Source organism: Aureimonas sp. N4 (assembly GCF_001463925.1).
Taxonomy (GTDB): domain Bacteria; phylum Pseudomonadota; class Alphaproteobacteria; order Rhizobiales; family Rhizobiaceae; genus Aureimonas; species Aureimonas ureilytica_A.
On the sequence record NZ_BBWS01000032.1, the window covers coordinates 1 to 85,965 of the forward strand.

Annotated in this window: 87 protein-coding genes, 1 tRNA gene and 1 pseudogene; 46 read left to right on the forward strand and 43 right to left on the reverse strand. The window is 66.5% G+C overall.

The genetic code is table 11. The annotated features are described in order from the left end of the window. On the reverse strand, nucleotides 1–426 hold a 426-nt coding region (locus AUL28_RS10125), incomplete at its 3' end, for a PhzF family phenazine biosynthesis protein (RefSeq protein ID WP_156419951.1). A 277-nt stretch (nucleotides 427–703) separates the two neighbouring features. Here AUL28_RS10125 and AUL28_RS10130 point away from each other — a divergent pair. From AUL28_RS10130 to AUL28_RS10145, 4 genes are all read left to right on the forward strand, one after another. Then, nucleotides 704–2,770, forward strand: a complete 2,067-nt coding sequence (locus AUL28_RS10130; RefSeq protein ID WP_062232099.1) for a M10 family metallopeptidase C-terminal domain-containing protein — start codon at nucleotides 704–706, stop codon at nucleotides 2,768–2,770. A gap of 119 nt (nucleotides 2,771–2,889) precedes the next feature. Next, complete coding sequence (locus AUL28_RS10135) at nucleotides 2,890–3,402, forward strand: hypothetical protein (RefSeq protein ID WP_062232100.1); 513 nt, start codon at nucleotides 2,890–2,892, stop codon at nucleotides 3,400–3,402. A 510-nt stretch (nucleotides 3,403–3,912) separates the two neighbouring features. Beyond that, nucleotides 3,913–4,800, forward strand: a complete 888-nt coding sequence (gene yddG, locus AUL28_RS10140) for an aromatic amino acid exporter YddG (protein WP_058634853.1) — start codon at nucleotides 3,913–3,915, stop codon at nucleotides 4,798–4,800. Between the two features lie 42 nt (nucleotides 4,801–4,842). Then, the gene (locus tag AUL28_RS10145) at nucleotides 4,843–5,643 is read left to right on the forward strand and encodes an SDR family NAD(P)-dependent oxidoreductase (protein WP_062232102.1); all 801 of its coding nucleotides are present in this window, start codon (nucleotides 4,843–4,845) and stop codon (nucleotides 5,641–5,643) included. Nucleotides 5,644–5,654: 11 nt separating this feature from the next. Here AUL28_RS10145 and AUL28_RS10150 read toward each other — a convergent pair whose 3' ends face one another. Continuing rightward, nucleotides 5,655–6,101: a cupin domain-containing protein gene (locus AUL28_RS10150; protein ID WP_062232104.1), complete on the reverse strand. Its 447-nt coding sequence runs from the start codon at nucleotides 6,099–6,101 to the stop codon at nucleotides 5,655–5,657. Beyond that, a complete protein-coding gene (gene gloB / locus AUL28_RS10155) occupies nucleotides 6,098–6,865 on the reverse strand; it encodes a hydroxyacylglutathione hydrolase (protein ID WP_062232106.1) in 768 nt (255 codons plus the stop codon). The genes AUL28_RS10150 and gloB overlap by 4 nt, the downstream gene beginning before the upstream one ends. Nucleotides 6,866–7,160: 295 nt before the next feature. Here gloB and AUL28_RS10160 point away from each other — a divergent pair, with 295 nt between their 5' ends. The 3 genes from AUL28_RS10160 (at nucleotide 7,161) to AUL28_RS10170 (ending at nucleotide 9,485) form a co-directional block, all read left to right on the forward strand. Next, nucleotides 7,161–7,904, forward strand: coding sequence for a class I SAM-dependent methyltransferase (locus AUL28_RS10160; protein ID WP_058598623.1), 744 nt, complete (start codon nucleotides 7,161–7,163; stop codon nucleotides 7,902–7,904). 37 nt (nucleotides 7,905–7,941) lie between these two features. Continuing rightward, a complete protein-coding gene (locus AUL28_RS10165; protein WP_062232108.1) occupies nucleotides 7,942–8,925 on the forward strand; it encodes an aldo/keto reductase in 984 nt (327 codons plus the stop codon). Between the two features lie 101 nt (nucleotides 8,926–9,026). Next, nucleotides 9,027–9,485: a hypothetical protein gene (locus tag AUL28_RS10170; RefSeq protein WP_156419952.1), complete on the forward strand. Its 459-nt coding sequence runs from the start codon at nucleotides 9,027–9,029 to the stop codon at nucleotides 9,483–9,485. A 43-nt stretch (nucleotides 9,486–9,528) separates the two neighbouring features. On the opposite strand, the gene metW is transcribed toward AUL28_RS10170, so the two are convergent. Continuing rightward, entirely contained in the window at nucleotides 9,529–10,182 is a 654-nt protein-coding gene (gene metW, locus AUL28_RS10175) for a methionine biosynthesis protein MetW (protein WP_058634846.1), read from the reverse strand. Beyond that, nucleotides 10,179–11,363 carry a homoserine O-acetyltransferase MetX gene (metX, locus tag AUL28_RS10180; RefSeq protein WP_062232110.1) on the reverse strand — a complete coding sequence of 395 codons (1,185 nt, stop codon included), beginning with the start codon at nucleotides 11,361–11,363 and terminating at the stop codon, nucleotides 10,179–10,181. Before metX ends, metW begins: the two co-directional genes overlap by 4 nt. A 162-nt stretch (nucleotides 11,364–11,525) precedes the next feature. On the opposite strand from metX, the gene hisC reads away from it, so the two are divergent. Both hisC and AUL28_RS10190 read left to right on the forward strand, forming a co-directional pair. Next, nucleotides 11,526–12,629, forward strand: a complete 1,104-nt coding sequence (gene hisC, locus AUL28_RS10185; protein WP_062232112.1) for a histidinol-phosphate transaminase — start codon at nucleotides 11,526–11,528, stop codon at nucleotides 12,627–12,629. Then, a complete protein-coding gene (locus AUL28_RS10190) occupies nucleotides 12,626–13,582 on the forward strand; it encodes a prephenate/arogenate dehydrogenase family protein (protein WP_062232114.1) in 957 nt (318 codons plus the stop codon). Before hisC ends, AUL28_RS10190 begins: the two co-directional genes overlap by 4 nt. Nucleotides 13,583–13,626: 44 nt before the next feature. On the opposite strand, the gene AUL28_RS10195 is transcribed toward AUL28_RS10190, so the two are convergent. Next, nucleotides 13,627–14,562: a Dps family protein gene (locus tag AUL28_RS10195; RefSeq protein WP_082640382.1), complete on the reverse strand. Its 936-nt coding sequence runs from the start codon at nucleotides 14,560–14,562 to the stop codon at nucleotides 13,627–13,629. 108 nt (nucleotides 14,563–14,670) lie between these two features. Then, nucleotides 14,671–15,705: a DUF2125 domain-containing protein gene (locus tag AUL28_RS10200; protein ID WP_062232116.1), complete on the reverse strand. Its 1,035-nt coding sequence runs from the start codon at nucleotides 15,703–15,705 to the stop codon at nucleotides 14,671–14,673. A 150-nt stretch (nucleotides 15,706–15,855) separates the two neighbouring features. On the opposite strand from AUL28_RS10200, the gene AUL28_RS10205 reads away from it, so the two are divergent. Next, the gene (locus AUL28_RS10205) at nucleotides 15,856–16,368 is read left to right on the forward strand and encodes a gamma-glutamylcyclotransferase (protein ID WP_062232118.1); all 513 of its coding nucleotides are present in this window, start codon (nucleotides 15,856–15,858) and stop codon (nucleotides 16,366–16,368) included. Nucleotides 16,369–16,377: 9 nt separating this feature from the next. Here the strand turns inward: AUL28_RS10205 and AUL28_RS10210 are convergent, their stop codons facing one another. The 4 genes from AUL28_RS10210 to ftsE form a co-directional block, all read right to left on the reverse strand. Next, a complete protein-coding gene (locus AUL28_RS10210) occupies nucleotides 16,378–17,154 on the reverse strand; it encodes a lysophospholipid acyltransferase family protein (RefSeq protein WP_062232120.1) in 777 nt (258 codons plus the stop codon). Nucleotides 17,155–17,227: 73 nt separating this feature from the next. Continuing rightward, nucleotides 17,228–17,947 carry a YdcF family protein gene (locus tag AUL28_RS10215; protein WP_244493482.1) on the reverse strand — a complete coding sequence of 240 codons (720 nt, stop codon included), beginning with the start codon at nucleotides 17,945–17,947 and terminating at the stop codon, nucleotides 17,228–17,230. Nucleotides 17,948–17,978: 31 nt separating this feature from the next. After that, nucleotides 17,979–18,947, reverse strand: a complete 969-nt coding sequence (locus tag AUL28_RS10220; RefSeq protein ID WP_058598613.1) for a cell division protein FtsX — start codon at nucleotides 18,945–18,947, stop codon at nucleotides 17,979–17,981. Beyond that, entirely contained in the window at nucleotides 18,940–19,599 is a 660-nt protein-coding gene (gene ftsE / locus AUL28_RS10225; RefSeq protein WP_058598612.1) for a cell division ATP-binding protein FtsE, read from the reverse strand. Before ftsE ends, AUL28_RS10220 begins: the two co-directional genes overlap by 8 nt. Nucleotides 19,600–19,813: 214 nt before the next feature. Between ftsE and AUL28_RS10230 the strand changes: the two genes are divergently transcribed. After that, entirely contained in the window at nucleotides 19,814–20,185 is a 372-nt protein-coding gene (locus tag AUL28_RS10230) for a hypothetical protein (protein WP_062218220.1), read from the forward strand. Then, a complete protein-coding gene (gene hpt, locus AUL28_RS10235; RefSeq protein ID WP_058598610.1) occupies nucleotides 20,182–20,718 on the forward strand; it encodes a hypoxanthine phosphoribosyltransferase in 537 nt (178 codons plus the stop codon). The genes AUL28_RS10230 and hpt overlap by 4 nt, the downstream gene beginning before the upstream one ends. On the opposite strand, the gene AUL28_RS10240 is transcribed toward hpt, so the two are convergent. After that, entirely contained in the window at nucleotides 20,655–21,869 is a 1,215-nt protein-coding gene (locus AUL28_RS10240) for a GGDEF domain-containing protein (RefSeq protein ID WP_156419954.1), read from the reverse strand. The genes hpt and AUL28_RS10240 overlap by 64 nt on opposite strands. Before the next feature lie 320 nt (nucleotides 21,870–22,189). On the opposite strand from AUL28_RS10240, the gene AUL28_RS10245 reads away from it, so the two are divergent. Beyond that, on the forward strand, nucleotides 22,190–22,597 hold the full coding sequence (locus tag AUL28_RS10245) for a response regulator (RefSeq protein WP_058598608.1): 408 nt from the start codon (nucleotides 22,190–22,192) through the stop codon (nucleotides 22,595–22,597). Nucleotides 22,598–22,660: 63 nt separating this feature from the next. Here the strand turns inward: AUL28_RS10245 and tam are convergent, their stop codons facing one another. From tam to argH, 5 genes are all read right to left on the reverse strand, one after another. After that, nucleotides 22,661–23,449, reverse strand: coding sequence for a trans-aconitate 2-methyltransferase (tam, locus tag AUL28_RS10250; protein WP_062232123.1), 789 nt, complete (start codon nucleotides 23,447–23,449; stop codon nucleotides 22,661–22,663). Nucleotides 23,450–23,775: 326 nt separating this feature from the next. After that, nucleotides 23,776–26,394, reverse strand: coding sequence for a TIGR02302 family protein (locus tag AUL28_RS10255; RefSeq protein WP_062232124.1), 2,619 nt, complete (start codon nucleotides 26,392–26,394; stop codon nucleotides 23,776–23,778). Nucleotides 26,395–26,712: 318 nt separating this feature from the next. Further along, nucleotides 26,713–27,978 carry a diaminopimelate decarboxylase gene (lysA, locus tag AUL28_RS10260; protein ID WP_062232126.1) on the reverse strand — a complete coding sequence of 422 codons (1,266 nt, stop codon included), beginning with the start codon at nucleotides 27,976–27,978 and terminating at the stop codon, nucleotides 26,713–26,715. Between the two features lie 33 nt (nucleotides 27,979–28,011). Continuing rightward, the gene (locus tag AUL28_RS10265; RefSeq protein ID WP_062218238.1) at nucleotides 28,012–28,269 is read right to left on the reverse strand and encodes a hypothetical protein; all 258 of its coding nucleotides are present in this window, start codon (nucleotides 28,267–28,269) and stop codon (nucleotides 28,012–28,014) included. Nucleotides 28,270–28,348: 79 nt separating this feature from the next. After that, nucleotides 28,349–29,725 carry an argininosuccinate lyase gene (gene argH / locus AUL28_RS10270; protein WP_062232128.1) on the reverse strand — a complete coding sequence of 459 codons (1,377 nt, stop codon included), beginning with the start codon at nucleotides 29,723–29,725 and terminating at the stop codon, nucleotides 28,349–28,351. A gap of 42 nt (nucleotides 29,726–29,767) precedes the next feature. Here argH and tlpA point away from each other — a divergent pair, with 42 nt between their 5' ends. Both tlpA and AUL28_RS10280 read left to right on the forward strand, forming a co-directional pair. Then, a complete protein-coding gene (tlpA, locus tag AUL28_RS10275; protein WP_062232130.1) occupies nucleotides 29,768–30,448 on the forward strand; it encodes a thiol:disulfide interchange protein TlpA in 681 nt (226 codons plus the stop codon). 55 nt (nucleotides 30,449–30,503) lie between these two features. Beyond that, nucleotides 30,504–31,442 carry a hypothetical protein gene (locus AUL28_RS10280; protein ID WP_156419955.1) on the forward strand — a complete coding sequence of 313 codons (939 nt, stop codon included), beginning with the start codon at nucleotides 30,504–30,506 and terminating at the stop codon, nucleotides 31,440–31,442. A 185-nt stretch (nucleotides 31,443–31,627) separates the two neighbouring features. On the opposite strand, the gene AUL28_RS10285 is transcribed toward AUL28_RS10280, so the two are convergent. From AUL28_RS10285 to AUL28_RS10310, 6 genes are all read right to left on the reverse strand, one after another. Next, a complete protein-coding gene (locus tag AUL28_RS10285) occupies nucleotides 31,628–32,506 on the reverse strand; it encodes a 3-hydroxybutyryl-CoA dehydrogenase (protein WP_058598601.1) in 879 nt (292 codons plus the stop codon). Between the two features lie 24 nt (nucleotides 32,507–32,530). Then, entirely contained in the window at nucleotides 32,531–33,460 is a 930-nt protein-coding gene (locus AUL28_RS10290; protein ID WP_062232134.1) for an electron transfer flavoprotein subunit alpha/FixB family protein, read from the reverse strand. Nucleotides 33,461–33,508: 48 nt separating this feature from the next. Next, complete coding sequence (locus tag AUL28_RS10295; protein WP_062232136.1) at nucleotides 33,509–34,255, reverse strand: electron transfer flavoprotein subunit beta/FixA family protein; 747 nt, start codon at nucleotides 34,253–34,255, stop codon at nucleotides 33,509–33,511. 172 nt (nucleotides 34,256–34,427) lie between these two features. Further along, nucleotides 34,428–35,000, reverse strand: coding sequence for a cob(I)yrinic acid a,c-diamide adenosyltransferase (locus AUL28_RS10300; protein WP_062232138.1), 573 nt, complete (start codon nucleotides 34,998–35,000; stop codon nucleotides 34,428–34,430). 85 nt (nucleotides 35,001–35,085) lie between these two features. Beyond that, a complete protein-coding gene (locus AUL28_RS10305) occupies nucleotides 35,086–35,274 on the reverse strand; it encodes a twin transmembrane helix small protein (RefSeq protein WP_058598597.1) in 189 nt (62 codons plus the stop codon). Between the two features lie 93 nt (nucleotides 35,275–35,367). Then, nucleotides 35,368–36,261, reverse strand: coding sequence for a DMT family transporter (locus tag AUL28_RS10310; RefSeq protein ID WP_062232140.1), 894 nt, complete (start codon nucleotides 36,259–36,261; stop codon nucleotides 35,368–35,370). A gap of 517 nt (nucleotides 36,262–36,778) precedes the next feature. Between AUL28_RS10310 and AUL28_RS10315 the strand changes: the two genes are divergently transcribed. Continuing rightward, the gene (locus tag AUL28_RS10315; RefSeq protein ID WP_062232142.1) at nucleotides 36,779–37,747 is read left to right on the forward strand and encodes an AEC family transporter; all 969 of its coding nucleotides are present in this window, start codon (nucleotides 36,779–36,781) and stop codon (nucleotides 37,745–37,747) included. Between the two features lie 4 nt (nucleotides 37,748–37,751). Here AUL28_RS10315 and gluQRS read toward each other — a convergent pair whose 3' ends face one another. After that, a complete protein-coding gene (gluQRS, locus tag AUL28_RS10320) occupies nucleotides 37,752–38,633 on the reverse strand; it encodes a tRNA glutamyl-Q(34) synthetase GluQRS (protein ID WP_062232143.1) in 882 nt (293 codons plus the stop codon). 47 nt (nucleotides 38,634–38,680) lie between these two features. Here gluQRS and AUL28_RS10325 point away from each other — a divergent pair, with 47 nt between their 5' ends. Further along, a complete protein-coding gene (locus AUL28_RS10325) occupies nucleotides 38,681–39,367 on the forward strand; it encodes a DNA-3-methyladenine glycosylase family protein (protein WP_062232145.1) in 687 nt (228 codons plus the stop codon). A 136-nt stretch (nucleotides 39,368–39,503) separates the two neighbouring features. Then, the gene (locus AUL28_RS10330) at nucleotides 39,504–40,064 is read left to right on the forward strand and encodes an HNH endonuclease (protein ID WP_058602598.1); all 561 of its coding nucleotides are present in this window, start codon (nucleotides 39,504–39,506) and stop codon (nucleotides 40,062–40,064) included. Nucleotides 40,065–40,257: 193 nt separating this feature from the next. On the opposite strand, the gene AUL28_RS10335 is transcribed toward AUL28_RS10330, so the two are convergent. Beyond that, the gene (locus tag AUL28_RS10335) at nucleotides 40,258–40,806 is read right to left on the reverse strand and encodes a disulfide bond formation protein B (RefSeq protein ID WP_062232148.1); all 549 of its coding nucleotides are present in this window, start codon (nucleotides 40,804–40,806) and stop codon (nucleotides 40,258–40,260) included. Nucleotides 40,807–41,017: 211 nt separating this feature from the next. Between AUL28_RS10335 and AUL28_RS10340 the strand changes: the two genes are divergently transcribed. Then, nucleotides 41,018–41,102: transfer RNA gene (locus tag AUL28_RS10340), tRNA-Leu, on the forward strand. A 74-nt stretch (nucleotides 41,103–41,176) separates the two neighbouring features. Here AUL28_RS10340 and AUL28_RS10345 read toward each other — a convergent pair. Further along, nucleotides 41,177–41,413 (reverse strand): hypothetical protein, encoded by a 237-nt coding sequence (locus tag AUL28_RS10345; RefSeq protein WP_062232150.1) that lies wholly within the window; start codon nucleotides 41,411–41,413, stop codon nucleotides 41,177–41,179. Nucleotides 41,414–41,587: 174 nt separating this feature from the next. Between AUL28_RS10345 and AUL28_RS10350 the strand changes: the two genes are divergently transcribed. Next, nucleotides 41,588–41,821: a hypothetical protein gene (locus AUL28_RS10350; RefSeq protein WP_058602631.1), complete on the forward strand. Its 234-nt coding sequence runs from the start codon at nucleotides 41,588–41,590 to the stop codon at nucleotides 41,819–41,821. Between the two features lie 112 nt (nucleotides 41,822–41,933). Here AUL28_RS10350 and AUL28_RS10355 read toward each other — a convergent pair whose 3' ends face one another. From AUL28_RS10355 to AUL28_RS10365, 3 genes are read right to left on the reverse strand one after another with little or no spacing between them, the layout of a single operon-like run. Then, complete coding sequence (locus AUL28_RS10355) at nucleotides 41,934–45,353, reverse strand: SbcC/MukB-like Walker B domain-containing protein (protein WP_062232152.1); 3,420 nt, start codon at nucleotides 45,351–45,353, stop codon at nucleotides 41,934–41,936. Further along, a complete protein-coding gene (locus tag AUL28_RS10360) occupies nucleotides 45,346–46,113 on the reverse strand; it encodes a DUF4194 domain-containing protein (protein ID WP_062232155.1) in 768 nt (255 codons plus the stop codon). Before AUL28_RS10360 ends, AUL28_RS10355 begins: the two co-directional genes overlap by 8 nt. Then, nucleotides 46,103–47,503 carry a Wadjet anti-phage system protein JetA family protein gene (locus AUL28_RS10365; protein ID WP_082640383.1) on the reverse strand — a complete coding sequence of 467 codons (1,401 nt, stop codon included), beginning with the start codon at nucleotides 47,501–47,503 and terminating at the stop codon, nucleotides 46,103–46,105. The genes AUL28_RS10360 and AUL28_RS10365 overlap by 11 nt, the downstream gene beginning before the upstream one ends. A gap of 731 nt (nucleotides 47,504–48,234) precedes the next feature. On the opposite strand from AUL28_RS10365, the gene AUL28_RS22615 reads away from it, so the two are divergent. The 3 genes from AUL28_RS22615 to AUL28_RS10375 are packed head-to-tail and all read left to right on the forward strand — an operon-like array spanning nucleotide 48,235 to nucleotide 50,330. After that, nucleotides 48,235–48,390 carry a TadE/TadG family type IV pilus assembly protein gene (locus AUL28_RS22615; protein ID WP_156419956.1) on the forward strand — a complete coding sequence of 52 codons (156 nt, stop codon included), beginning with the start codon at nucleotides 48,235–48,237 and terminating at the stop codon, nucleotides 48,388–48,390. Between the two features lie 54 nt (nucleotides 48,391–48,444). Further along, nucleotides 48,445–48,684, forward strand: a complete 240-nt coding sequence (locus AUL28_RS10370; protein WP_062232157.1) for a hypothetical protein — start codon at nucleotides 48,445–48,447, stop codon at nucleotides 48,682–48,684. Then, nucleotides 48,681–50,330, forward strand: a complete 1,650-nt coding sequence (locus tag AUL28_RS10375; RefSeq protein WP_062232159.1) for a pilus assembly protein TadG-related protein — start codon at nucleotides 48,681–48,683, stop codon at nucleotides 50,328–50,330. The genes AUL28_RS10370 and AUL28_RS10375 overlap by 4 nt, the downstream gene beginning before the upstream one ends. 61 nt (nucleotides 50,331–50,391) lie before the next feature. Here the strand turns inward: AUL28_RS10375 and AUL28_RS10380 are convergent, their stop codons facing one another. The 3 genes from AUL28_RS10380 to AUL28_RS10390 form a co-directional block, all read right to left on the reverse strand. Then, the gene (locus AUL28_RS10380; protein ID WP_062232161.1) at nucleotides 50,392–50,769 is read right to left on the reverse strand and encodes a helix-turn-helix domain-containing protein; all 378 of its coding nucleotides are present in this window, start codon (nucleotides 50,767–50,769) and stop codon (nucleotides 50,392–50,394) included. Between the two features lie 512 nt (nucleotides 50,770–51,281). Beyond that, the gene (locus tag AUL28_RS10385; protein WP_062232163.1) at nucleotides 51,282–51,623 is read right to left on the reverse strand and encodes a CsbD family protein; all 342 of its coding nucleotides are present in this window, start codon (nucleotides 51,621–51,623) and stop codon (nucleotides 51,282–51,284) included. A 243-nt stretch (nucleotides 51,624–51,866) separates the two neighbouring features. After that, nucleotides 51,867–52,778, reverse strand: coding sequence for a hypothetical protein (locus AUL28_RS10390; RefSeq protein ID WP_062232165.1), 912 nt, complete (start codon nucleotides 52,776–52,778; stop codon nucleotides 51,867–51,869). A 351-nt stretch (nucleotides 52,779–53,129) separates the two neighbouring features. Here AUL28_RS10390 and rpmI point away from each other — a divergent pair, with 351 nt between their 5' ends. From rpmI to mepA, 7 genes are all read left to right on the forward strand, one after another. Continuing rightward, nucleotides 53,130–53,330, forward strand: a complete 201-nt coding sequence (gene rpmI, locus AUL28_RS10395) for a 50S ribosomal protein L35 (protein WP_055892255.1) — start codon at nucleotides 53,130–53,132, stop codon at nucleotides 53,328–53,330. Between the two features lie 39 nt (nucleotides 53,331–53,369). Further along, a complete protein-coding gene (gene rplT / locus AUL28_RS10400) occupies nucleotides 53,370–53,789 on the forward strand; it encodes a 50S ribosomal protein L20 (RefSeq protein ID WP_058602583.1) in 420 nt (139 codons plus the stop codon). Between the two features lie 224 nt (nucleotides 53,790–54,013). After that, nucleotides 54,014–55,096 (forward strand): phenylalanine--tRNA ligase subunit alpha, encoded by a 1,083-nt coding sequence (gene pheS, locus AUL28_RS10405; RefSeq protein WP_062232167.1) that lies wholly within the window; start codon nucleotides 54,014–54,016, stop codon nucleotides 55,094–55,096. An 87-nt stretch (nucleotides 55,097–55,183) separates the two neighbouring features. Then, nucleotides 55,184–55,600: a hypothetical protein gene (locus tag AUL28_RS10410; protein ID WP_058636906.1), complete on the forward strand. Its 417-nt coding sequence runs from the start codon at nucleotides 55,184–55,186 to the stop codon at nucleotides 55,598–55,600. 60 nt (nucleotides 55,601–55,660) lie between these two features. Beyond that, nucleotides 55,661–58,075 (forward strand): phenylalanine--tRNA ligase subunit beta, encoded by a 2,415-nt coding sequence (gene pheT / locus AUL28_RS10415; protein WP_062232169.1) that lies wholly within the window; start codon nucleotides 55,661–55,663, stop codon nucleotides 58,073–58,075. 146 nt (nucleotides 58,076–58,221) lie between these two features. Further along, nucleotides 58,222–59,211 carry a Gfo/Idh/MocA family protein gene (locus AUL28_RS10420; RefSeq protein ID WP_062232171.1) on the forward strand — a complete coding sequence of 330 codons (990 nt, stop codon included), beginning with the start codon at nucleotides 58,222–58,224 and terminating at the stop codon, nucleotides 59,209–59,211. A gap of 218 nt (nucleotides 59,212–59,429) precedes the next feature. After that, complete coding sequence (gene mepA, locus AUL28_RS10425) at nucleotides 59,430–60,527, forward strand: penicillin-insensitive murein endopeptidase (RefSeq protein WP_062232223.1); 1,098 nt, start codon at nucleotides 59,430–59,432, stop codon at nucleotides 60,525–60,527. A gap of 16 nt (nucleotides 60,528–60,543) precedes the next feature. Here the strand turns inward: mepA and bioB are convergent, their stop codons facing one another. From bioB to AUL28_RS10440, 3 genes are all read right to left on the reverse strand, one after another. Further along, nucleotides 60,544–61,524: a biotin synthase BioB gene (gene bioB / locus AUL28_RS10430; protein ID WP_062232173.1), complete on the reverse strand. Its 981-nt coding sequence runs from the start codon at nucleotides 61,522–61,524 to the stop codon at nucleotides 60,544–60,546. After that, entirely contained in the window at nucleotides 61,521–62,081 is a 561-nt protein-coding gene (locus AUL28_RS10435) for a biotin transporter BioY (protein ID WP_062232175.1), read from the reverse strand. Before AUL28_RS10435 ends, bioB begins: the two co-directional genes overlap by 4 nt. Nucleotides 62,082–62,184: 103 nt before the next feature. Continuing rightward, a complete protein-coding gene (locus tag AUL28_RS10440) occupies nucleotides 62,185–62,823 on the reverse strand; it encodes a GntR family transcriptional regulator (protein WP_062232176.1) in 639 nt (212 codons plus the stop codon). A 140-nt stretch (nucleotides 62,824–62,963) separates the two neighbouring features. On the opposite strand from AUL28_RS10440, the gene AUL28_RS10445 reads away from it, so the two are divergent. The 5 genes from AUL28_RS10445 (at nucleotide 62,964) to AUL28_RS10465 (ending at nucleotide 67,954) form a co-directional block, all read left to right on the forward strand. Next, nucleotides 62,964–63,986 (forward strand): glucokinase, encoded by a 1,023-nt coding sequence (locus AUL28_RS10445; RefSeq protein WP_062232178.1) that lies wholly within the window; start codon nucleotides 62,964–62,966, stop codon nucleotides 63,984–63,986. A gap of 91 nt (nucleotides 63,987–64,077) precedes the next feature. Continuing rightward, the gene (locus AUL28_RS10450) at nucleotides 64,078–65,892 is read left to right on the forward strand and encodes an ABC transporter ATP-binding protein (RefSeq protein WP_062232225.1); all 1,815 of its coding nucleotides are present in this window, start codon (nucleotides 64,078–64,080) and stop codon (nucleotides 65,890–65,892) included. Continuing rightward, on the forward strand, nucleotides 65,889–66,704 hold the full coding sequence (gene dapB / locus AUL28_RS10455) for a 4-hydroxy-tetrahydrodipicolinate reductase (protein WP_062232180.1): 816 nt from the start codon (nucleotides 65,889–65,891) through the stop codon (nucleotides 66,702–66,704). Before AUL28_RS10450 ends, dapB begins: the two co-directional genes overlap by 4 nt. Nucleotides 66,705–66,765: 61 nt before the next feature. After that, a complete protein-coding gene (locus AUL28_RS10460) occupies nucleotides 66,766–67,386 on the forward strand; it encodes a 2,3-bisphosphoglycerate-dependent phosphoglycerate mutase (protein WP_062232182.1) in 621 nt (206 codons plus the stop codon). 160 nt (nucleotides 67,387–67,546) lie between these two features. After that, nucleotides 67,547–67,954, forward strand: a complete 408-nt coding sequence (locus tag AUL28_RS10465) for a DUF4864 domain-containing protein (RefSeq protein WP_062218321.1) — start codon at nucleotides 67,547–67,549, stop codon at nucleotides 67,952–67,954. 143 nt (nucleotides 67,955–68,097) lie between these two features. On the opposite strand, the gene AUL28_RS10470 is transcribed toward AUL28_RS10465, so the two are convergent. Beyond that, on the reverse strand, nucleotides 68,098–69,114 hold the full coding sequence (locus AUL28_RS10470) for an aldo/keto reductase (protein WP_062232184.1): 1,017 nt from the start codon (nucleotides 69,112–69,114) through the stop codon (nucleotides 68,098–68,100). A gap of 150 nt (nucleotides 69,115–69,264) precedes the next feature. Between AUL28_RS10470 and AUL28_RS10475 the strand changes: the two genes are divergently transcribed. Together AUL28_RS10475 and ppk2 are read left to right on the forward strand one after the other, a co-directional pair. Further along, the gene (locus AUL28_RS10475; protein ID WP_062232187.1) at nucleotides 69,265–70,161 is read left to right on the forward strand and encodes an AraC family transcriptional regulator; all 897 of its coding nucleotides are present in this window, start codon (nucleotides 69,265–69,267) and stop codon (nucleotides 70,159–70,161) included. Nucleotides 70,162–70,260: 99 nt separating this feature from the next. Next, complete coding sequence (ppk2, locus tag AUL28_RS10480; RefSeq protein ID WP_058599044.1) at nucleotides 70,261–71,202, forward strand: polyphosphate kinase 2; 942 nt, start codon at nucleotides 70,261–70,263, stop codon at nucleotides 71,200–71,202. Between the two features lie 9 nt (nucleotides 71,203–71,211). Here the strand turns inward: ppk2 and AUL28_RS10485 are convergent, their stop codons facing one another. The 3 genes and pseudogenes from AUL28_RS10485 to AUL28_RS23765 all read right to left on the reverse strand — a co-directional run. Next, nucleotides 71,212–72,006 carry an endonuclease III domain-containing protein gene (locus AUL28_RS10485; protein WP_244493484.1) on the reverse strand — a complete coding sequence of 265 codons (795 nt, stop codon included), beginning with the start codon at nucleotides 72,004–72,006 and terminating at the stop codon, nucleotides 71,212–71,214. 65 nt (nucleotides 72,007–72,071) lie between these two features. Next, on the reverse strand, nucleotides 72,072–72,968 hold the full coding sequence (locus AUL28_RS10490; protein WP_062232189.1) for a methylated-DNA--[protein]-cysteine S-methyltransferase: 897 nt from the start codon (nucleotides 72,966–72,968) through the stop codon (nucleotides 72,072–72,074). A 122-nt stretch (nucleotides 72,969–73,090) separates the two neighbouring features. After that, nucleotides 73,091–73,729, reverse strand: a pseudogene (locus AUL28_RS23765) (chloride channel protein); the annotation flags it as partial. Nucleotides 73,730–74,087: 358 nt separating this feature from the next. Here AUL28_RS23765 and AUL28_RS23155 point away from each other — a divergent pair. Beyond that, nucleotides 74,088–74,348: a MarR family winged helix-turn-helix transcriptional regulator gene (locus AUL28_RS23155; protein WP_202814882.1), complete on the forward strand. Its 261-nt coding sequence runs from the start codon at nucleotides 74,088–74,090 to the stop codon at nucleotides 74,346–74,348. A gap of 414 nt (nucleotides 74,349–74,762) precedes the next feature. Beyond that, nucleotides 74,763–75,137, forward strand: coding sequence for a response regulator (locus AUL28_RS10515; protein ID WP_058635826.1), 375 nt, complete (start codon nucleotides 74,763–74,765; stop codon nucleotides 75,135–75,137). Nucleotides 75,138–75,274: 137 nt separating this feature from the next. Here the strand turns inward: AUL28_RS10515 and AUL28_RS10520 are convergent, their stop codons facing one another. Both AUL28_RS10520 and AUL28_RS22620 read right to left on the reverse strand, forming a co-directional pair. After that, nucleotides 75,275–75,751: a MarR family winged helix-turn-helix transcriptional regulator gene (locus AUL28_RS10520; protein WP_062232197.1), complete on the reverse strand. Its 477-nt coding sequence runs from the start codon at nucleotides 75,749–75,751 to the stop codon at nucleotides 75,275–75,277. A gap of 106 nt (nucleotides 75,752–75,857) precedes the next feature. Next, the gene (locus tag AUL28_RS22620) at nucleotides 75,858–76,169 is read right to left on the reverse strand and encodes a hypothetical protein (protein WP_156419957.1); all 312 of its coding nucleotides are present in this window, start codon (nucleotides 76,167–76,169) and stop codon (nucleotides 75,858–75,860) included. A 456-nt stretch (nucleotides 76,170–76,625) separates the two neighbouring features. Here AUL28_RS22620 and AUL28_RS10525 point away from each other — a divergent pair, with 456 nt between their 5' ends. The 7 genes from AUL28_RS10525 to AUL28_RS10555 all read left to right on the forward strand — a co-directional run bounded on the left by AUL28_RS10525 (nucleotide 76,626) and on the right by AUL28_RS10555 (nucleotide 84,319). Then, nucleotides 76,626–76,883 carry a hypothetical protein gene (locus AUL28_RS10525; protein WP_062232199.1) on the forward strand — a complete coding sequence of 86 codons (258 nt, stop codon included), beginning with the start codon at nucleotides 76,626–76,628 and terminating at the stop codon, nucleotides 76,881–76,883. A 347-nt stretch (nucleotides 76,884–77,230) separates the two neighbouring features. Beyond that, nucleotides 77,231–78,319, forward strand: a complete 1,089-nt coding sequence (locus AUL28_RS10530) for a helix-turn-helix domain-containing protein (protein ID WP_062232201.1) — start codon at nucleotides 77,231–77,233, stop codon at nucleotides 78,317–78,319. Nucleotides 78,320–78,734: 415 nt separating this feature from the next. Beyond that, complete coding sequence (locus AUL28_RS10535) at nucleotides 78,735–80,162, forward strand: exopolysaccharide biosynthesis polyprenyl glycosylphosphotransferase (RefSeq protein WP_062232203.1); 1,428 nt, start codon at nucleotides 78,735–78,737, stop codon at nucleotides 80,160–80,162. A 6-nt stretch (nucleotides 80,163–80,168) separates the two neighbouring features. Then, nucleotides 80,169–80,963: a WecB/TagA/CpsF family glycosyltransferase gene (locus tag AUL28_RS10540; protein ID WP_062232205.1), complete on the forward strand. Its 795-nt coding sequence runs from the start codon at nucleotides 80,169–80,171 to the stop codon at nucleotides 80,961–80,963. A 58-nt stretch (nucleotides 80,964–81,021) separates the two neighbouring features. Then, a complete protein-coding gene (locus tag AUL28_RS10545; protein ID WP_062232207.1) occupies nucleotides 81,022–81,888 on the forward strand; it encodes a hypothetical protein in 867 nt (288 codons plus the stop codon). After that, entirely contained in the window at nucleotides 81,885–82,838 is a 954-nt protein-coding gene (locus tag AUL28_RS10550; protein WP_062232209.1) for a glycosyltransferase family 2 protein, read from the forward strand. Before AUL28_RS10545 ends, AUL28_RS10550 begins: the two co-directional genes overlap by 4 nt. Before the next feature lie 5 nt (nucleotides 82,839–82,843). Continuing rightward, on the forward strand, nucleotides 82,844–84,319 hold the full coding sequence (locus tag AUL28_RS10555) for a lipopolysaccharide biosynthesis protein (protein WP_062232211.1): 1,476 nt from the start codon (nucleotides 82,844–82,846) through the stop codon (nucleotides 84,317–84,319). A 16-nt stretch (nucleotides 84,320–84,335) separates the two neighbouring features. On the opposite strand, the gene AUL28_RS10560 is transcribed toward AUL28_RS10555, so the two are convergent. Beyond that, nucleotides 84,336–85,280, reverse strand: a complete 945-nt coding sequence (locus AUL28_RS10560) for a glycosyltransferase (RefSeq protein ID WP_062232213.1) — start codon at nucleotides 85,278–85,280, stop codon at nucleotides 84,336–84,338. After that, nucleotides 85,270–85,965 (reverse strand): glycosyltransferase (locus tag AUL28_RS10565; protein WP_210168747.1); only part of this gene is annotated, 696 nt, incomplete at its 5' end. The genes AUL28_RS10560 and AUL28_RS10565, both read right to left, overlap by 11 nt.

The window sequence follows — 85,965 nt, forward strand, 5'->3', positions numbered from 1 at the left end:
GATCCGCAGCGCGCGGGCGGCCGATTCGAGCCGGTCCGGCGCCAGCGGCTCGATGCGCGTCGGCGGCGCGACGAAGGCCGGGCGCGCGCCCGCCACGTCGACCTCAACCACGCCCACCGCGCATTCCTGCCGCACGAGGCCCGGTTCCTTGGGCACGCCGCCCGCATGAAGCCAGCTCATGCAGCTGCCGAGCGTCGGATGCCCCGCAAAGGGAAGTTCACGCGTCGTGGTGAAAATGCGCAGGCGATAATCGGCGGCAGGCTCGGTCGGCGGCAGAAGAAAGGTCGTCTCGGCCAGATTCGTCCAGCGCGCGAAGCGGGCCATCTCCTCCTCCGACAGCCCCTCCCCGTCGAGCACCACCGCCAAGCCATTGCCCTGCGCCGCCAGCGGAGAAAACACATCGCACTGAATGAAACGCCGCCGCATGGATTGACCTCGAATCTTGACCTTTTGGGTCGAGAGTAAAGCGTTCTTCCAAAAGGAGACAAGCTTCAGGTCGGGCTGAACCTCGAGACTGATCCAAAGGTCTTTAACCCAAATCTTCGATCCACACGGCCTCAATGTTGCCCAAGCCACACGCCAAACGCGATATTTAGGAAATTATCTCTATGTAATCGGAAGCAGATGAGTCGACGCAACACGCCTCGCGTGTTTTTTTGCAGACTACCTGTCTTTCTGATCGTATCGAAAGTCCAACCGTCCCATGTGCATCTATTGCGGCAATCCCCTGCATCACATGAACGATGCCGCTGGGGTGATACAGGGTCTAGCCGCCTTGAACAGCGATGCGCGCGGCAGCGGCACCTACAACAACAAACCCTCCTTCACCGTCGCCCAGGCTGCGGCTCAGATCGGCCGAGGCGATCTGACATGGAACGGTTCGGGCCAAGCCACTTTGGGTCTGTCGGCCGTCGTGACCTATGATTTCCGCACGAGCCCGCCCGCGAGGATGCCGGTCGATACGGGCGGCTTTTCCGCTTTCAATGATCAACAGATCGCGCAAACCCGACTGGCCCTGCAATCCTGGGCCGACGTGGCGAATGTCACCTTCAAGCAGGTGACGCCCGGGGCGGCGACAAGCGCCGGCGCCCAGGACAACGCGCAGATCCTCTTCGGCAATTACGCGTCGGGAATGTCGGGAGCGGCCGGCTTCACCTATTATCCCGACCCGTCGGGCCGATCGAACGTGGCTGGAGACAGCTGGTACAATTCCACCTACAGCTACAACACCGCCCCGACGCTTCTCGGCTATGGCCGGCAAGTTCTGGCGCATGAGATCGGCCATGCGCTGGGGCTCAAACATCCCGGCGACTATAATGCGACCGACAGCACGCCCCTCACCTACGCGGCCGATGCCGTGTATTATGAGGACTCGCGTCAATACACGATCATGAGCTATTGGTCGGAAGCGCATACGGGCGGCCAGTTTGGCGAAGCCGATGCCTCTGCGCCCTTGATGGACGACATCGCCGCGATCCAGCGGTTGTATGGTGCCAACTCCACCACGCGTACGGGCAACGACATCTACGGCTTCCACTCCAATACCGGGCGGGACTTCCTGTCGGCGGCGGATGCGACCTCAAAGCTGATCTTCTGCGTTTGGGATGCAGGCGGGAACGACACGTTCGACTTTTCCCTGTATCAGCAGAACCAGACGATCGACCTTCATGCGGGGGCCTTCTCGGATGTCGGCGGCCTTGTGGGCAATGTGTCCATCGCAGTCGGCGTCACGATCGAGAACGCGATCGGCGGCGCCGGTAACGACAGGATCACCGGCAACGCGGCCGACAACCAGCTCTTCGGCAATGATGGCAACGACACGCTGATCGGCGGCGGCGGAAACGACACGCTGGATGGGGGCGCAGGCGACGACACGACGATCCTCGCGAATGCGCTTGCCTCCTACGACCACCGGATCAGCATGGACGGTTCGGTGTTGCTGCTGGAGAGCAACGGCGCGGGCGCTCGCGATGTCGTGTCCAATGTCGAGCATTTCCAGTTTTCCGACGGATCGGTTCAACTCGACCCCGGCCATCCGCTCTTCGATCCGTTCTATTACGCCGCTACGCAGCGCGACGTTTATGCGGCGGGGGTCGATCCCCTCGCGCATTTCAACGCCAGCGGTTTTCGCGAGGGCCGCAACCCCAATCCCTATTTCGATGTGAAAGCCTATCTCTCTGCCAACCCCGATGTCGCGAAGGCGGGCGTGAACCCGCTGGATCACTATGCGCAGAACGGAGCGGCGGAGGGACGCGACCCCTCGCTGAATTTCGACACGCGCCTCTATCTCCATTTCAACCCGGACGTCGCAGCAGCCCACGTCAATCCGCTTCAGCACTTTCTCACGGCCGGTCAGGCAGAGGGGCGCGCGAGCTATAAGGTCATCGGCCAGCATATCGATGCGGATGATTTCGACGCCACCTATTATCTCATGGCCAATCCCGACGTGGCGGCCGCCCATGCGGATCCTCACCAGCACTATTCGGCCTATGGGTGGCGCGAGGGACGCAACCCCAATGTTCTGTTCGATACACGCTTCTACCTGAAGCAAAACAGTGATGTCGCCGCGGCCAAGATCGATCCGCTGGCGCATTACGCGGCCAATGGCTGGCATGAGGGGCGTAACCCGTCTGCCGCCTTCAACACGACGAAATATCTCGCCGACAATGCCGATGTCGCTCAGGCCGGCGTCGAACCGCTTCAGCATTTCCTGACGCACGGCGTGCTCGAGAATCGTTCGATCGCGGATTTCAGCGCTCTGATCGCCTGAAAGGTCGCCTGCCTTCGCCTATAGGTCCCCTCGCGGCGGCGTGCCGCAGGGTGGCCTCGCATCCCGGTGCGGTTTCGATCGTTGGACGGCCAAAGGAAATGCAACCACGGGAGCATCCGATGGCCAGCACGGCAGAGCATACCGATCCGAAGCTTTGGGAAAAGGTGAAGGACAAGGTCACGAAGGGCGCCAAGGGCGGCAAGCCGGGCCAGTGGTCCGCGCGCAAGGCACAGATGGCGACCGCCGAATACGAGAAGGAAGGCGGCGGCTTCAAAGGCGAGAAGTCCAAGGACAACAGCCTTCAGCAATGGCAGGACGAGGACTGGGGCACGAAGTCCGGCAAGAAGAGTGCCGAGACGGGTGAGCGCTATCTGCCCAAGAAGGCCCGCGAGGCGCTGTCCGACAAGGAATACAAGAAGACCAGCGACAAGAAGCGCGCCGACACCAAGAAGGGCGAGCAGCATTCGGCCCAGCCCAAGGACATCGCCAAGAAGACCGCAGCCCATCGCGATGGCCATGAGGGCGGCAAGGAGCACACCAAGGCCGAGCTTTATGCGGAAGCCCGAAAGCGCGACATTCCCAACCGGTCCAAGATGAGCAAGGCCGAGCTGGAAAAGGCGCTGGCGCATTGACGCGGCGGCTCCGCGCCGTTCTTTCGCGGCGGCGCGGAGCCTTTTTTTCCACCACTGAAAGACCCGATCGCCAATGTCATACAAGCGATCGACCAGCAAGGAACTTGAGTGCGGAGAGGCTGTGATGCGGCATCCCCCGCCGATGATCGCAAGCCAGCGACTAAGATCTACGCAAGGATGCGGCTGCCAATGGCAGAGGGTCCAAGGCAGAAGCTTCGAGCGGAAAGCGGCGGATGGGTTCTCGTTTATAAGCGAGCATCGACGCGCCGAAGGCTCCGGCAGAAAAGTTCGATCCGCCCACCCCACCAGATCTCGTCGGCAGGTTTCGGAACAGCCGATGCGAGCGCCCCAACAGGCCAGGTGACGGGCGCTCGCTCGCAGGCTGTTTCCAACCCTTCGCTTCTCGGCTCGATAAGGCGAGTTCGGCTGCCTTCGCGCGCAAGGATACAACTCGCTTGGCTCCGTCGCGCGTCCCTTGCTATCGTGGAGGCGGTTTGACGGAGGGGCGAGATGGCGACGGCGCTGGGATTTTCGGCCATTTTGATGTGGTCGCTTTTGGCGCTGCTGACGGCGCGCAGCGGTGCCGTGCCGCCGCTCCAGCTCAATGCCATGTGTTTTGGGTTGGGAACGCTGGTCGGTCTCGCCGCGCTGAAACTGCGCGGCGTGCCGCTTTCGGTGTTCCGCCAGCCGCCCGCCGTCTGGGCGCTCGGCGTCATCGGCTTGTTCGGCTATCATGCGCTCTATTTCGCGGCCTTGCGCAGCGCGCCAGCTGCGGAAGCCAGCCTAATCGCCTATCTCTGGCCGCTTCTGATCGTCTTGGGCTCGGCCATGTTGCCGGGCGAGAAGCTGCGCTGGTTTCATCTGGTCGGCGCGCTGCTTGGCCTGTCCGGAGCAGGCCTCATCATCGCCGGCAAGGGCGATGGCCTGTCCTTCGAGGGCGGGCATGGGGTCGGCTATGCGCTGGCCGGCCTTTGCGCGCTGACATGGTCGAGCTATTCGCTCCTCTCGCGCCGCTTCCGTGATGTGCCGAGCGATGTCGTGACAGGCTTTTGCGCGGCGACAGCACTTCTCTCCTTGCCCGCGCATTGGATGTTCGAGACGACCGTCTGGCCGGCCGACGGCGGCCAATGGCTCGCCGTCGTGCTTCTCGGCCTTCTGCCGGTCGGCGCGGCCTTCTATGTCTGGGACTATGGTGTGAAGCGCGGCGACATCCAGCTTCTGGGCGCGGCGAGCTATGCCGCACCGCTTCTCTCGACGCTGGTCCTCATCCTGTTCGGAGAGGCGCAGGCGACATGGGCGCTGGCGCTCGCCGCCTGTCTCATCACGCTCGGCGCGGTTCTGGCCGCGCTGCCGATGTTTTCCCGGCTGCGCGATGGCCGGCTGACGAACAGCGCTTAACCTCTAGTTCCACGGCTGCACGCCCCCAAGGAAAGGCAGCCCATGTCCGCTTCGTCCCGCCCCCTCGCTCTCGTCACGGGAGCCTCTTCCGGCATCGGCACGGCCTATGTCCGGCATCTCGCCTCCACGGGATACGACATCCTGGCGGTCGCGCGTCGGCGCGAGGCGCTGGAGGCGTTGAAGAGCGAGATCGAAGCCACGCATCACACGACGGTCGAGGTTCTGCCGGCGGACCTCGAATCGGACGAGGGCCTGTCGCGCGTGGCGGAGCGCCTGCGCCAAGGCAGCTTCGTCACCATGCTCGTCAACAATGCCGGCTTTGCCGCGCGCGGTCAGATCGGCGAAATGGATCTGGCCGCCTTCGACCGGATGATCCAGCTCAATGTCGTCGCCCTCGCCCATCTGACGGACGCGGCCATGGCGCGGATGCGCGTGGAGAACCGAGGCACGATCATCCAGATTTCATCTGGCACCATGTTCATGCAACTGCCCGGCAACTCGGCCTATGGCGCGTCCAAGAATTTCGTCACGGGCTTCACCCGCACCCTCCAAGCCGAAGCCGAGGGCACGGGCATCCGCGTTCAGCTTCTGGTGCCCGGCGTCATCGCGACGGACTTCCACCGCGTCGCCGGCAACGATCTTTCGCGCTTTCCGCCCGAGCGCGTCATGTCGGCGGACGATCTCGTCACCGCCTCGCTGCGCGCGCTGGAGCTCGGCGAGCCCGTCTGCATCCCCTCCGTGCCTGATATCAAAGACTGGGACGCCTATGTCGCGGCCGAGCAGCAGCTCTCGGCCAACGCCTCGCGCGACAAGCCGGCCGCGCGATACCATGTGACGAGTTGAGGCCGGCTCGGTTACCCGCCCCGCGCCGGGCGCGGAATGGGGCGCCAGTCCTTCGGGGCCATCTCGAAGCTCTCGAAACGGAAGCCGGGCGCGACGGTGCAGCCGACCAGCGTCCATTCGCCGAGACTCGTCGCCGTCTGCCAGCAGCCGGCGGGAACGGTTAGTTGCGGCGTCTCGCCGATCAGGATGTTCGGCCCGAGCCGATGCGAGGACGCGTCATGCCCGTTGGGCGAGAGCGTGAGAGCGAGCGGCGCGCCGGCGTGCCAGTGCCAGGTCTCGGCCGCATCCGTCACGCGATGCCATTCCGAGGTTTCGCCGGTGTCGAGGAGATAAAGGATCGCGGTGGAGCGCGAACGCCCCTCCCCGTCCACCGCCTCGTCCCGGAAGGTCTCGCGATACCAGCCGCCTTCGGGATGGGGCTGGAGCCCCAGCCGGGCGACGACGTCCCGCGCCCTCAATATCCGTTCCTCTTCTCGCGCAGCGCCGCGAAGATCGCGACGGGATCTCCGCCTTCCATGCCGAAGGCCACCGCCAACTCGGGATCGTCCGCCCGCAGGAACGGGTTGGTCTTCTTCTCGCGCCCGAGCGCGACGGGCAGCGTCGCGCGGTGCTCGACGCGCAGCGCCTCGACCTCCTTCACCCGCTCCTGCAACAGGAGATTGCCGGGATCGACATCCACGGCAAAGCGGGCGTTGGTCGCGGTGTATTCATGGCCGCAATAGAGCATCGTGTCGTCGGGCAGCGCGCGCAGGCGCTGGAGGCTCTCCCACATCTGCGCGGGGGTCCCCTCGAAAAGCCGGCCGCAACCGAGCGAGAATAGGGCGTCGGCGGCAAAGAGCGCCTTTTCCCCCGGCAGGAAATAGGAAATCTCGCCCGCCGTGTGGCCGGGCGTGTCGATGACCTCCACCTGGATGCGCCCCAGCGCGAAGCGATCGCCCCCACGCACAGGTCGGTCGAGCCCCGGAATGCGCGCCGCCTCGTCCGCAGGGCCGATGATCTCGCAACCGAACCGCGCCTTCAGCGCCTCGTTGGCGCTCACATGGTCGTCATGGTGATGCGTCGTCAGGATATGGGTCAGCCGCCAGCCTTCCTGCTCGAGCGCGCGCAGGATCGGCCCTTCTTCCGGCGCGTCGATCGACAGCGTGATGCCGCTGTCCTGATCATGCAGGAGAACGCCGAAATTGTCCCGGCGGCAGGTGAATTGTCGGATCGAAGCGGCCAATGCGCTCTCCCTCGTTTCGCGGCTTAGAGCGCCTAACAAAACCTCTGGGCGGAGGCTGGCCGAGGGATTTTTGTCAATCCACGCGGAGCGAAGCGCAGTCGATGCCGGCGGCATCGGCGAGCATTCGCGACAAAGTGGTTGGCAAAAAGACCCGGCCAGCCGACCCCCGAGGTTTTGTTAGGCGCTCTTATGCCGCCAGAGATAGGGCATCGCGGCCCAGCAACAAAACAGCGGTGCGAAGGCGCGCGCATTGCGTTAGGGTCGGACACGAAGTGCAACAGCCGCGAGCCTGCGATTGAACGCCGACATCACCGAATTGCGGGACTTCTATGCCACCCGCCTCGGCGAGGCCGCCGTGCGCTCGGTCGCGATGGCCTTAGGTCCGATCTGGAAGCCGATCCCGCAGGAGCGGCTGGTCGGCATCGGCTATGCCATTCCCTATCTCGACAAGCTGGCCACCGATTCGGAGCGCCGCCTCGCCTTCATGCCCGCCGCCCAAGGCGCGGTGAACTGGCCGGTGCATCAGCCCTCGCTGACCGCCCTCGTCCATCCGGCCGAGCTGCCGCTGGGTGACGCCTGCATCGACCGCATCCTCATGGTCCATGCGCTGGAATTTGCCGAAAGTCCGACGGAGATGCTGGGCGAAGCCTGGCGGGTCTTGGCGCCCGGCGGGCGGCTGGTTCTGGTTTTGCCGAGCCGGCGCGGCGTCTGGACCCGCTTCGAGCACACGCCTTTCGGCTCGGGCCGGCCCTGGTCGCGGACCCAGGCGACGCAGCTCCTGCGCGAGACCATGTTCACGCCCTCGGGCTTTTCCGACGCGCTGCACTTCCCGCCCTTTCGCCGCGCCGGTCTTCTCAACATCGCGCCGCTCTGGGAGCGGATGGGGCGGCGCGGCTGGCCGATCTTCTGCGGCGCCATCATCTTGGAGGCGACGAAGCTTGTGTATCGCGGCATTCCCGTCACGCATCGCGAGAAGCAGCGTCTGCGCCGCCTGCGCCCGGTTCTCCTGCCGCATGGCGCGCCCGCCCTTCACCGCTGACACGAGTTTTCCTTCCAGCCCTCACGGAGACATTTTTATGGAACAGCGCAAGCTCGGCCCCGACCTCACGGTCTCCGCTCTCGGCCTCGGCTGCATGGGCATGTCGGAATTCTACGGCGAGGGCGACGATGCCGAGTCGCTCAACGTCATCCACCGGGCGCTCGATCTCGGCGTCACGTTCATCGACACGGCGGACATGTATGGCGTCGGCCATAATGAGGAGTTGGTCGGCCGCGCGCTGAAGGGCCGGCGAGACAGCGTCATCCTCGCCACCAAGTTCGGCCATATGCGCGCGCCGACGGGCGAGCGGCTCGGCATCAACGGCCGGCCGGACTATGTGCGCAAGGCCTGCGACGCCAGCCTCCAGCGCCTCGGCGTGGAGCGGATCGATCTCTACTACCAGCACCGGGTCGATCCGAACGTTCCGATCGAGGACACGGTGGGCGAGATGAGCCGGCTGGTGGAAGAGGGCAAGATCGGCTTTCTCGGCCTGTCGGAAGCCGGCCCGCAGACGATCCGCCGCGCCCACGCGACCTGGCCCATCGCCGCGCTCCAGACCGAATATTCCCTCTGGAGCCGCGACCCGGAAGAGGAAATTCTTCCGGTCCTGCGTGAACTCGGCATCGGCTTCGTGCCCTATTCCCCGCTCGGGCGCGGCTTCCTGACGGGGCGTTTCCCCACGCGCGAGGCGATCCCCGAGGATGACTATCGCCGCACCGCGCCGCGCTTTGCCGAAGGCAATATCGAGAAGAACCGCCAGCTCCTGCGCACGGTCGAAGGCATTGCCGAGCGCCACGCCGCCCGCCCCTCGCAGGTCGCGCTTGCCTGGGTTCTGGCACAGGGAGAGGACATCGTGCCCATCCCCGGCACCAAGCGCATGAAGTATCTGGAAGAGAACACCGACTCGGTGAACGTCACGCTGTCCGCAGACGATCTTGCCGAACTCAGCGAGACCTTCGCCCCCGGCAAAGTCAGCGGCGAGCGCTATGGCGAGGCGAGCTTGAAGATGGTGGGGCTGTAACAGGCTCACGTTATCGAGGCGACATGCGTGGCCCATAGAGAAGGCCGCGCGGCCCCGGAATGGTAGTTCTGCGTTTGGCCTGCGAGACGAGAAAGCTCTCCATGCGCACGCTCTCCGACATACAGACGCAGTATCCTTATCTCCTGCATACGAACCGCGAACTCGGCCTTATGCTGGCCGGCATCAAGCCCGCCGCCTTCTTCGGAGACGCGTTGGATGCCCTCTCGCCCGTGTTGGTTCGCTATCTCAGGCGGTTCGACCGCCATGTCGCAGCCGGCCGTCTCGTTCGGCGGGACTGCTGCCTGGACCCGAGACCGCGACTCCCGTGGAGAATGCACCGCATCTACTTTGCTCTACCCGCCGAAGAGTGGCGAATCGACGAGTTGATCGCCCTGCACGACGCGATGTTCATCGACCGGATTTGGTCGGTCGAGACCGAGCGGCGCGAGGGAGAACTTCTGGGCTACGAAGACCGGATGAACGATTTCCACCTCGCCCGACTGGCACGGCTGGCAGAGGAACGAGACACGGAAACGCTCGATCAAACCGTCGCGGGCTGATGCATTTCCCTGTCTCGTCCTTATGGAGAAGGATGGCTTCCCCTCACCGCTTCAAGACGAACACCGCCTGCTGGCCGAACAGGTTCCACAGCCACCAGGGCATCCGCACGCCCAGCCGCTCGCCCGAAGCGTTGAGCGCGACGGCGGTTTCGACCTCGGCGCCCACTTCGCGCGCGAGGTCCACGAAATCGCGGATCGTGCAGAAATGGATGTTGGGCGTGTCGTACCAGGAATAGGACAGACTTTTGGTCACCGGCATCCGCCCCTTGAAGAACAGGGAGGAGCGCACCGACCAATGGCCGAAATTCGGGAAGGAGACGACCGCGCGCCGGCCGATCCGCAAAAGCTCGGAGAGGACGAGCTTGGGATTGTCCGTCGCCTGGATGGTCTGCGACAGGATGGCATAGTCGAAAGCCCCGTCGGGATAATGGACGAGATCGCGGTCGGCGTCGCCCTGGATCACCGACAGGCCGCGCCGCACGCATTCGTTGACGCCGGGCTGCGACAGTTCGATGCCGCGCACATCCACGCCGCGCCGGCTCTGGAGAATTTCCATCAGCGAGCCGTCGCCGCAGCCGATATCGAGCACGCGGCTACCGCGCGCGACAAGATCGGCGATGAGTTCGAGATCGACGCGCCGGCTGGGCGCCTCCGCGACCTCGGCCGTGGTCGGAACAGGGGCGGCGGTCACGCTCATGGCAGAAGGCCTCGGGCCTTGGCGGCGGAGGAGACGAAGCCCTGCACCGCGCCGGTGAATTCCGGCTCGTCGAGAAGAAAAGCGTCGTGGCCCTTGTCGGTCTCGATCTCCACGAAGGAGACGGAGGCGGCATTGGCGTTCAGCGCATGGACGATGGTCCGGCTTTCGCTGGTCGGGAACAGCCAGTCGGACGAGAAGGACACGAGGCAGAAGCGCGTCTTGGCACCCCGGAAAGCCTCGGCCAGCCTGCCCCCATGCTCGCCCGCGATGTCGAAATAATCCATCGCGCGGGTGAGATAGAGATAGGCATTGGCATCGAAGCGATCGACGAAACTCATACCTTGGTGGCGCAGATAGCTCTCGATCTGGAAATCGGCCTCGAAGCCGAAGCCGAGCTTTTCGCGATCCTGGAGGTTGCGGCCGAATTTGCGATGCAGCGCCGCTTCCGAGAGATAGGTCACATGCGCGGCCATGCGCGCGACGGCGAGCCCCTTGTGAGGGCGCGTGCCGTATTGAAGATAATGCCCGCCGCGCCAATCGGGATCGGCCATGACGGCCTGCCGGCCGACCTCGTGAAAGGCGATGTTCTGCGAGGAATGGCGCGCGCCGGTGGCGATCGGCAGCGCCGCGAAGACGCGCTCGGGATAAGCCACCGTCCATTGCAGGCACTGCATCCCACCCATCGAGCCGCCGATCACGGCGAAGAGCTGGCCGATGCCGAGCCGATCCATCAGCATGGCCTGCGCACGCACCATGTCTGGGATGGTGAGAACGGGCAGATCGAGCGCGTAGGGCAGGCCGGTCGAGAGATCGACCGAGGCCGGGCCGGTCGAGCCCATGCAGGAGCCGATGACATTGGAACAGACGACGAAGAAGCGATCCGTGTCGATCGGCTTGCCTGGCCCGATCAGCGTGGACCACCAGCCGGGCTTGCCGGTCACAGGATTGGGGCTGGCGGCATACTGATCGCCCGTCAGCGCATGGCAGACATAGATCGCGTTGGACTTGTCGGCGTTCAGCTCGCCATAGGTCTCGTAGGCGATGTGAAAGGGAGACAGCGTGCGCCCGGCATCGAGGCGCAGCGGCTCGTTTTCGCCGAAATAGGCGACCTTGGACGAGGGCTGGCGGGCCTCGCGAATGCCGAGGTTTTCCCCGGTGACAGGATCGGCGATGATGGACATGACCTGTGCTATCGACTGCCGGGCGCGAAGGCAACAATCTTGCGCGCGCCCTCCCCTGCGCCCTGACGTTTCGGCCCGCGCGGGCTCCTGCGCTCGACAAGGCGGCGTGGCGGGTCTATGCGACCCCCAACGATTTTCGCCAACCTTGCAGGCTCGTTTCCCATGTCCGAACAGCGCGCGCGTCCCGTTCCCAAGCCCGGCGTTCTGGATATCCACGCCTATGTGCCGGGCAAGAGCCGCGCCCCCGAAGGCGTGAAGCTGCACAAGCTTTCCTCCAACGAGACGCCTTTCGGCGCTTCGCCCGCCGTGCAGGCGGCGCTCGCCGAAGTGGCGACCCATCTGGAACTCTACCCGGACGGGCAGGCGAACGCGCTGCGTCAGGCGATCGGCGAGGTGCATGGGTTGAACCCCGCCAACATCCTTTGCGGCAACGGCTCGGACGAACTGCTCGGCCTGCTCGCGCAGGGCTTCCTGTCGCCCGGCGATGAGGCCGTTCACACCGAGCACGGCTTCCTCGTCTATGACATCTATATCCGCGCGGCGGGCGCGGTGCCGGTCGTCGCTAAGGAGTGGGACGAGCGGGCGGAGGTGGATGCGATCCTCGCCTGCGTGAGCGAGCGCACCAAGATCGTCTTTCTCGCCAACCCGAACAATCCGACCGGCACCTATCTGCCGGCCGACGAAGTGCGCCGCCTTCATGCCGCTCTGCCCGCGCATGTGCTTCTCGTGCTCGACGCGGCCTATGCGGAATATGTCCGGCGAAACGACTATTCGTCCGGCCTCGAACTCGTGTCCGAGAACGAGAATGTCGTGATGACGCGCACCTTCTCGAAGATCCACGGCCTCGCCAGCCTGCGCATTGGCTGGATGTATGCGCCCGAAGCCATCGTGGACGCGCTGGACCGCATTCGCGGCCCCTTCAACCTCAACGCCATGGCCATCGCGGCCGGCGCCGCCGCCATTCGCGACCGCGCCCATGTCGACAAGACCGTCGCGCACAACAATGAATGGCTGGAGCGACTGACCGTGGGCCTCTCCGCGCTCGGCCTGCGCGTGACGCCCTCGGTCGGCAATTTCGTGCTCGTCCACTTTCCGCAGGATTCTGGGCGCACGGCGGCCGAGGCCGACGCTTTCCTGACCGAGCGCGGCTTCATCCTGCGCCGCGTCACGGGCTACGGCTTTCCCCATGCGCTGCGCATGACGGTCGGCTCGGCCGAGGCCAACGAAGGCGTTCTCGCCGCGCTGAAGGAGTTCATGGGCCGATGACCACGCCGCTTTTCGACAAGGTCGCGCTGATCGGCATCGGCCTCATCGGCTCCTCCATCGCGCTCAATATCCGCGACCGGGGCTTGGCCGGCGAGGTCGCCATCGCCACGCGCCGGCCCGAAACGCTGAAGCGCGCCGAAGAGCTGAAGCTCGGCACGAGCTACCATCTCGATCCGGCCGAGGCCGTGGCCGGCGCCGATCTCGTGATCCTGTGCCTGCCGGTCGGCTCCTGCGGCGCGGCGGCAGCGGCCATCGGCCCGCATCTGAAGCCCGGCGCGATCGTATCGGATGTCGGCTCGGTCAAGGCCGCAGTCGTCTCGGCCATGCAGCCGCATCTGCCGGATCATGTCCATTTCGTGCCCGGCCATCCGATCGCCGGAACCGAACAGTCCGGCCCGGACGCGGGCTTTCTGGAGCTGTTCGAAAACCGCTGGACCATCCTGACGCCGATCGAAGGCACCGACCCCGCCGCCACCGAGCGCCTCGTGCGCTTCTGGAAGGCGACGGGCGCGATGGTCGAGACCATGACGGCCGAGCATCATGACCTCGTGCTCGCCATCGTCAGCCATGTCCCCCATCTCATCGCCTACAATATCGTCGGCACCGCCGCCGATCTGGAAACGGTGACGCAATCCGAGGTCATCAAGTTCTCGGCTTCGGGCTTTCGAGACTTCACGCGCATCGCCGCCTCCGACCCGACCATGTGGCGCGACATCTTCCTGAACAATCGCGAGGCGGTTCTGGAAATGCTGGCGCGCTTTTCGGAAGACCTAGCCTCGCTCCAGCGGGCCATCCGCTGGGCGGACGGGGACACGCTGTTCGACCTCTTCACGCGCACCCGCGCCATCCGCCGCTCCATCGTGGAAGCGGGCCAGGACACGCAGGAGGCCAATTTCGGCCGCCTCAAGCCCCGCAAGGACCCTTGGAACGAAGGCTCCGCGCCGGGAGAATGAATGGAGGGCCGAGGCGGCGAAGCCTCGGCCCTGTCTGGGTCGGTTCAGGGGCGCGGTGCCGGCGGCGTGTTCGGCTTCGGCATTCCGGGCTTTGGCATTCCGGGCTGCGGCGGCGCGGCCTTGGGTGCGGCATCGGAGCGAGTGTCGCCCGTGTTCGCGCCATTCAGTTGGACCGGCTCGCGGTTGGCGGGAAGATCGATCGACCGACCCGTGTTCAGCGGCTGCGCGTTGTTGGCGTCGGTCGGCGTCGTCTGCACATAGGCGCGCATCATCCACTGATACTTGGCGAGTTGCCCTTCCACCTCCTGCAGGATGTTGGAGGTCTCCGGGTCGTTTTCCTCAGACGCGCGGATCGCGCCGCGCACCTCTTCGCCCACCTGCTTGTAGGCCAGGGTGAACCAGCGCACGACCTCGCCGTCGTCGATGAAGCCGCCCGGAAACTCCGGCAGCGAAGAGGTCTGGACGATGGTCGTCGCGCGGCCGTCCGACGAGACGCCGATGGCGAGCAGACGCTCGGCCACAAGATCGGCCATCTTGCCCCAGGCGGTGTGCTGCTCGTCGAGTTGCTCATGCAGGGGATAGAAGAACGGGCCGGACACGTTCCAGTGCGCCTGCTTGGTCTGGAGTTGCAGGGCCTGCAGTTCCGTCAGCGTGTTCTGAAGCGCGCGCACCGAGGCTTTCAGACCCTCCTCGCCGCCATTGGGCGAGATGTAGGGCGCCGAACTCACCTGATTGTTGGGATAGGGCGATGAGTCCTGCGGCACGGCTGGCGGCGTGGCAGGAGAGCTTGATCCCTCCGCGCCGATCTCCCGCAGCTTGGGCGCGAGGGCTTGGCCCTCGGTCCCGGCGACGGACGCCGCCAGCTCTTGGCCCGAGGGCGCGGCTTGGCTGGATGGTGCGGGCGCTGGCTGCGCCAGCACCGGGAAAGCGATGAGAACGGCGGCGAGAGACAGGGCCGAAGACGAGAGCAAACGGTTCAAGAGACATCTCCGAAAGGATGGGATGTCCGTCCAACAGCCCGAGTCGAGCGAAGGTTTCAGCTATACGAAAGCGTATAGAACGAACCATCGAACCGGCGACCGTCTGCCTCAGATCCGCGGCAGGCGGCCGAGCGGGATGAAGCCGAGGCGCGCTTCGCCATTTCGCACCTGAACGTCCACCACGGTCTTTCCGTCCTCCTGCCGGCCGGCAAAGCCGACCGCGCCGGCGATCGTCGTGGCGAGGCCGCCCGTGCCGGGCACGAGGACGCCGACCAAGCCGGCGATGGCCTGCGGGTTTTCCAGCGCGAGGCGGAAATCGCCCGAGAGTTCGCCCGTCGGCGACACGCTGAACGGGCCGGACAATTGCGCCCCGCCGCCGCCCGGCAGCGCAAGTTCGAGAAGCCGGATCGTACCGGCCTGCCCGCGCAAGGCTTCCGAGACATTGGCGGCCGGAACGCCCGACCGCAGCCAGCCGGCCGCGCCGTCCACCGAGAGATCGGCGGAGAGATCGAAGGGCGGCAGCGGCGGGATGCCGGGGATCGTGGCGGCGATCGCCTTGTCCGTGAAGGCGAGGTCCAGCGCCGCGCCGTTCTGCCGCGCATGGGCTTCGAGATGCTGCGAGCTGGCGATCGGCGCGCCGGCTTCCTGCCCGTTGCGGGTCGAGAGAACCGGCGCTTCCATCACCAGCGAAAAGCGCTCCAACCCTTCCGTCCAGAGCGTGCTGGAGGCCTGGGCCAGCGTCCAGTTCAGATGGAGCGGGGGAAGGTCGGGCGTGTCCACCAGCGCGGGGCCGTCGAGTTCGGCGACGATATGGCTGGGGTCGTAGACTTGGGCGGCCGTGCGCAGCGCGCCCGTGGCGAGGCGCACGCCGTTCTGCGGGGCGTCCACCGAGACCTTGTCGCAGGAAAGGCCGAGCCGGAACGGAAAGCCGAAGACCTGCCGGTTTTCGCATAGGACGACCGCGCCGCGCCCGGCCGCCGCATCGAGCGCCGAGACGATGCGCCGATCGAGTTCGCCCGCCAGCCAGTACCAGCCGCCCGCGCCGATGGCGGCGAGAAGGATGACGAGCGCCAGAAGCCAGCCGAACACGCGGCCGGCGGCCGAGCGTCGTGGAGCCTGCGCCGGGATGCTTGACCTTGCCATCGTCTCGTCCTTTTTCTCGCCGCAAGCGCCCTGGCCGGATTCGCGGCCGGCCGGCGCTCCGTTTCACAACCCGATTCGGTTCGGGGATGAGGCTGCATCAGTCAAACCGGGCAGGCTTGTGGCGTGCCCGCGAAGGGAATGGCAAGCGCTATGGGCGATTTGTGGGTGTTTGGCTATGGCTCGCTGATGTGGCGGCCGGGCTTTGCCTTCGAGGAAAGGGTGAAAGCCCGGCTCGGCGGCTTTCATCGCTCGCTCTGCATCTATTCCCATGTCCATCGCGGCACGCCGGAGCGGCCCGGCCTCGTCTTCGGCCTCGACCGGGGCGGCTCATGCATCGGCATGGGGTTCCGCGTAGCGGAAGACAGGCGGGAAGAAACGATCGCCTATCTGCGCGAGCGCGAACTGCCGACCAGCGTCTACAAGGAAACCACCCTGCCGATCCGCCTCGAAGACGGCCGGCCCGTGCGCGCGCTCGCCTACATCGTGGATCGCGGCCACACGCAATATGCCGGGCGGCTGGACGTGGAGACGGCGGCGCGGCTGGTGGCGGGCGGGCACGGCCAGTCCGGCCCCAATGTCGATTATGTCCGCTCGGCCCATGAGGAAATCCGCCGGCTCGGCCTCACCGACCGCTGGCTGGGCGAGGTGGTCGCGCGGCTTTGACGGACCAGCTCAGACCGTCTGCGCCAGATGCGCGGCCAGAAGCGGGCTCACTGGCAAGGCCGGCTGTTCGGCGATGGCCCGGCGCATCAGCGCGTCGGACGAGGCTTCGATGCGCCCTCCGAGGGTCTTCAGCAACGCGTCTCGCTTCAGCCCCGGGCCGATCGGCTCCAGAAACTCGGCGCGGATCGTGCCGGGCTGACGGCGCACCGCCTGCCTTGGCCAGAACAGGCCGGAATTGAGGCCGACCGGCACGATGCTGAGGCCCAGCGCATCGTAGAGGAAGTGGATGCCGGGGCGATAGTTCGGCGCGGTGCCCGGCGCGGCGCGTGTGCCTTCGGGAAAGATGATGATCTGCCGCCCGTCCGCGATGGCTTTGCGCGCCTCGGCCAGAAGGCTCGGCAGCACCGCGCCGCGCCGCTTGCGATCCACGGGGATCATGCCCATGCGCTTGGCATACCAGCCGAAGACGGGGATCTTCATCAGTTCCTTCTTGAGAATGAAGGTCGGCTTCTCGAACTGAGGGACGAGCGCGATCACCTCCCAGAAGGACTGGTGCTTGGACGCGACGATCACCGGGCCGGCCGGAACATGCTCCTGACCCGTGATCACCGAGCGCGTGCCGGCCGTGAGGCGCAGAAGCCAGAGACTGGAGCGCGCCCAGAACTTCACCAGCCGCCAGCAGACCCGCTCGGGCACGATGAAGAAGATCGGCAGATACAGGAGAATCTGCCCCGCCAGATTGGCGTAGAACAGGATCTGAAACAGGATGGATCGAATAAGCGTCATGAACGGGATCGCAAAAGGCCGGCCGGGCTGCGCGCGAGGGCTCGCGCGCCGCTGTCATACGAGGCTTTGAGGATTATTTGAAGGACGCCTGAGAGCCGACATGCCCGGCCACGCGCCGCTCGCCATCGGCCGTCACCACATGGTGCCAGGCGACGCGCGCCTTCACCGCCAGAACCTTGGCATATTCGGTCGCGAGAAGCCGGAGACCCAGCCGCGTCGGCCAGCCATCGGCTCGCCAGAGCTTGTCGGGCGAGACGGGATAGGGAACCACTTCGGGAGCGTCCGGGACATCGGCCATTTCCAGGAGCGAACGCGGAATATGGTAGTCGCTGGTCACGAGCAGCAGGCGGCGGAAACCGTGCCGATGGGCCCAGCGGGTCGCCATTTCGGCATTGCCGATCGTGTTCAGCGCCTCGTAGTCGAGATCGACGCAGCATTCGAACAAGGCGCTGTCGGTGCCCGTGGTGCGCGCCAGAGCCTTGGCGCTGGTGCCGCGATTGACGCCGCTGACGAGAAGCCGCTGCCCCTCCCCGCTGCGCAGAAGCTCGATGCCCTGTTGCAGCCGCTGCTCGCCGCCCGTCAGCACCACGATCCCGTCCGCCTGCGCGGCCTCGGGGGGTGTCGTCAGAAGCGCCACGTCCCGCGCGAAGCGCACGAAACCGCCCGCGAGATAGGAGGCGGCGGCAAAGCCCAGAAGGAACACGGCCACGAAGAGACGCCGCCCGGTATGCCGCGTTCGACGCCGGCTTTCCGTGCTCCCGATCTCGCGCCTCAAACCCTCCGTGCCCGTCATGCCCATATAACGCCGGCTCTCGATTGTTCGTTCACGCTTCCACCGGCGAGAGCATGTCGATGGCGGCCAATTGCCGGATCACGGTCACGCGAGATGTGACCGCCGTCAACACCCCGATCAGCACGATCAGCAGGAGAACGCCGCCATAGCCGGTCCAGCCGATGGAAAAGGAGCCGAACAGGGCGCTGATCTGGTCGGCCTCGGGCGTTGCCTGATTGGCCGCCGTCCAGCGCCCGAAGAGGTAGAAGGCGCAGAGCGCGACCGCGCCGCCGGCCAAAGCGCCGATGAGGCCGAGCTTCAGGAAATGACGCTGGAACTCGGCTGCGATGAAGGAACCCCGCGCGCCGACGAAATGCAGCACCTCGATGATGTGCCGGTTGCCCGTCATGGCGCCGCGCGTGGCGAAGACGACGGTCAGCACCGTCGCCACCAGCACCAGCGCCAGAATGGCGATGCCGGTCCAGACGGTGGCATGGGCCATGGACACGAGGCGTGACACCCAGGCGCGGTGATCGTCGAGGCTGGCCTGGGGCACGGCGTCGCGGATCGCCTTGCCGAGCGCCGCGAAATCGGGCGGGTCGTCCTCGTTGATGGCGATGATGACGAGACGGGGCACGGGCAGATCGTCGAGCTTCAGCCCTTCGCCGAGCCAAGGCTCCAGAAGCCGGCTGGTGGCCGCGTCGTCCATCGCCTCGGCCGACAGGATGCCATGGGTCGAGAGCGCCACCATCTGCACGCGGCTGAGCGCGGCGCCCATGTCCAGCCCCTCGTCGGGTCGGATCTGCACCGTGACCTCGCGCGCGATCTGAGATTGCCATTGCGCGGCCGTGTCGGACACCAGCGTCACCGCCCCGACCGTGAGGCTTGCCAGAAAGGTCATGATGGCGATGACGGTCAGAAGCGCGCGGCCCGCGACATTGCCGGGCGGCACGATGGGCGCGGCGCGTGCGCCGGCCGAGCGCGCGAGGGCCGGCAAGCGGGAGAGAACGCGATCAATCATAGATGTCGAGCCGCCCGTCCCCCAGCACCAGCCGCCGGGCTTCCACCTGCTCCATCAGCGCCAGATCGTGCGTGGCGATGACGACTGCGGTGCCGGTGCGGTTGAGTTCCATGAAGAGCCGCAAAAGACGGCGCGCCAAAGGCGGATCGACATTGCCGGTCGGCTCGTCGGCCAGAAGAATATCGGGCTGGTCGATCAGGGCGCGCGCGATCGCCGCGCGCTGCTTCTCGCCGCCCGAGAGAACGAGCGGGGGCGCGTCGAGCCGGTCGCCGAGGCCGACCCAGCGGATCAGGTCTATCACGTCCTGCCGGTAGCTCGCCTCGTCCTTGCCGCGCACGCGCAGCGGCAGCGCGACATTCTCGTAGGTCGTCATATGGTCAAGCAGGCGGAAGTCCTGAAACACGACGCCGATGCGCCGGCGGATGGCCGGAAGGTCGGTGCGCTTCAATGTCGCGGCATCGCGGCCGAGCACGGTGATCGTGCCGCGCGTCGGCCTCAGAGCCAGAAAAAGCATCCGCAGAAGGCTGGTTTTGCCCGCGCCCGAAGGCCCGGTCAGAAACTGGAACGAGCGCGCGCGGATCTCGAAGGTGAGATCGCGCAGCACCTCCGGCCCCATGTCGTAACGCAGGCCCACATTCTCGAACCGGATCAAGCCGTTCCGCCCTTTCGCATTCCCGACCCGCCCCGGCAGGGTCGCGGCCTTGTCTCACGCCCTGTCGGTTTGGCGCAACTTTCCGGCGCCATTCGGGCCGGCGAGGTCAGCCTCGGCGCAAGGTCTTTATGTCTTATTAACCATGCGAGCTTACCGATCGCTGACCAATCGGCGCCTTCGCCGGCCTTTATCGTACCAGCTTCAGGAGCGGCCCTTGCGCTCTCGTCACGCCTCCTCCGCCGCGCGCGCCTACGACCAGACGCCTTGGCGCGAAAGCCGAAGCATCGTCATCGATCTCCAGGCCAGACGCATTTCCCCGGCCGCCCCGCCGGCCGAACCGGAGCCGGCTCCAGCCGAGCCCTATCGCTGGGACGATTTCGAAACGGCCAACAGCAACGCCGCGCCCCCGCCCCGCTCGCGCGATCTCGGCTCGCGCCGCAGCGTCGCGAAGGACATGAGCGTCGAGACACGGCTGATGATCTGTCTTTTCGCCTTCCTCTTCCTCTTTGCCGCACCCGCGCCTATGTCGCCGCAGGCAAAGCCGCCGGTGAAACAGTCCGTGCTGGCAGGAAGGGTACATCCATGATCCGCGTGCGTGGCAAGACGATCGAAACGCTCTTCTCCGAAGAGGACATCGCCCGCGAAATCGAGCGCATGGCCGCCGAGATCGCGGCTCACAAGCCCGAGAACCTGCTCGTCGTAGCCGTGCTCAAGGGCTCGTTCATCTTCGCGGCCGATCTCATCCGCGCGCTGCACCGCCATCATGTGGCGCCAGAGATGGAGTTCATCCAGCTCTCCTCCTACGGCACGGGGACGGTCGGCGGGGACGTGCGCATCGTGCGCGATCTCGACGGGCAGATTGCCGGCCGCAAGGTGCTGATCGTGGACGATATTCTGGAATCGGGCCGCACGCTGAAATTCGCGCGCGACCTCATGCTCTCGCGCGGGGCGACGGGGGCGGAAATCGCCGTGCTTCTCGACAAGCGTATGCGCCGCGTGATCGAGCTGGAAGCCGATTATGTCGGCTTCGACTGCCCCGATCATTTCGTCGTCGGCTACGGGATGGACGTCGCCCACACGTTCCGCGAGTTGCCCTTCGTCGGCCGCGTCGTGAGCTGAGAGTTCAATAGGACGACCTGATTGCGCCCCCGCGCCTTGGCTTCATAGAGGGCGAGGTCGCAGCGGCGCACGAGCGACTGAAGCGTGTCTCCAACCGGCAGCGCTTCCGCGACGCCGATGCTGGCGGTGCAGGTGAGGCCCGGCACGCCGAAAAACCGGGTGCCCATCACAGCCAGCCGAACCGCTTCGGCGATCTGAGTCGCGCCGGCGGCATCACAGGGCATGAAGGCCGCGAACTCCTCCCCGCCAATGCGTCCGGGCCGGGTCGAGAAGCCGTGCGCCGTCAGAGTGGCCGCGACCACGGCGCTGACCTTGCACAAGACCTCGTCGCCGGCCTGATGGCCGTAGGTGTCGTTGACCGACTTGAAATAATCGAGATCGAAGCACAGAAGCGAGAGCGGAGACCGCCCCAGCTCGCAGGCCGCCAGGCCCTCACCCAGCGCCTCGAAAAACGCGCGGCGATTGAGAAGCCCAGTCAACGGATCGCTTTGCGCTTGGCGCAGCAAGGCGCGGTCCGCCTCTTCCTTCAGGAAAAGCAGGAAGCCCACCCCTCCGCCCACGCAATAGATATAGGCGGCCACAAGTCCGCTCGTTTGAGGAACGGACGGATCGTTCAGAGACACGCCGTCGAAAAAGCCGGAATAGGATCGGACGGCCGACGCCACGCAGTTCAGCAGGAAAACCCCGAACATCATCCAGACCAGCCGCGTGCGATGCGCAGGTAGAACAATCGCAAGGCTCGTGTAGAGGCACATCAGGCTGACGAACCCGCTGGCGATCCCGATCAGATAGGGCTGGCTCCAAGTCCCGAGATGGACGAAGCCGATGCCGATAAGGGCGATACAGACGGGTATCACGCTTTGGAGCCGGCCGAGCCCCCGCAAGCGCGCGATCGTGGCGCCTTCCAAGCTATAACCCAGGAACACCATACTCGTCGGCAGGATTAAGGACAGGGCTGGAGGTAGAAGACCAACCAGCCCCAGGAGCAGGCAGGCGGAACCGTGCAGAAGGCGACCCAGAACAAAGCCACGAATGGCCTCCGCATAGTGAGCGTCGGCGCGATAGGCCGTCAGCAGGAGGCATACCACCATGTCCACCAGGAACATGAGCTTGAAGAGAGTGGGGACGTCCAAGACGAGAGCTGGACTCACGGAGGCACCTAAGCTTGGTCGAGACGCGGTTCGAGCCTCATGCTCTCGCTGATTTCCGTTAGGATATGCTGAAAGCGCCAGACAATATCAGGTATTTCGGATGCACATCTTTCAGATACATAAGCTTTCTACTGTCGCATGATCTTCCGCCATCCGTATCATCTCGCCGGATGTCGATCTCACGCCGATTGAAGTTTTTACCCTTCTCTAACCACGCTTCGTAAGGCTTCGCACAAGGATGATGCCGGATAATCCGATCTAGGGGCCGGTCTTGCCCAAAGCCGGGCGGCCCCGGCCGATGTGTGGGAGTTTGACGGATCATGGCACGAATCCTCATCGCGGAAGACGAAGCAGGCGTCCGACTCCTCGTGGCCCGTGCTCTGCGCATGGAAGGACATGAGATCGTCATGGCCGAGGATGGCGAAATGGCCATCGATATCCTCGCCGAGGAAAACGGGCGTTTCGATCTCATCCTGTCGGACATCCGCATGCCGGGCATGACCGGCATCGAGCTGGCCTATGCCGCGCGCTCGGCCTTCCCCGACCTGCCGATCCTGCTGATGACCGGCTATGCCGAGCAGCGCGAAGCGGCCGAGGATCTCTGCCAGATCATTCTCGGCGTCGTGGACAAGCCCTTCACGCTGGCCGAAATCCGGATGCGCGTGGCCGTCGCCCTGCGCGATCCCAGCGCCGACGAAGACATGTTTCTGATGCGCCGCTACGGCTGAGCGGCGTCAGGGTCAGGGTCAGGGAAATGCGAAAGGGCCGCGAGGCCCTTTTTTCATGCGTGATCACCGACGCCGCGCCACGAAGAACAGGCGGGGAAAGGCCAGAAGCCGCTGTCCGTCGGCTCTCGCCTCGTAGCGCCGCTCCATCTCTTCGGTATAGCGCTGGAGAAACCGTGCTCGCGCGTCTTCATCGAGCGGATCGATAAAGGGCTTCAGCCCCGTCGAGCGGAACCAGTTGGTGATCGCGGCCGCGCTCTCCATCGGATGCTCGTAGATCGTGGTCCAGACATCGACCTCGCTCGCCTGCGGAACCAGCCAGTCGTAATAGCTGCCGCGCGCGGCGACATCCTCCCGCGCCTCCGACATGCCCGAAAGAAACCCGGCGAAGTCCGGCTCGGCCGCGATGTCGCGCATGGCGATCTGCGCGGGCTCGGCGAGATTGTCCGGGATTTGCGCGGCGAGAAGCCCGCCCGGCGCGACATGGGCAAAGAGTCTGGGGATCAGCCTGTCATGCCCCAGCACCCATTGCAGCGAGGCATTGGCATAGAGAAGATCGAAGGGCGCGGCCGGCTCGAAGGCGCCGATATCGGCCCGCTCGAAGCGACAGGTCGGCAAGCGCCGGCGCGCCGTGTCCAGCATGGCCTCCGACGTATCGAAGCCGGTGATCTCGGCGTCGGGAAAGCGTTGGAACAGGAGTTCGGTCGAGTTGCCGGGGCCGCAGCCCAGATCGGCGATGCGAAGGCCCCGCCCGCCCTCGGGCGCATCCAGCCGGCAGCGGGCCAGTAGGTCGCGCGCGGGCCGCGTGCGCTCGTCCTCGAAACGGCTGTAGAGTGAGGGGTTCCATTCCGCCATGACGGGCCTCCTTGCCTGACGCAGCGTCTCATAGACCTGCATCGTACCCGTGGCGAGAGGTCGTCAGCCCCCCATGAAGCGCCGCGAGCTGGGGCGAAAACGCCGCGCGGAGGATGGTCGACGGATTTTCGTTCGATAACGAGGGGCGAAGCGCGGCCGATGCCGGCGGCAGAAACCAGCATTCGCGACGAGGCGAGCGGCGAGACGCTCCGGCCAAGCGACCTCGCGAGATTTGGCTCCAGCTCGAAGACGCAGGAAACGCATGGGCCGACTCATTCGGCTCGGTGTATGTCTCGGCAGAGCGGCACCCGCCAGCGCAACGCCCCTCAAGGCGTGCGCAGGAGCCGTTCCAGATAATCCTTCTCTTCCTGCGGCGAGAGCTGGCGGCCCAGACGGTCGCGAATCTGGTCAAGTATCTGGCGGGCGCGCTGGATGTCGATCTCGTCGGGCACGCCGACATCGCTGCCGAAATCCGGCCCCTGCGTCTGGCGCTCGCGTCCGAGCGGGTCGAGCCCCGAGCGCTGGCGGCCCGGCCCCGTGCCCTGGCCCAACTGCCCCTGCCCCGGCTGCTGACCTTGGCCCGGCTGCTGACCCTGACCTTGGCCCTGTCCCATGGCCTGCTGCATCTGGCGCATGGCGTCCTGCGCGCCGCGCCGCAGCGCGGCCATGGCATCGCCTTGCTGGCCGACCGCTTCCTCGCCATTGCCTTGCCCGATCGCGCCTTCGGCCTTGCCCATGGATTGCCCGGCCTTGCCGAAATCCTCGCTCGGCTGCATCCCCTGGCCCTTCATCGCGTCCTGAAGCGCCTGAAGGTCCTTCTGCAACTGGCCCTGTTCGCGCTGAAGGCGCTCGCGCATGGCTTGAAGCTGCTCCTGCGTCGGCGCTTGGCCGCCGTCACCACTGGGGCGCTGCCCCTGCTGCCCCTGTTGTCCTTCCTGGCCCGGCTGGTTCTCGCCCATGCCGCGCTCGGCCTCCATCTGGCGGCGCATCTCCTGACGGCCCATTTCGAAGGTCTGGTCCATCAGGCGCTGCTGGCGCTGGAGCATCTCGCCGAGCTGGTTCATCTGCTGCTGCATCGGGTTCTGCGCCTGCTGGCCCTGCTGGCCGGGGCGCATGGCCTGCAAGCTCTGCATCATCTGATTCAGCTCCGAGAGAAGCTGCTGCGCGGCATCGCGCGAACCGGAGCGCGCCAGATTCTCGATCCGGTCCAGCATCCGGTCGAGATCCTGCGGGCGGATTTCCTGCATTTCGCCCATCTGGCTCTGGCTCTGCGGCGGCATGTTGCGCATCGCCTCCGCCATGGCCTGGAGATATTGCTGCATGGCCTGACGCAGTTCCTGCGTGAGCTTGGCGATCTCCTCCTCGCTCGCATTGTTGCGCAGCGCCTCGGCGAGATTCTCCTGCGCGTCGCGCAGCTGGCGCTCGGCAACGGACAGACCGCCTTCCTCGATTCCCAGCGCGATGGACCAGAGGAAATCCACGACCGACAGGAGCGCCTGATCGTCCCTGGCCTGAGCCAGACGCTCGCGCGCGGCGCGCAGTGCCAGATAATCCGTCGCCTTGGGAATGAATTCGTCGCCGCGCAGCGTCACCGCGTCGAGCATATCGACCACGCGCCTTGCGGCGTTGGCATCGAGCGCCAGAATGCGGCGCTGCTCGATCACCGCGCGGGCCAACGGATCGTTGAAGCGTCGCTCGGGGATCGTCACCTCCACCGGCTGCGACTCGCCGATCTGCCCCGCATCGTCGCGCACCTGAAGCGTCATCGCCATCTTGGCCCCGGCATAGGGGCTTTCGGAGAGATCGATCGCCGTGCGCCCCTTGGCCTCACCCTTGGTGCGACGGGGCATGGCGAGCGTGATGTCGGGCACGGGCACCAACGGCCGCGCGCCGGGAGCGACGGGCTCGCGCAGCTGCAGAAGCGCCTTGCCGCCGCTCGCGCCGTAATCGTCGGACACGGTGAAGGCGATGTCGAGATTGTTGCCGCGCCCGCGCTTGGGCTCGCCGTCGAAGCGCACCGTCGGCGGGTTGTCCGGCAACACTGCGAAGCGCCAGTCCCGCAGCGTGCGCAAGGTCGTCTCCACGCGCACCGAACCATTGGCATCCAGCGGCAGCTCGTATTGCGCGGCGCCCGAAGTCGTGGCCGCCTCGGTTTGGCCGGCCGCCGCCTCGGGCGTGACCGGGGCCAGCGCCACGGCCTCGCCGCCCTCCGGCGTGAAGACGACCTTCGTGCCCTCCCCGTCCGACAGGCGCAGCGACAGGATCGTGCCTTCCGGCACATCGACCGCGCTGCCCGCGCTGTCGCCCGAGAGAAAGATCGGGGCGCGCCCGGTATAGCCGGGCGGCGTTGCCCAGGCATCGACACGGGCCGCGGCCAGAAGCGGCACCTCGCCGCCTTCCAAAGCGTCGCTCACCCGCCCGCCGCCAGGGCCGAAGGAATAGGCGAAGGCCGTGACGAGAAGCGCGGCCAGCAGCGCGCGCAGGCCCAGCGGGTCGAGGAGATAGGTCCGCGTGCGCGGGTGGCCGCCGCGAAGCTGCGACAGGCGCGCGGCCATGCGGCGCTGGTGCTCGCGCCAAAGGGCCAGAGCGAACGGATCGTCGCCGGCTGCCCGGTCGGCCTGCACCTGCAAGGGCTGGTGGAGAAGCTGGCTCTCGGCCTCGATGCGCCGGATCACCTCGGCCCGGCTCGGCCAGCGCAGCGTGCGCGCGCGCCAGAGGATGGCGCCCAGTCCTGCGACAAAGGCGACGAGCAGCGCGATCCGCAGCCAGAAGGGTGCGGCGGCAAACAGGCCGAACCAGGAGAGCGTCAGATAGCCCGCGACCAGCGCGGCGAGCCCCATCAGTACCGGCCATGCGCGCTCCAGAAGCAGCGAGGCGACGGCGCTGGCGCGCGCCCGGAACGGGCCACGGGCGGCGGTCGGGGAAGGAGAAACAGGCTCAACCATCGCGCCGCTTTCAGGCAAAGGGGGCCGCCGGCACAGGGCCGATGACCGAAGAAGGCAAGAACTGGCGGGCGGGCCCCGGTCCCGTCTCCCACGCGAAACCCATAGGCTTCGGGCAACGCCGGAACGGAATGCGGATCGCCCGGCCCATCAGCCGCTCGTCCGAGATAACCTAACAGTTTCTATGGCGAAGACGAGGCCGTCCGAAGGCGTGAACGGGCAAGCGGCCCGGCGCGGCCACGCGCCGCAACCAATGCAAGCGCCTTCGGCACAGGGCGGCGGGGCAGTACGCGCAAGCGCCGCCCGGCCCACCGCGATCCGTCAGAGCCAGTCCGGCACGCGGTCGAGCGCGATGATCTCGTCCACGCTCATGCGCGGCCGGATCACGGCATAGCGGTCGTCCTTCACCAGCACTTCGGGCACGAGCGCGCGGGTGTTGTAGGTGCCGGACTGGACCGCGCCGTAAGCGCCGGCCGAGGCGATGGCGACGAGATCGCCTGGCTTCAAGGCGGGCAGCGAGCGCTCCTTGGCCATGAAGTCGCCGCTCTCGCAGACCGGGCCGACGACATCGACCGTCACATAGTCGGACTGGCCGTCCGGCTGCACGACCGGGCGGATCTCGTGCCAGGCCTCATAGAGCGTCGGGCGGATCAGATCGTTCATCGCGGCGTCCACGATGACGAAGGTTCGGCCCGCCTCTTCCTTCACGTAGACGACCTCGGAAACGAGAATCCCGGCATTGGCCGCGATCAACCGCCCCGGCTCGAAGATGACCTTGGCCCCCAGCGCGCGCACATGCTTCTTCACCGTCTCGGCATAGGCCGGCGGGCCGGGAGGGGGCTCGTTGGACGCGCGATAGGGCACGCCGAGGCCGCCGCCGAGATCGATATGGGTGATGGAATGGCCCTTGGCGCGCAGGCGGCCGACGAGTTCGGCGAGCTTGGCGAAGGCGAGATCGAAGGGCTCCAGCTCCGTGATCTGAGAGCCGATATGCATGTCGATGCCCGAAACGGCGATGCCCGGCAGCGAGGCGGCGAGATCATAGACCGCTTCCGCCCGCTCGAAGGCGATGCCGAACTTGTCGGACTTTTTGCCCGTCGAGATTTTGGCGTGGGTGCGCGCGTCCACATCCGGGTTGATGCGGAAGGAGACATGGGCGGTGCGTCCGAGCGCCACGGCCCGCTCGGAAATGGCGCGAAGCTCGGGTTCGGATTCGATGTTGAAGCAGAAGATGCCGGCGTTCAGCCCGGCGTCGATTTCCTCGGCCGTCTTGCCGACGCCCGAAAACATGATCTTCTCAGGGGGAATGCCCGCCAGGAGCGCGCGCTTCAACTCGCCGCCCGAGACGACATCCGCACCCGCGCCGAGCCGGGCCAGCGTCTTCAACACGGCCTGGTTCGAATTGGCCTTCATCGCGTAGCAGACGGTCGCGTCGATATCGGCGAAGGCTTCCGCAAACACGCGATAATGACGCTCCAGCGTGGCGGTGGAATAGCAGTAGAAGGGCGTGCCGACCTCGGCCGCGATCTGCCTGACATCGACAGCCTCGCCATGGAGGATGCCGTCACGATATTCGAAATGGTTCATGGAAATGGCCGGGCGCGAAGAAACGAAAAGGGGCTAGTTCAGGAGGCCGTCGAGAAAGAAGGGTTTCTTGTCCGCGCCGGGATTGCGGGTCACTTCGGTCGGCACGACCGAGAGCGTGGAGGCAAGTGGCGTCGCCTTGGGCAGGCGGGCGGTGCCATCGGGCGCAGCCACCACGGCGCGCGAGACCTGACCGTCCGCGCGCTTGGCGACAGGCACGGATTTCACGCCGCAGCCGGCCAAAGTCCCGGCCAATGTGAGCCCGAGCGCCAGAGTGATGCAGCGTCTGTTCATGCCGTCCGTCCGTTCTGCCGGAGATGGAGGCCGGAACGCGCCGGCCGCCCTTGATGCATAGACTGTCCCCGCCGGGAAATCACCCCTCGGCGGAGAGGCGCTCGCGCCAATGGCGCACCTGCGCGCGCACGTTGTCCGGCGCGGTGCCGCCGAAGCTCGTGCGGCTGGCGACGGAGGCGTCCACCGAGAGAACCGAATAGATCGCATCGGTGATGCGCCCGTCGAGCTGCCGCAGATCCTCCAGCGGCAAAGCTTCGAGCGCCACACGCCGTTCCTCGGCCATGGCGACGGCGCGGCCCGTCACGTGATGGGCCTCGCGGAAGGGCAAGCCGAGCTCGCGCACCAGCCAGTCGGCGAGATCGGTCGCGGTCGAGAAGCCGGCCCCGGCGGCGGCGCGCATCTTCTCGGCGTTCACCTGGAGATCGCTGACCATGCCGGTGACGGCGGCGAGCGCGAGGGCCAGATTGTCGATCGCGTCGAAGACCTGTTCCTTATCTTCCTGCATGTCCTTGGAATAGGAGAGCGGCAGGCCCTTCATGATGGTGAGCAGCGCCACGAGCGAGCCGTTGATGCGGCCCGTCTTGGCGCGCACCAGCTCGGCCGCGTCCGGGTTCTTCTTCTGCGGCATGATGGAGGAGCCGGTCGAGAAGGCGTCGGACAGGCGCACGAAGTCGAACTGCGGCGTCGACCAGATCACGATCTCTTCGGCCAGACGCGACAGGTGCGTCGCCGCGATCGAGGCGGCGGCCAGGAACTCCAGCGCGAAATCGCGGTCGGAGACCGAATCCAGCGAATTGCGCGTCGGCTCGCGGAAGCCCAGCGCCTCGGCCGTCCGATGACGGTCGATCGGGAAACCGGTGCCGGCGAGCGCTGCGGCGCCCAGCGGCGATTCGTCCATGCGCCGGATCGCGTCCCGCACTCGGCCCCGGTCGCGCGCGGCCATCTCGACATAGGCGAGGCAATGATGGCCGAAGGTCACGGGCTGCGCAGCCTGAAGATGGGTGAAGCCCGGCATCACGGTTGCGGCATGTTCCTCGGCCCGGTCCACCAGCGCCTCGATCAGGAGGCGCAGCGCGCGGTCGAGATCGCCGGCCGCGTTCTTCACGAACAGCCGGAAATCGACGGCGACCTGATCGTTGCGCGAGCGCGCGGTGTGCAGGCGCCCGGCGGCGGGGCCGATCAGCGCGGAGAGACGCGCCTCGACATTCATGTGAATGTCCTCGTGCGCGACGGAGAACTCAAAGCGGCCCTCGTCGATCTCGTCGCGGATATGTTCGAGGCCGCGCCTGATTTCCGCCGCGTCTTCTTGAGAAATGATGCCTTGGGCGGCGAGCATGGCCGAATGGGCAATCGACCCGGCGATGTCTTCGCGGTAAAGCCGCTTGTCGAAGGAAATGGAGGCGTTGATCGCTTCCATGATCGCGCTGGGGCCCGAAGCGAAGCGTCCGCCCCACATTTCGTTGCTTGTCTTGCCGCTCACGAAAAGGCCCTTCTGCCGATGTCGGACCTCCCATCCCAGCCGCCCCAGACGCCGAAGCGTGGAACGAAAGGGATCGTCGGCCTTGCTCTTCTGGCCGGCGTTCTTGCCGGTGCGCTCGGCGTATACGTGATGGAAACGCGCTCTGGCAACGCAAGCGTGGCGGGCACCTGCCCGCTCAAGGACGGTTTGCGCCAATCGCTGGACAAGGCGGCGCATGGCGAGGTCGCGGCGGTGGCGCTGCTCGACCAGCCTATCGACGTTTCCCATCTCGCCTTCAAGGACGCGAACGGCCAAGCCACGAGTCTTGGCGCGATGAAGGGCCAGTCGCTGCTCGTCAATCTCTGGGCGACCTGGTGCGCGCCCTGCCGGGCCGAGATGCCGGCGCTGGACGAGCTGGAGAAGACGGCGGGCGACGAAAGCTTCGCCGTGGTGCCGATCAATATCGACATGGGCGACGTCGCCAAGCCCAAGGGCTTCTACGAAGAAACCAAGCTCACCGCCCTGCCCTTCTTCCGCGACGAGACGATGGGCGTCTTCAACGAGTTGAAGAAGGCGAGCGTGGCAGTGGGCCTGCCGGTGACGCTGCTGGTCGATGCCGAAGGCTGCGCGCAGGCCGCGATCAACGGCCCGGCGCATTGGTCGAGCCCGGACGCGCTGGCGCTGGTGGATGTGTTGAAGGGCGCGGGAAGCGGGAGCTAGAGCATTTCCAGCGAAAGCCGGATCGGCTTTCGCGCCCGGACAATGCGAGAAGAAAGTGCCAGAGCACATCAGGCGTACCTATGTTCGAGGGAAGTGCTCTAGCGGGGCGAAGCTCCGACATGCAGGACTGTCCGCGCGGCTGGAGTTCGAGGGTATTTCTTGTCCGTGCGTCTCGAAAACCGCCTTTTGCCCTTCCATCGGCAGTCGGGATATTGTCGCGACAACGACGCGGCTGTTAGCGCTCAGCGAGTTCCGTCAGGAGAACATCGCCATGCCGATGACCCGTCTCGAATTCGAAAAGTCCTTCTTCAACCCGGAGAACAAGATCGTTCGTCGCGCCTTCATTCTGGAAGCCCTGGCGAAGGGCCCCAAGTGGCGCGAATGGGCCAAGGCGGGGAGAACGCAGACCGTGCCCGCGATCTATTACGATCTCGTTTTCGCGGCCTGCTACGGCTTCTTCCGCAACAGCCCGACCCGCAATCGTATTGCGCAGATGCGGGATTTTCTGTGGTGTCGTAGCGCGACGGATTGCGGCTTTCTCGTCAATCCGTTTCATCAGGCGAGCGATGCCCGCAAACAGGTTGGACAGACGGCAGTATCCGTTACCCAGGATTTCGCAAAGGCGGAAGCGGCCGCGCAGATCCCCGGCAGCGTCGAGAAAGTGAAGATCCCGGATTCGGCCGCCACGAACATCTACGCATCGATCTACAGCGAAATGTGGCTTCCCAACGGATCCATGAAAGCCTTCATTGCCAGCGCCGATCAGGGTGCGGCGATCGCCAATATCGGACCGAATGTCGCGACCATCGCCTCCGACGAGGGGATGTCGCTCTGGCTGACGTCGCTGGCCAAGCGTTTCGCGGGGACGACATCGGGAGCCGCCCGCTATGGTGAGACCTTCAACACGGACTATCTCGGACTCACCGGCCCCGACGCGGCAGGCACGGTCGGCAGGATTGGCACACGGCGCGTCGCCATCGGAGCGCATCGCTGAGTCGTATTTCGGGGTTGTGCGGAGTTTCCCTCATCGTCACCTTGGATGAAGAATCGGGAAGGTTGAGGCGGCCTTAGAGCCGGAGCGCAGGAGTGACTGGCGGCAAGAGTGGACCGGACCTGCGGAGCGAAGCGCGCGTGGTTTCGCTCCGCGCTTTCAACCTCGCTCTTGTCGATCCATAGGCGCTAGCGTGTGGGCACCGGCGTCTCGCCGCGATAGTCGTAGAAGCCTCGCTTGGTCTTACGGCCGAGCCAGCCGGCCTCGACATATTTCACCAGAAGCGGGCAAGGGCGATATTTGGAATCGGCCAGTCCGTCATGCAGCACCTGCATGATCGACAGGCAGGTATCCAGGCCGATGAAGTCGGCGAGCTGGAACGGGCCCATCGGATGGTTGGCGCCGAGCCGCATGGAGGCGTCGATCGATTCCACCGAGCCGATGCCCTCGTGCAGCGTGTAGATCGCCTCGTTGATCATCGGGATCAGGATGCGATTGACGATGAAGCCGGGAAAATCCTCCGACACGATGATCGTCTTGTCGAGCTTCTGCACGACGGCCTTGGACGCCTCGAACACCGCATCATCGGTGGCGATGCCGCGCACGAGTTCCACCAGCTTCATCACCGGCACGGGATTCATGAAATGAATGCCGAGGAAGCGCTCGGGCCGGTCGGTGCCGGCGGCCAGCCGCGTGATCGAGATGGAAGAGGTGTTGGAGGCCAGAATCGCGTCCGGCCGCAGGACGGGGCAGACCTGCGCGAAGATGCGCCGCTTGATCTCCTCCTTCTCGGTCGCCGCCTCGATCACGAGATCGCAGGGGGCGAGATCGTTGACGCCATCGGCGGCCTTCAGCCGGGCCAGCGCTTCGTCGCGCTCGGTGGCGGCGATCTTCTCGCCCGCCACCTGCCGATCCAGCCCCGCCTGCACCTTGGCGACGCCCTGGCGCGCCTGCTCGAAGCTGACATCGTAAAGCACGACGTCGAACCCGGCGAGCGCGCAGACCTGAGCGATCCCCGTTCCCATCTGACCCGCGCCGATGACGCCGACGGTGCGCACTTCGCTCATGGCAGCGACCTTTCGGTGAGAGAATCAGAGCTTGCCGGTCAGTTCCGGCACGAGCGTGAAAATATCGCCGACCAGCCCATAATCCGCGACCTGAAAGATCGGCGCGTCCTCATCCTTGTTGATGGCGACGATGACCTTGGAATCCTTCATGCCGGCGAGATGCTGGATCGCGCCCGAGATCCCGGCCGCGACATAAAGATCGGGCGCCACGACCTTGCCGGTCTGGCCGACCTGCCAGTCGTTCGGGGCATAGCCGGCGTCCACCGCCGCGCGGCTGGCGCCCACGGCCGCGCCGAGCTTGTCGGCCAGCGGCAGCATGACCTCCTCGAACTTCTCCTTGGAGCCCAGCGCGCGGCCGCCCGACACCACGATCTTGGCGCCCGACAACTCGGGCCGCTCGGAATGGGCGACCTCCTGGCCGACGAAGCGCGACACGGCCGGATCGCTCGCCCCTGAAACGTTTTCGATAGCGGCCGAGCCCCCCTCGCCCGCCGCCGCGAAGGCGCTGGTGCGGATGGTCAGAAGCTTGATGGCGTCCTTGGAGCGTACCGTCTCCACCGCGTTGCCGGCATAGATCGGACGCTCGAACGTGTCCGCGCCATGCACCGCGATCACATCCGACACCTGCATCACGTCGAGAAGCGCGGCGGCGCGCGGCAGAACGTTCTTGGCGGAAGCCGTCGCCGGGGCGACAATCGCGCCGTAGGCGGGGGCCAGTTGCACGATCAGCGCGGCCAGCGGCTCGGCCAGCGCATGGCCATAGAGCGCGGCATCGGCCAGAAGCACCTTGGCGACGCCCGAGAGCTTGGCAGCGGCCTCGGCCACCGGCGCGCAGCCCTCGCCGGCTACGAGGAGATGGACGTCGGAGCCGAGTTGGCTTGCGGCCGTCAGCGCCTTGGCGGTCTCGCCCGAAAGATGCGCGTTGTCGTGTTCGGCGATCAGAAGCGTGGTCATGGAACGAACCTCGAAATCCAAGAGAAGCAGCGGCGGAAGCGGGTCGGATCAGACCAGACCGGCGCCCTTGAGAGCGGAAACCAGCTCGTCCACCGAGCCGAGCTTGACGCCGGCCTGACGCCCCTTGGGCTCGGCAGTCTTAAGGACTTCCAGCCGGGGCGTGGTGTCGACGCCGAAATCGGCGGCGCTCTTTTCCTCCAGCGGCTTCTTCTTGGCCTTCATGATATTGGGCAAGCTCGCATAGCGCGGCTCGTTGAGACGAAGATCGGTGGTGACGATGGCAGGCAAAGTCAGCCCGACGGTCTGCAAGCCGCCATCGACCTCGCGCGTCACGCTGGCCTGACCGTCCGCGATCTCGAGCTTGGAGGCGAAGGTGCCCTGCGCCCAGCCGAGCAGGCCGGCGAGCATCTGGCCCGTCTGGTTGCAGTCGTCGTCGATCGCCTGCTTGCCGAGGATCACGAGATCGGGCTGTTCCGCCTCGACCACGCCTTTCAGAATCTTGGCCACCGCCAGCGGCTCGACCGTGCCTTCGACCTTCACGAGGATGCCCCGATCGGCGCCCATGGCGAGCGCGGTGCGGATCGTGTCGGCCGCCTGCGCGGGGCCGATCGAGACGGCGACGATCTCGGCCGCCCCGCCCTTCTCCTTCAGGCGAACCGCTTCTTCCACGGCGATCTCGTCGAACGGGTTCATGCTCATCTTGACGTTGGCGAGCTCGACACCCGTGCCGTCCGCCTTCACGCGGATCTTCACGTTGTAGTCCACCACACGCTTCACGCAGACAAGAATCTTCATGCCGTTCTTTCCTCGCAGCCGGCCCTGGAGCAGCCCCCTGAGTCGGACGATCCGTGTTTCCTGGCTCTTTCTTATGAAGCACCGACCGTCGCTTCAAGTCGAAGTCGCGCCCGCGAACCACACTAAATGACTTTTACGTTCACGTCAAAAATTTCACATGACGGCTCAAACGTCAGCGGTTCGCGCCCGGCACCCAGAGAACGTCGCCCCGGCCCTTGTCGTTGGCATGGCGCGCCATGACGAAGAGAAGGTCCGACAGGCGGTTCACATAGCGAATCGCGGCCGAAGAGACGCGCTCGCCGCCGACCTCGCCCAGTGCCACCATCAGCCGTTCGGCGCGGCGCGCCACGGTGCGCGCGAGATGGAGATGGGCCGCAAGCGGCGTGCCGGCCGGCAGCACGAAGGAGCGCAGCGGCTCCAGTTCGACATTCAGCCGGTCGATCTCGCGCTCCAGCGCATCCACCTGGGGCTGGATGATCGACAAGCGCTGAAACGGCAGGGGCTCGCCGGTTTCGGGGGTCGCCAGATCGGCGCCGAGATCGAAGAGATCGTTCTGGATGCGCGCCAGAAGCGAATCCACCTCACCCGTCGCGTGCAACCGGGCGAGCCCAAGCACGGCGTTGAGTTCGTCCACCGTGCCGTAGCTCTCGACCCGCGCATCCGCCTTGGAGCGTCGCTCGCCATTGCCGAGCCCGGTGGTGCCGTCGTCGCCCGTGCGCGTATAGATCTTGTTCAGCCGTACCATGACCGCCCGTTCCCCGTCGTCCGCCGCCGTTTGTCGCGAAAGACGCAAACTAGGGCAAGGGGGCCGAAAGGCTCGGCAATGAGCGCTAACGCGCGAAGTAAATCACCGCCACGATCACCGCGACGGCGATGGCCTGCAGCATGACGCGCATCCGCATCAGCTTCTGCGACGTGTTGCCCGGCCCGCCCACCATCATGTTGCGAAGCCCCATGAGCAGAACCACGGCGACGGCGACCATGAAAGCAAGAGCGACGAAGGACAGGACACTGGACATGGGGCGGCCTTTGCCGAGCGGAGGAGCGTGTCGCAGATATAGGCGCTGCGACGGGCGGGCGCGAGCGCCAAAGGGCGCGACCTCGCGTCCCGCCTATTCCCGCCGCCGCGCGGAGGTTCGTGTCGCGAGCCACACGCCGGCAGCCGCCACGAGCATTCCCAGAAGCTGAACCGCCGTCAGCCGCTCTCCGAACAGGACGAACGCCATAAGGGCCGTCACGGAAGGCACGAGATAGAACAGCGAGGCGACGCTCGAGACCGAGCCGTTGCGGATCAGGACGAGCAGCAGCATGACCGCGCCGATCGACAGGGCGAGCGTGAGCCAGGCGAGCGAGAGCACGAGTTCCAGCGTCCAATCCACCCGCATCGTCTCGAACAGGAACGCGGCGAGCGCCACCGGCACGAGCGCGCCGACATATTGCGCGCAGGCCCCGACGCGCAGGTCCAGCCCGGTGACGAACCGCTTCTGCCAGACGGTGCCGAGCGCGATGGCGACGACGCCGATCAGCGCGGGAACGAGCGTCGCCGGCCCGAAGGCCGCGCCCGTTCCCAGCTTGGGGGCGACGACGAGGAACACGCCGACAAGGCCGATGGCGAGCCCCGTCTGATGGCGGCGCGTCAGACGCTCGCCCAGGGCCGCGCGGGCGATCAGCGCGGTGAAGAAGGGCTGAAGCCCGGCGACGAGCGCCGTGATGCCGGCCGGAAGCCCGTGGCGCACGGCAAAGAACACGCCGCCGAGATAGACGCCATGGATCAGGCTGCCGGCAAAGGCGGCATGGCCGAGAGGACGCAGGGGAACGTCCCGCCTGCGCAGGAGATAAAGCGCCACCGGCAGCAGCAGAAGAATGGCCAGCGCGAAGCGCAGGGCCAGAAAGGTGAAGGGTTCGGCATGGGGCATGGCGTATCGCGCGCCCACGAAGCCGGTGGACCAGAGCAGCACGAACAGAACGGGGAAGGCCGGCAGAAGCCGCTGGGTCAGGCCACTCATGTCAGGTCTCGCGCTCCCGCATCGAACAGGACGGCGCGGTGGAATGTGAACATGTCCTGCATGGCCCGTCCGAAGGATCGGGCGACATCGCCCGCCGTGCCGGACCGCCCAACGCCGCCTCTCGATCGGACAAGCGTTTTTCCGGTCTCGCTTGGGTGAGCGGATACAAGACCTGTCCTTGGTCCAAGACAGTCCCGGCTTGGGCGATAGCAGGTCGGGAATTGGCGAGAAAGGCAAATCCGCCTGTCTCCCCCGCGACTGAAAAGAGGAGGCGGAGCCTTGCGAAGCGTCCGGGCCGAGGCCTCGGCACGCTTGGACCATGAAGATTGATGACGCTATCCGCACAGACTCCCCCGGCATGCGTCGCCTCAGCGGACATGTTCTCGTTCGCCCGCGAGCCCTCCCCGCATTCGAGGCTCCACTCGCTTAAAGCGGACGGCACCGCGCCTGATCTGTCGCCAGTTCGCCCTTGCGTTGCTAAGGACAGCGCGTTCCTGCTCGCGTCCTGGATGCCCCAATGAGTCTCGTCCTGTCGATCGTCGCGCCGATCTTCATTCTGATCGCCCTCGGCGCGCTGGTCGCCAAGCTGAAGCTCCTCCCCGATACGACAGGCGAGGTGCTGACGCAGTTCGTGTTTCTGGTCGCCGTGCCGGCGCTGATGTTTCGCACGCTCGCCACCGCCGAGTTCGGGCAAGCCAATCCGCTCTTGCTTTGGGCGAGTTACTTCGCGGGCGTGCTCGTCAGCTTCGGCTTGGGCATGGTGATCGCGCGCAAGCTCGCGGGCGTCGATCGGCGCGGCGCAGTGATCGGGGGTGTCTCGGCCTCCTTCTCCAACCTCATCTTCGTCGGCATTCCCGTGGCCGAGCGGGCCTTCGGGCGTGAAGGTCTCGACGTGCTCGCCCTCATCATCTCCATCCATCTGCCGGTCATGATGACGGCCTCCACGCTGCTGCTGGAGCGGGCGGCCGTGGCCGACGCACGCGCCGGACTGACGAAGGGGCCGGTGCCTGCGCCCTCCGCGCGGCGCACGCTGGCCCAGGTCGGGCGCAACCTGTCACGCAACGCGCTGGTCTATGGCCTTGCGCTCGGCGCGCTCTGGCGGCTGACCGACCTGCCGCTGACCGGCCCCGTTGCGGAAGTGTTGAAGGTGCTGGGCGGCATTGCCGGGCCGGTCGCGCTCTTTGCAGTCGGCTTCTCGCTGCCGCGCTATCCCATCCGGGGGGCGCTGCGAGCGCCCAGCGTCATCACGGCGCTCTCGCTGGTGATCCAGCCGCTCGTGGTGTTTCTCGTCGGCTCGCTGATTCTGCCGCCGCTCTGGCTGGCCGTCGCCGTGGTGGCCGCGGCCTCGCCGACCGGGGTGAACGCCTATCTTTTCGCGACCTATTTCAAGACCGCCGAGGGCCTGTCCGCCACCGTCATTGTGGTTACGACCGTGGTCTCGGCCCTGACCCTGACGGCCTGGATCGCCGTCATGACGGGTGCCTGAGCGCTTAAAGCCCAACCATGCGCCGGATATCGACCGGCGTCAGCCCGGCCTCGCCCAGCGCGCGCACGCTGGCCGCCCCCTCGCTCTTGGAGAGTTTGCGACCGTCCTCACCCAGAATCAGCTCGTGATGGTGATAGCGCGGCACGGGCAGGCCGAGCAGTGCCTGAAGCAGGCGATGCACCGACGTGGACGGCAGGAGATCGCAGCCGCGCACGACATCGGTGACGCCCTGAAGCGCGTCATCCAGTGTCACGGCCAGATGATAGCTCGTGGGCAGGTCCTTGCGCGCCAGAACCACGTCGCCCCAAAGCGCGGGCTCGGCCAGAACCTCGTCCTCGGACCCATTGCCGGTTTCAGTGAAACTCAGCGGCCCTTCGAGTCGCGCCAGCGCCGCCGCCATGTCGAGCCGCCAGGCAAAGGGCGCGCCATCGCGTATGCGTGCGCGGCGCTCGTCCGGCGTCAGGTCGCGATCAAGGCCGGGATAGATCGGCGCGCCGTCCGGGTCACGCGGCCAGGGACGGCCTTCACGCTTCTCATGGAGCGTGGCAAAGCCCTTTACCTCGCCCCGCGTCATGAAGGCGGGATAGACGAGCCCGGCGTCCCGCAGCGCGGCAATCGCCGCCTCATAGTCGGCGAAATGCTCGGATTGCCGGCGCGGCGGCGCGTCCGGTGTCAGCCCCAGCCATGCGAGATCGGACAGGAGGCTGGCTTCCAGTTCCGGCGTACAACGAGCGAGGTCGATGTCTTCCAGGCGCAGCAGGAACTGCCCTCCTACCTCACGCGCCCTGTCGTGGTTGAGACAGGCCGAATAGGCGTGCCCCAGGTGAAGACGCCCGTTGGGGCTCGGCGCGAAACGAAAGACGCGTTGGGCGGGCGACAGGCTCATGAGCCCATTCTAGAACCGATGACGAACAGAGGCACAAGGGAGCCGGCATGATCCACACGCTTGCCGACATCGAAGCGGCACTGGACGCTCTGGTTCGGGCCGATCCGCGTCTCGCCCCGGTCGTGGCGCGCGCCGGCCCCGTGCCGCTGCGGCGCACGGCCGGCGGCCTGCGTGGGCTGGTCGGCACGATCACCGCCCAGCAGGTTTCGCGGGCGAGCGCGGACGCGATCTTCGCGCGCCTGGCGGGCGAGGTCGATCTCGACGACGCGGCGGCGCTTTTAGGCGCGTCGGACGAGGCGCTACGTCGGGGCGGTCTGTCACGCCCCAAGATGCGCACGCTGCGCGCCATCGCTGAGGCCGTCACGACCGGCGCGCTGGACTTCGACCGGCTGGAGCGGCTCGACGCGGACAGCGCCATCGCCGAGATGGTGGCGATTCACGGAATCGGACGCTGGACGGCGGAGTGCCATCTCCTGTTCGCCCTGGGCCACCCGGATGTCTTTCCGGCGGGCGATCTGGCCCTTCAGGTTGCGGTCGGCCACGCGCTCGACCTGGCCGAACGGCCCAAGGAGAAGCCTCTGGCCCAGCTCGCCGAGCGCTGGTCGCCGCACCGCGCCACGGCCGCGAGGCTGTTCTGGAGCTATTATGCCGCCATCACGCGGCGGGATGCTGCGCCCGCCGCACCGCCCATCGCTCGGGAAAACCCGCCCGATGTGAACCATGATGCCGGCTAACCCCTTCCAAGGCTTCACAAAGACGACATGTTGGAGCACGATAGTGCAGACGCATTTGAAACGAGCATGAGCATACGGTTCGCACGGCCGGCTCCCGTTCTTGCGAAACCGCTGCCTTGCGTGAAGGAGAGCATCCTTGACGATCGCAGTGCCGTCCAACTTGTCTCCCGCGCTCGTGTTGAACGCGGACTTCAGACCGCTGAGTTATTATCCGCTGTCGCTTTGGTCGTGGCAGGACGCCATCAAGGCTGTGTTCCTCGACCGCGTGACGATTCTGGCGGAGTACGATCGCGCGGTCCATTCGCCGACCTTCTCCATGCGGCTTCCGTCGGTCGTGTGCCTGAAGACCTATGTCAAACCAACCCGTCACCCGGCTTTCACGCGCTTCAACGTCTTCCTGCGCGATCGCTTTCAGTGCCAGTATTGCGGCTCGCCGCATGATCTGACCTTCGACCACGTCATCCCGCGCTCGCGCGGCGGCCTGACAACGTGGGAGAATGTCATCACCGCCTGTTCGCCCTGCAATCTCAAGAAGGGCGGACTCATGCCGAAGGACGCCGGGATGCACCCGCATCAGCCGCCCTATCAGCCGACCGTGCACGATCTGCACAACAATGGCAGGCTGTTCCCGCCGAACTTCCTGCATGAAAGCTGGCTCGACTATCTCTATTGGGATTCGGAACTCGACCCGGAATAAGAATCAGGGACAGAACCCTACGGTTCGGCCCACAGGGGCTTCGTGCAAATGGGCGCCGTTGGTGATGCGTCGTCTCGCGCCCCTTGGGCGGGCCGCGGGTCTCGCTCGTCCGGACGCCGCCTCGCCGGCAAGGGGAATCTATCGCCGGTCATCCGCCGCAGGGTTCTGTCCCCGATTCTGAGCGAACGCGCCGTCAGTGCGCCTGAAAGCGGTCGCCCGGCGCGAAGGCGCCGCGAAGCGCGATCGCGGCGAGAACTGCGGAGAGGATCGCGTTCCAGCCGGCCAGCGACAGGCCGAAAATGCGCAGGGCCGCCTCCGAGCAGGAGGGCGGATGCACCGCATCCAGCGATTGGAGCAGATCGCCCGACAGGTTCATGCTGCCGGCCGCCGCGCAATCGGTCGGCCCCGCCCAGAAGCTCCATTCGACGCCCGCATGATAGACGCCGAGCGCGAGGCTCCACAGCATCAGCCCGCCGACAACGAGAAGCAGGCCGCGCGTCAGGATGGCCGGCGCGCGCAGGCGCGAAGCGGCGAAGGCGAGAATCGCCAGCGGAATGCCGATATAATGGGGCGTGCGCTGCTCCAGGCAGAGCGCGCAGGGCATATAGCCGCCGACATGCTGGAACAGGAGCGCGCCGCCGACCGTCGCCGCCATGCCGAGCCCAACCAGCGCGGCGCTGACGCTCTGGCGAAAGCCGGCGGGCCGGCGCAGGAAGAATGGGGCGTCGCTGGAACCGGACATGGCTCGCCTCGATAAAATGCCGGGGCGCGGCCCCTTCCGCCGCCCTCATAGTCCCTCGCTCGCCTGCCCGCAATTCACGAGGCGCCCGATCCGTTGGTCCCAGGCTTTTACGCTTCGTCAACGCAAAGGAGAGTGACAAACCGCTCGGACTTGGGCTATAGCCTAGCGGCCGGTCGGGTGAGCCTGTCTCCTCGGCATCCATGGCCTTTGTGCGGGCGTGGTGGAATTGGTAGACGCGCCGGACTCAAAATCCGGTTCCGCAAGGAGTGTCGGTTCGACCCCGACCGCCCGCACCATCTTTCTTCATTTCCGATCGGCTTTGCGGGACGCGCTTGCAGCCTTTGTGGACCAGCGGCGCGAGCCTGTTCCGTCAGACCGTGGTGCCGAGCGTGTCGTCCGCCTCATCGTCCGGGTCCTCGCCCGACGGTGCGGGGTTCTGATCGCGCGTCATCCCGGCCCCACCGCGATCGACGCTCCGGTCGGGCGTTACATCGGGCACGCCTTGGCCTGGGTTCTCCGACGAGGGATCGACCGGCTGGGGTCCGATATCGCCGATGCCGCCGCCGGTGGAGGCGTCGTCGAGATGGGGTCGGTCTGTGTTGGACATATCCGTCTCCTGATAAGCTTCTCTTGGAGACAAGCCCTCGAAGCGCGCGCCGTTCCCTCGAACGGTCGGAAAACGGGTCGCCAAGCTTCGGGCAAGCGAAGAGGCGGCATCTGCGCGGCCCGTTCCCCTCGCATACCCAAGCGGGTGGAGCGCCCCTCTTGCCGGGAGCCCGCCATGTCGCGCCGCCTGTCCCTCGTCCTCGTTCTGGCCGTGCTCGTCGCCGGCAGCGGCTATTATGCCTATCGCTGGTTCACGCCCGACAGCGCGGCCGACCTCGCCCGCGTCGGCCAATGCGAGCGCTATCGCGAGGCGATGAGCCGCGTCGAGGCGGGGCTGGAGAGCGAAATCCAGGCCGACCCGAACGAAATCCAGATGGTTCTGGACGAGTGCCAGAAGCAGGGGCACTGACGCCCGAGACAATCCCTGATCGCAGCGCCCTGAGCGCCGGGCGCCCGCCCTACGAGCTTGAAGGCCGGGCGGCGAGCGGCGCGGAGATGGCGAGGGCTCCCAAACCCCTCGCTTATTCCGCCGCCGTGCGGAACCCTTCGACGCCGCGATGATCGGGGTTCAGGGCGGCGAGCGCGGCCTTGGCGGCGGAGCCCGGATGCTCCGTGTCGATATAGACCGCGCGCCCGTCCAGCGCCTTGTTGACGAGGACGATCGTGTCGAGAACCTCGGTGAAGGTGGCGCGCTTGTCCTCCGGGCCGGCGATCAGAACCTGCAGGCCGAGATCGTGGAAGAAGCGCAGGAGCGCCTGCGTGTTCGGCACGTCCAGCTTGTTGAAGGCTTCGTCAAACAGCGCCAGCCCCATGCCGACCGGCCGGCCGGCGATATGGCCGGGGAAATAGGCGAGCGCCAGCGAAGCCGCGATGGCGACGTAGAAGGGCACCTGCGCCTCGCCACCCGAGCCCTTCATGGCGCGCGAGGAGAGCGTGGTGCGCCCGCCCTGCGCGTCGGTCATGACGATTTCGAACGTGTAGTATTGGCGATAATCGGCGAGCTGCGCGGCATCCTCACCGCCTTCGATCATCGCCTCGACCTCGTCCATCGAGGTCTCGAAAATCTCGTCGGTCAGCTCGCCCTCGGCCGCCTTCAGCGCCAGTTCGTGCATACGCTGGAACTTGCCGTTGACGGCGAAGGTGAAGGCATAGGTCTGCCCGGTGAAGCGGTGGCGCTTCAGGAGACGGTTGATGCCCTCCAGACGGTAGGTGACCTTGCCGAGCTTGTCCGACAGGCGGGTGAGCAGGTCTTCGCGCAGGATGCGGCGCATCTCCTCACCGGCCTTGGCGCAGGATTCGCGGTAGCCGCGCAGCTCGTTGTTTTCGAGGCGGTCCAGTTCAGCGAAGACAAAGCGGCAGCCCGCCGCCATGCCGTCCGCGTCGATCGGCGGCACGGAGACGCGCCAGCTCGCGGCATATTCGGCGAGATCGCGCAGCGAGGCCAATTGCTCGCGCCGCGCGGCGCTCGCCGCCTCTTCCGAGGCCGTGCGCGCCTCGTTGCGTTTCAGCGCCAGCCAGGACATCGGGTCGGCGCGCTTTTCCTCTTCCGCCCGGATCTCGGCGCGCAGCGCCGCGCAGATGGCAGCCGCGCCCTTGCCGCCTTCGCGATCGAGGCCCAGAAGTTCGCGATTGGTCTCGGCGTCCATCAGGATGAAGCTGCGCCGGCGCTGCGTCACGCCCGCGCGAAGCTGGCTGGCCGCCATGTCCACCTTGGCGCGGGCGGTCGCCACCATCTGTTGCAAAGCCTGAACGCGCGGCTCGACCTCCTCGCGCAGCTCCTGGGCATGGGCGTCCCGCTCGGAGCGGATGTCGGACAGTTCAGCGCGCAGGCCCTTGGCGTCGCTTTCCTCCACCAGCGTCCGGTCGCGCGAGAGCGTTTCGCGGCGGCGGGCGGCGGATATCAGGCGGTGTTCGAGATCGAAGGGGCCGGGCTCGGCGCGCAGCGTATCCAGAAGCGGCCCGAGCAGCCGGCCGGCGTCGCGGACCGTGCGTAAGCGATCGCGCGCCTCGGCAAGCCGCGCGCGCAAGGTGACGGCTTCGGCCTTGAGATCCGAGAGATCGCCCCCGCCGCCGCCGCCCCGGCCGAACAGAAGCTCGCGCAGATCGCGCTGTACGGACAGGCCCATGCCCGACGAGGTCTTGCCGTTGCGCATCACGCCGCGATCGAGCCGATCGAGTTCGGCGTCGGTTTCCGCCTTGCGGAAGGCACCGATGCGCACGGCCAGAAAAGCCTTGGCGTGTTCGTCCGACGTGCGCAGTGCCTCCACGATGCTGCCGGCCTGCACATGGGCGTTGGTGGAGCGCGTGGCCGAGGTCTTCACCAGCGTGCAGCCGGAGAAGGTGTTGCGGTCGCTCCACATGAGATCGAAGGCGCGCTGGAGCAGCGGCGGCTGCACGATGATGGCCTCGCGCCCGCGCCCGAGCAGCGCCTCGGCAGCATATTGCCAGGACGGATCGGCCACTTCCACGACATCGCAGAGCGGCACGGCGGGAATGCCTGCGCTCTGGAGCGCGGCGAGAAGCTTCGTCGCCTCGCGCGAAAGGAGCGCACCTTGCGGGCGCTGCAAGCCGCCCTCGACCCGCTCCAGCCGCTCCTGAAGGCGGCGCGTTTCGTCGAGCAGCGCGTCGGCCTTGGCGTCCAACTCGTGCTGCCAGCTATCGGCGCGCGTTGCCTCTTCCACCAGCGCCTGCAAGCGCTCGCCGCGCCCGCGCAGGGCCTCGGCCGGGGGCAGATCGCCCGAAGCCAATGCCAACGCTTGGCGCGCGGCGTCGGCGGCGCGCCCGTCTGAGGGCTTCAAGGCATCGTGCAGCCTCACGAGATGGGCCAGCGCCTCGCGCAGCTTCAGCCAGAGCTTCTCGGCCTCGGCCAGATCACGGGCGGCAAGCTTGTCCTCCGCGTCGATCTGGCGAAGCTGCGCCTCGCCGCCGGCCGCGCCGAGCAGGGCTTCCTTGGAGCGGATTTCTTCGTCCCAGCCCCTGATCCACTCGCGCCGGCTTTCCAGAACGCCGCGTTCCAGCTTCAGCTCGCCCTCGCGCGCATGGAGCACGGCGCGGCAGGCCTTGAGTTCATGGGCCAGACGGCGTGTCTCGAAGGCGCTGGCGCGCCAGCGCTGCCGGTCGGCCGACAGGCGCGCCCCGGCCCAGAGGCGGAAGCGATCGGCAATGCGCAGCGCGTGCTTGTGGCGCGCCTCGACATCGGCGATCAGCCGCTCCAGCTCGCGCCATGTCGCGATGGAAGTGCGCACCCGCTCCACATCCAGCGGCTCGGGCTCCAGTACGAAATCGCGCACGAAGAGCGTTGGATCAAAGATCGGTTTGAAGGCCAGCGCATTGGAAAAGGCGCGCAGGAAGTGCTTCGGGTTGGGCGGGGTCGCCCCATTGCGCATCAGCGTGAGCATATGCGCGGTGAACTTCTCGGCCGAGTTGCGAAACTCTTCCATGCCGGGATGCTCGGCCCGCAGGGAGGCCGCGATCTCGCTCCACGGCGCGATCGTGCTGACGCCCTTCACGCGCCGCCGGACATGGGCCACCGAAAAGGCGTGCCCCGGAATGACGAAGCGCGAGAGCACATCCTCGCGGCTGTCGCCATGGCGCGCCGACAGAGCCACGCCGACCGTGATCGGCTCTTCGGTGTAGTAGTTGCGGAAGGTCAACGCGAGGATCGTCTCGCAGGAGGAGCGCAGCGGCTTGCCGTCTTCGGCCGGATCGCCCGTCATGCCCAGGCAATATTCGAGCACGCTGCGCGAGGAGCGGCCCGAAGCGCTGGCATTGAGGTTCAGGCGGTTCTGGTTGACGCCGGTGATGACGGACTGGATCGCGTCCTGAATCGAGGACTTGCCCGCGCCCGTCGGGCCGATCAACGCGGCCTCGCCCCGGATTTCGATGTCCTTGGCGTCGATCAGATACCAGTTGATGAGGGAGATACGCGAAAGACTATACATCGCTCTCGCCCTCCTTTTCGTTCGTGTTCGCCGCCAGGCCGGCTGTGTCGGCCGAAGCCACGTTCGCCGCTTCGGCCGTTTCCGGCGCTTCGCCCGCCTCCGGCTCGCTCAGGGCTTCGCCCGCGGCCGCCGGCTCGACGGCCCAGAGCAGGAGATCGCGAACATAGCTGTCCGGCACGAGAATGGCGATGCCCGGCAGGATGGCGAGGGTGGAAACGCGGCGCACCCGGTCCCGCTCGCCGAGCCGCAGCGCGCCGTGCCGCGCGAACATGCGCAGAATGTCGAGAAGCCGCGTTTCTTCGGGCGGCGGCGATTGGGTGACGGTGACGAGCCGGTCCACCAGATCGTCGGTCGTGGTGTCCACGATTCCGGCCTCGCCCACCTCATGGGCGCGCAGCGACTCCTCCCAGAGAAGCCGCAGCGCCAGAAGCACCAGCGTCTCGTCCTTGCGCAGCCGCTCGAACACGCCGTCATAGCGCGCCTCGTCGGCGGGCACGGACAGCGCCACCATCTGGTCGCGCGGCGAGATCACGAGGCGATAGCCGAGCGAGCCGAAATAGCGCTCGAAAAACGTCGGATAGGCGCGCACCATGTCATAGGTCCGCCCGATGCCCGGCGTGTGCGAATAAACGCATTGGCGCGTGATCATGACCTGAAGCGTGCGCGTCAGTTCCTCGCCGGTCGGGCGGCGGCCGGCGATATGGCCACCAGCCCATTCGCCATCCACGATGTCTCGGAATTCGTCGGTCTCACGCTGCATTCCGGCTCGCCTCCCCTCGGCGGCGGATCAGGAAATCCTGACAGGTGATCCAATCGTTGGAGCAGCGCTCGGTCAAAAGCTCGATCTCATAGGAGCGCGCCAGCGTGCCGTTGAAGATCGACGGGATTTCGCGCAGGCGCTGGAAGGCCACGAAATCATCGACGCTTTCGATCGGCATGTCGCGGCCCCGCATTTCCGGCCGGCCGGCCAGCGCGGTTTCGAGATAGGCCGAGAGGCGCTCGGGGGTCACGCGCGTGCGCCGGACATATTCTTCCTTCGCCTTAGCATAGAGCAGCGCGGCGGGGTCGGGCGCGCGGTCGGACAGGATCGTGCGCGTGATCGCCGGCTTCTCGCGGCGGGGCGCGGGAATGTGGACGGGGCCGAGCGGCAGGATGCGCGGCAGAAGCGCAGGAGCCACCGAAATCGCATCGCCCTTGGCCGCCGCCACGGCCTTCATCGCGTCGGCAAGGCCCACTTCCGAGCGGTTCTGGATGCGGTCCATGTAGCGCGCGGTGTTGGCGATGCGCCGCTCGATGCGCGCTACCGTCGCGTCGATGCCGGCCAGATGCTCCTCGGCCGCCTCGAACACATGGGCGATAATGGCGAGCTCCTCGCGCACCTTGGCTGCGCCGGAGGCCGCATCACCCGCCCGCCCCTCTCGCGCATAGGCCGCGCCCAGCGCCTCCACGAGGCCGCCATCCTCGCCCATGGCCGCAGCCTGGCGCAGGATGCCGCCCCGGAAGCGGAACGGGTTGTCGCGCGTGTGCAGGGTCTTGAAGTCGCGGATCAGGTGGCGCTCCACGAAATTCTCGAAGAAGTGCCGGAAGACCTCGCGCAAGGACGGCTGGCTCAGAATGCGCTCTTCGGCCTGTCGCAGCGAGACCGAGACGGTGCGCATATGCGACATGAACTCGTTGGCCCCGCGCAGCGCGTTGCGCAGGTTTTCCGAGCGCTCGGCCGGATCGCCCGCCGCGCTTTCCAAGGCGCTCAGGACGCCCAGCACCGCGCCGCCATAGCTCAGTGTTTCGCCGCGCTCGATGTCGGACAGAAGATGCAGAAGCCCGCTCGCTTCGGGGTCGAGATCCACGAGCTTGAGATAGCGCTCGCGATATTCCACCAGCCAGCCGGTTTCCACCAGCCGCTCATAAGCGGTGCGGGCGCGTTCCTCCGCCTTGGTGTTGGGGCCTTCATCCTCCAGCTTGGAGTCTTCCGGCGCGCGGCGCGCCAGGAAAGCGTCGATCTCGGCGATCACGTCCGCGCGGCGCGGCACGATGCCCGACAGGGTGAAGGTGCGGTGGTGGAGATGCAGCAGAAGGTCGGCATAAAGCCGGCGCGACGACGACGCCAAAGGCTTGAACAGGTCGGGCGGCAGGACGTCGAAAAGCGGCATTCGAACCTTGGCGTGGCTGGGATCACCGCGTCGGCTCGGGCGGGAGCGGCCGCGCCTTCATACCAGACATGGCGTGGCGATCAACCGCCGCGCTCGGGTGGCCGTCGCGTGCTTCCCGCAATTCCCTCGCCAAATCATGGAGTTCTCACAGCCTGTCGCTGTCTGAAGGCCGAATGGAAAGGACCACCAGAGCGCAAGCCTTGATTGGCACAGGCTGAGTTTCCCAACGCGGCTCGTCGCCCTGCGTTGCCGAGTATACAGTGACCACGGCGCCTTGATCGCCCCCGGCAAAGTAGCGGCCGCATGGACGGCGCAGGCCGGAAGGATGCAACAGGCTCGTCGTTTTGACAGCGCTATCGGCTGGCCCATCGTACCGCTCCCTCCGCTCTGCGGGCGGGCGAGCACGCGTCCGGCGCCCCCATATCAGACGATCTCCACCCAACGGCACCTCACCGCGAGATTGCATCCTCAAAGTTACAATCCAAAGGAATGCATGGCACTGCAGGGCATACCCCTGGAACATGACCTCCTCCGGCTATGGGTAAAGCTATTCGACAGATCACTGATATTAAACGTCTTTTAAGGCGACCGATTGCCCCCCGCAGCGTCGAACAACACCTTCCGGTGTGTAAACCAATCGTAAACCGTAACCTCAAGTTGCCGTAGCCGAAATCTCTTCGAGTGGTACGCTCTTCTTCGACACAACACCCGGTAGAACAGCCGAGACTCCCATGAGCCGCGCTTCTCGACACGCCTTTCCTATCCCACTCCATCTTGGCATTCGCTTTTTCCTGCGGTCGAAGCGAGGCAGCAATTCCGTCGAGTTCGCCATTCTGGCGCCGATCCTCTGCCTTCTTCTGCTGGGCTCGGCCTATGTCGGCCTTTAGATCGGACGAGCCCATTCGCTCGCGCAGATCGCCGCCGACGTCTCGCGCTATGCTATGGTCGGCGAGACGCCGGACCAGCGGCAAGCCATGGCGCTGCGCTGGCTGGACACGACCGGCAAGGGCTATCCCCTGATCGACCCGCTTCAGCTCCGCGTCGAAGTCAGCGAGACATTCGACATGATGCATGTCTCCGTCTCCTACGACATGTCCGACCTGCCTTTGCCCGAACTGGTTCGCCAAAGCGTTCCCTTGCCCCAGTCGGTGGTTCGCACGGCGGCGGTGCTGCTCCCATGACGCGGCTCGGTCTGTTTTCGCGTCTGGCGCATAACCGAGCCGGTTCGGTCGCGCTCACCTTCTGCATCGCCCTTCCGGTCCTGGTGGGCGCTAGCGCCTTCGCAACCGATATGGGCAATGTCTTTCTTCAACGCCGCGCCTTGCAGGGCGCGACGGATGCGGCGGCCCTCGCCGCCGCGAGCCAGCCTTCGAAGGCGGACGGCATGGTGCGCCGCGTGCTGGACGCGAACGGGCAGAAGGATGCCCGCTTCGCCTTGACTTTCGGCGAGTACCAGACCGACGCCTCGGGCAACCGCGGCTTCGCGCCCAAGGCAGGCGGGTCGGTGGTGCGGGTGAACACGTCCCACGATGTCGAGCTTCATTTCGCCAGCATTTTCGGCCTGACGCGCGAAACGGTCGGCACGCAGGCCGAGGCGGCGCGCACGCCCATCGTTTCGCTCTCGGCCGGGAGCCGCCTGGCGAGCGTCGAACCCAAGATCGTCAACGCCCTTCTGGGCAACCTTCTGGGCATCTCGCTCGACCTCAAGATCGCCGATTACAACGCGCTTCTCACCACGAGCCTGCCGCTCAAGCCGCTCCTGTCAGGCCTCGCGCAGGCTCTGGGTGAATCGCCGGTCAATGCGACGCTGGGGCACGTTCTGACAACGCCTCTCAAGCTCTCGGTGGTGATCGATCTTCTGGCCGCCCAGAGCGATGCCAAGGGAAACAAGTCGGCTGCCGCCACGCTGCGCAAGATGGCGCAGCAAACGAAATCATCCGCCGCGATGGTGAAGCTCGGCGATGCGCTGGCGCTCGATCCCGCGCTACACGGTTCATCGCTGGGTCACGTGGCCGCGCGCGTCTCCTCCTCCATTTCCGTCATCGGTCTGGTGAACGCGCTGCTCGACCAGCGCCATGTCGGGATGGAAGTCTCGGCCGGCGTGGACGCGGCGGGCCTCGCCTCGGTTTCGCTCGACCTGATCTTGGGGGAGCGCATGAAGAAGGCGCAAAGCCTCGCCGTGTCCGACAGGACGGCGATCATTGCCACCGACCAGCTCAAGATGCGGCTGCGGCTCGGCCTCCTGGAGAACTCCGCGCTCAAGCTCCTGAACACGAAGGTCGAGCTTCCCCTCGAACTCGTCGTGGCGGGCGGCACGGCTGAGGTCGTCTCCGCCACTTGCTCCGACAATCTTTGGGAGCGTGAGGTCAAAGTCGCGATCCATCCGGGACTCGCGCGCCTGTCCCTCGGCGACACGAGCCGCCGGTCCCTCGCCCAGGTCCACCTTCACGACCGGCTGGAGCCGGCGATCATCGCCAAGGTTCTGGGCTTGCCGGTTGTCGAGGGCTCGGCCCAGATCGTGGCGGCCGACAAGCTCAAGATCGTCACCTTCCGAGGCAACGAGATCGGCAGCGGCGTCACCAAGTCCGGCGAAACCAAGTCGATCCTCACCAGCCTCCTCGGCTCGGTCCTCGGCGAAACGCGCCTGAGATTGCTGGGGCTTCCGATCGGCAACCTGCTCGATCCGCTCAAGGAACTGCTCACCGCCGCCGTCTCGCCGGTGGACACGCTCCTGAACGCGGTTCTGGCCGCGGTCGGGGTGCGCGTCGGAGAGATGGACGTGCGCGTGGACGATCTCGTGTGCAGTCAGGCTCGGCTCGTCGGATAAAGCGCACCGACGGCGAGTCCGACGAACCTGCGCGTAGACGTGGCGGCCGATCGGGGGGCGATCAGCTGCCGTTCGCGCCGAGATGAGAGCTGGGTCGGCGCTGATCGAGAACGCGCAGCAAGCCTTCCAGATGATGCCGCAGCTGCGCATCGGGAATGCGCCCGAGCACCGCCTGCATGGAGGGGTCGGCTTCGCTCTCGACCGCGCAGGAGCCCGCGCCGGGGAGGCCTTCGAAAAAATAGGACGGCTCGACGTTGAAGAAACCAGCGAGCCGATAGAGCGTGCTCGCGGAAATGCGATTATCGCCCGACTCGTACTTGCGGATCTGCTGGTAGGTGACGCCGAGCCCATGCCCGACCGCCTGCAACGACAGGTTCTGCTCGGTGCGCAGTGCCCGGAGACGAGAACCGATATGGGAATCGACGGGATCAATGGACACGGATTTGACTTCTATCCAGAGGGCTACGGACTAGGCTGGCCCAACTCACCGGAGATTCGGATGTCGAGCAACGGCATATCGGCGCGGCGCAAGCCGATCCAGACGTTCGTTCGATGAGTGAAACCATGCGAGCGTCAACTCCAGACTGTGCATTTCATCGCAATACAACTTGCGACCATTGAATTTCTAACCTATACTGACTATTCGCAGGAGCATCGGAACGCGATGCCATGGCGAAAGACAGCCGCTTTTTGCAACTCGGCCGATGTCCAACCTCGCCCCACGCAAGAGCCGGGCATGATTGCCTAAGACCATTCTGGACGAAAGGTCTTAAATTACCTTTTGTACGATTAATTCCGGCGATTGTGGGATTCTCTTATCCCGTGATATGCACGGGCTCACCCTCAGCGACCGTCGAATACCGTCGGCTGACGCCCGGGACGGAACATCAGCTCACACGAAAAACCCCGCGAGGTGCCAAGCACCTGCGGGGTTGATGGAAACCGGCTGGTTTAATGTCGGTCGCGGACGCTGAGGCCGAGAAGGAAGCCCAGAAGTCCTGCCAGAAGCAGGGCCGATAGGGGATTTTCGTGCACTTGGCGGCGAACGACCTTTCCGCCCTCCTGCACGTAAGTGCCTGCATTCTCATAAAGATCGGCGGCGTATTTCGACGCCTCGTGCGTTGCTTCGCGCAAAGCTTCGCGCCCTTGGCCGTAAAGATTCTGCGCTGCGCCCTCGGCCTGCTTCAATCGACCTTCGGCGGAGTTGCGATCCGAACCCACGGCGTCGCCGAAAGCACCCTGCACTCGTCCGCCCAGTTCACGGGCTGCGCCCTCGAAACGGTTCCTGTCCAAAACATGACCTCCTGGCTGATCACAATTTCAGCGTCGGAGATTTAAATCGCTTAGGCGGGAATTGGTTCGACACAGGATGCGATTTTTTCACGCGCAGCCCACGACGCGTCATTGATCGGCGCAGGCTCTGCAACCCACCTGTCGAGATGGTGATTCGCGACAACACTCATTGAAGTCAGCCCCTCGAAACGGGAGGCAGACTTCGCGAGCCCAGTCCTGCTTCATTCCGCCCGAGATCGGCCCCTACGCCTCGTGCGAGGCCCGTGTCCAGGTCGTGTCGTCGAGGGATGTGGTCTGCGTGAAAGCGAGCGGCGCCGAACGCCGATCGGTGATGTGAGCCTGATGCTCGGGCAGGAAGGGCCGCAAGGTCACGACCACGCAGCCCGACTCCACTTCGCCCGTTGGAAGCACGGGGAAGCCCGACGCATGAGCCAACGAGAACACCGACATCTCGCCGAAGGCCCCGCCGAACCGATCGAGCATATCGAAGCTCGCACGCTCGGCTTGCCCGTCGCGCAGGATTTCGCAGGCCTGGCAGAAGGCCGCGTAATTGTCCTGCAAGGTCGGGCGCACGGCGCCTTCCCGGCCGAAGGGTCGGAACAGGGCGCGGGTTCGCAGCAGGTCGTCCGACGCCATATTGGCAAAGCGCAGATGAAGATGGGGATCCACCAGCATCACGCCGAAGGGCAGTGGGTCCCAGAGATCGCGCATTTGGGCGAACTCGGCGCGCCCTGAACCGCGCAGGCCGCGAAACACCTGAAACGAGGCCGTCAGCGTGGCACCGAGGCGAGACAGCAGAATTTTCGCCTGGTAGGCATCGGCCGACCAGATCTCGACCTTCCAGACGCCGCTCGCCGTTTCCGCCAGAACCATCGACGCATCGCAGGGGCGCACGCCCTCCGCCTCGACCGAGCCGTCGCTCTGGCGACGCCCGGCGCGCCGATCCGCACTCGTGCCCAGAGCGTTCAGCCGAATGGCCGGCCCCGTCATGCCGTGGGGATGAAATCCGATCCGGCAATGGCCGGCACTGACGGCTTCGCCGATGCCGCGAGCCAGTTGGCTCCAGATGCGCACGTCGAACGACGCTTCGCGCAACTGCTCGAGCAGGAACTCGATCCGGGTCTCAAAAGCGGAAGGTGACGCGATGGCTTTCATACGAAGGAAAATTCCATGAACTGCGACGGAGCACAATTGCAGAACTAAGGGGTGATGAGACGCAAAGGCCGATCTGTAGATTCGTAGGCGACTGACCATCTGGAAAACCAAAGCCGCGCCCCAACGGCACGACCGCGAAACACTCCAGCGACGGCACGGCGCGACCAAAGACGGTTGCATCGCGACGCGAGCCCCCGTATAAGCCGCCCGTTCGTATGAACTGGCCGGCAGGGCATGCCGTGCCTGTTCGAATGCTGACGCGACCTTCGAGATCCTTCGATGCGTGGCTGGCGCGGCTCTTCCGGGAGCCGGTGTCCGGCCTTTTCGCGGTCCTACTGTCAGGAGAGCAAAATGCCCAAGATGAAGACGAAGTCGGCCGCCAAGAAGCGGTTCCGCATGACCGCCTCCGGCAAGGTCAAGGCGGGTGCCGCCGGCAAGCGCCACGGCATGATCAAGCGCTCCAACGACTTCATTCGCAACGCGCGCGGATCGATGATCCTCAGCGAGGCGGATGCCAAGATCGTCAAAGTCTACATGCCTTACAACCGCTAAGCGGTTCCAAGGCTTATCGATTTTTCAAGGAGATAGATCATGGCACGCGTCAAGCGGGGCGTAACGTCCCATGCCAAGCACAAGAAGACCCTGAAGGCCGCCAAGGGCTTTTATGGCCGCCGCAAGAACACGATCCGCGCCGCCAAGGCTGCGGTCGATCGTTCCAAGCAGTTCGCCACGCGCGACCGCCGCGTCAAGAAGCGCAACTTCCGCGCCCTGTGGATCCAGCGCATCAACGCCGGCGTGCGCGAGCACGGCCTGACCTACGCCCGCTTCATCGACGGCCTCAACAAGGCCGGCATCGAGGTGGACCGCAAGGTTCTGTCCGACATCGCCATCCATGAGCCGGAAGCCTTCACGGCTCTGGTCGAGAAGGCCAAGACGGCCCTCGCCTACATCAAGGACGGCCAGTTCCCCGGCGCCTACGAGCGCGCCGTCGGCGAGAAGCAGGCCGCGTAAGGCAGCCCGTCTTCGGATCGTTTGAAAGGCCCGCGCGGATCACGCTCCGCGCGGGCCTTTTTCGTTGGCGGCCCGCGCCCCTCGAATCCCCACCCGGCTTGCTTCGCGGGGGCGAGACACACTACAGGGTGTTGCGACCCTGGCTTCGGGCTGCCGCCCGCCGCCCTATCCCATGCCCGTGGCGTCAACCGCCACCTTCGTGCCTTTAAGGAGTTCAAACGGCCGTGACGGATCTCGACTCGCTCGAACGGCGCTTTGCCGAAGAGATTGACGCTGCCCGCGACGAGGCCGCACTGGAAGCCGTCCGCCTCGCCGCGCTCGGCAAGAAGGGCGAGATTTCCGAGCTTCTGAAAGGGCTCGGCAAGATGACGCCCGACGAGCGCCGCGACCAGGGCCCGCTCCTCAACGGCCTGCGCGACCGCGTGCAGTCCAAGCTGACCGAGAAGCGCGACGCGCTGGCCGAGGCCGCGATCTCCGCGCGCCTGGCGGCCGAGCGGCTCGACGTGACGCTGCCGGTGCGCTCCAACCCGCTGTCGCGCGGGCGCATCCATCCGATCAGCCAGGTCGTGGACGAGATCACCGCGATCTTCGCCGATATGGGCTTCTCGATCGCCGAAGGGCCGGACATCGAGACGGACCATTACAATTTCACCGCGCTGAACTTCCCCGAAGGCCACCCGGCGCGCGAGATGCACGACACGTTCTTCCTCCAGACGCCGGAAGGCGGCGAGCGTCGCCTCTTGCGCACGCACACCTCGCCCGTGCAGGTGCGCACGATGGAGACGCAGAAGCCCCCGATCCGCATCGTCATCCCCGGCAAGACCTATCGGCAGGATTCCGACGCGACCCACACGCCCATGTTCCATCAGGTGGAAGGGCTGGTGATCGACAAGTCGGCCAATATCGCCAACATGAAGTGGGTGCTGACCGAGTTCTGCAAGGCGTTCTTCGAGGTGCCTTCGCTCAAGATGCGCTTCCGGCCGAGCTTCTTCCCCTTCACCGAGCCGTCCATGGAGGTCGACATCCAGTGCGACCGCTCCGGCTCCGAAGTGCGCTTCGGCGAGGGCACGGACTGGATGGAGATCCTGGGCTGCGGCATGGTCCACCCCAATGTCCTGCGCGGCGTCGGGCTCGACCCGGACGAGTATCAGGGCTTCGCCTGGGGCATGGGCATCGATCGCATCGCCATGCTGAAATACGGCATGCCGGACCTGCGCGCCTTTTTCGACGCCGATTCGCGCTGGATCGAGCATTACGGCTTCCGTCCGCTCGACCTGCCGACCCTGTTCGGCGGCCTCAGCCAGTAAGCGTATAGGCGCAACGACATAGCGCAGACAGGGCGGCGCGAGACCGCGCCGCCGATGCAGCCTCCATCAGACGAAGGACAGGACGCCATGGCCAGAAACGCCGCAGACCTTGCCCGCTTCGCGGTGGTGGAGACGATCTCCGTTCTGGCGGGGGCCATTATCGGCACGCTCGTCATGGCGGCGTTCGGCTGGCTGTTCCTGTCGTTCGGCTTCGCCACGCTCGCTGCCTCGCCGCTCTTCTACGGGCAGGCGTTGGTGACGGTGGCGTTGTTCGCGCTTCTCTACGCCAAGCTTCCCGGCACGCCCGCCACGCTGGCGTCGCTCGCCGTCGGCATCGTGCTGCCCAGCATCATCGTGCGTTTCGCGGCCGATCGGGGTGACCCGCTCGGCACGCTTCTGGCGCTTCATCTCGTCTTCGCGCTCGCCGCCCTGTCGGTCTATCGCTTCGTCCATGCGAGCGGCCTCGTGCGCCGCGCCGCTGACGACGTGACCGATCGCTCGTAAGCCCGACGCTCCCTCCCCTTTCCCGGCCTCTCGCCGCTTCCAACGATCATTAGGCCCGTCATGAAGTTCACCCTGTCCTGGCTGAAGGACCATCTCGACACCGACGCCACGCTTGAGGAGATCGCCGAGCGCTTGACCTCGATCGGTCTCGAGGTCGAAGGCATCGACGACAAGGCGGGCCTGCGCCCCTTCACGATCGCGCGGGTGCTCGACGCCAAGCGCCACCCGGACGCCGACAAGCTCCAGATCCTCAGCGTCGACGCCGGCCCCTCGGTCAACGAGGGGAAGCCGCTGCAGGTCGTGTGCGGCGCGCCCAACGCCCGCGCCGGCCTCGTCGGCGTGCTCGGCCTGCCCGGCGCCTATGTGCCCGGCCTCGACGTGACGCTCGGCATCGGCAAGATCCGCGGCGTCGAGAGCTTCGGCATGATGTGTTCCGAGCGCGAGCTGGAGCTCTCCGAAGAGCATAACGGCATTATCGAACTGCCCGAGACCGCGCCTGTTGGCACGGCCTTCGCCGACTATGCCGGGCTCGCCGATCCCGTGATCGAAATCAACCTGACGCCGAACCGCCCGGACGCGACGGGCGTGGCGGGCATTGCGCGCGATCTCGCGGCCTCGGGCCTCGGCACGCTGAAGACGCCGGCGGTGGAGCGGATCGAAGGCGAAGGCGACTGCCCGGTTGCGCTGAATGTCGAAAGCCCGGTCTGCCGCGGCTTCGCGCTGCGGCTCGTTTCGGGCGTCAAGAACGGCCCGTCGCCGGAGTGGATGCAGAAGCGCCTGCGCGCCATCGGCCTGCGCCCGATCAACACGCTGGTGGACATCACCAACTACATCACCTTCGACCGGGGCCGCCCGCTCCATGTGTTCGATGCCAAGAAGGTGGACGGCGCGCTCACCGTTCGCGGCGCGAACGAGGGCGAGGAAATCCTGGCGCTGGACGGGCGCACCCATAAGCTCAGCGCGGGCACCTGCATCATCGCCGACGACAAAGGGCCGGAATCCATTGCTGGCATCATGGGCGGCGAGCATTCGGGCTGCGACGAGACGACGACCGAGGTGCTTGTCGAATCCGCGCTTTGGGAGCCGCTGGCGATCGCTCGCACGGGCCGCGCCATGGGCATCATCACCGACGCGCGCTATCGCTTCGAGCGCGGCGTCGATCCGGCCTTCATGGAAGGCGGGCTGGATCTGGCCACGCAAATGATCGTGGATCTCTGCGGTGGCGCGCCCTCGCGGCGCGTGGTGACGGCCGTTCAGCCGGTCGAGATGCCGCGCATCACGCTGCCCTTCACCGAGGTGAAGCGTCTGACCGGCCTCGACGTCTCCACCGAGCGTCAGGTCGACATCCTCGAAACGCTGGGCTTCACCGTCTCAGCTCAAGGCGAGACCGCCGAGGTGACCGCGCCGACTTGGCGCCCGGATATCGAGGGCAAGGCCGATCTCGTGGAAGAGATCATGCGTCTTGTCGGCGTCGATCACATCGAGCCGCAGCCGCTGGAGAAGCTTGCCGGCGTCAATGGCCGCATTCTCACCACGGCGCAGGTTCGCGACCGTGCCGCGCGCCGGGCGCTCGCCGCGCGCGGGCTGGCCGAGGCGGTCACCTATTCCTTCCTCTCGGCCTCAGCGGCGGAAGCCTTCGGCGGCGGACAGTCCGGCTTGAAGCTCGAGAACCCGATCGCGGCCGATCTCTCGGACATGCGCCCCTCGCTGTTGCCGAACCTTCTCCAGGCAGCACAGCGCAATGCGCAGCGCGGCTTTGCGGACACGGCCTTGTTCGAGGTCGGCGCGATCTATCGCTCCGTCGAGCCGGACGGCCAGCGGCGCGTCGCCGGCGGCATTCGGCGCGGCACGGCGGGCCACGCGGGCTCGGGGCGCGACTGGTCGGGCAACGCCGCTCCCGTCGGCGTGTTCGAGGCCAAGGCGGATGCGATCGCCGCGCTGGAGGCCATCGGCGTTCCGGCCGACCGGCTTCAGTTCGAGACGCCGGCCAGCGGCTGGTATCATCCCGGCCGCTCGGGCCGCATCAAGATGGGCCCGAAGACGGTTCTGGCCGAGTTCGGCGAGTTCCATCCGCGCGTCCTGAAAAGCCTCGACCTGTCGGGCACCTATGCCGGGTTCGAGGTCTTCCTCGACGAAGCGCCCGAGCAGAAGCGCAAGGCCACGCGCACCAAGCCGGTGTTGCAGCTCTCCAGCTTCCAGCCGGTGCGCCGCGACTTCGCCTTTGTCGTGCCCTCCGAGGTCGAGGCGATCAAGCTGGTGCGCGCGGCCGAGGGCGCGGACAAGAAGTTGATCGGCGAGGTGCGCGTCTTCGACATTTTCGAGGGCGCGGCGCTGGGCGAAGGGCGCAAGTCCATCGCCATCGAGGTGACGCTGAAGCCCGCCGACCGGACGCTGACGGAGGAGGATCTGGACGCCGTGTCGCAGAAGATCGTCGCGGCCGTCGCCAAGGCGACCGGCGGCACGCTGCGCGCCTAAACCAGCCCGGCCGGCGCGAACGGGCTTCGCGTCGGGCCATGGGCTCGATCACGTCATAGGGGTCATGGCGGCGGACGCGCGTTCGCCGCCTGCCCGGCGAGGCCCGCTCCGCGCGGGCCTTTCATTTCTGCAAGGGAGGAACATCCATGCTGCGTTGGGGCATTCTGTCGGGCGCGAAGATCGGCCGCGAGCACGTCATTCCGGGGATCGTGAAGGCGGAAGGCTGCGTCCTGTCGGCCATCGCCAGCCGCGACCTGTCGCGCGCGCAAGGGCTGGCCGAGCATTTCGGCGCGCGCCACGCCTTCGGCTCCTACGAGGCGCTTCTCGACAGCGCGGAGGTGGACGCGGTCTATATCCCGCTGCCGACCAGCCAGCATGTGGAATGGGCGCGCCGCGCCATCGAGGCCGGCAAGCATGTTCTGGTGGAAAAGCCGCTGGCGCTGAAGGCCGAGGCGATCGAGCCCCTGATCGCCGCGCGCGACAAGGCCGGCGTCGAGGTAGCGGAAGCCTTCATGGTGCGTTACCACCCGCAATGGGCCCTGGTGCGCGAGTGGATCGCGGACGGGCGCATCGGCCGCCTCTGCCATGTGCAGGGGGCCTTCTCCTATTACAATGTGGACCCCGCCAATATGCGCAACCAGCCGGAACTCGGCGGCGGCGCGCTTCCCGATATCGGCGTCTACCCCGTCGTCACCACGCGGCTTTCCACCGGCGCGGAGGCCGTCTCGGCCCGCGCCACGATCGAGCGCGATCCGACCTTCGGCACAGATCGCTTCGCCGATTGTTCGGTGGACTTTGCCGATTTCCGCCTGTCCTTCTATGTCGCGACCCAGATGGCCGCGCGCCAGACCATGGTCTTCCACGGCACGGAAGGGTTCATCGAGGTGGATGGCGCCTTCAATGCCGGGCTCTACGCGCAGGCCGCCGTGCATTGGCACGACCGCTCGCATGGCCGCTCGGAAACGGCGCGTTTCGGCGCGGCGGACCAGTATCGCCTCCAGGCCGAAGCCTTCGCGCGAAAGGTCGCGGGCGGCACTGAGCGTCTGTTCTCGCTGGAGGAATCCATCCTCAACCAGCGCGTGATCGACGCGTTCTACCGCTCCGGCGAAGCGGGCGGCTCGACCGTCCCGGTCTGAGGTCTTCCCGCGAAAGTCGATTTCCCCGCATGGACAAGGCGGGGAAACAACATCTCCGAGTTGTCGGGCGAACCTTCGTTCGGCGGACACACCCTGACGCCCGCGCTTCGCGTGGCGCTCCAGCTTCGGTCCATTCATCTGCCTTAGTTTCGGCCGATCCGTCCGGCTTGGCTCTGCCAGCCGGCATGGCCGATGCCGGCCGTCCGGAGGAACGCCCCATGCTGTCAGGTTCTCGCTCGCGCCTGTCGCTCGCAACGCTCGGGCTGGTTGCCGCCCTGTCCGGCCCCGCCGGCGCGCAGACGCCCGCCAAGGAACTGTTCGGCTCGGAAGCGACCCCCAGCGCCGGCCCGCCGCAGAGCATCGGCTTCTATTCCAAGGGCTGCCTGTCGGGCGCGATGGAAATGCCCAAGGACGGGCCGACCTGGCAGGTCATGAAGCCTTCGCGCAACCGCGCCTTCGCCCATCCGACCATGATCCGCTTTCTCCAGCGCCTGTCGGGCGACGCCGCGCGCGAGGCGCATTGGCGCGGGCTTCTGTTCGGGGACATGGCGCAGCCGCGCGGCGGCCCGATGAAGGACGGCCACGCCTCGCACCAGATCGGCCTCGACGCCGACATCTACCTGACCGAGATGCCGACGCGCCGCCTCTCGCCGCATGAGCGCGACACGATGCCCCTGCCCTCGGTGATCGACAAGCGCACCAACCGGATCGACCTGTCGCGCTGGCGGCCCGAGATGCTGAAGCTCATCCGCACCGCCGCGCGCGAGCCGGAGGTGGAGCGCATCTTCGTGCATCCCGGCATCAAGGAGCAGCTCTGCAAGACGGCGGGCCGCGACCGGGCTTGGCTCAACAAGGTGCGCCCGATGTTCGGGCACGATTATCATTTCCACGTGCGCATCTCGTGCCAGCCGGGCTCGCCCAATTGCCAGTCGCAGGAATCGACCGGCAAGGGCGATGGCTGCGACAAGCTCGATTGGTGGTTCAACGTCGCGCTGCGCCCGCCCCCGCCCAACGCCAAGCCTTGGAAGAAGCCGCCTCCGATCTTCATGGCGGCCCTCCCGAAGGCCTGCGCGGCCGTGCTCAACCAGCCGGCGGCCAAGGGCGGCGCGGTGATGGCCGCCTCGCCCGCGCCGAGCCTGCCGCAACCGCCGCCGCCCGTCGCCGCCGCCATGTCGGACGATTTCGACGACAACGCGCAGCCGGCGCCCATCGCAAGCCCCGCGCCGCCGCCTTTGGCGCCCGCCACCAGCACCCCGGCCTATGCGCCGGAGCCTCCCGGCGGATTGCCCATGCCGCGTTTCCGCCCGGCCCGTTGAGCCGGGCGAAAGCCGCTCAGAGCCTTCCAGCCTCCGCGCCGCTTCCCTGAGGGCCGATCGCGGCGAAGAGCGCCGCGTCGTCACCGATGCCCGCATTGGGCGTCGTCAGCAGCGTTTCGCCATAGAAGATGGAATTCGCCCCCGCAAGGAAGCAGAGGATCTGCGCCTCGCGGGTGAGCTGCGAGCGGCCGGCCGACAGGCGCACCCGCGCCTTCGGCATGACGAGCCGCGTCGCCGCCACCATGCGCACGAGATCGAGCGCGTCGACCCGCTCGCGACCCGCCAGCGGCGTTCCCTCCACAGGCACCAACGCGTTGATCGGCACGCTTTCGGGGTGCGGGTCGAAGCCGGACAGAACCTGCAACAGGCTGGCGCGATCCATCACGCTCTCGCCCATCCCCACGATGCCGCCGCAGCACAGCTCGATCCCCGCTCTGCGAACGAGACCAAGGGTCTCCAGCCGGTCGCGGTAGGTCCGCGTCGAGATGATGCGCTCGTAGAATTCGGGCGAGGTGTCGAGATTGTGGTTATAGGCGGTGAGGCCTGCGCGGACGAGGCGCTCGGCCTGATGCGGCTTCAACATGCCGAGCGTGACGCAGGCTTCCATGCCGAGGGCGCGCACGCCCTCCACCATCTCCACCACCGCGTCGAACTCGCGTCCGTCCCGCACCTCGCGCCAGGCCGCGCCCATGCAGAAGCGCGAGGCCCCGGCCGCCTTGGCGGTTTGCGCCAGGGCGATGACCTTGTCCGGCTCCATCAAACGGTCGCGCGTCAGCTCGACCTCGCGGTGATGGGCCGATTGCGGGCAATAGGCGCAATCCTCCGGGCAGCCGCCGGTCTTGATCGACAGGAGACTGGCGCGCTGGACATGATCGGGATCGTGATGGGCGCGGTGCACGGCCTGCGCGCGGCCGACGAGGTCGAGCAGCGGCGCTTCGAGAAGCGCGGTGATCTCGGCCACGGTCCAATCATGACGGATCAGACTATCGGCGCTCATCGGCGCAGGCTCACGCGGCGCGGCAGGGCAAGGCTTGCCACCGCCAGGATCGCGATCTTGAGGAGATCGCCCGGCACGAACGGCCAGACGCCGACGCTCAGGATCTTGTCCGCTGGCACCAAAAGCGAGAGCCAAGCCGCGCCGCAGGCATAGACGAGGGCGAGGCCGGCCAGCATGGCGCCAAAGCGCCCGAGGAACTTGCGCCCCGCCGCCCAGTGGCCGACCAAGGCCGAAGCGAGAAGGAAACCCAGGAGATAGCCCGCTGTCGGTCCCATCATATAGGCCAAGCCGATGCCGCGCTCGGGCGTACCGGAGAAGACGGGCAGCCCCGCCGCACCGGCCGCGAGATAGGCCAGAAAGATCGAGACCGCCAAGCGAGGGCCTAGAAACAGCGCAAAGCCCATCACGGCCATCGTGTGCAGCGTCATTGGCACAGGCCAGAAGGGAATCTGCGCCTTCGCGGCCAGCGTCATGAGGATGACGCCGGCGGGAATCACAACAAGCTGGGGAAGGATGCCAAACCGGGATGGATGCGTGGACGAGGCTGGGGTCGCCATCGGAACCTCTTTATCTATTATTTTTGGCGGATCGCCTCCCGATCATGATGCGAATTCTCTGATTCGCTCAACGACTCTCAAAATAATAGATAAGCGCGATGTGTTACGTGCGCCCCCTTGAGTGCGTCACCTGCCCGATCCGCTGCACATGCCGCGCCAGCGTCGAGGCCGCACCTTCGGCATCTCCCGCCCGGAGCGCCAAGAGAATGGCGCGGTGGTCGCGGTCGGTCGGCGCGTCCCATTCCGCCCGCCAGCCCGAAAATAGGAAGCGCGCGCTGGCAGCCTGAAGATCGTCGATCGTCTGCAGAAGGCGCGGCATCGCGCAGGGCGCAAGGATCGTGCGGTGAAAGGCGCGGTTCGCCTCTTCCCAGGCCTGCACATTCGCGGCCCGGTCGCTCGCCTCCACAGCCCGCTCGGCCTCATTCAGGATCGAGCGCGTCAGATGCGGAAAGGCGTGGCGGAGCGCGAGGCTTTCCAGCGCCGCGCGCATCTCGGCGACCTCCCGCACTTCGGCTGGGCTGAACCCCGCCACACGCACGCCCCGGCGCGGTTCGCTCACGACAAGCCCCTGGGCCTCCAGCCGCCGAAAGGCCTCGCGCACCGGCACATGGCTGGCGTTGAACTCCAGCGCCACATGATCCTGCCGCAGCTTCACGCCCGGCGCGATCGCGCCTGAAATGATGCGCTCGGCCAGCGCGCGACTGATTCTGACCGCCAGCGGGTCGTCTTTGGCAATGCTCATGCGTGCGCGATAATCTATAAAACCCGATACGTCGATGCGCCCGTGTCAGCGCATCGCACGAGGCGCGACGCAGCGCCTTTTTCCCGCAACGTTGCGGTGCTATGGCTCGGCCTTCTTCAAACAATTGAAACCGGACCGGCATGACTCCGACGCACGATTCCGCCGAAAACCTGAAGTTTCCGATCCTGATCGGCGACATCGGAGGCACCAATGCCCGGTTCGCCCTTCTGGTGGACGCCTTCGCCGAGCCGAAGAACTTCCCGATCGTCCAGACCGCCGATTTCCCCAATATCGACGACGCGATCCAGGCGACCGTTCTCGACAAGACCTCGATCCAGCCGCGCTCGGCCGTGCTCGCCATTGCCGGCCCGATCAGCGGCGACGAAATCGAGCTGACCAATTGCCATTGGGTGGTGCGCCCTCGCCGGTTGATCGAGGATCTCGGCTTCGAAGACGTGTTGCTCGTCAACGACTTCGAAGCGCAGGCGCTCGCCGTTTCGGCTCTGCCGGACGCCGGCCGCGAGGCGATCGGCCCCGCCGGCACGCCGCATGACGGCGCGCGCGTCGTGGTCGGCCCCGGCACGGGCCTCGGCGTCGCGGGCCTCGTCAAGGCGCGGCGCATGTGGATTCCCGTCGCGGGCGAAGGTGGCCATATCGACCTCGGCCCCCGCAGCGCGCGCGATCTCGCCATCTGGCCCTATCTGGAGACGATCGGCGGGCGCGTTTCGGCCGAGCAGGTCCTGTGCGGACGCGGCCTCGTCAATCTCTACAACGCCATCGGGCGCGCCGACGGGCGCGAGGTGCAGCCGCATTCCCCCGCCTCGATCACGGCGGCGGCCGGTGCGGGCGACGAAACGGCCCGCGAAGCCATCCGCCTCTTCGGCATCTATCTCGGGCGCGTGGCGGGCGATCTGGCGCTCGTCTTCATGGCGCGCGGCGGCGTTTTCATCGCGGGCGGCATCTTCGGCCACATCGCACCCTATATCGACCGTGCCGCCATGCGCGCCGCCTTCGAGGACAAGGCGCCCCACGAAGCGCTCTTACGCGACATGCCGCTCTACGCCATCACGCTGCCGCTGGCGGCGCTGGCGGGGCTCGCCACATTCGCCCGCGCGCCGCGTTCCTACGGGCTCGAGACCACCAACCGGCGCTGGACGCGCTGACGCTCTTTATCCCCCGCACCGCCGCGCCTGTAGGCAGGAGCGGCGGCAGCGGCTATAGAGCGAGCCGACGATGAACCGGCCGGCCCGATCCTTGACGAAGACCACTCTCTCCTTGAGCGAACCCCGTCAGCGGGGCGAGGCGCTCCATCTGCTTCGCCGCGTGATCGCGGAAAACGGGCGCGAGCATCTCGCCGGCTACGCGGTGGCGGCCCTGTGCCTGGTCGTGGTGGCGCTCACCACGGCCTTCATGGCCTGGGTGATGCGCGACGTGATCGACGAGATTTTCGTCGCCGGCAACCGGGCCATGCTGTTCACGCTGCCCTTCGCGATCTTCTTCGCCTTCTTTCTGCGCGGCATCGCCTCCTATGGGCAGGGCGTCATCCTGGCGCGGATCGGCAATGATGTCGTGGCGCGCTACCAGCGCCGCCTGTTTGCCCATCTCACCGAACTCTCGGTCGACTTCTTCGGCGAAACGCGCTCGGCGCAGCTCGCCGCGCGCATCAACCAGAATGTCTCGGGAATTCGCGATACGCTGAATCTCACGGTCACGTCGCTGGCGCGCGATCTCCTGACGCTGATCTTCCTGATCTTCGCCATGATCTGGCAGGACTGGGCGCTGTCGCTGATCGCGCTGACCGCCGGCCCGCCCATCGCCATTATGATCTCGCGCCTGTCGCGCAAGCTGCGCAAGGCGACGCGACAGTCGATCGACCTCAACAGCCGGGTTCTCGGCTCCATGCAGGAAGCGGCGCAGGGCATTCAGGTGGTGAAGGCCTTCACCATGGAAAAGCTCCTGCGCGCGCGCACCGACGATCTGATCGAAAAGGCGGAAGAGCGCTCCAACCGCATCGCCATCATCACCGAGCGCTCCGGCCCGATCACCGAGACGGTGGCCGGCATCGCGGTGGCGGCCGTGATCGCCTGGTCGGGCTATCGCTCGATCGTCTACGGCTATTCGCCGGGCTCGATGTTCGCCTTCATCACGGCGCTGCTCCTGGCCTACGACCCCGCGCGCCGCCTCGCCAAGCTTCAGGTGCAGATGGAGCGCGCGCTCGTGAACGCCAAGATGATCTACGAGATCCTGGACGAGACGCCGCGACAGGCCGACGCGCCGGGCGCCAAGCCGCTCTCCGTCGCGGGCGGCGAAATCCGCTTCGACGCCGTATCTTTCGGCTATCATGCCGACGAGCCGGTCTTGCGCGAACTCTCCTTCACCGCGCCCCCCGGCCGAACCACGGCGCTGGTCGGCGCGTCCGGCGGCGGCAAGTCCACGATCATCGCGCTGATCGAGCGCTTCTACGACACGCGGTCGGGCCGCATCCTGATCGACGGGACGGATATCGGCGCCGTCACCAAGCATTCGCTGCGCTCGGCCATCGCCTATGTGCCCCAGAGCCCCGTTCTGTTCGAAGGCTCGATCCGAGACAATATCCGCTTCGGCCGGCCGGAAGCCTCCGACGCCGAGGTGGAAGACGCCGCGCGTAAGGCGCAGGCCGAGGAGTTCATCCTCACCCAGCCGCTCGGCTACGAGACGCCGGTGGGTGAAAACGGCGTGACGCTTTCGGGCGGCCAGCGCCAACGCCTGTCGATCGCCCGCGCGCTCCTGCGCGACGCGCCGATCCTGCTTCTCGATGAGGCGACCTCGGCGCTCGACACGCGGTCCGAAGTCTTGGTGCAGCGCGCGCTGGAAACCGCGATGCGCGACCGCACCGTCATCGTCGTCGCCCATCGCCTGTCCACCATCGTCGGCGCGGACCAGATCCTTGTCGTGGATCGCGGCCGGATCGCCGAAAGCGGGACGCATCAGGAGCTTCTGACCCGTCCGAACGGGCTTTACGCCCGTCTGCACGGCTTTCAGGGCGGGGCGGACGCTTCCGAAACCATCAAAACGGAGACCTTGTCATGAGCGAGCCGATGAAGCTGGTGATCCTGGGCGCCGCCGGGCGCATGGGCCGCACGCTGGTGCGCGTCGTCAAGGAAACCGACGGCGCCAAGCTTTCCGCCGCGATCGAGCGCGAGGGTTCGCTGGCGCTCAGCAGCGATGCCGGGGAACTGGCCGGGGCCGGCCATCTCGGCATTCCCGTCTCCAGCGATCTGGCGGCCGCCCTGGACGCGGCGGACGGCGTGATCGACTTCACCGCACCGGCCTCCAGCGTCGCGGTGGCCAACGAGGTTGCTCGGCGTGGGCTGGTCCATATCATCGGCACGACCGGCTGCTCGGAAGGCGACGATGCCGCGATCGCGGCAGCGGCACAGGCCGGCGCGCGGATCGTCAAGTCCGGCAACATGAGTCTGGGCGTCAATCTTCTCGCCGTTCTGGCGGAGCAGGCGGCGCGCGCCTTGGGACCGGATGCGTTCGACATCGAAATCCTCGAAATGCACCACCGCCACAAAGTGGACGCCCCGTCCGGCACCGCGCTGCTTCTCGGCGAAGCAGCGGCGGCGGGGCGTGAGATCGTCTTGAAGGACCAGTCCGTGCGGGTGCGCGATGGCCATACCGGCCCGCGCGAGGCCGGCACGATCGGCTTTGCCACACTGCGCGGCGGCTCGGTGGTGGGCGATCATCAGGTGATCCTCGCCGGCGAGGGCGAGCGCATCGAGCTGAGCCACCGGGCGGAGGATCGCGCCATCTTCGCGCGCGGGGCCGTGCGTGCCGCGCTCTGGGCGCGAGGCCAAGCGCCGGGTCTTTATTCGATGCGTCAGGTGCTCGGCTTCTGACGCTCCAAAGGTTTTCCACCTCTCGTCCACATCATACGTTCACCCAAGGGAGTTCGCCTTCATGTCCCGCACCCTCGTGCTCGTCCGCCACGGCCAGAGCGACTGGAACCTCAAGAACCTCTTCACCGGCTGGCGCGACCCGGATCTGACGGAACTCGGCGTGGAAGAGGCCAAGGCGGCCGGGCGGCGTCTCAAGGCGGCCGGGCTGCAGTTCGACATCGCCTTCACCAGCGCCCTGTCCCGCGCCCAGCGCACGCTCAAGCTCATCCAGGGCGAGCTCGGCCAGGAGGGGCTGGAGACGATCCGCGATCAGGCGCTGAACGAGCGCGACTATGGCGATCTGTCGGGCCTCAACAAGGACGACGCCCGCGCCAAGTGGGGCGAGGAGCAGGTCCATATCTGGCGCCGTTCCTATGACGTGCCCCCTCCGGGCGGCGAGTCGCTGAAGGACACGGGCGCGCGCGTCTGGCCCTATTACATCCACCGCATTCAGCCGCATGTCCTGTCCGGCGGCACGGTGATCGTCGCGGCCCATGGCAACTCGCTGCGCGCCCTCATCATGGCGCTGGACGGGCTGACGGGCGAGGAGATCGTCGCGCAGGAACTCGCGACGGGCGTGCCCATCGTCTACAACCTGAACGCCGATTCCACCGTCGCTTCCAAGGAAGTTCTGGCGGGCTGACCGTCACGAAGCCTGCCCCGTTTCAGCCGGGGTGGGCATCACGAACAGACAGTGGGGTGGCGCCTCGGTGCCGCCCTTCTTATACGCCGCGTCAACTTGGCGCTTGCGGGATCGCCATTCTGAACGGATGCTGAGGCCTTCCCTTGGAAGGAGGCATCGCATGCGCCGCGTTCTCCTCGGTTTTATCGCCCTGGTCGCCCTAGCTCATCCGGCGCTGGCGGACGATGGCAGCGATGCTCGCGCCACGATCGGCGGGCAGCTCGAAGCCTTTCGCGCCGACGATGGAGCGCGGGCCTATGCCTTCGCCGCTCCTAATATCCAGCGCCTCTTTCCCTCGCCCGAGATTTTTCTGAGCATGGTGGCGCAGGCCTATCCCGCCGTTCACCGCGCCGGCAACGTCACCTTCGGCGCGCTGAAGGCCGAGGGGGCCGGGCTGCGTCAGGAGGTCTACCTGTCGGATGCCAAGGGGCAGAGCTGGATCGCCAGCTACACGCTGGAGCGCCAGCCGGACGGCTCGCTGAAGATCACCGGCTGCCAGATGCGCAAGGGCAACGACATCGGGGCTTGACGATCGGGCGGGTTGGCAACCGCCTCACCCTCGCCGCCCGCGTCGGTGCGGTGTGCGACATGGGCTCCGCCGAACCTCTCGATCCCTCGCGGGCCCCTTGCGGAGGGCGAGAAGGGGCGCGCGAATCGCCCCTCCCTTCGACCTCAGTCGCGATAAGCGCCTTGTCGCTCCAGCATCCAGCCGGGATATTCGGCGGGCAGGCGCGACACGGCGTCGAGCTTGGCGAGATCGTCCGCGCTCAACTCAACTTTCGTCGCGCCGATATTGTCGGAGAGCTGCTCCGGCCGCCGGGCTCCGATGATGACGCTGGTCACCACGCTCTGGTGCAGCAGCCAGCTGAGCGCCACCTGCGCCACTGTGCAGCCCCGGGCGTCGGCCACCTCACGCATCGCCGCGATCACCGCGCCACCGCGCGTGCGGTCTACCGGCGGGAAGTCGAACGTGGCGCGCCGCCCGTCCGCGCCGGTGCCCTCGCCGTCATATTTGCCCGAGAGATAGCCGCCGGCCAGCGGGCTCCAGACCATGAGGCCGATGCCCTCGGACTGAAGCATGGGCGCGATGTCACGTTCGAGATCGCGGCCGACCAGCGTGTAATAGGCTTGAAGGGAGAGAATGGGCGCGAGCCGGCGCATCTCGGCGATGCCGACCGCCTTCATCACCTGCCAGGCCGCCCAGTTGGACAGGCCGAGATAGCGCACATGCCCGTGGCGCACGAGCGTGTCCAGCGCCTCCAGGGTCTCCTCGATCGGCACCGCCTTGTCGAAACCATGGATCTGGTAGAGGTCGATATGGTCGAGCCCCAGCCGCTGAAGGCTCTGCTTGCATTGGGAGAGGATATGAGAGCGCGACGCGCCGCGCGCGTTCGGCCCCGCCCCCATCGGCCCCAGCACCTTGGTGGCCACCACGACATCGTCCCGCGCGACACCGAGATTCTGGAGCGAGCGGCCGAGAATGCGCTCGCTTTCGCCGCCCGCATAGACATTGGCCGTGTCGATGAAATTGATGCCGGCATCCAGCGCCGTCTTCACCAGCGCGTCGGCCTCGTCCTGCCCGAGCCGACCGATCTGGCTCCACATGCCCTCGTTGCCGCCGAAGGTCATGGTGCCCAGGCACAGTTCCGAAACGAAAAGGCCGCTATGGCCGAGCTGTCGCATCCGCATGGATCATCTCCTTGAAAGCGTGGCGATGGGCCGAACCTAAGGCGCGGGGTCGCCTTTGCCTCCGGCCGATCCTCTCAGCCTCTTGCTCGATCCTCTCAAAGCCGCTCGGGGGCGATGGCGTTTAGCGGCCTCGCGCGTACACTCGCGGGCATGACCGACCTTGCCGATCTCGCCCCGCTTCTCGAACGCCAGTTTCTGCGCCATGGGCGCGAAACGTCGATCAAAGGCCTGCTTCTCAACCGTGCGGAGGGCCCGAGCGGCATCATCCGCTCGGTCTACGGCCCCTCCTTCTGCCTCGTCGTGCAGGGGGCCAAGCTTTCGACGCTCGGCCCCGACACCTATCGCTACCGCGCGGGCGAATGCCTGATCGCCTCGGTGGACGTTCCGGTCTCGGCGCGGATCGTGGCGGCGAGCCCGGCCAAGCCCTATCTCGCTCTGAGCTTCGCGCTTCCGCCGGAGGACGTGACCGCACTGGTCGCCGAGGCCGAGATCGCGCCCGCGCCGGCCGCGCCCTTCGCGGCGCTGGCGGCGGGCCGGGCGGACCCGTCCCTGTGCGATCCGATCCGACGGCTTCTGGAATGCCTCGACCATCCGCGCGACAGATCGGTTCTCGTGCCGCTGATCCGGCGCGAGCTCGTCTGGCGCCTGCTCCATAGCCCGCTCGGCGCGGCGCTCGCCCAGATGGGTGCGCGCGACAGCCACGGCGCGCGGGTCGGCCGGGCCTGCGCCCATATCCGCGCGCATTATGCGCAGAGCCTTCGGGTTCAGGATCTCGCCCGGCTGGCCGGCACGAGCGTTCCCAGCTTCCACCGGCATTTCAAGGCGGTGACGACCATGACGCCGGTCCAGTTTCAGAAGCTCGTGCGCCTTCAGGAGGCGCGTCGGCGGCTGATGAGCGCGGAGGAGGTCGCGAGCGTCGGCTATGCCATCGGCTACGAGAGTCCCTCGCAGTTCAGCCGCGACTATCGCCGCCTGTTCGGCAATCCGCCGGGGCGCGACGGCGCGGCCATCCGCGCGCGCTTCGCGCCGGAGCCCGCGCTTCCCTGAGCCTCTTGCCGGCTACCGATTTTACCCGCCAAATAGCTGTCATCGAATTGCGGCATGGTGCGTCCGCAGCGAAAAGCCCAGACGAAAGCGACCGGCCGCATGAGCAACGAAGACAGGACTCTCGACGGTTTCGCCGCGCGCAACGGCGCGGACGATTGGCTGCGTGCCGAAATCGAGGATGTGCTGGACGAAGATTTCGAACTGGAACTCTCGCCGCCGTCTCTCAGCGACGAACTCACCAAGATCTACAAGAAGTCCCACCCGAACGCGCTCGACCGTCTCGTGTATTTCCGCGAGCTGCTGCGTCTTCAGTCCGAGTTGATCAAGCTCCAGAACTGGGTCGCCCATCATAAGGAAAAGGTCGTCGTCCTGTTCGAAGGGCGCGACGCGGCTGGCAAGGGCGGCGTCATCAAGCGCATTTCGCAGCGGCTCAACCCGCGCATCGTGCGCGTCGTCGCGCTGCCCGCGCCGAGCGACCGCGAAAAGACGCAATGGTATTTCCAGCGCTATGTGCCGCATCTGCCGGCGGGCGGCGAGATCGTCCTGTTCGATCGCTCCTGGTACAATCGGGCGGGCGTCGAGCGCGTCATGGGCTTTGCCAAGCCCAACGAGGTCGAGCAGTTCTTCCATGACGTGCCGGAATTCGAGCGGATGCTGGCGCGCTCGGGCATCCGTCTCGTCAAATACTGGTTCTCGATCACCGACGAAGAGCAGCAGATGCGCTTCATGATGCGCGTCCACGATCCGCTCAAGCAGTGGAAGCTCTCGCCGATGGACCTTCAGTCCCGCGTGCGCTGGGAGCAATATACCAAGGCCAAGGAAGAAATGTTCGCGCGCACGAGCATTCCCGAAGCGCCCTGGTACATCGTGGAAGGCAACGACAAGAAGCGCGCCCGCCTCAACTGCATCAACCACCTCCTCAGCCTGATCCCCTATGAGGGCGTGCCCTACGACGAGATCACCCTGCCCGAGCGCGTGTTCAACCCCGAATACGAGCGCCAGACCCTGCCGAGCGAGCTTTACGTGCCGCAGCGCTTTTGACGCTGCGCCTCATGCGGAGGGCGGGGGCACAGCCCCGCCCGTCGCGGAGAACGCGCGGCAGAGATCGTTCAGGAAGCAGCTTTCGCAGCGCGGGCGGCGCGAGAGGCAGACGCTCTTGCCGAACTGGATCAACCAGAAATGGCCGTCGCGGCGCGCCCAGTCCGGCACGTCGCGCTCCAGCGCGGCGGCCGTCTTGTCGGCGGTGCGCTCCTGCGTGATGCCGGTGCGGTTGCAGACGCGGAAAACATGCGTATCGACGGCGATCACGTCCTCGTCGAAGGTGAAGCTCATGACGATGTCGGCACATTTGCGCCCGATGCCGGGCAGGCCCATGAGCCCTTCGCGCGTTTGCGGCACCACGCGATCATGCTCCTCGATCAAGGCATGGCAAAGCCGGCGGATGCTGCGGGCCTTCATGTTGTAGAGGCCGCAGGGCTTGATGGCCGCCGCGATCTCGGCCTCGCTCAGACGAAGCATGTCGTCCGGCGTCCGGGCGAGTTGGAACAGCGCGGTCACGGCGGCGGCCGTGTTCACATCCCGGCTCTGCGCCGAAAGAAGACAGGACACGACGGACCGGAACGGGTCGGGCTGATCCTTCGGCCCCTTGGCGGTCGGCGTGCGACCGGGCATGTGCGCGGCGAGGCGACGAAACGCCTCCTCGCGCTCGGCTGCGTCCATGGGCGCGCGCAGTTCGCGAGTCTTCGATACGGCGCGCTGCGACTTGCCCTTCGGCGCGGAGGATGTCCGCGCGTCGCCGCGCGCTTTCGGCACGTCTGCCCGTGTGTCGCCCGCCGCCTTGCCCATCGCATCGCTCCCTTCGCCTGGCAGAAGGGACGTTTGGTCAGCCAATGAGTTCCCCGCTGCGGCGATCAGTCGGGGTGGCGCAGGCCGAACTCCCAGCCCAGCATGGCGCGCTTGCGCGTCAGCCCCCAATGGTAGCCCGTCAGCGCGCCCGACTTGCCGACCACGCGGTGGCACGGCACCACGAAGGACAGGGGATTGCGCCCGACAGCCGCGCCCACCGCGCGCGAGGCCTGCGGCGCGCCGATGTCCCGCGCGACGCTGGAATAGGTGTCGGCGCATCCCAGCGGAATGTCGAGAAGGCGCTGCCAGACACGCACTTCGAAATCCGTACCGATCAAGACGATGCGCAGCGGCTGGTCGCCCCGCCAGCGCGCCGGCGAGAAGACCCGCGCGACATGATCGGCCGCGCCCGCATCGTCCCGCTCGGCCTGCGCCTTCGGCCAGCGGCCGAGCATATCGGCCAGCGCGTGCGCGTCTCCGCCCCGCTCCTCGTCGCTGAAGGCGAGCCCGGCCAGTCCGCGCTCGGTCCAGACGGCCAGCGTGCGCCCGAACGGCCCGTCGGCAAAGCCGTAGCGCAGCGCCAGTCCTTCGCCCTTGGCCTTGTGCGCGCCCGGGCTCATGGCCTCATGCTTGACGAACAGATCGTGCAGCCGCGACGGCCCGCTGAGCCCGACCTCGATCGCGGCGTCCAGAAGCGGAAGCCCTTCGGCCAGAAGCCGACGCGCATGATCCAGCGTGACCGCCTGAAGAAAGGCCTTGGGGCTGAGCCCCGCCCAGCGCCGCAGGGCGGCCTCCAACTCGGCCTCCGGCGCGCCCACACCCTCGGCCACTTCGCACAGGCTCGGCTGCGAGCGATATTCCTGCGATATGAACTCGATCGTGCGCCGTACGAGCGCATAATCGCCGGGAGGCGGAACCTCCTCGAAGGCGGGACGCGGCGCGATTGGCGCATGGAGGGTCATGGGTCGGGCTCCTTTCGAGGCCGCAGCATGGCCCGCCCCGCCCCGCGAGACCACCCGTTTTTCCCAGGTATCGACCCATCGCAGCGTCTGCTGCACAGGGACCGATCGCGCTTCGGATCGACAAGCACGGCCTGAAACGCCATGGAGCCGGTCAGCAACGCCTGGATATTGTCGTAGCCCGCTCCCAGAACGCGGGGATCGATCAGCGCGCCGAGGCCGACCACCAGCCCGCCTAGGGCCGGCCATCACATCCAATGGAGCGGCAGATGGTGGAAGCCATCCTCGATCCGATACAGCGCGGAGGAAAGACGCGAGGCGAAAAGGCCCGTCGCAAGGCCGAGCGCGGCAACGCCCGCCAGCATCGCGGCATCGCCCGCAAGGGGCGCGGTGAGCACGAACATCGGCCCCGCACCGATCCATGCAGGCCGCCAGGCGATGGCCGTCAAGGCGGCGACCGTGACGGGCACGAAGCTGCGCGGCTTCCACTCGAAAAGCAGCACCTCGACCGCCAGGAGCATGGCCGCGACGGGCGTGCCGAAGATCGCCGTCATGCCCGCCGCCGCGCCGGCGACGAGCAGCGTCTTGCGCTACGCGCCGCTGAGATGAAAGCATTGGGCAAAGAGCGAGCCGATCGAGACGGCCGAGGACAGGGGCTTGAGCACTGCGACCTTGGGCGACATCCGGCTTTGGCCGAACAGAATGGCCTCGATGGCTTCGGGAATGCCGTGCCCGCGAATCTTGTCCGACCCGAAACGCGCCATGAGGCCGATGATCAGACTGCCCGCGACCGGCACCAGCACCGTGGCAAGGCCACCCATCGCCGGCACGATGCCCTGCACGGCAAAGGACCATTCGCCCTACCAGGCGAGATGGGTGGCGAGCGCGATGAGCTTCGGGAGCAGCCATGCGGCACCCGCGCCGCCCGTCCCGACGACGAGCGCCATCAGGGAGAGAGCGAACATTCGCCAGTCGGCGCTGTGATCGGCCAGTCGGGGCGACGCGACCGGGCCGGAAGGAGCGTTGGGGGATGAGAAGCGGAGCGGGGCGAAGGGGGTCATAGGCGGCCAATTATCGCACTACGATATTTCTCAAGAATGCGATCGGTGGCATGGAGCGAGCTTGAGTGATCCGATCGACGACGAGGACTATTGCGCGCTGGCGCTGTTCCGCCGGCAGTTGCGAAGCTTCCTGAGTTTCAGCGAAGGAGCCGCCGCAGAGGCAGGACTGACGGCGCAGCAGCATCAGGCGCTTCTCGCCATTCGCGCCGCCGCCGAACGCTCGCTGCCGGTCGGGGAGCTGGCGGATCAGCTTCATCTTCGCCCGCACAGCGCCACGGGGCTGGTGGATCGACTGGCGCGGCTGGGGCTGGTGGAACGCTAGGATGGAGATAGCGACCGACGCAGCGTTCGTGTCGCGCTCACCCAGGATGGGCTGGACAAGATCGAGACACTGTCCGCCGCTCATCGCCACGAACTGCTGCGCCTTCGCCCTCTGCGGATCGAAATGCTGGGCAAGCTTTAGAAGCGGGGACAGGCCCCTTGCGGGTTGGCGCGCGGGCGCTTTGCGCCAGGGGGCGTCGTTGCCGAGGCTTGGCCTTGCGCTGCATCGCCCCCCCTTGGGCGAAGCGAAGACGGGCGATCGCCCCCTGCCCTGCGGTCCGGATTCAAGGCGGGCGACCGATCGGATCGGTGCTGGATGGATGCGACGACCGGCTCGAATTTTCGCTAGGAGGCACACGAACGAGCCCCTCGCCCTCCGTTGACAGGGGGGAGGCTACGGTCGCAAGCTCAAGGCATGTTTGCTTCGAATACCGTCGAATTGTCTGGGCGCCGTGTGCTGATCGTCGAAGACGAGTATCATGCCGCCGAGGAATTGAGCGCGACCATCCGAGCCTCCAATGGAATCGTGGTCGGCCCCGTTCCGACCGTGGACGCAGCGCTGGCGCTGGTGGAGCGAGGCGAGATGGTGGACGCCGCCATTCTCGACATCAATCTCGGGGGCGAGAAGGTCTTTCCCGTGGCCGAGGCCCTGAAGGCCATCGGCATCCCGATCATCTTCGTCACGGGCTACGACGATTGGATGATTCCGCAGGAATACGAGGACACGCCGGTGCTGCGCAAACCGGCCGAAGCCGACAATGTGGTCCAGCTGCTGTTCAGCCGGATTTGATGCTTCGAAGCCTTTCTAAAAGTCGGATCGGATCGGATGGGTCCGGTCTTTTCCGTCCCGCTTACTGATCAATCCGGCTTTGCCGCCGGCCTCGACGGCGTCTGGCCGTTCAGGAAAAAGACGCCCGCCCCTTCTCGCTATCGCAGGCGGGACAGACGGGTCATCAGCACGTCTTCCACCTGGCGCAGAGCCGCCGACATGTCCGACACCATGTCGGACGGCAATTGGCGCATCAGGTCGGCGTTCACCTCGCCCCAGACGCGACGCACATGGAGGCGAATCCGCTCGCCCTCCGGCGTGAGACGCACGAAGGTACGGCGCAAGTCGACATCGTCGGCCTCGCGCTGGCACCAGCCCCGGCGCTCCAGAATGTCCAGCATTTTGGAGACCGTCGATGGCCGTACGGACAGGTGGTTGGCCACCATGCAGATGCTTCGCTGCTCGCGCGGGTCGAGCGCGTCGAGAAGCTGATCCTGCCCGGCCATAACGCCGGTTTCCGCCAGCTTCAGCGAGACGAGTTGCCGGGTCGACTTGGACAGGGCGATCAAAGGCTGAAGCAGATCGACGCCGGCAACATCATTGTCGGGAATGGTATTCCTCTTGGACTCTGCCATATCAATTGCCATCGATTCTGGGTCTTGACCGAAATATTCCGCAATCACCGCACAGCTGTCGACTGCATTGGGACGATATTCGAAATCATTGCAGTCACACGAAAATTTAACTCACGCCTTCGTGAGTTCGACTGTCGTGACGATAGCCGCTCTGATCCGAGCGGAGCGTGCGCGCCGAGCCGGCTTTCAGGAGCCGAACATGCGCCAAAGCGGGCTGCAAAACCGTTCCGGTTGCTGTTGCCGCATGTTTCCAAGCGTTGGCGACCAGATGGGTTCCATCACAATAGGACAGGATCTCATGCGACGGACGACTGGTGACCTCTAGTTTCGAAGCGCCGAGCGGCAGCGAGATCACTCCTTGCGCGCCGTCGCGGCCAAGCGAGCCGGTATGGTCGGTGATGCATACCCGTGGAGCCACGCGCGTTCGATCGGGTCGCGGCCATAGTCTTCGTCCTCGGGCGTCGACTCGGGCCTCGGGCTGTCGGCCGCCCGCTTTCGACCCACGCGACGTCGGGATGATCCAGAACCGCGTCAGCGCGCTCCCGCAGTGAAACTGCGTCCTGCGCCCCGGCGCAGGCGTTCGCGGGTGGATCGGACTGCGCAGAAAGATCGGCCCCTCGCCATAGCGCGGCCTTGCGGCTTGCATGTGCCGGATGGCGCGTCGGTTCAGCCCCGGCCGAGGCGTCGGGCTTCATTTCGACGGTCGAACACGATCCCGCCGCCCCGGCTGCAGCGCCTTTGGACCGGCCAAACGAATCGCGCCATTTGGCTGCCGCTGCTTGGCCATTCGGAACGAGGTTCCTCCCGCGTCGTTCGAGCGACAGGGCAATCCACGGCCCCATCTTCCCAGCGCGAAGGATCGGAAAGGAACGACATGGACCTCACACCCGACGAAGAACAGTTTCTGCGCGCCATGCGGGCCATCACGATCAACGAGCGGGGCGAGCAGGTTTTCGTGGGCCTCTCGGCCGATGAAAGCGGGGAGTTCCTCCGGCTGACGCGCCGCAACGAGAGCGGTGAGGATTTGAGCCACGACCCGCGCTTCACCGGCTTGCGGGACCGGCACGAGGAGGCGCGCCAAAAGATCGTTGATGGCAAGGCTCCGCTCGATGGTCCGTTTCACGCGAAGTAACAAGCCGATCGACCTCATCCATCTCGCGGGCGGCTCTCGACAGATTGCACGCGAGGGGCGAAACATGATCTCAGACGAATGGTCGGGGGCCCCTGCGAGCGGAGAATGGTAGAGAGATTTTCGTTCGACGACAGGAAGCGAAGCGCCGTCGGTGCGAGGGCGCATCGTCGGGCATTCGCGACAGTCCTTGCGGCCGGGCGAGCCGCGCGGATCGCATCGGGCGAGCGAAGAAAATCCGATCGGCCGACCCAGCGAGGATTCGCTCCGGCTCTGGAGAGTGCAACAGGCTTGCCCGACGGGTCGGTTCGCCGATCGGGTTGTCGGGCAACGGGTGGGTCAGGCAGGGGATGTCGGAGAACAAGACCGCTCTGGCAATGAACCACGCTTTGCCGGCGCTTCGCATCAGCAGCCGGGGGCTCCCCGCGCAGGAGGCGTTGCATCTGTGGAGCGGGGCCATCGCGCAATTGCGAGCCGAACTGACCGTCGACGCGTGCGATGACATCTTTGTCGACGTCTCCGCCTGGCTGATCGGTTCGTCCATTCTTTGCACGAACCATGTCTCGCCCGCCTGCTTGTCGCGGGCCGCAGAGCAGTTGATCCCTGGTCCTCACGGCCATGTCAGCCTGTTCCATATCGTGAGCGGCGAATGGGAGGGCGAGATCGGCGGCCAGCCCGTCTCGCTCGGTGCGGGCGATTTGTTCTGCCTCGAATCGTCGCAAGGCTTTCGCCTGTCCCATTCGTGGAGCCGGTTTGTCGTCCTCGTGGTCCCGCGCGAAGCGCTGTCGAGCCTCATGAGCCGGATCCCGCCGCTGCATGGAGAGCGATTGACCTCCCCGAGCGCGCATGTTCTGGCGGCGCATCTGAGCGCTCTGTCTCGCCACGCGCCTTCGCTCGGGCAGGACGAAGCGGCGAGCATGGGGCGCGGCACGCTCGCCCTCGTTTCCGCCGCCCTGCGCGAGATCGAGGACCGGCACTTGCCGGAGCGTGAGCGCGAGCCCATGACCCCGACGCTGCGCATCCGCGTGGAGCGGCATATCGAGCAGAACCTGTCCTCGAACGCGCTGACGCCGGAGGCGATCGCGCGCGATCTGCACATCCCCCGCTCCTCGCTGTATCGCGCCTTCGCGCCGCTCGGCGGCATTTCCAGCTATATCCAGACGCGCCGGCTGGACACGGCCTGCGCACTCCTGCGCCATCCAGAAGAACACCGCAGCATGGGGGAACTGGCCGAAGCGCTCGGCTTCGACAGCACGGCCTCCTTCAGCAAGGCGTTCCGGCGCCGCTTCGGCTGTTCCCCGCGCGAGGCCCGCAGCAAGGGCCTGCCGACGCTGGGCAACACGCGCACGATGTTCGAGGCCTGGCTTCAGCTTCAGCCCGCCATCCTGCCGCCGCCGCGCGATGGTGCGTCGAGCGCCCTTCCGCCGGCCGAGGGCTGAGGCGGACGGCGCGTCGGGCATCATGCACCCGACACACCCGCGCGGCCTGGCCAACCTTGCCGCTGCGTTGTTGCAGGCGCGCTGGAGCTGATCTCATCCGCAGAAAAAGCTCGCGCCCATGCACCACCGTGAAACCCCAGGATACGGGGCAACAGGTGCCTTGCGCCTTTGCCTGGCGACCGAGCCGGCCGCGCAAGGGCGTTCGCGCCCATTTTCCAAGAATTCTTTGTTTTATATAGTATAGAGGACTCAAATCCGTGCGCACTATTTTGCATAGAATCGAGATATTGTCTTCACCCATCTCTGCATGACACCCTATCCAAGATCATCATAAGACAATCCATTGTGCTCCCGTATTTTAATAGTCTCTTAACGAAGTGCGGATTGCCGGCTTCGTGGACGATGCGGGGGAAGCATGTCGACGGATCAATGGGTCGGAAACGATGTGTCGCAAGGGCACGCCCGCCTGGAGGGGATTCTCCGTTTCGAGCGGTTGAGCCACGGCTTCGCCCTTTGCGAAACGCTGGCGGTCTCGCTGGTCGCTGTGGCGACGGCCGATCTCTACTGGTCCTACGCGCTGGAATGGCACCCGGACCGCTCCGTGACCATGGCGGTCGGCGCGGCGCTGGGGCTTGGCGTCGCCGGCCTCTCGCTGCTGCGCGGCAGCTATGAGCGCGCGATCGAACCGGGGCCGGGCTTTCTCTGGTCGGGTCTGGTGACGACGCTGCGGATCTTCACCGCGCTTCTGGCCGTCCTCTTCGTCACGCGGTTCGACGAGGGCTATTCGCGAGGAACCTTCTTCTCGCAATTCGTCACGAGCGGGCTCGTGGTTCTCACCCTGCGCAGCGTCTTCCAGCGCCTTCTGCGCGAGCGCCTCGCCAAGGGGCGGGTCGAGCGCCAGCGCCTGATGATCGTGGGCGACGCCCAGCTCGATCCCCAGCTTCAGGCGCGCCTGTCGGCGCGGGGCTGCCATGTCGTGGCCCGCCTGTCGTTGGCGGACACGGCGCGCGCCGACGAGGCCGAAACGCTGCGCGCCATCGTAAACACCTGCCGCGAGAGCGGCGTCGAGCGTGTTCTCGTCCACACCTCGGCCGAGCTGGGCGATCTGGTGGACCGGCTCCTGCACGATCTCAGCGAAACGCCGGTGACGGTGGAAGTTCTGCCGCACCGCAACAGCCCGCTCTGGAGGGCCAAGGGCGACGGGCTGGCCGGTTTGCCGGCGGCCGTCGTGCGCAACCGCCCCCTGTCGCGGCTGCAACTGCTACTCAAGCGCGTGTTCGACTTCGCGGTTGCGCTGGGCGCGCTGATCTTCCTCGCCCCGCTTCTTCTGGCCATTGCGGCGGCGATCCGCCTGGATTCCAAGGGTCCCGTCTTCTTCCGCCAGACGCGGCATGGCTACGGCAACCAGCCGATCCGCGTCTTCAAGTTCCGCTCCATGCGCGTGATAGAGGACGGCGCGGCCTTCCGTCAGGCGACCCGCAACGACCCGCGCATCACCCGCGTCGGGGCGGTTCTGCGACGCACCAATCTGGACGAGTTGCCCCAGATCCTGAACGTTCTCTTCGGCGAAATGTCGATCGTCGGCCCGCGCCCGCATCCGATCGCCCTCAACGAGACCTTCGCCAAGGAAATCAAGCTTTTCCATCGCCGCCACAACATTCGGCCTGGGATCACCGGCTGGGCGCAGATCAACGGGCACCGGGGCGAAACCGACACGCTGAAGAAGATGGCGGACCGGATCGAGCACGATCTCTGGTATGTCGATCACTGGTCCTTCCTGCTCGATCTCAAGATCATCCTGATGACCGCCTTTTCGCGGGCGGCCTATCGGAACGCGGGCTGAGCCTCGGTGCTGGACGCGACCTCTCCGACCTTTCCGCGCGAGATCGTGGAACTGGGCCTGCGTTTCCACCCGCTCACCAAGGCCGAGCTGCTGGACGAGATTTTCCGGCCGCGTCCGCCGGGCACGCAGATCGTGCTCGGCGGCGCCAATCTGCACGGGCTCTACGTCACCCATATCGATCCCGCCTATGATCGGCTTCTGGCGCGGCCCGACACACTGGTGATCCTCGACGGGATGCCTCTCGTCTGGATGCTGCGGGCGCGCGGGCACAAGGTGGAGCGGGCGCATCGCACGACTTGGGTGGACTGGCTGTCGGACAGTTTCGAGCGCGCCGCGCGGGAGGGCAAAGGCGTTTTCGTGCTCGGCCACACGCCGCAGGTTCTGGAAACCGGCCTCGCGCTCGCGCGGGCTCGCTGGCCGAGTCTTCGGATCGACGGGCATCACGGCTTCTTCGACATGACGGGAGGGTCCGCCGAACTGGAAGCGGTTCTGGCCAAGATCGCGGCGGCCGAGCCGCATTTCCTCGTGGTCGGCATGGGAATGCCGCGTCAGGAGCGCTTCGTGGACGCCTATCGCGAGCGCCTCGCGGTTCCCGTTGTCGGGCTGGGCGGGGCTGCCTTTGCCTATTTCGCCGGCTTCGAGCCGACGCCGCCGCGCTGGATGGGGCGCTGGGGGCTGGAATGGCTGCATCGCCTGGCTGCCGATCCGCGCCGCATGGCGCACCGCTATCTCCTGGAACCGCCTCTTCTGGCCGGCCATCTGGCGCGCCGCGCCTGGACGCAGCGCCCGCAAAGCCCCTGATTGCGGCCCGCGACCATACCGCCCGCCCCCCATGTTTCGAACGTGAAGTGTAACCTCCATGGCGTTGCGTAATGCGCTGCAGACGATGAAGGGCCACGCCTTCACGGCGTCGGACCCGGCGGTCCGCTGGTGGGTCGACACATGCTGGAGACAACAGAGAGCCCGGTCTTGCGCCCACGGCCTCACCCGGCCGCTCGTCGTCTCCCTCACCTCGTACCCGCCGCGCTTTGCCACGCTGGCCTACACACTCAAAAGCCTTCTGGCGCAGAGCGTCAGGGCCGATGAGACCGTTCTGTGGATCGCGCATCGCGACCATGCCGGCCTGCCGCGAGAGGTTCTGGATCTTCAGGACGATGGCCTTCGGATCGGCCTCTGCGAAGACGTGCGATCCTACAAGAAATATGCCTGGAGCTTCGCCGAGCACCCGGACGCCTATGTCGTCACCACCGATGACGATGCCTATTATTGGCCGAGCTGGCTGGCGGACTTGACCTCCGGCCTGACCGTTGCCAACGAGAGGGCCATTCCGTCCTTTCGTGCGCACGAGATCACGCTCGATGCCCATGGGGCGCCCCTGCCCTATGGCGCGTGGCGGCAGAACACGAGCGAGCGCAGGACGGCTCCGACCCTCTTTCCGACCGGGCTTGGCGGCGTAGTCTATGTGCCCTCGCTCCTGCATCCCGATGTGCTCGACGTTGAGGCCGCGCGCCGTCTGGCGCCGACCGCCGACGACATGTGGCTTTATGTGATGGCGCGCCGCGCGGGCCTTCAGTTTCGCAAGGTCGGCCCGAAGGTTCGCTTTCGGAACTGGACCGGCAGCCAGGGCAGCGCGCTGTATATCGAAAACGACGCCAGCGGCTCGGCCAACGACGCGCAGTTCGCCGCGCTGACTCGGGAATTCGGCCGCGTCTGGGAAACGGCATGACATCAGTCTCTGCGAACACCCCTCGCGTCTCCGTCGTCATTCCCGTCTTCAACGCCCGCGCCTGCCTCGAAACGGGGGTGCGGTCGGTGCTGGCGCAGACGCTGGGCGATCTCGAAATCATCCTTGTGGACGACGCCTCCACCGATGACAGCCTGTCGATCGCACGGGGGCTGGCCGGTGAGGACCCCCGCCTTCGCGTCATCGCGCTGCCCCGCAATGGCGGACCATCGGTCGCGCGCAATCGCGGCCTGAGCGAGGCTCGCGGCGAGTGGATCGCGATTCTGGATGCCGACGATCGGTTCGAGCCGACACGTCTGGAAACCCTCACGCGCTTTGCTGCCGAGCAGGGATGCGACATGGTGGCGGACGATCTGGCGATCTACGACCGGGGCTGCGATGCCGTCGTGGGAACGGCCTATCCGGAGCTGCGCGAGCCGCTTGTTCTGTCGCTGGCGGAGCTTCTGCGCCACGATCTCTCGCCCGAGCGCACGCCCTATGGTTGGCTCAAGCCCGTGTGGCGCCGCGAGTTCCTGACCCGCCACCAACTCGCCTATGCCGAAGAGCAGCGATACGCCGAGGATTTCGACCTCCTGTTCCGCTGCCTACTGGAAGGCGCGCGCTTCCAGCTGGTGCCGGAGGCGGGCTATGTCTACACGCCCCGTCACGGGCCGGTCTCCCGCAAAGCCTCGGACATGTCGCAGACCCAGCCGGATTTCGGCGCGGCGCTTGGCGCCAATCGCGCGCTTCTGGCAACCTATCGCACGCGGCTCACGCCCGTGGAGGCCGCCCTCCTCGAGCAGCGGATCGCCGGTTTCGAAGGCCGCGCCGCCTATGGCGAATTCCTTCGCCTCCTGCGCCGCAAATCCCCCTCGGCGCTGGTTCGGGCCGCGCGCCACCCGTCCGTCCTGCGGCAGGGATTTCGCGCGCTCGCGCGGCGCTGGAAGCGATAGGTCTCATGCCCAGCCCTGAGCGCAACCTGAAATCCAAGATGATGGCCGGCACGCTGTGGAGCCTCGGCGGCTCGCTCGGCCAGCAGTTGTTCGGCTTCGTCGTCTTCGCCATTCTCGCCCGCAATCTGAGCCCGGCAGAGTTCGGCACGGTGGCCATCGCCACCATTCTCATCGACTTCCTGAACATTTTCGGCCGCTCCGGGCTGACCGACGTCCTGATCTACCGCAAGGATCTCACAGCGCTCGAACTCCACACCTCGTTCTGGCTGAGCGTCGCTCTCGGTCTTCTGGCCATGGCGCTCCTGTATGTCGGTGCGGGCTCGGCCGCCGCGCTCTTCGACACGCCCGAGTTGGAGCCGATCGTCCAAATCCTGGCGCTCTCGACCTTCATCTACGCCATCGGCGTCAATCCCGAGGCGCTGATGCGCAAGGAGTTCCAGTTCGCCCTTCTGACCAAGCGCACCATGCTGGCGACCGTCTCCTCCGGCCTCGTGGCCGTCACGCTCATCGCGCTGGATTTCGGTGTCTACGCGCTGGTCTTCCAGCGGCTGACCTTCTCGATCCTGAACAGCGGCCTTTTGTGGATGTGGAACGGCTATCGCCCCGCCTTCCAGTTCTCCTTCGCGATCGCGCGCCACCAGATGGCGGCAGGGGCCTGGCTCGCCGGTTCGTCCTTCGTCAACATGGCGATCCCCAAGACCTTCGATCTCATTGTCGGCTCGGTTCTGGGCACCGCCGCACTCGGCCTCTACCGGATCGGCGCGCGCTATCTCGACCTGATCCTCGACGTGACGATCCGCCCGCTCTCCTCGGTGGCGCTGTCCTCCTTCTCGGCGCTTCAGTCGGACGCGACGGCGCGCAACCGCGCCTATCTGCGTGTTCTCCAGCTGACCTCTATCGTCATCTATCCCGCCTTCGCGGGCGCGGCGCTGATCGCCCCGGAGGCTCTTCCCGCCCTGTTCGGCCCGCAATGGACCGCCAGCATTCCGATCGCGCAGATCCTCGCCCTGTCGGCGCTGCCGCTGCCCATCACCTTTCACAACCCGACCATCCTGACCGCGCTGGGGCACGGCCGGAGCATTCTGGCCCTCAGCCTGTTCGATCTCTCCTTGAGCCTCGCGGTGGCCTTCTGCGCGGCGGGCTGGGGCGTCGGGGCAGTGGCGATCGGCTATGTCTGCCGCAACATCGCCTCCGTGCCTCTGGCGCTGCTGCTGCTCCGCCGCTCCACCGGGCTGCGCCCCGGCGAGGTGCTGCGCACGCTGCTTCCCTCGGCCGCCTGCACTCTGATCATGGTCGTGACGCTGCTGGGTCTGCGTCAGACGGCGCTGGTCGTAAGCTTCCCCGACCCGCTGCGCATCGCGGTGCTGGTCGTGGGAGGCCTGACGGCCTATGCGATCCCGGTTCTCTTGTGGCCGGGGCTCCTCGCCGATCTCCTGCGCTTCATCAGGCGACCCGCGAAAGGCGGGGCCAGCGCGCCCTGACAGGCGCGGAGCGGCGTCAAAGCCCGGCCATCGCCCCGCCGAAGCGGGCGGCCACATAGGGCGCGCGGCGCGGGTGATGCCGGAGCGCGCCCAGCGCAAGACGAACGCCCGTCCAGCGCCCGCCATTGCGAAAGGCCTGCGCGGCGCAATAGGTCATCAACGCCACCTCCGCCTCGCGCCTGAGACGCGCCAGCGGCATGTCGCCTGCGCCGGGGCGGGCGGCGGCGTCCGCATAGATGCGCTCCAGCGCGGGCCGAAAATCGGCGAAGCGGCGGTGTCCGCCCATCATCACGCTGGCCCCGTGGACGCGGTAGTCCAGAACATGGCGCGGCGTATAGAGAATCGGCCCCAGTGCCGCGAGACGGCACCAGAGATGCCAGTCCTCGCAAAGCGAAAGCGCGGGATCGAAACCGCTGCTGGCCGCAAACCCTGAACGGGACACGAGCACCACGCCGCCATTGATCAGGAAATTGCCCGACAGCAGCCGTTCGAGGATCAGACCGCTCGGCTTGGCGCGGCGTCGGCGCAGGAGATGGCGACGGCCGGTGACGCGCCCGTCCGCCGCGATGCGCTCGTAATCGCCATAGATGGCGACAGGCGGCTCACCGCCCTGGACCGCCAGCCGCAGGAGATGGTCCAGCGCGCCGGGCGCCAGCCGGTCGTCCGCATCCAGAAACAGAAGCCAGCCGGCCTCCGGCACAAGCGCGGCCCCGGCATTGCGCGCGGACGAGACGCCGCGACCGGGATTCGAGAGAAGCTGGATGCGCGGGTCGCCCAGAGCGGCGACGCGCTCGCGCGTATCGTCCGTCGACCCGTCATCGACAACGACAACACCGGCCAGACACGCGCCTTGATTGAGCACGCTCCGCACCGCCTCCTCGATGAACGCCGCGCCATTGCGCACCGCGATCACCACGGCGACGAGGGGGGAGGCCGGGGAACACGAAAGATCAGCCGCCATGGATGGTCCGATATTCCTGATAGCGCAGGCCCATCAGCCCCGCGAGCTTGCCGCCGGCCCGTGCCAGAAGCAGAAGGCCGGCCACGCGACGCTGCGGCTTCCAGGCCAGAAGCGTGGCGGAGACGAGCCCGACACCCAGCGCGCCGGCGATCTTGGAGGTCTCGCGCAGCGGCGTGAAACTCGGCGGGCGGTGCTTGAGATTGATGAGAATGTCCGTGTTGCCGCTGCGATAGGCGCGGCGCAGCATCCAGCCGAGCGTGCAGCGGCTGGCGGGATAATCCTCCCGCACCGCCGCCTCGCGCGACCAGGCAAAGCGCGCGCCGGCCAGTTGCAGCCCGATCAGGAAGTCGCGGTCCTCGCCGCCGAGCAGCGAATAGGCCGGGTCGAACCAGGGCTCGGAGCGCGCGCGAAACAGGGCCGCGTCGAACAGGATGTTGCTGGTCGCATCCACCAGATCGACCCGCCCCGTGCGCAGCGCGCCATAGGCCCCTTCCGAGGCGCGCAGGACATGGGCCGCCGGCGGGCGCTCATAGGAGCGATCCACCGGGCCGCCCACGACATCGGCGCCCTCGCGGCGCTGGACAGCGAGAAGCTGGGTCAGCCAATCCGGTTGCGGCCATTCGTCATCGTCGATCATCGCGATGTGCGACACGGCGGGGTCCCTCAGCGCGGCGCGCACCAGCAC

What these genes read in the sequence shown, in the direction of transcription:
- AUL28_RS10130 (WP_062232099.1), top strand. Translation starts at nt 704, where the DNA reads ATGTGCATCTATTGCGGCAATCCCCTGCATCACATGAACGATGCCGCT.
- AUL28_RS10135 (WP_062232100.1), top strand. Translation starts at nt 2,890, where the DNA reads ATGGCCAGCACGGCAGAGCATACCGATCCGAAGCTTTGGGAAAAGGTG.
- yddG (WP_058634853.1), top strand. Translation starts at nt 3,913, where the DNA reads ATGGCGACGGCGCTGGGATTTTCGGCCATTTTGATGTGGTCGCTTTTG.
- AUL28_RS10145 (WP_062232102.1), top strand. Translation starts at nt 4,843, where the DNA reads ATGTCCGCTTCGTCCCGCCCCCTCGCTCTCGTCACGGGAGCCTCTTCC.
- AUL28_RS10165 (WP_062232108.1), top strand. Translation starts at nt 7,942, where the DNA reads ATGGAACAGCGCAAGCTCGGCCCCGACCTCACGGTCTCCGCTCTCGGC.
- AUL28_RS10170 (WP_156419952.1), top strand. Translation starts at nt 9,027, where the DNA reads ATGCGCACGCTCTCCGACATACAGACGCAGTATCCTTATCTCCTGCAT.
- metW (WP_058634846.1), bottom strand. Translation starts at nt 10,182, where the DNA reads ATGAGCGTGACCGCCGCCCCTGTTCCGACCACGGCCGAGGTCGCGGAG.
- metX (WP_062232110.1), bottom strand. Translation starts at nt 11,363, where the DNA reads ATGTCCATCATCGCCGATCCTGTCACCGGGGAAAACCTCGGCATTCGC.
- hisC (WP_062232112.1), top strand. Translation starts at nt 11,526, where the DNA reads ATGTCCGAACAGCGCGCGCGTCCCGTTCCCAAGCCCGGCGTTCTGGAT.
- AUL28_RS10190 (WP_062232114.1), top strand. Translation starts at nt 12,626, where the DNA reads ATGACCACGCCGCTTTTCGACAAGGTCGCGCTGATCGGCATCGGCCTC.
- AUL28_RS10200 (WP_062232116.1), bottom strand. Translation starts at nt 15,705, where the DNA reads ATGGCAAGGTCAAGCATCCCGGCGCAGGCTCCACGACGCTCGGCCGCC.
- AUL28_RS10205 (WP_062232118.1), top strand. Translation starts at nt 15,856, where the DNA reads ATGGGCGATTTGTGGGTGTTTGGCTATGGCTCGCTGATGTGGCGGCCG.
- AUL28_RS10210 (WP_062232120.1), bottom strand. Translation starts at nt 17,154, where the DNA reads ATGACGCTTATTCGATCCATCCTGTTTCAGATCCTGTTCTACGCCAAT.
- AUL28_RS10215 (WP_244493482.1), bottom strand. Translation starts at nt 17,947, where the DNA reads ATGACGGGCACGGAGGGTTTGAGGCGCGAGATCGGGAGCACGGAAAGC.
- AUL28_RS10220 (WP_058598613.1), bottom strand. Translation starts at nt 18,947, where the DNA reads ATGATTGATCGCGTTCTCTCCCGCTTGCCGGCCCTCGCGCGCTCGGCC.
- hpt (WP_058598610.1), top strand. Translation starts at nt 20,182, where the DNA reads ATGATCCGCGTGCGTGGCAAGACGATCGAAACGCTCTTCTCCGAAGAG.
- AUL28_RS10245 (WP_058598608.1), top strand. Translation starts at nt 22,190, where the DNA reads ATGGCACGAATCCTCATCGCGGAAGACGAAGCAGGCGTCCGACTCCTC.
- tam (WP_062232123.1), bottom strand. Translation starts at nt 23,449, where the DNA reads ATGGCGGAATGGAACCCCTCACTCTACAGCCGTTTCGAGGACGAGCGC.
- AUL28_RS10255 (WP_062232124.1), bottom strand. Translation starts at nt 26,394, where the DNA reads ATGGTTGAGCCTGTTTCTCCTTCCCCGACCGCCGCCCGTGGCCCGTTC.
- lysA (WP_062232126.1), bottom strand. Translation starts at nt 27,978, where the DNA reads ATGAACCATTTCGAATATCGTGACGGCATCCTCCATGGCGAGGCTGTC.
- AUL28_RS10265 (WP_062218238.1), bottom strand. Translation starts at nt 28,269, where the DNA reads ATGAACAGACGCTGCATCACTCTGGCGCTCGGGCTCACATTGGCCGGG.
- argH (WP_062232128.1), bottom strand. Translation starts at nt 29,725, where the DNA reads ATGTGGGGCGGACGCTTCGCTTCGGGCCCCAGCGCGATCATGGAAGCG.
- tlpA (WP_062232130.1), top strand. Translation starts at nt 29,768, where the DNA reads ATGTCGGACCTCCCATCCCAGCCGCCCCAGACGCCGAAGCGTGGAACG.
- AUL28_RS10285 (WP_058598601.1), bottom strand. Translation starts at nt 32,506, where the DNA reads ATGAGCGAAGTGCGCACCGTCGGCGTCATCGGCGCGGGTCAGATGGGA.
- AUL28_RS10290 (WP_062232134.1), bottom strand. Translation starts at nt 33,460, where the DNA reads ATGACCACGCTTCTGATCGCCGAACACGACAACGCGCATCTTTCGGGC.
- AUL28_RS10295 (WP_062232136.1), bottom strand. Translation starts at nt 34,255, where the DNA reads ATGAAGATTCTTGTCTGCGTGAAGCGTGTGGTGGACTACAACGTGAAG.
- AUL28_RS10300 (WP_062232138.1), bottom strand. Translation starts at nt 35,000, where the DNA reads ATGGTACGGCTGAACAAGATCTATACGCGCACGGGCGACGACGGCACC.
- AUL28_RS10305 (WP_058598597.1), bottom strand. Translation starts at nt 35,274, where the DNA reads ATGTCCAGTGTCCTGTCCTTCGTCGCTCTTGCTTTCATGGTCGCCGTC.
- AUL28_RS10310 (WP_062232140.1), bottom strand. Translation starts at nt 36,261, where the DNA reads ATGAGTGGCCTGACCCAGCGGCTTCTGCCGGCCTTCCCCGTTCTGTTC.
- AUL28_RS10315 (WP_062232142.1), top strand. Translation starts at nt 36,779, where the DNA reads ATGAGTCTCGTCCTGTCGATCGTCGCGCCGATCTTCATTCTGATCGCC.
- gluQRS (WP_062232143.1), bottom strand. Translation starts at nt 38,633, where the DNA reads ATGAGCCTGTCGCCCGCCCAACGCGTCTTTCGTTTCGCGCCGAGCCCC.
- AUL28_RS10325 (WP_062232145.1), top strand. Translation starts at nt 38,681, where the DNA reads ATGATCCACACGCTTGCCGACATCGAAGCGGCACTGGACGCTCTGGTT.
- AUL28_RS10335 (WP_062232148.1), bottom strand. Translation starts at nt 40,806, where the DNA reads ATGTCCGGTTCCAGCGACGCCCCATTCTTCCTGCGCCGGCCCGCCGGC.
- AUL28_RS10345 (WP_062232150.1), bottom strand. Translation starts at nt 41,413, where the DNA reads ATGTCCAACACAGACCGACCCCATCTCGACGACGCCTCCACCGGCGGC.
- AUL28_RS10350 (WP_058602631.1), top strand. Translation starts at nt 41,588, where the DNA reads ATGTCGCGCCGCCTGTCCCTCGTCCTCGTTCTGGCCGTGCTCGTCGCC.
- AUL28_RS10355 (WP_062232152.1), bottom strand. Translation starts at nt 45,353, where the DNA reads ATGTATAGTCTTTCGCGTATCTCCCTCATCAACTGGTATCTGATCGAC.
- AUL28_RS10360 (WP_062232155.1), bottom strand. Translation starts at nt 46,113, where the DNA reads ATGCAGCGTGAGACCGACGAATTCCGAGACATCGTGGATGGCGAATGG.
- AUL28_RS10365 (WP_082640383.1), bottom strand. Translation starts at nt 47,503, where the DNA reads ATGCCGCTTTTCGACGTCCTGCCGCCCGACCTGTTCAAGCCTTTGGCG.
- AUL28_RS22615 (WP_156419956.1), top strand. Translation starts at nt 48,235, where the DNA reads ATGAGCCGCGCTTCTCGACACGCCTTTCCTATCCCACTCCATCTTGGC.
- AUL28_RS10370 (WP_062232157.1), top strand. Translation starts at nt 48,445, where the DNA reads ATGGTCGGCGAGACGCCGGACCAGCGGCAAGCCATGGCGCTGCGCTGG.
- AUL28_RS10375 (WP_062232159.1), top strand. Translation starts at nt 48,681, where the DNA reads ATGACGCGGCTCGGTCTGTTTTCGCGTCTGGCGCATAACCGAGCCGGT.
- AUL28_RS10390 (WP_062232165.1), bottom strand. Translation starts at nt 52,778, where the DNA reads ATGAAAGCCATCGCGTCACCTTCCGCTTTTGAGACCCGGATCGAGTTC.
- rpmI (WP_055892255.1), top strand. Translation starts at nt 53,130, where the DNA reads ATGCCCAAGATGAAGACGAAGTCGGCCGCCAAGAAGCGGTTCCGCATG.
- rplT (WP_058602583.1), top strand. Translation starts at nt 53,370, where the DNA reads ATGGCACGCGTCAAGCGGGGCGTAACGTCCCATGCCAAGCACAAGAAG.
- AUL28_RS10410 (WP_058636906.1), top strand. Translation starts at nt 55,184, where the DNA reads ATGGCCAGAAACGCCGCAGACCTTGCCCGCTTCGCGGTGGTGGAGACG.
- pheT (WP_062232169.1), top strand. Translation starts at nt 55,661, where the DNA reads ATGAAGTTCACCCTGTCCTGGCTGAAGGACCATCTCGACACCGACGCC.
- AUL28_RS10420 (WP_062232171.1), top strand. Translation starts at nt 58,222, where the DNA reads ATGCTGCGTTGGGGCATTCTGTCGGGCGCGAAGATCGGCCGCGAGCAC.
- mepA (WP_062232223.1), top strand. Translation starts at nt 59,430, where the DNA reads ATGCTGTCAGGTTCTCGCTCGCGCCTGTCGCTCGCAACGCTCGGGCTG.
- bioB (WP_062232173.1), bottom strand. Translation starts at nt 61,524, where the DNA reads ATGAGCGCCGATAGTCTGATCCGTCATGATTGGACCGTGGCCGAGATC.
- AUL28_RS10435 (WP_062232175.1), bottom strand. Translation starts at nt 62,081, where the DNA reads ATGGCGACCCCAGCCTCGTCCACGCATCCATCCCGGTTTGGCATCCTT.
- AUL28_RS10440 (WP_062232176.1), bottom strand. Translation starts at nt 62,823, where the DNA reads ATGAGCATTGCCAAAGACGACCCGCTGGCGGTCAGAATCAGTCGCGCG.
- AUL28_RS10445 (WP_062232178.1), top strand. Translation starts at nt 62,964, where the DNA reads ATGACTCCGACGCACGATTCCGCCGAAAACCTGAAGTTTCCGATCCTG.
- dapB (WP_062232180.1), top strand. Translation starts at nt 65,889, where the DNA reads ATGAGCGAGCCGATGAAGCTGGTGATCCTGGGCGCCGCCGGGCGCATG.
- AUL28_RS10460 (WP_062232182.1), top strand. Translation starts at nt 66,766, where the DNA reads ATGTCCCGCACCCTCGTGCTCGTCCGCCACGGCCAGAGCGACTGGAAC.
- AUL28_RS10465 (WP_062218321.1), top strand. Translation starts at nt 67,547, where the DNA reads ATGCGCCGCGTTCTCCTCGGTTTTATCGCCCTGGTCGCCCTAGCTCAT.
- AUL28_RS10470 (WP_062232184.1), bottom strand. Translation starts at nt 69,114, where the DNA reads ATGCGGATGCGACAGCTCGGCCATAGCGGCCTTTTCGTTTCGGAACTG.
- AUL28_RS10475 (WP_062232187.1), top strand. Translation starts at nt 69,265, where the DNA reads ATGACCGACCTTGCCGATCTCGCCCCGCTTCTCGAACGCCAGTTTCTG.
- ppk2 (WP_058599044.1), top strand. Translation starts at nt 70,261, where the DNA reads ATGAGCAACGAAGACAGGACTCTCGACGGTTTCGCCGCGCGCAACGGC.
- AUL28_RS10485 (WP_244493484.1), bottom strand. Translation starts at nt 72,006, where the DNA reads ATGGGCAAGGCGGCGGGCGACACACGGGCAGACGTGCCGAAAGCGCGC.
- AUL28_RS10490 (WP_062232189.1), bottom strand. Translation starts at nt 72,968, where the DNA reads ATGACCCTCCATGCGCCAATCGCGCCGCGTCCCGCCTTCGAGGAGGTT.
- AUL28_RS10515 (WP_058635826.1), top strand. Translation starts at nt 74,763, where the DNA reads ATGTTTGCTTCGAATACCGTCGAATTGTCTGGGCGCCGTGTGCTGATC.
- AUL28_RS10520 (WP_062232197.1), bottom strand. Translation starts at nt 75,751, where the DNA reads ATGGCAGAGTCCAAGAGGAATACCATTCCCGACAATGATGTTGCCGGC.
- AUL28_RS10525 (WP_062232199.1), top strand. Translation starts at nt 76,626, where the DNA reads ATGGACCTCACACCCGACGAAGAACAGTTTCTGCGCGCCATGCGGGCC.
- AUL28_RS10530 (WP_062232201.1), top strand. Translation starts at nt 77,231, where the DNA reads ATGTCGGAGAACAAGACCGCTCTGGCAATGAACCACGCTTTGCCGGCG.
- AUL28_RS10535 (WP_062232203.1), top strand. Translation starts at nt 78,735, where the DNA reads ATGTCGACGGATCAATGGGTCGGAAACGATGTGTCGCAAGGGCACGCC.
- AUL28_RS10545 (WP_062232207.1), top strand. Translation starts at nt 81,022, where the DNA reads ATGGCGTTGCGTAATGCGCTGCAGACGATGAAGGGCCACGCCTTCACG.
- AUL28_RS10550 (WP_062232209.1), top strand. Translation starts at nt 81,885, where the DNA reads ATGACATCAGTCTCTGCGAACACCCCTCGCGTCTCCGTCGTCATTCCC.
- AUL28_RS10555 (WP_062232211.1), top strand. Translation starts at nt 82,844, where the DNA reads ATGCCCAGCCCTGAGCGCAACCTGAAATCCAAGATGATGGCCGGCACG.
- AUL28_RS10560 (WP_062232213.1), bottom strand. Translation starts at nt 85,280, where the DNA reads ATGGCGGCTGATCTTTCGTGTTCCCCGGCCTCCCCCCTCGTCGCCGTG.